This window comes from Pseudomonas fluorescens, from assembly GCF_005938625.1.
Taxonomy (GTDB): domain Bacteria; phylum Pseudomonadota; class Gammaproteobacteria; order Pseudomonadales; family Pseudomonadaceae; genus Aquipseudomonas; species Aquipseudomonas fluorescens_BD.
Map to the genome: position 1 here is coordinate 1 of NZ_VCNJ01000006.1, position 115343 is coordinate 115343.

86 protein-coding genes, 1 tRNA gene and 1 pseudogene (1 of these 88 running past the window's edge) are annotated in these 115343 nt (G+C 58.8%); 42 read left to right on the top strand and 46 right to left on the bottom strand.

What is annotated here, in order from left to right:
* Positions 1-43 precede the first annotated feature (43 nt).
* Together FGA82_RS05455 and arcD (FGA82_RS05460) are read right to left on the bottom strand one after the other, a co-directional pair.
* Positions 44-907: a DNA-3-methyladenine glycosylase family protein gene (locus FGA82_RS05455; protein WP_141126302.1), complete on the bottom strand. Its 864-nt coding sequence runs from the start codon at positions 905-907 to the stop codon at positions 44-46.
* Positions 904-2331: an arginine-ornithine antiporter gene (gene arcD, locus FGA82_RS05460; RefSeq protein WP_141126303.1), complete on the bottom strand. Its 1428-nt coding sequence runs from the start codon at positions 2329-2331 to the stop codon at positions 904-906. Before arcD (FGA82_RS05460) ends, FGA82_RS05455 begins: the two co-directional genes overlap by 4 nt.
* 426 nt (positions 2332-2757) lie before the next feature.
* Here arcD (FGA82_RS05460) and arcD (FGA82_RS05465) point away from each other — a divergent pair, with 426 nt between their 5' ends.
* The 12 genes from arcD (FGA82_RS05465) to FGA82_RS05520 all read left to right on the top strand — a co-directional run bounded on the left by arcD (FGA82_RS05465) (position 2758) and on the right by FGA82_RS05520 (position 17532).
* Complete coding sequence (gene arcD / locus FGA82_RS05465) at positions 2758-4185, top strand: arginine-ornithine antiporter (protein ID WP_007908042.1); 1428 nt, start codon at positions 2758-2760, stop codon at positions 4183-4185.
* Positions 4186-4218: 33 nt separating this feature from the next.
* Positions 4219-5475, top strand: coding sequence for an arginine deiminase (arcA, locus tag FGA82_RS05470; protein ID WP_008086806.1), 1257 nt, complete (start codon positions 4219-4221; stop codon positions 5473-5475).
* An 83-nt stretch (positions 5476-5558) separates the two neighbouring features.
* Complete coding sequence (locus FGA82_RS05475; RefSeq protein WP_008086805.1) at positions 5559-6569, top strand: ornithine carbamoyltransferase; 1011 nt, start codon at positions 5559-5561, stop codon at positions 6567-6569.
* Positions 6570-6724: 155 nt separating this feature from the next.
* Complete coding sequence (gene arcC, locus FGA82_RS05480; protein WP_141126304.1) at positions 6725-7654, top strand: carbamate kinase; 930 nt, start codon at positions 6725-6727, stop codon at positions 7652-7654.
* 62 nt (positions 7655-7716) lie between these two features.
* Positions 7717-8079, top strand: coding sequence for a DUF5064 family protein (locus tag FGA82_RS05485; protein WP_141126305.1), 363 nt, complete (start codon positions 7717-7719; stop codon positions 8077-8079).
* A gap of 262 nt (positions 8080-8341) precedes the next feature.
* The gene (locus FGA82_RS05490) at positions 8342-9850 is read left to right on the top strand and encodes a sigma-54-dependent transcriptional regulator (protein WP_141126306.1); all 1509 of its coding nucleotides are present in this window, start codon (positions 8342-8344) and stop codon (positions 9848-9850) included.
* A gap of 439 nt (positions 9851-10289) precedes the next feature.
* Positions 10290-10673 carry a glycine cleavage system protein GcvH gene (gene gcvH, locus FGA82_RS05495; protein WP_141126307.1) on the top strand — a complete coding sequence of 128 codons (384 nt, stop codon included), beginning with the start codon at positions 10290-10292 and terminating at the stop codon, positions 10671-10673.
* Between the two features lie 11 nt (positions 10674-10684).
* A complete protein-coding gene (gcvP, locus tag FGA82_RS05500; protein WP_141126308.1) occupies positions 10685-13537 on the top strand; it encodes an aminomethyl-transferring glycine dehydrogenase in 2853 nt (950 codons plus the stop codon).
* Between the two features lie 177 nt (positions 13538-13714).
* Positions 13715-15091: an L-serine ammonia-lyase gene (locus FGA82_RS05505; RefSeq protein WP_141126309.1), complete on the top strand. Its 1377-nt coding sequence runs from the start codon at positions 13715-13717 to the stop codon at positions 15089-15091.
* Between the two features lie 115 nt (positions 15092-15206).
* Positions 15207-16331 (top strand): glycine cleavage system aminomethyltransferase GcvT, encoded by a 1125-nt coding sequence (gene gcvT / locus FGA82_RS05510; protein WP_141126310.1) that lies wholly within the window; start codon positions 15207-15209, stop codon positions 16329-16331.
* A gap of 403 nt (positions 16332-16734) precedes the next feature.
* Positions 16735-16947 (top strand): cold-shock protein, encoded by a 213-nt coding sequence (locus tag FGA82_RS05515; RefSeq protein WP_003227496.1) that lies wholly within the window; start codon positions 16735-16737, stop codon positions 16945-16947.
* Between the two features lie 96 nt (positions 16948-17043).
* Positions 17044-17532, top strand: a complete 489-nt coding sequence (locus FGA82_RS05520; RefSeq protein WP_141126311.1) for an RDD family protein — start codon at positions 17044-17046, stop codon at positions 17530-17532.
* Between the two features lie 83 nt (positions 17533-17615).
* Here FGA82_RS05520 and nadA read toward each other — a convergent pair whose 3' ends face one another.
* The 19 genes from nadA to FGA82_RS05615 all read right to left on the bottom strand — a co-directional run bounded on the left by nadA (position 17616) and on the right by FGA82_RS05615 (position 32671).
* Complete coding sequence (gene nadA, locus FGA82_RS05525) at positions 17616-18674, bottom strand: quinolinate synthase NadA (RefSeq protein ID WP_016773509.1); 1059 nt, start codon at positions 18672-18674, stop codon at positions 17616-17618.
* A gap of 271 nt (positions 18675-18945) precedes the next feature.
* Positions 18946-19021, bottom strand: a tRNA-Lys gene (locus FGA82_RS05530).
* Positions 19022-19083: 62 nt separating this feature from the next.
* Positions 19084-19776 carry a 7-cyano-7-deazaguanine synthase QueC gene (gene queC / locus FGA82_RS05535; protein ID WP_141126312.1) on the bottom strand — a complete coding sequence of 231 codons (693 nt, stop codon included), beginning with the start codon at positions 19774-19776 and terminating at the stop codon, positions 19084-19086.
* Between the two features lies 1 nt (position 19777).
* Entirely contained in the window at positions 19778-20425 is a 648-nt protein-coding gene (gene queE, locus FGA82_RS05540) for a 7-carboxy-7-deazaguanine synthase QueE (protein WP_141126313.1), read from the bottom strand.
* A gap of 166 nt (positions 20426-20591) precedes the next feature.
* A complete protein-coding gene (ybgF, locus tag FGA82_RS05545; protein ID WP_016983829.1) occupies positions 20592-21425 on the bottom strand; it encodes a tol-pal system protein YbgF in 834 nt (277 codons plus the stop codon).
* Between the two features lie 6 nt (positions 21426-21431).
* Complete coding sequence (gene pal / locus FGA82_RS05550; protein WP_003178634.1) at positions 21432-21929, bottom strand: peptidoglycan-associated lipoprotein Pal; 498 nt, start codon at positions 21927-21929, stop codon at positions 21432-21434.
* A 52-nt stretch (positions 21930-21981) separates the two neighbouring features.
* Positions 21982-23262, bottom strand: a complete 1281-nt coding sequence (gene tolB / locus FGA82_RS05555; protein WP_171057245.1) for a Tol-Pal system beta propeller repeat protein TolB — start codon at positions 23260-23262, stop codon at positions 21982-21984.
* 17 nt (positions 23263-23279) lie between these two features.
* Positions 23280-24344 (bottom strand): cell envelope integrity protein TolA, encoded by a 1065-nt coding sequence (gene tolA / locus FGA82_RS05560; protein WP_141126314.1) that lies wholly within the window; start codon positions 24342-24344, stop codon positions 23280-23282.
* Positions 24344-24796, bottom strand: coding sequence for a protein TolR (tolR, locus tag FGA82_RS05565; protein ID WP_161806672.1), 453 nt, complete (start codon positions 24794-24796; stop codon positions 24344-24346). The genes tolA and tolR overlap by 1 nt, the downstream gene beginning before the upstream one ends.
* A gap of 23 nt (positions 24797-24819) precedes the next feature.
* On the bottom strand, positions 24820-25515 hold the full coding sequence (tolQ, locus tag FGA82_RS05570) for a protein TolQ (RefSeq protein ID WP_008080223.1): 696 nt from the start codon (positions 25513-25515) through the stop codon (positions 24820-24822).
* On the bottom strand, positions 25505-25972 hold the full coding sequence (ybgC, locus tag FGA82_RS05575) for a tol-pal system-associated acyl-CoA thioesterase (protein ID WP_007912735.1): 468 nt from the start codon (positions 25970-25972) through the stop codon (positions 25505-25507). The genes tolQ and ybgC overlap by 11 nt, the downstream gene beginning before the upstream one ends.
* 127 nt (positions 25973-26099) lie before the next feature.
* Positions 26100-27161 carry a Holliday junction branch migration DNA helicase RuvB gene (ruvB, locus tag FGA82_RS05580; RefSeq protein WP_007912736.1) on the bottom strand — a complete coding sequence of 354 codons (1062 nt, stop codon included), beginning with the start codon at positions 27159-27161 and terminating at the stop codon, positions 26100-26102.
* A complete protein-coding gene (ruvA, locus tag FGA82_RS05585; RefSeq protein WP_034153418.1) occupies positions 27162-27770 on the bottom strand; it encodes a Holliday junction branch migration protein RuvA in 609 nt (202 codons plus the stop codon).
* Between the two features lie 115 nt (positions 27771-27885).
* The gene (ruvC, locus tag FGA82_RS05590) at positions 27886-28413 is read right to left on the bottom strand and encodes a crossover junction endodeoxyribonuclease RuvC (protein WP_007962095.1); all 528 of its coding nucleotides are present in this window, start codon (positions 28411-28413) and stop codon (positions 27886-27888) included.
* A 156-nt stretch (positions 28414-28569) separates the two neighbouring features.
* Positions 28570-29316, bottom strand: a complete 747-nt coding sequence (locus FGA82_RS05595) for a YebC/PmpR family DNA-binding transcriptional regulator (RefSeq protein WP_034153419.1) — start codon at positions 29314-29316, stop codon at positions 28570-28572.
* A 128-nt stretch (positions 29317-29444) separates the two neighbouring features.
* Positions 29445-31220 carry an aspartate--tRNA ligase gene (gene aspS / locus FGA82_RS05600; protein ID WP_016983822.1) on the bottom strand — a complete coding sequence of 592 codons (1776 nt, stop codon included), beginning with the start codon at positions 31218-31220 and terminating at the stop codon, positions 29445-29447.
* Between the two features lie 102 nt (positions 31221-31322).
* Positions 31323-31544: an FmdB family zinc ribbon protein gene (locus FGA82_RS05605; protein ID WP_007912741.1), complete on the bottom strand. Its 222-nt coding sequence runs from the start codon at positions 31542-31544 to the stop codon at positions 31323-31325.
* 132 nt (positions 31545-31676) lie between these two features.
* Positions 31677-32015 (bottom strand): ribbon-helix-helix domain-containing protein, encoded by a 339-nt coding sequence (locus FGA82_RS05610; RefSeq protein ID WP_141126315.1) that lies wholly within the window; start codon positions 32013-32015, stop codon positions 31677-31679.
* Between the two features lie 185 nt (positions 32016-32200).
* Positions 32201-32671, bottom strand: a complete 471-nt coding sequence (locus FGA82_RS05615; RefSeq protein ID WP_007912745.1) for a Dps family protein — start codon at positions 32669-32671, stop codon at positions 32201-32203.
* Between the two features lie 312 nt (positions 32672-32983).
* Between FGA82_RS05615 and FGA82_RS32675 the strand changes: the two genes are divergently transcribed.
* A complete protein-coding gene (locus FGA82_RS32675; RefSeq protein ID WP_007912746.1) occupies positions 32984-33586 on the top strand; it encodes a cold-shock protein in 603 nt (200 codons plus the stop codon).
* A 70-nt stretch (positions 33587-33656) separates the two neighbouring features.
* Here FGA82_RS32675 and FGA82_RS05625 read toward each other — a convergent pair whose 3' ends face one another.
* Both FGA82_RS05625 and FGA82_RS05630 read right to left on the bottom strand, forming a co-directional pair.
* A complete protein-coding gene (locus FGA82_RS05625; RefSeq protein WP_038366649.1) occupies positions 33657-33863 on the bottom strand; it encodes a SlyX family protein in 207 nt (68 codons plus the stop codon).
* Between the two features lie 3 nt (positions 33864-33866).
* Positions 33867-34292, bottom strand: a complete 426-nt coding sequence (locus FGA82_RS05630) for an HIT domain-containing protein (RefSeq protein WP_141126316.1) — start codon at positions 34290-34292, stop codon at positions 33867-33869.
* 894 nt (positions 34293-35186) lie between these two features.
* Between FGA82_RS05630 and FGA82_RS05635 the strand changes: the two genes are divergently transcribed.
* Positions 35187-36551 (top strand): OprD family porin, encoded by a 1365-nt coding sequence (locus FGA82_RS05635; RefSeq protein ID WP_141126317.1) that lies wholly within the window; start codon positions 35187-35189, stop codon positions 36549-36551.
* A gap of 118 nt (positions 36552-36669) precedes the next feature.
* On the opposite strand, the gene FGA82_RS05640 is transcribed toward FGA82_RS05635, so the two are convergent.
* Both FGA82_RS05640 and FGA82_RS05645 read right to left on the bottom strand, forming a co-directional pair.
* Positions 36670-37512, bottom strand: coding sequence for a mechanosensitive ion channel family protein (locus FGA82_RS05640; RefSeq protein WP_034153426.1), 843 nt, complete (start codon positions 37510-37512; stop codon positions 36670-36672).
* A 182-nt stretch (positions 37513-37694) separates the two neighbouring features.
* Positions 37695-38180: a YajQ family cyclic di-GMP-binding protein gene (locus FGA82_RS05645; protein WP_008080210.1), complete on the bottom strand. Its 486-nt coding sequence runs from the start codon at positions 38178-38180 to the stop codon at positions 37695-37697.
* A gap of 140 nt (positions 38181-38320) precedes the next feature.
* Between FGA82_RS05645 and FGA82_RS05650 the strand changes: the two genes are divergently transcribed.
* Genes FGA82_RS05650 through FGA82_RS05660 form a run of 3 tightly spaced genes read left to right on the top strand, consistent with a single transcriptional unit; the run spans position 38321 to position 41908 of the window.
* On the top strand, positions 38321-39238 hold the full coding sequence (locus FGA82_RS05650; RefSeq protein WP_141126318.1) for a putative 2-dehydropantoate 2-reductase: 918 nt from the start codon (positions 38321-38323) through the stop codon (positions 39236-39238).
* Between the two features lie 45 nt (positions 39239-39283).
* On the top strand, positions 39284-41320 hold the full coding sequence (locus FGA82_RS05655) for a sensor histidine kinase (RefSeq protein ID WP_141126319.1): 2037 nt from the start codon (positions 39284-39286) through the stop codon (positions 41318-41320).
* A 3-nt stretch (positions 41321-41323) separates the two neighbouring features.
* Entirely contained in the window at positions 41324-41908 is a 585-nt protein-coding gene (locus tag FGA82_RS05660; RefSeq protein ID WP_141126320.1) for a cob(I)yrinic acid a,c-diamide adenosyltransferase, read from the top strand.
* Between the two features lie 113 nt (positions 41909-42021).
* Here FGA82_RS05660 and FGA82_RS05665 read toward each other — a convergent pair whose 3' ends face one another.
* From FGA82_RS05665 to secA, 4 genes are all read right to left on the bottom strand, one after another.
* Positions 42022-42969 (bottom strand): Nudix family hydrolase, encoded by a 948-nt coding sequence (locus FGA82_RS05665; RefSeq protein ID WP_141126321.1) that lies wholly within the window; start codon positions 42967-42969, stop codon positions 42022-42024.
* Positions 42966-43598 (bottom strand): glutathione S-transferase family protein, encoded by a 633-nt coding sequence (locus FGA82_RS05670; protein ID WP_141126322.1) that lies wholly within the window; start codon positions 43596-43598, stop codon positions 42966-42968. The genes FGA82_RS05665 and FGA82_RS05670 overlap by 4 nt, the downstream gene beginning before the upstream one ends.
* Positions 43599-43759: 161 nt before the next feature.
* Complete coding sequence (argJ, locus tag FGA82_RS05675; protein ID WP_141126323.1) at positions 43760-44977, bottom strand: bifunctional glutamate N-acetyltransferase/amino-acid acetyltransferase ArgJ; 1218 nt, start codon at positions 44975-44977, stop codon at positions 43760-43762.
* A gap of 122 nt (positions 44978-45099) precedes the next feature.
* Positions 45100-47835, bottom strand: coding sequence for a preprotein translocase subunit SecA (gene secA, locus FGA82_RS05680; RefSeq protein ID WP_141126324.1), 2736 nt, complete (start codon positions 47833-47835; stop codon positions 45100-45102).
* 308 nt (positions 47836-48143) lie between these two features.
* Here secA and FGA82_RS05685 point away from each other — a divergent pair, with 308 nt between their 5' ends.
* Positions 48144-48599, top strand: coding sequence for a DUF721 domain-containing protein (locus FGA82_RS05685; RefSeq protein ID WP_141126325.1), 456 nt, complete (start codon positions 48144-48146; stop codon positions 48597-48599).
* 90 nt (positions 48600-48689) lie between these two features.
* On the opposite strand, the gene FGA82_RS05690 is transcribed toward FGA82_RS05685, so the two are convergent.
* Positions 48690-50177, bottom strand: a complete 1488-nt coding sequence (locus FGA82_RS05690; protein WP_141126326.1) for a helicase HerA-like domain-containing protein — start codon at positions 50175-50177, stop codon at positions 48690-48692.
* 190 nt (positions 50178-50367) lie between these two features.
* Between FGA82_RS05690 and FGA82_RS32825 the strand changes: the two are divergent.
* The 5 genes and pseudogenes from FGA82_RS32825 to FGA82_RS05710 all read left to right on the top strand — a co-directional run.
* Positions 50368-51399, top strand: a pseudogene (locus tag FGA82_RS32825) (HAMP domain-containing protein); the annotation flags it as partial.
* Between the two features lie 93 nt (positions 51400-51492).
* A complete protein-coding gene (locus FGA82_RS32830) occupies positions 51493-52257 on the top strand; it encodes a methyl-accepting chemotaxis protein (RefSeq protein WP_371043227.1) in 765 nt (254 codons plus the stop codon).
* Positions 52258-52559: 302 nt separating this feature from the next.
* Positions 52560-53651 carry a glycosyltransferase family 4 protein gene (locus tag FGA82_RS05700; RefSeq protein ID WP_171057246.1) on the top strand — a complete coding sequence of 364 codons (1092 nt, stop codon included), beginning with the start codon at positions 52560-52562 and terminating at the stop codon, positions 53649-53651.
* Positions 53644-54420 (top strand): DUF2334 domain-containing protein, encoded by a 777-nt coding sequence (locus FGA82_RS05705; RefSeq protein ID WP_141126329.1) that lies wholly within the window; start codon positions 53644-53646, stop codon positions 54418-54420. Before FGA82_RS05700 ends, FGA82_RS05705 begins: the two co-directional genes overlap by 8 nt.
* Positions 54417-55415, top strand: coding sequence for a lysylphosphatidylglycerol synthase transmembrane domain-containing protein (locus tag FGA82_RS05710; protein WP_141126330.1), 999 nt, complete (start codon positions 54417-54419; stop codon positions 55413-55415). Before FGA82_RS05705 ends, FGA82_RS05710 begins: the two co-directional genes overlap by 4 nt.
* Here FGA82_RS05710 and FGA82_RS05715 read toward each other — a convergent pair.
* Both FGA82_RS05715 and purU read right to left on the bottom strand, forming a co-directional pair.
* Positions 55399-55578, bottom strand: coding sequence for a hypothetical protein (locus FGA82_RS05715; RefSeq protein ID WP_141126331.1), 180 nt, complete (start codon positions 55576-55578; stop codon positions 55399-55401). The genes FGA82_RS05710 and FGA82_RS05715 overlap by 17 nt on opposite strands.
* A gap of 84 nt (positions 55579-55662) precedes the next feature.
* Positions 55663-56511, bottom strand: a complete 849-nt coding sequence (gene purU / locus FGA82_RS05720) for a formyltetrahydrofolate deformylase (protein ID WP_007912774.1) — start codon at positions 56509-56511, stop codon at positions 55663-55665.
* A 336-nt stretch (positions 56512-56847) separates the two neighbouring features.
* Between purU and mvaT the strand changes: the two genes are divergently transcribed.
* A complete protein-coding gene (gene mvaT / locus FGA82_RS05725) occupies positions 56848-57225 on the top strand; it encodes a histone-like nucleoid-structuring protein MvaT (RefSeq protein ID WP_007933316.1) in 378 nt (125 codons plus the stop codon).
* Positions 57226-57322: 97 nt separating this feature from the next.
* Here the strand turns inward: mvaT and sbcB are convergent, their stop codons facing one another.
* Entirely contained in the window at positions 57323-58753 is a 1431-nt protein-coding gene (sbcB, locus tag FGA82_RS05730) for an exodeoxyribonuclease I (RefSeq protein WP_141126332.1), read from the bottom strand.
* A 181-nt stretch (positions 58754-58934) separates the two neighbouring features.
* Between sbcB and FGA82_RS05735 the strand changes: the two genes are divergently transcribed.
* Genes FGA82_RS05735 through FGA82_RS05760 form a run of 6 tightly spaced genes read left to right on the top strand, consistent with a single transcriptional unit; the run spans position 58935 to position 65654 of the window.
* A complete protein-coding gene (locus tag FGA82_RS05735) occupies positions 58935-59660 on the top strand; it encodes an RDD family protein (RefSeq protein ID WP_141126333.1) in 726 nt (241 codons plus the stop codon).
* Complete coding sequence (locus FGA82_RS05740; protein ID WP_141126334.1) at positions 59657-60634, top strand: stage II sporulation protein M; 978 nt, start codon at positions 59657-59659, stop codon at positions 60632-60634. Before FGA82_RS05735 ends, FGA82_RS05740 begins: the two co-directional genes overlap by 4 nt.
* Positions 60621-62168 (top strand): DUF4129 domain-containing protein, encoded by a 1548-nt coding sequence (locus FGA82_RS05745; protein ID WP_141126335.1) that lies wholly within the window; start codon positions 60621-60623, stop codon positions 62166-62168. Before FGA82_RS05740 ends, FGA82_RS05745 begins: the two co-directional genes overlap by 14 nt.
* Positions 62165-63328: a DUF4350 domain-containing protein gene (locus tag FGA82_RS05750; protein ID WP_141126336.1), complete on the top strand. Its 1164-nt coding sequence runs from the start codon at positions 62165-62167 to the stop codon at positions 63326-63328. The genes FGA82_RS05745 and FGA82_RS05750 overlap by 4 nt, the downstream gene beginning before the upstream one ends.
* Complete coding sequence (locus FGA82_RS05755) at positions 63325-64326, top strand: AAA family ATPase (protein WP_141126337.1); 1002 nt, start codon at positions 63325-63327, stop codon at positions 64324-64326. Before FGA82_RS05750 ends, FGA82_RS05755 begins: the two co-directional genes overlap by 4 nt.
* Complete coding sequence (locus FGA82_RS05760) at positions 64323-65654, top strand: DUF58 domain-containing protein (RefSeq protein WP_141126338.1); 1332 nt, start codon at positions 64323-64325, stop codon at positions 65652-65654. The genes FGA82_RS05755 and FGA82_RS05760 overlap by 4 nt, the downstream gene beginning before the upstream one ends.
* A gap of 60 nt (positions 65655-65714) precedes the next feature.
* On the opposite strand, the gene FGA82_RS05765 is transcribed toward FGA82_RS05760, so the two are convergent.
* The 6 genes from FGA82_RS05765 to FGA82_RS05790 all read right to left on the bottom strand — a co-directional run bounded on the left by FGA82_RS05765 (position 65715) and on the right by FGA82_RS05790 (position 82956).
* On the bottom strand, positions 65715-70427 hold the full coding sequence (locus FGA82_RS05765) for an Ig-like domain-containing protein (RefSeq protein WP_141126339.1): 4713 nt from the start codon (positions 70425-70427) through the stop codon (positions 65715-65717).
* Positions 70420-74520, bottom strand: coding sequence for a neuraminidase-like domain-containing protein (locus FGA82_RS05770; RefSeq protein ID WP_141126340.1), 4101 nt, complete (start codon positions 74518-74520; stop codon positions 70420-70422). Before FGA82_RS05770 ends, FGA82_RS05765 begins: the two co-directional genes overlap by 8 nt.
* 55 nt (positions 74521-74575) lie before the next feature.
* On the bottom strand, positions 74576-78196 hold the full coding sequence (locus tag FGA82_RS05775) for a Tc toxin subunit A (protein WP_141126341.1): 3621 nt from the start codon (positions 78194-78196) through the stop codon (positions 74576-74578).
* 148 nt (positions 78197-78344) lie between these two features.
* Positions 78345-81728 carry a hypothetical protein gene (locus tag FGA82_RS05780; RefSeq protein WP_141126342.1) on the bottom strand — a complete coding sequence of 1128 codons (3384 nt, stop codon included), beginning with the start codon at positions 81726-81728 and terminating at the stop codon, positions 78345-78347.
* Between the two features lie 250 nt (positions 81729-81978).
* Positions 81979-82338 carry a PilZ domain-containing protein gene (locus tag FGA82_RS05785; RefSeq protein ID WP_141126343.1) on the bottom strand — a complete coding sequence of 120 codons (360 nt, stop codon included), beginning with the start codon at positions 82336-82338 and terminating at the stop codon, positions 81979-81981.
* A 231-nt stretch (positions 82339-82569) separates the two neighbouring features.
* Positions 82570-82956, bottom strand: a complete 387-nt coding sequence (locus tag FGA82_RS05790) for a tetratricopeptide repeat protein (protein WP_007951249.1) — start codon at positions 82954-82956, stop codon at positions 82570-82572.
* Positions 82957-83128: 172 nt separating this feature from the next.
* On the opposite strand from FGA82_RS05790, the gene pyk reads away from it, so the two are divergent.
* Together pyk and FGA82_RS05800 are read left to right on the top strand one after the other, a co-directional pair.
* The gene (gene pyk / locus FGA82_RS05795) at positions 83129-84580 is read left to right on the top strand and encodes a pyruvate kinase (RefSeq protein ID WP_007916243.1); all 1452 of its coding nucleotides are present in this window, start codon (positions 83129-83131) and stop codon (positions 84578-84580) included.
* A 164-nt stretch (positions 84581-84744) separates the two neighbouring features.
* Entirely contained in the window at positions 84745-88653 is a 3909-nt protein-coding gene (locus FGA82_RS05800; protein ID WP_141126344.1) for a hypothetical protein, read from the top strand.
* A gap of 211 nt (positions 88654-88864) precedes the next feature.
* On the opposite strand, the gene FGA82_RS05805 is transcribed toward FGA82_RS05800, so the two are convergent.
* The 3 genes from FGA82_RS05805 to FGA82_RS05815 are packed head-to-tail and all read right to left on the bottom strand — an operon-like array spanning position 88865 to position 91678.
* Entirely contained in the window at positions 88865-89614 is a 750-nt protein-coding gene (locus FGA82_RS05805) for an enoyl-CoA hydratase-related protein (RefSeq protein WP_141126345.1), read from the bottom strand.
* Between the two features lie 29 nt (positions 89615-89643).
* On the bottom strand, positions 89644-90579 hold the full coding sequence (locus tag FGA82_RS05810; protein WP_141126346.1) for an iron-sulfur-binding ferredoxin reductase: 936 nt from the start codon (positions 90577-90579) through the stop codon (positions 89644-89646).
* Positions 90572-91678: a GGDEF domain-containing protein gene (locus FGA82_RS05815; RefSeq protein ID WP_141126347.1), complete on the bottom strand. Its 1107-nt coding sequence runs from the start codon at positions 91676-91678 to the stop codon at positions 90572-90574. Before FGA82_RS05815 ends, FGA82_RS05810 begins: the two co-directional genes overlap by 8 nt.
* Positions 91679-92405: 727 nt before the next feature.
* Between FGA82_RS05815 and FGA82_RS05825 the strand changes: the two genes are divergently transcribed.
* From FGA82_RS05825 to FGA82_RS05870, 9 genes are all read left to right on the top strand, one after another.
* The gene (locus FGA82_RS05825) at positions 92406-93929 is read left to right on the top strand and encodes a fumarate hydratase (protein WP_034153454.1); all 1524 of its coding nucleotides are present in this window, start codon (positions 92406-92408) and stop codon (positions 93927-93929) included.
* Positions 93930-94131: 202 nt separating this feature from the next.
* Complete coding sequence (locus FGA82_RS05830; protein WP_141126349.1) at positions 94132-98640, top strand: SpvB/TcaC N-terminal domain-containing protein; 4509 nt, start codon at positions 94132-94134, stop codon at positions 98638-98640.
* A complete protein-coding gene (locus tag FGA82_RS05835; RefSeq protein ID WP_171057244.1) occupies positions 98637-101402 on the top strand; it encodes an RHS repeat-associated core domain-containing protein in 2766 nt (921 codons plus the stop codon). The genes FGA82_RS05830 and FGA82_RS05835 overlap by 4 nt, the downstream gene beginning before the upstream one ends.
* Positions 101403-101429: 27 nt before the next feature.
* A complete protein-coding gene (locus FGA82_RS05840) occupies positions 101430-104090 on the top strand; it encodes an RHS repeat-associated core domain-containing protein (RefSeq protein WP_141126350.1) in 2661 nt (886 codons plus the stop codon).
* Between the two features lie 102 nt (positions 104091-104192).
* A complete protein-coding gene (locus FGA82_RS05845) occupies positions 104193-105953 on the top strand; it encodes an ATP-binding protein (RefSeq protein WP_141126351.1) in 1761 nt (586 codons plus the stop codon).
* Positions 105953-107281, top strand: coding sequence for a sigma-54-dependent transcriptional regulator (locus FGA82_RS05850; protein ID WP_141126352.1), 1329 nt, complete (start codon positions 105953-105955; stop codon positions 107279-107281). Before FGA82_RS05845 ends, FGA82_RS05850 begins: the two co-directional genes overlap by 1 nt.
* Before the next feature lie 382 nt (positions 107282-107663).
* The gene (locus FGA82_RS05855; protein WP_007912608.1) at positions 107664-108983 is read left to right on the top strand and encodes an MFS transporter; all 1320 of its coding nucleotides are present in this window, start codon (positions 107664-107666) and stop codon (positions 108981-108983) included.
* Positions 108984-109390: 407 nt separating this feature from the next.
* Complete coding sequence (locus FGA82_RS05860) at positions 109391-109666, top strand: hypothetical protein (protein WP_141126353.1); 276 nt, start codon at positions 109391-109393, stop codon at positions 109664-109666.
* Between the two features lie 257 nt (positions 109667-109923).
* Positions 109924-110553, top strand: coding sequence for a flavin reductase family protein (locus FGA82_RS05870; protein ID WP_141126354.1), 630 nt, complete (start codon positions 109924-109926; stop codon positions 110551-110553).
* 4 nt (positions 110554-110557) lie between these two features.
* On the opposite strand, the gene FGA82_RS05875 is transcribed toward FGA82_RS05870, so the two are convergent.
* A complete protein-coding gene (locus FGA82_RS05875; RefSeq protein ID WP_016985292.1) occupies positions 110558-110800 on the bottom strand; it encodes a hypothetical protein in 243 nt (80 codons plus the stop codon).
* Between the two features lie 43 nt (positions 110801-110843).
* Complete coding sequence (locus tag FGA82_RS05880) at positions 110844-111197, bottom strand: antibiotic biosynthesis monooxygenase family protein (RefSeq protein ID WP_141126355.1); 354 nt, start codon at positions 111195-111197, stop codon at positions 110844-110846.
* Between the two features lie 397 nt (positions 111198-111594).
* Here FGA82_RS05880 and FGA82_RS05885 point away from each other — a divergent pair, with 397 nt between their 5' ends.
* The gene (locus FGA82_RS05885; protein WP_127929558.1) at positions 111595-112524 is read left to right on the top strand and encodes an AraC family transcriptional regulator; all 930 of its coding nucleotides are present in this window, start codon (positions 111595-111597) and stop codon (positions 112522-112524) included.
* 313 nt (positions 112525-112837) lie between these two features.
* Here the strand turns inward: FGA82_RS05885 and FGA82_RS05890 are convergent, their stop codons facing one another.
* Positions 112838-114289, bottom strand: coding sequence for an aldehyde dehydrogenase family protein (locus FGA82_RS05890; protein WP_141126356.1), 1452 nt, complete (start codon positions 114287-114289; stop codon positions 112838-112840).
* Positions 114286-115343, bottom strand: partial view of a 5-guanidino-2-oxopentanoate decarboxylase gene (locus FGA82_RS05895; protein WP_141126357.1) — the 3' portion only. 580 nt of this gene lie beyond the right edge of the window; 1058 of the gene's 1638 nt are visible here — the last part of the coding sequence; its start codon lies off the right edge, out of view; it ends in the stop codon at positions 114286-114288. The genes FGA82_RS05890 and FGA82_RS05895 overlap by 4 nt, the downstream gene beginning before the upstream one ends.

The window sequence follows — 115343 nt, forward strand, 5'->3', positions numbered from 1 at the left end:
GCCTGCTCGCGATGAGGCCTGAATTGACCAAGCGACATTCGGATCAGTCCGCACGGCTCAAAGATGTCCACAAAAGCTGCGCCGCATACCCTCGATAAGGCCGCCAGGTCTCAGCGCGCAAAGCCAATTCCCGCGCTGTCGGCCGCTCGCCTTCCAGCACCTCCAACGCGCGCAACAACCCGACATCGCCATGGGGAAACCCATCCAGATCGCGCAACTGCCGCAACGCAATGTACTGCGCCGTCCACTCACCTATCCCGTGCAACGCCAGTAGCCGTGCCACGCCGCCCTGGCGATTCGGCTCAAACAATGACGGTCCTTCCAGCAACGCCTGCGCCACCCCCGACAGCGTCCGCCCGCGACTTTTTGGCATGCCCAGCGCCGCCAGATCTGCCCCTGCCAGTACCCGCACCTCGGGAAACACATGCGTCAATCCGGGCACTGTGGAATCCAGCGGCGCGCCATATTGCGCCACCAGTTTCCCCGCCAGACGAATCGCCGCCACCACCGTAATCTGCTGCCCAAGCACCGCGCGAAACGCCAATTCCAACCCGTCCCACGCTCCGGGAATGCGCAACCCCGGACGCTCGGCAATCAACCGCGCCAGCAGCGGATCATTCACCAAATGCCCGTGCATCAGCGCCAGATCCGCGTTCAGATCAAACATCCGCCGCAACCTGACAACAATCTCGGGCACCGCTGCCGGATCAGCAAAGTCCAGCTCGACCTCCAGCGCATCCGCCGCCCCAAGCCAGACCGAAACCGTGCCGTGAACACCGTTCAATCCGATGGCCCGCGAGTACACCCCCTCAACCACGACCTCCATCCCGACCACCGCACGCGCCGCAAGAAACCCCAACATCGCGTCCCAGTCATAGGGCGGCTGATAAGCCAGCGACAACCTCACAACGACAGCACACCGCTGTACAACCCATACGCTGCCAGCCCCGCGCCGATGATCACGCAGGTGAAAATGCCCTTCTCGACATGGGTGAACAGTGGCTCGCCCGCCTCATGTTTGGCCTTGGCAAACAAAATCACCCCCGGTGCATAAAGCAACGCCGACAGCAGCAAATACTTCACCCCGCCGGCGTACAGCAGCCACACCGCATAACCGAGGGCGATGCCGCCGATCAGCAGATCCTTGGTGCGCTCGGCCGAGGCGTGTTCGTAGGTTTCGCCGCGCCCGCTGAGCAGCACTGCGTACGCCGCCGACCACAGATACGGCACCAGAATCATCGACGACGCCAGATAAATCAGACTGGTGTAAGTGCCCGCCGAAAACAGCGTGATCAGCAGGAAAATCTGGATCATCGCGTTGGTCAGCCACAACGCGTTGACCGGCACATGGTTCTTGTTTTCCTTTTTCAGGAACGCCGGCATGGTCTTGTCCTTGGCCGTGGCGAAGAGGATTTCCGCACACAGCAATGCCCAGGACAGCAACGCACCGAGCAGCGAAATCGCCAGACCGATGCTGATCAGCAACGCGCCCCACGGCCCGACAATGTGCTCGAGCACCGCCGCCAGTGACGGGTTCTGCAAATTCGCCAGCTCCGGCTGGCTCATGATCCCCAGCGACAACACGTTGACCAGCACCAGCAGCGCCAGCACGCCGACAAAACCGATCACCGTGGCGCGACCGACGTCGCTGCGTTTCTCCGCCCGCGCCGAATACACGCTGGCGCCTTCGATGCCGATGAACACGAACACCGTGACCAGCATCATGTTGCGCACCTGATCCATCACCCCGCCGAAATTCGGGTTGCTGGTGCCCCAGATATCGCGGGTAAAAATGTCAGCCTTGAATGCCACCGCCGCGATGACGATGAACATGATCAGCGGTACGACTTTGGCCACCGTGGTCAGCTGATTGATCAGCGCCGCTTCCTTGATCCCGCGCATCACCAGAAAATGCACGGCCCACAGCAGCACCGACGCGCAGCCGATGGCGATTGGCGTATTGCCTTGCCCGAACACCGGAAAGAAGTAACCGAGGGTGCTGAACAGCAGGACGAAGTAACCGACGTTGCCCAGCCACGCACTGATCCAGTAACCCCAGGCTGACGAGAAGCCCATGTAGTCGCCGAATCCGGCCTTGGCGTAGGCATACACGCCGGAATCCAGTTCGGGTTTGCGATTGGCCAGGGTCTGAAAGACGAACGCCAGAGTCAGCATGCCGATCGCGGTAATCCCCCAACCGATCAGAATCGCCCCGGCATCGGCGCGCGCCGCCATGTTCTGCGGCAGCGAGAAAATTCCCCCGCCAATCATCGAACCCACCACCAGGGCGATCAACGCGCCTAATCGCAGCTTTTGCGTCGGTTGCGACATTTCATTTTCCCTTTAGCAGTGATGAGCGGTTGTTTGTAACAACTATTAACTAAATCAATAAAGCAAGATGATGGCTATCAGATAAAGCCAGTAAATATATAGCCGATGACGCTAACGCCTAGCACGTTAAGACAGTTTTGTGCGCTGATCCCGATAATTCAATTCTGTACTGAAAACAGAGGCGGAAAATTTGCCAAAAGCTGAAAAAGAACTAGCGTGATAATTCGAAAGTAATAATAGCCATTCCCAAAAATGTAGCCAGAAAGCCTCTAGGACGGGCCTTGCAGGCAATAGCTTTATGCCTTCAGCCGAAGCCTAAGTCATTCATTAACAATGGAATGTGACCATGCACTGATCTAAGTCAGCTGTTTGAACAGACAACAGAACTACGCTGTGATCTCTTCTCTCCTGCAATGGAGTCATGCAATGTCTGAAGCTCCCGGAAAACTACGACTAGGTGCACTGGTTGCATTGGTAGTCGGCTCGATGATCGGTGGCGGGATATTCTCTTTGCCACAAAACATGGCGGCCAGCGCCGATGTCGGCGCGGTACTGATCGGTTGGGCCATCACCGCTGTCGGCATGCTCACCCTCGCTTTTGTCTTCCAAACCCTCGCCAATCGCAAGCCTGACCTGGACGGCGGTGTCTACGCCTACGCCAAGGCCGGATTCGGCGATTACATGGGTTTCTCGTCCGCCTGGGGCTACTGGATCAGTGCCTGGCTGGGCAACGTCGGTTACTTCGTTTTGCTGTTCAGTACCCTCGGTTACTTCTTCCCGATTTTCGGTGAGGGCAATACTGTCGCAGCGGTGATTGGCGCCTCGGTGCTGTTGTGGGCGGTGCACTTTCTGGTGCTGCGCGGGATCAAGGAAGCGGCGTTCATCAACCTGGTGACCACGGTTGCCAAGGTCGTACCGCTGCTGCTGTTCGTATTGATCGCGGTGTTCGCCTTCAAACTGGACATCTTCACCGCCGACATCTGGGGCATCAAAAACCCGGACCTGGGCAGCGTGATGAACCAGGTGCGCAACATGATGCTGGTCACCGTGTGGGTGTTCATCGGCATCGAGGGCGCGAGCATCTTCTCGGCCCGCGCCGAAAAACGCTCGGACGTCGGCAAAGCCACCGTGATCGGCTTCATCACCGTGCTGCTGTTTCTGGTGCTGGTGAACGTGCTGTCGCTGGGCATCATGACTCAGCCGGAACTGGCGAAACTGCAGAACCCGTCGATGGCCGCCGTGCTTGAGCACGTGGTCGGTCACTGGGGCGCGGTGCTGATCAGCGTCGGTCTGATCATCTCGTTGCTGGGCGCGCTGCTGTCGTGGGTGCTGCTGTGTGCGGAGATCATGTTCGCCGCCGCCAAAGACCACACCATGCCGGAGTTCCTGCGTAAGGAAAACGCCAACCACGTACCGGTCAACGCCCTGTGGCTGACCAACGCGATGGTGCAGATTTTCCTGATCATCACGCTGTTCTCGGCCAGCACTTACCTGTCGCTGATCTACCTCGCCACTTCGATGATTCTGGTGCCGTACCTGTGGTCGGCAGCCTATGCCCTGCTGCTGGCGGTGCGCGGCGAAAGCTACGAAGGCTTTGCGGCCGAACGACGCAAGGATCTGATTATCGGCGGCATCGCGCTGATCTACGCGGTGTGGCTGCTGTATGCCGGCGGGGTCAAGTACTTGCTGCTCTCGGCCCTGCTCTACGCACCTGGCGCGATCCTGTTCGCCAAAGCCAAGCTGGAACTCAAACAACCGATTTTCACTAACGTCGAGAAGCTGATTTTCGCCGCAGTGGTCGTGGGTGCCCTGGTGGCGGCCTACGGTCTCTACGACGGCTTCCTGACTCTGTAACCCCTGATTGTTTTGTTATCTGGAGGATCTGAAATGACCACGGAAAAAGTTAAGTACGGCGTCCATTCCGAAGCCGGCAAACTGCGCAAAGTCATGGTGTGCTCCCCAGGTCTGGCCCATCAGCGGCTGACCCCGAACAACTGCGATGAACTGCTGTTCGATGACGTGCTCTGGGTGGCCCAGGCCAAGCGCGACCACTTCGACTTCGTGACCAAAATGCGTGAGCGCGGCATCGATGTGCTGGAAATGCACAACCTGCTGACCGACATCGTCGCTATCCCGGAAGCGCTGGACTGGATTCTCGAACGCAAGGTCACCGCCGACTCGGTGGGCCTGGGCCTGATAAACGAAGTCAAATCCTGGCTGAAAAGCCTCGAGCCGCGGCACATCGCCGAATTCCTGATTGGCGGCGTATCTGCCGATGACCTGCCGGACAGCTTCGGTGGCAAGACCATCCAGATGTTCCGCGACTTCCTCGGTCATTCGAGCTTCATTCTGCCGCCGCTGCCGAACACCCAGTTCACCCGCGACACCACTTGCTGGATATACGGCGGCGTGACGCTGAACCCGATGTACTGGCCAGCGCGTCGTCAGGAAACCCTGCTGGCGACCGCGATCTACAAATTCCATCCACAGTTCACCAACGCCGAATTCGAAATCTGGTACGGCGACCCGGACAAGGAACACGGCAGCTCTACCCTTGAGGGCGGCGACGTCATGCCGATCGGCAACGGCGTGGTGTTGATCGGCATGGGCGAACGCTCATCGCGTCAGGCCATCGGCCAACTGGCGCTGAACCTGTTCAAGAACAAAGCCGTGGAAAAAGTCATCGTCGCCGGCCTGCCGAAGTCCCGCGCGGCGATGCACCTCGACACCGTGTTCAGCTTCTGCGACCGCGACCTGGTGACGATTTTCCCGGAAGTGGTGAATCAGATCGTTGCGTTCACCCTGCGCCCTGACGAAAGCAAACAGGGCGGCATCGACATCCGCCGCGAAGAAGGCACCTTCCTCGACACCGTGGCCAAAGCCCTCAACCTGCCGAAGCTGCGCGTGGTGGAAACCGGCGGCAACAGCTTCGCCGCCGAACGCGAGCAATGGGACGACGGCAACAACGTGGTGGCCGTGGAGCCGGGCGTGGTCATCGGCTACGACCGCAACACCTACACCAACACCTTGCTGCGCAAGGCAGGCGTGGAAGTCATCACCATCAGCGCAGGCGAACTGGGCCGAGGCCGTGGCGGCGGCCACTGCATGACCTGCCCGATCATCCGCGACCCGATCGATTACTAAACCTCTGAGCCCTGGCCGTCACTTACCTGCTCGCAACAGAAAGTCACGGCCAGGGGGATAACCGACACCGAAGGAGATCCATCATGGCTTTTAACATTCACAACCGTAACCTGCTCAGCCTGGAACACCACACCCCACGTGAGCTGCGTTACCTGCTCGACCTGTCCCGCGACCTCAAACGCGCAAAATACACCGGCACCGAGCAACAACACCTGAAGGGCAACAACATCGCCCTGATCTTCGAAAAAACCTCGACCCGCACCCGTTGCGCCTTCGAAGTGGCAGCCTATGACCAAGGCGCCAACGTCACCTACATCGACCCGAACTCGTCGCAGATCGGCCACAAAGAAAGCATGAAAGATACCGCCCGCGTGCTGGGGCGCATGTACGACGCCATCGAATACCGTGGCTTCAAACAGGAAATCGTCGAAGAGCTGGCCAAGTTCGCCGGCGTGCCGGTGTTCAACGGTCTGACCGATGAATATCACCCGACTCAGATGATCGCCGACGTGCTGACCATGCGTGAACACGCCGACAAGCCGATCCATGAAATCAGCTACGCCTACCTCGGCGACGCGCGCAACAACATGGGCAACTCGTTGCTGCTGGTCGGCGCCAAACTCGGCATGGACGTGCGCATCTGCGCGCCGAAAGCGCTGTGGCCACTGGATGATCTGGTCGAGCGCTGCCACAAATATGCGGAAGAAAGTGGTGCGCGCATCACCCTCACTGAAGACCCGAAAGCCGCCGTCAAAGGCGTCGACTTCATCCACACCGACGTTTGGGTATCGATGGGCGAACCGGTGGAAGCCTGGGCCGAGCGTATCCAGCAACTGCTGCCGTATCAGGTCAACGCCGAACTGATGAAAGCCAGCGGCAACCCGCGCACCAAGTTCATGCACTGCCTGCCGGCGTTCCACAACAGCGATACCAAGGTCGGCAAACAGATTGCCGAGCAGTACCCGCACCTGAAAAACGGCATCGAAGTGACTGACGACGTGTTCGAGTCCCCAGCCTGCATCGCCTTCGAGCAAGCGGAAAACCGCATGCACACAATCAAGGCGATTCTGGTCTCGACCCTGGCTGATCTGTAACTGGATGATCAGGTTCTCCTGATCAACCAACAACCTGTAGGAGCTGCCGAAGGCTGCGATCTTTTGACTTTGCTTGTTCAAATCGAGATCAAGATCAACAGATCGCAGCCTTCGGCAGCTCCTACAGGGTCATCGAACTCTGAAAGGATTGCATTATGCGTATCGTCGTAGCTCTGGGCGGTAACGCCCTGCTCCGCCGTGGTGAACCGATGACCGCTGACAATCAGCGCGCCAACATCCGCATCGCCACCGAGCAAATCGCCAAGATCCATCCCGGCAATCAACTGGTCATCGCCCACGGCAATGGCCCGCAAGTCGGCCTGCTGTCGCTGCAAGCGGCGGCCTACACCTCCGTCACCCCATACCCGTTGGACGTACTCGGCGCCGAAACTGAAGGCATGATCGGCTACATCATCGAACAGGAACTGGGCAACCTGCTCGACTTTGAAGTGCCATTCGCCACCCTGCTGACCCAGGTTGAAGTCGACGCCAACGACCCCGCGTTCAAGAACCCGACCAAGCCGATCGGCCCGGTCTACGACAAGGCTGAAGCGGAAAAACTCGCCGCCGAAAAAGGCTGGGCGATTGCCCCGGATGGCGATAAGTACCGTCGTGTCGTGGCCAGTCCACGGCCAAAACGCATCTTCGAAATCCGCCCGATCAAGTGGCTGCTCGACAAGGGCAGCATCGTGATTTGCGCCGGTGGTGGCGGGATTCCGACCATGTATGACGAGAACCGCAACCTCAAAGGCATCGAGGCGGTGATCGACAAGGATCTGTGCTCGTCGCTGCTCGCCGAGCAACTGGAAGCCGACCTGCTGGTGATTGCCACGGACGTCAACGCCGCGTTCATCGACTACGGCAAACCAACGCAGAAAGCTATTGCCGAAGCGCACCCGGACGAACTCGAACGCCTCGGTTTCGCCGCTGGATCCATGGGGCCGAAGGTGCAGGCAGCCTGCGAATTCGCGCGCCATACTGGCAAGGTCGCGGTGATCGGTTCGCTGGCGGATATCGAAGCGATTGTCCAGGGTACTGCCGGTACTCGCGTGACCACGGCGAAGCCCGGCATCACTTACCGATAATTAGAAACTCCGGGGGCAGGCCCGAGATCTGCCCTTCTCCCATGCCTTGAAAGGAGAAACCCATGGCCCAGTTTGAACCCGGTCATTTGCACATTGAGCGGCACGCGTTGACCGACGATGACGTCAATTACAACGTGCACCTCGACTATGAATTGTTCACCGATCCGCAGAAAGGCAAAGGGATACAGTTCACGCTGCATGGCAGCATGCAGGGCAAGGACATGAAGGAAACGTTTTTCCTGCCCAAGGAAGAGGCTTACAACTTCGCCCGCGATGTGACCCGCATCGCCGAGAAGTACGGGATTCCCAAGGCGCACAGCCAGATCGGTTCGGTGCACAAGCATTACGATTTGATGTTCGAAGACATTCGGCAGAAGTTGAATATGCAATCCGGGGATCCGGTCAATCCTGAGCATTTTGAGTAACCCTCAAGAGCCCCTCACCCTAGCCCTCTCCCGGAGGGAGAGGGGACTGAATGCGGGATGCTGCAGAGTTACGTCGACCTGCTCCTGCATCATCGAATCCATAATCGACTCGATTTAGCAGGTCGATGTCAAACCCAAGACACCTCGGTCGGCCCCCTCTCCCTCCGGGAGAGGGCTGGGGTGAGGGCGCTTTTGCTTTCACCTCTCTCCAAGCCCAAGGCATACTTGCCACCCTCCGCTCTGCAGATCATTGAACCGCCCCATGCGTATCCACGTCAGTTTCATCGACCGCGTCGGCATCACCCAGGAAGTCCTGGCTATCCTCGGTGGGCGCAATCTCAATCTGGATGCGGTGGAGATGATCCCGCCGAACGTCTACATCGACGCGCCGACCCTGAGCCCGCAAGTGCTCGAAGAACTGAAAGATGCGTTGTTTCGCGTGCTCGGCGTGGAAGCAGTGACCGTGGTCGACATCCTCCCTGGCCAGCGTCGACACCTGCAGCTTGACGCGTTGCTGGCGGCAATGACCGATCCGGTTCTGGCGCTCGACAGCGCCGGCAAAGTGCTGCTGGCCAACCCGGCGTTGATCGCGCTCTACGGTCGTGAACCGGCCGGTGAAAGCGTCTCCGAACTGTTCAACGATCCCGGACTGCTCGACACCTTGCTCGAACACGGCTTCCGTTTGCCGCTGCGCGAAATCACCGTCAACGGCCAGACCCTGCTGCTCGACGCCACGCCGATCACCGACGCTGGCGCTCTGCTGACCTTGTATCAACCGAACCGCATCGGCGAACAACTCTCGGCATTGCACCACGACCATGCCGAAGGCTTCGATGCACTGCTTGGCGAATCCCCGGCGATCCGCACGCTCAAGGCTCGCGCGCAACGGGTTGCCGCTCTCGATGCGCCGTTGTTGATCCAGGGCGAAACCGGCACCGGTAAAGAACTGGTTGCCCGGGCCTGCCACGCGATCAGCACGCGACACAGTGCGCCGTTTCTGGCGTTGAATTGCGCAGCACTGCCCGAGAACCTCGCTGAGAGCGAACTCTTCGGCTACGCCCCCGGCGCCTTCACCGGCGCGGCCCGTGGCGGCAAACCGGGACTGATGGAACTGGCCAACCAGGGCACGGTATTCCTCGATGAGATCGGCGAGATGTCGCCATATTTGCAGGCCAAGCTGCTGCGCTTCTTGAACGATGGCAGCTTCCGCCGGGTGGGCGGTGATCGTGAGGTCAAGGTCAACGTGCGCATCCTCAGCGCAACCCACCGTGATCTGGAAAAAATGGTCAGCGAAGGCCTGTTCCGCGAAGACCTGTTCTATCGCCTCAACGTGCTCAACGTTGAAGTGCCGCCATTGCGTGAGCGCGGTCAGGACATTCTGCTGTTGGCGCGCTATTTCATGCAGCAGGCCTGTGCGCAGATCCAGCGCCCGGTCTGCCGCCTCGCCCCGGGGACTTACCCGGCCCTGCTCGGCAATCGCTGGCCGGGCAACGTACGACAATTGCAGAACGTGATCTTCCGCGCGGCGGCGATTTGCGAGAGCAGCCTGGTGGATATTGGCGATCTCGATATTGCTGGTACCTCGGTTGCGCGTCAGTCTGACAGCGACGTCGACAGCCTCGAACAAGCGGTCGAGTCCTTCGAAAAAACGCTGCTGGAAAAACTCTACGTCAGCTACCCCTCGACCCGCCAACTGGCCAGCCGCCTGCAAACGTCGCACACGGCGATCGCGCATCGATTGCGCAAGTACGGCATACCCAACAAGCCCTGAAAGCACCACAAATCCCCTTGTAGGAGCTGCCGGAGGCTGCGATCTTTTGACTTTGGATGTGTATTGCCCGGGTCAAGATCGCAGCCTTCGGCAGCTCCTACAGTCCGGGTTTCCAATTCAAAAAATCAGGGTTCCCAGTTTAAAAACGACCTCCAACTGTACTGAAAGCGCTACAGCGGAACGATTTCGCTACACCCACCTTTGATTGCCGCTGTGCAAGGCTTTGATCCCGTTCAGCTTTTATCCTCGCTCTATGCTGTAGCGATTTCGCTACAGACATGCCGGCCTTGTCGACCCCATTAATATCTAAACCATTGATTTATAACGATAAATAAACTTTGGCCGCATTCTTGCTAATCAACCCCTCATAAATAAGGGCCTTCGCGCCCGACTATTCCACCGCGTCCACCAGACGAGTATGGCCCCCTGAGGAGTTTCCATGAGCGAGTTGCGTTTTACTGAAGATCACGAATGGCTGCGCACCGAAGCTGACGGCAGCGTTACTGTCGGCATTACCGCTTTCGCGCAGAACGCCCTGGGCGACGTGGTGTTCGTGCAACTGCCTGAGCTGCAGGCTTACGAAAAAGGCGCCGAAGCCGCCACCGTGGAATCGGTAAAAGCCGCCAGCGGCGTGTACATGCCGCTCGACGGCGAAGTACTCGCAACCAACCCGGCGCTGGAAGACAGCCCGGAACTGGTCAACGAAGATCCGCTGGGCGAAGGCTGGTTCTTCCGCTTCAAACCTAGCGACGCGTCGGCCGTGGCCAAATTGCTCGACCAGGACGCGTACGACCGTCTGATCAAAGCCCAAGCCGAAGCCTGAGGAATACCGACATGAGCCAAATCAACCTCGGCACCGCCAACGAATTCATTGCCCGTCACATCGGCCCACGCGCCGGTGACGAGCAAGCCATGCTCAACAGCCTCGGCTTCGATTCCCTCGAAGCGCTGAGCGCCAGCGTCATCCCGGAAAGCATCAAGGGCACCAGCGTGCTCGGCCTGGACGACGGCCTCAGCGAAGCCGATGCCCTGGCGATGATCAAATCCATCGCTGGCAAAAACCAACTGTTCAAGACCTACATCGGCCAGGGCTACTACAACTGCCACACGCCGTCGCCGATCTTGCGCAACCTGTTGGAAAATCCGGCCTGGTACACCGCTTACACGCCGTACCAGCCAGAAATTTCCCAAGGTCGTCTCGAAGCGCTGCTGAACTTCCAGACCATGATCAGCGACCTCACCGGTCTGCCGATCGCCAACGCTTCCTTGCTCGATGAAGCCACCGCCGCTGCCGAAGCCATGACCTTCTGCAAACGCCTGAGCAAGAACAAAGGCAGCCACCAATTCTTCGCCTCGATCCACAGCCACCCGCAAACCCTCGACGTGCTGCGCACCCGTGCCGAGCCGCTGGGTATCGACGTGGTGGTCGGTGATGAGCGTGAACTGGACGACGTGACGCCGTTCTTCGGCGCGCTGCTGCAATACCCGGCGAGCAACGGTGATGTGTTCGACTACCGCGAACTGACCGAGCGCTTCCACGCCGCCAACGCGTTGGTGGCCGTGGCCGCTGATCTGCTGGCCCTGACCTTGCTGACCGCCCCGGGCGAGTTCGGCGCTGACGTCGCCATCGGTTCGGCACAACGTTTCGGCGTGCCGCTGGGCTTCGGTGGCCCGCACGCCGCTTACTTCTCTACCAAAGATGCGTTCAAGCGCGACATGCCGGGCCGTCTGGTCGGTGTCTCGGTCGACCGTTTCGGCAAGCCGGCCCTGCGTCTGGCGATGCAAACCCGCGAGCAACACATCCGCCGCGAGAAGGCCACGTCGAACATCTGCACCGCACAGGTGCTGCTGGCCAACATCGCCAGCATGTACGCCGTCTACCACGGCCCGAAAGGCCTGACCCAGATCGCCAACCGCATCCATCACTTGACCGCGATTCTCGCCAAGGGCCTGACCGCGCTGGGCGCGAAAGTCGAACAAGCCAGTTTCTTCGACACCCTGACCGTCGCTACCGGCGCACAAACCGCCCCACTGCACGACCAGGCGCACGCTGCGCAGATCAACCTGCGCGTGATCGACGCTCAGCGTCTGGGCCTGTCGGTCGACGAAACCACCACCCAGGCGGACATCGAAACCCTGTGGGGCCTGTTCGCCGACGGCAAAACCCTGCCGGACTTCGCTGCTCTCGCCGCCTCCGTGCAGAGCACTATTCCAACATCGCTAGTACGTCAGTCGCCAATCCTCAGCCACCCGGTGTTCAACCGTTATCACTCGGAAACCGAGCTGATGCGCTACCTGCGCAAGCTGGCGGACAAGGACCTGGCACTGGATCGCACCATGATTCCGCTCGGCTCGTGCACCATGAAACTCAACGCCGCCAGCGAAATGATCCCGGTGACCTGGGCTGAATTCGGTGCGCTGCACCCGTTCGCCCCGGCCGTACAAAGTGCCGGTTACCAGCAACTGACCGACGAGCTGGAAGCGATGCTCTGCGCCGCCACCGGTTACGACGCGATCTCGCTGCAACCGAACGCCGGTTCGCAAGGTGAATACGCAGGCCTGTTGGCGATCCGCGCCTATCACCAGAGCCGTGGCGATGAGCGTCGCGACATCTGCCTGATCCCGTCGTCCGCCCACGGCACCAACCCGGCCACCGCCAATATGGCTGGCATGCGCGTGGTCGTGACCGCCTGCGATGCGCGCGGCAACGTCGACATCGAAGACCTGCGTGCCAAAGCCATCGAGCACCGCGAACACCTCGCCGCACTGATGATCACTTACCCGTCGACCCACGGCGTGTTCGAAGAAGGCATCCGCGAAATCTGCGGGATCATTCATGACAACGGCGGCCAGGTGTACATCGATGGCGCCAACATGAACGCGATGGTCGGCCTCTGCGCTCCGGGCAAGTTCGGCGGCGACGTTTCGCACCTTAACTTGCACAAAACCTTCTGCATCCCCCACGGCGGTGGCGGCCCGGGCGTTGGTCCGATCGGCGTGAAGTCGCACCTGACGCCGTTCCTGCCAGGCCACGGCCAGATGGAACGCAAGGAAGGCGCGGTCTGCGCGGCACCGTTTGGCAGCGCAAGTATTTTGCCGATCACCTGGATGTACATTCGCATGATGGGTGGCGCCGGTCTGAAGCGCGCTTCGCAGTTGGCGATCCTCAATGCCAACTACATTTCCCGTCGCCTGGAAGAGCACTACCCCGTGCTGTACACCGGCAGCAATGGCCTGGTGGCGCACGAGTGCATTCTCGATCTGCGTCCGTTGAAAGACAGCAGCGGCATCAGCGTTGATGACGTCGCCAAGCGCCTGATCGACTTCGGCTTCCACGCGCCGACCATGTCGTTCCCGGTTGCGGGCACGCTGATGATCGAGCCGACCGAAAGTGAATCCAAAGAAGAGCTGGATCGCTTCTGCGACGCCATGATCCGCATCCGCGAAGAAATCCGCGCGGTGGAAAACGGCACGCTGGACAAGGACGACAACCCGCTGAAGAACGCTCCGCACACGGCGGCAGAGCTGGTTGGCGAGTGGACTCACCCGTACAGCCGCGAGCAGGCCGTGTACCCGGTCGCATCGTTGATTGAAGGCAAATACTGGCCGCCGGTCGGTCGTGTCGACAACGTCTTTGGCGATCGCAACCTGGTCTGCGCCTGCCCGTCGATCGAAAGCTACGCTTAAGGAAAGCAGCTGCGAGCTTTGAGCTACAAGCTGCAAGTAAGGGCTGATCTGCTTTTTACTTGCGGCTTGTGTCTCGCTGCATGCACTGCGGCCTTATAGAAGCCGCAAGGAAACCCGATCCGCTTTTTTGTAGCTTGCAACTTGAAGCTCACAACTGCTCCGCAGGAGCCCCCCCTCATGTCGTTAAGCGTGTTCGACCTGTTCAAGATTGGCATCGGCCCCTCCAGTTCCCACACCGTCGGCCCGATGCGTGCTGCCGCGCGTTTCGCCGAAGGTTTACGCCGTGAAAATCTGCTGACCACCACCGCCAGCGTTCGCGTCGAGCTCTACGGTTCCCTCGGCGCCACCGGTAAAGGTCACGGCAGCGACAAAGCCGTGCTGCTCGGCCTCGAAGGCGAACACCCGGACACCGTTGATACCGAAACCGTCGCCACGCGCCTGCAAGAGATTCGCGGCAACGCTCGACTGAATCTGCTCGGCGAACACAGCATCGCGTTCAACGAGAAAGAACACCTGGCGATGATCCGCAAGCCGCTGGCCTATCACCCCAACGGCATGATCTTCCGCGCCTTTGATGCGGCGGGCCTGCAGATACGCAGCCGCGAGTACTACTCGGTTGGCGGCGGTTTTGTTGTCGACGAGGACGCGGCCGGCGCCGATCGCATTGTCGAAGACGCCACGCCGCTGACCTTCCCGTTCAAAAGCGCCAAGGACTTGCTCGGTCATTGCGCCACCTACGGCCTATCGATCAGTCAGGTCATGCTGACCAACGAAAGCGCCTGGCGCCCGGAAGCGGAAACTCGCGCCGGCTTGCTGAACATCTGGCAGGTGATGCAGGACTGCGTAGCTGCAGGTTGTCGTAACGAAGGCATTCTGCCGGGCGGTTTGAAGGTCAAACGCCGTGCCGCGGCGCTGCATCGGCAGCTGTGCAAAAACCCGGAATCGGCGTTGCGCGATCCGTTGTCGGTGCTCGACTGGGTCAACCTCTACGCCTTGGCGGTCAACGAAGAAAACGCCAACGGCGGGCGTGTGGTTACCGCACCTACCAACGGTGCGGCGGGGATCATTCCGGCGGTGCTGCATTACTACATGCGCTTTATCCCCGGCGCGAATGACGACGGCGTCGTGCGCTTTTTGCTGACCGCTGCAGCCATCGGCATTCTCTACAAGGAGAACGCTTCGATCTCCGGCGCCGAAGTCGGTTGTCAGGGTGAAGTCGGCGTGGCCTGTTCGATGGCGGCTGGTGCGTTGTGCGAAGTGCTCGGCGGCAGCGTTCAGCAAGTCGAGAACGCTGCGGAAATCGGCATGGAGCACAACCTCGGCCTGACCTGCGACCCGATTGGCGGACTGGTGCAAGTGCCATGCATCGAACGCAATGCGATGGGCTCGGTGAAAGCCATTAACGCGGTGCGCATGGCCATGCGCGGCGATGGCCAGCATTTCGTCTCCCTCGACAAAGTCATCCGCACCATGCGCCAGACCGGCGCCGACATGAAAAGCAAATACAAAGAGACCGCACGCGGCGGTCTGGCGGTCAACATTATCGAATGCTGATCACGAAACGTAACTAGCCCCCTCTCCCTCTGGGAGAGGGCTGGGGTGAGGGGCTTTTGATCTTGATCTTAATCTAGCCCCATCCCCCCCAACTCAAATTTTCAAGGAGCCACGCATGTCCACCGAACAACTGTCGAAAACCCCGCTGCACGCTCTGCACCTCGAACTCGGCGCTCGCATGGTGCCGTTCGCCGGCTACGACATGCCGGTGCAATACCCGCTCGGCGTGATGAAAGAACACCAGCACACCCGTGAGCATGCCGGGCTGTTCGACGTCTCGCACATGGGCCAGATCCGCCTGACCGGTGCCAATGCCGCCAAAGCCCTGGAAAGCCTGGTACCAGTAGACATCATCGACCTGCCGGTGGGCATGCAGCGTTACGCGATGTTCACCAATGATAACGGCGGCATCCTCGATGACCTGATGGTCGCCAACCTCGGCAATGACGAACTGTTCCTGGTGGTAAACGCCGCCTGCAAGGATCAGGACCTGGCCCACCTGCAAAAGCACATCGGCGCTCAGTGCACCATTACGGCGCTGTTCGAAGAGCGCGCACTGCTGGCATTGCAGGGTCCGGCGGCCGTTACGGTGCTGGCGCGACTGGCGCCTTCCGTTGAAAAAATGACTTTTATGCAGTTCGCCCGTGTGAATCTGCTGGGCGTCGAATGCTTTGTCAGCCGCTCGGGCTATACCGGTGAAGACGGTTTCGAAATCTCCGTTCCGGCCGCCGACGCGGAAAAACTCGCCCGCGCCCTGCTCGCTGAACCGGAAGTCCAGGCCATCGGCCTCGGTGCCCGCGATTCGCTGCGCCTGGAAGCTGGCCTGTGCCTGTATGGCCACGACATGAACACCGAGACCACGCCGATCGAAGCCAGCCTGTTGTGGGCGATCTCCAAGCCACGTCGCGCTGATGGCGCGCGGGCCGGCGGTTTCCCGGGCGCAGAACATATTTTCGCCCAACAACAAAATGGCGTGGCACGCAAACGCGTCGGCCTGCTGCCACAGGAACGCACCCCGGTGCGTGAAGGCGCAGAAATCGTCAACGAAGCCGGCGAAATCATCGGTAGCGTGTGCAGTGGCGGCTTCGGTCCGACCTTGGGCGGTCCGCTGGCAATGGGTTACCTGGACAGCGCTTATGTCGCCATCGACACACCGGTCTGGGCCATCGTACGTGGGAAAAAGGTGCAAATGCTTGTAAGCAAAATGCCATTTGTTCCACAACGCTACTATCGTGGTTGATTGACTGTTTCTATAAGTAACGCGATTACGTTATGCGTGCACTAATGTGTAACGCAATCGCCACAAAAAAGTGCATTTTCTAACATCCTATTCGAATATGAACTTTGCTTATAACGTTCGAAAACAATTGAACAAGCGAATCGTCTAAGCCCGCACTAGTGAAAGGATTAACTTGCTCAAGCTCAGTAAAACCGGGGGCTTCGCAGGGCTTGTTTTTTCTCCCGTAGTTGGCGTAGAGTTTGTCCACTGTGTTTGCATGGGTCAGCTTGGAATCGTGACCTGGGCAGTAGCCTACAAGTTAGCTACATCCCGTTCGACGTCTTCTTACTCTCCTGCAACCAGCCCCAGTACTCTTTCATGAGAAAGAGGCTGTCATCAATTTTTGCGTCAAAGGAAATAAGAAATGTCCACACGTCAGAGCGGTACCGTCAAGTGGTTTAACGACGAGAAAGGTTTTGGTTTTATCACTCCAGAAAGCGGTCCGGATCTGTTCGTGCATTTCCGCGCCATTCAGGGCAACGGCTTCAAAAGCCTGAAAGAAGGCCAGAAAGTGACCTTCGTTGCTGTGCAGGGCCAGAAAGGCATGCAGGCTGACGAAGTACAAGCTGAAGCCTGATTTCTGTTACGAAAAAGCCCCTGATATTGATATCAGGGGCTTTTTTGTGCGCGCGAATCCGTAAAATGGCGCTTCAATTTGCGTCCAGAGGCTGCCATGTCGAAAAACCTGCTCACCCCACAGGGCGACTTTCCTCCCGTTGGATTCAGCCGGCGCCTGGCCGCGATGTTCTATGACTTCCTGCTGTGCACCGCTCTGCTGATCGTCACCGGTTTCATTTACAAACTGATCCAGGCCGCGATCATCGGCGAAGAACGCCTGCGCGTGCTGACCGACGCCGGAAAAATGGACGGCGACCCACTGTATTCGACGGTACTGTTGTTGGTGCTGTTTGGATTCTTTGCCAAGTTCTGGACCCACGGCGGGCAGACGCTGGGCATGCAGGTGTGGGGCATTCGTGTGCAGAACGCCAATGGCACGGCGATCAGCCTGTGGCAGGCGCTGTTGCGGTTTATGGTGTCGATTGCGTCGTGGCTGTGCGTAGGGCTGGGTTTCTTCTGGTCCCTGTATGACAAGCAGAAGCGCACGTGGCATGACATCTATTCGGATACTCGCGTGGTGCGAGTCCCGAAGAAAAAAAAGTAAGCGCCCACAAAAAAAGATCGCAGCCTTCGGCAGCTCCTACCGAGAACAATGTAGGAGCTGCCGAAGGCTGCGATCTTTTGCTTTCAGGCGTTACCGGCCAGCTTCATCCGCGCTGCCTGGGTGAAATCGAGCATGCGCTTGAGCGGCCGAATCGCCTGCGGAATCAACGCCGGATCGACAAAGATCTCGTTCGTCCCTTCCTTCAAGCTCTTGAGCGTGCGCTCAAGGGTGTTCATGGCCATCCACGGGCAATGTGCGCAACTGCGGCACGCTGCGCCGTTACCAGCGGTTGGCGCCTCGATGAAGACCTTGTCAGGGCACAACTGCTGCATCTTGTAGAAGATGCCACGGTCAGTGGCGACGATCAGGGTCTTGTTCGGCAGGCTCTGCGCGGCGGCGATCAACTGGCTGGTGGAACCGACGGCGTCTGCCAGTTCGATCACCGAAGTTGGCGACTCCGGGTGTACCAGAATCGCAGCGTCCGGATACAGCGCTTTCATGTCTTCGAGCTGCTTGGACTTGAACTCTTCGTGAACGATGCAGGCACCGTCCCAGAGCAGCATGTCGGCGCCGGTCTTGCGCTGAATGTACGTGCCGAGGTGCTTGTCCGGCCCCCAAATGATGGTCTCGCCGTTGTCCATCAGGCTTTCGACGATTTCCAGCGCACAACTTGAAGTCACCACCCAATCAGCTCGTGCCTTAACAGCTGCGGAGGTGTTGGCGTACACCACCACCGTGCGCTCCGGGTGCTGATCACAGAACGCCGAGAACTCATCGACCGGGCAACCCAGGTCGAGCGAGCAGGTCGCCTCCAGCGTCGGCATCAGCACGCGCTTTTCCGGGTTGAGAATCTTCGCGGTCTCGCCCATGAACTTCACGCCGGCCACCACCACGGTCTTGGCCGGGTGAGCGTTACCGAAGCGGGCCATTTCCAGGGAGTCGGAGACACAGCCACCGGTTTCTTCGGCCAGAGCCTGAATCACCGGATCGCAATAAAAGTGGGCCACCAGCACCGCGTCCTGAGCCTTGAGCTCGGCGGCGATGGCGGAACGGTAATAAGCCTCTTCCTCAGCGGTCAGCGGTTTGGGCTGTTTGGCATCGAGGTGGGCTTGAACCAGAAGGCGTTCGGAAATCTGCGTCATGTTCGCAAGACCTGCAGGCGCGTTCGCGCGAAAGTCGAGTATACACCCGGCTCCGGACCGCTTGAGGGTACCGCCGGGAGAGTGAGTATTATCAGGCACGGACAGCGTTGAAGCTGCGCAAGGCTACAGAATATCCCGTTGATACAAAAGATCATTCTGACCTGCGTCAGCGCTGCGGGTATTGAAATAACGCGTAGCGAAATTGCAGGCAAAAAAAAACCCGGAAATCCTCACTTTCGTGGGCCTTCCGGATTTTCTAAACCGCCAAATATGGTGGGTCGTGTGGGATTCGAACCTACGACCAATTGGTTAAAAGCCAACTGCTCTACCAACTGAGCTAACGACCCGCTGTGTGGTGGCGCGTATAATACTGATTTTTAAGGACTATTCAACACCTTTTTGAAAATAATCAAAAATAAGGTGTTGGGTCGTCCACACCAGCGGCCGCAAAGCCTTCTGCGCGCAGGCGGCAGCTGTCGCATTTGCCGCACGCGCGGCCGTCATCGTCGGCCTGATAGCAGGAAACGGTGAGGCCATAATCAACGCCGAGCTTCACGCCCGCCTGAACGATCTGCGCCTTGCTCAGGTTCTGCAGGGGCGCCTGAATGCGGAAGCCGTTGCCTTCGACGCCGGCCTTGGTCGCCAGATTGGCCATACGCTCGAAGGATTCGATGAACTCCGGGCGGCAATCCGGGTAACCGGAAAAGTCCACGGCGTTGACACCAATAAAGATGTCACGTGCACCGAGCACTTCCGCCCAGCCCAACGCCAGCGACAGGAACACCGTGTTACGCGCAGGTACATACGTCACTGGAATGCCTTCGCCCAGCTCTTCGGGGATGTCGATGCTGGTGTCGGTCAGGGCTGAGCCGCCCATGCCATTCAGATTGAGACCGATCACCTTGTGCTCAACCACACCCAAGTCGCGGGCGACGCGGGCAGCGGCGTGCAGTTCGGCGTGCGAACGCTGACCGTAGTCGAAGCTCATGGTGTAGCAGCTGTAGCCTTCGGCGCGTGCCATGGCCACGACGGTCGCCGAGTCCAGGCCACCGGACAGCAGGATGACTGCGCGTTTTTCGAGAGTGTTCAGTTGTTCGGTCATCTCAGCGCCCCGGCTCGTCATTCCACAGATATTTATGCAACTGCAACTGCAGCCGCACCGGCAGATTGTCCGCCACCACCCAGTCCGCCAGATCCCGAGCATTGAGGTCATGGTGACTTGGGGAAAACAGCACTTCGCCGGCACGCCGTTCGAGACCGTACTGAATCAGTTTCGAGACGGCCCAGTCATAGTCGTCCCGCGAGCAGATGACAAACTTTACCTGATCGTTGGGCGTCAGCAGTTCGATGTTCTCGTAACGGTTGCGATGGGCTTCTTTCGAATCCGGCGTCTTCAGGTCGACAACGCGACTGACGCGCGGATCGACAGCCGAGACGTCGAGGGCGCCGCTGGTTTCCAGCGAGACCTCATAACCGGCGTCACACAACTGCTTGAGCAAAGGAATGGCATTCGGCTGCGCCAGCGGCTCACCACCGGTGACACAGACGTAGCGCGGACGAAATCCGGCCACTTGCTCGAGGATGTCGTCGAGGGTGCGCACGGTACCGCCACTGAAGGCATAGGCGCTGTCGCAGTATTGGCAACGCAAAGGGCAACCGGTCAGGCGCACAAAAACCGTGGGCAGCCCGGCAGTCCGCGTTTCCCCCTGCAACGAGTAGAAAACTTCGGTGATTCTCAATGTGTCTTGCATAGTCGCCACGGGCGTAACAGCTAAACAGGCTGTCCGCCTCCGTCAGGCACTTCAGGCAATCCCGCCAACGCGTAGACCGCAAGAAGCGTGTTTCAGAAAAAGGGCGTGAATTCTAACGAAAAAACCCGCGACAAGCGCGGGTTTCTTCTAAACGGGTAACACGACCTTACATGCGTTGCAGATCGCGTTGAGCCAACTGAGCGGCAGAGGTACCCGGATATTGGGCCACCACCTGCTGCAGAATGCCTTTGACCTTGTCGGTATGACCGAGGCGGCGCTCTACATCAGCCAGCTTGTACAGCGAATCCGGCACCTTGGCATGCTTGGGATACAGCTGCGAAACCTTGGCGAAAGCCTGACCTGCACCTTGCAGATCGCCTTTGGCCAGATTCACTTCACCCAACCAGTACTGGGCGTTGCCCGCGTATTGGCTGTTCGGGTATTTGCGCAGGAAAGCGGCAAAAGCCTGGCTGGCCTTGTCGAAATCCTTGGCTTTGATCAGGTCGAAAGCGGCATCGTAATACAGCTTTTCCTTGGCCGGATCACCCGGTTCGCTGCTTGCAGCAGGTGCCTGGGCAGCAGCCCCGGCGCCAGCGGCAGCACCGGCAGCAGCACTTGCATCGCCACCGGCAGAAGAATTCTCAGGAGTCGCGGCAGGTGCAGCACCGGATCCTATGCGCCGATCAAGATCCTGGTATCGCTCCAGGGATTCCTGCTTCATGCGCGCAACCTGATTCTGCAGTTCTTCGATCACACCTTGCTGGCGCGATATCTGATCCTGCATCTGTTGCAATTGGTTGAACAGCATGCCTTGTGCCGAGGCAGGGGCCGAAGCCGCTCCCCCGGCATAGGCGCCGTTCGTACCGTAACCCGCAGGCGGATAACTGCTCCCGCTATTGTTATAACCGGAGTTGTCATCGACCACAGGAACCGCAGCCCACGCCGCAAGCGGCGCGAGGCTGAGAGCCAGAACAGTTACAGCACGACGGCACGTTCGCATATCGAATTACTTACGCAGTTCGACGCGACGGTTTTGAGCCCAGGACTGCTCGTCGTTGCCGGTAGCAACTGGACGCTCTTCGCCGTAGGAAACCAGTTCCAGCTGAGCTGGGGAAACACCTTGCAGTACCAGGTAGCGTTGAACGGCTTTCGCACGACGCTCGCCCAGTGCCATGTTGTACTCACGAGTACCACGTTCGTCGGTGTTGCCTTCCAGAACAACGCGAGCGCCGTTTGCTTTCAGGTCTTTGGCGTGAACGTCCAGAGCGCGCATGGCTTCTGGCTTCAGGTCCGAGCTGTCGTATTCGAAGTAGAAGGTGGTGATTGCGCGCAGAGCAGCTTCTTCGCTCAGGGAACCGTCAACGGCACCAGTGTTTGCGCCGTAACCAGCGTTTGGATCAACAGCGCCTTCACCGGCGTTGTCGCCGCCTTTGGACGAGCAACCTACAGCTACAGCCATGGCCAGAGCCAGCGCAGCAAATTTACCAAACTTCAGCATTTCCATCGTGAAACTCCTAATGAACCCCAGTGTGTTAAGTAAAACGTGTAGCGCCGCGTCAGTTCAGGTAAGGGGACCAGGACGGTTCTCTGACTTCGCCTTGAGCGGTAGGAAGCGGGAGCCTCACGCGTCCATTAATGGACACGAGCATCAAGACTCCCCGGCCCTGCTGGCGGGTGGCGTAGATTACCATGGTGCCGTTGGGCGCAACAGTAGGTGACTCGTCCAGAGTGCTATCAGTGAGGATCTTTACACTACCTCGCTGCAAATCCTGGGCCGCCACCTTGAAATTGGTGAAGCCGTCCTGACGATGGATCATCACCAGGGTCTTTTCATCTGCCGACAGTTTCGGGTTGGCGTTGTAGTTGCCAATGAACGTCACACGCTCGGCACCACCGCCACTGGCGCTGGTTTTGTAGATCTGAGGCTTGCCGCCACGGTCCGAGGTGAAGTAGATGGTCGAACCATCCTTGCCCCAGTACGGTTCGGTGTTGATGCCAGGACCTGCGGTAACGCGAGTGATCTGACGCGAACCCAGGTTCATCACATAGATGTCCGGGTTACCGTCTTTCGACAGCACGAACGCCAGGCGATTGCCATCCGGCGACCACGCTGGTGCACCATTCAGGCCTTCGAAGTTGGTGATCTGCTCACGGCGACCGGTATCGATGTTCTGCATGAAGATCCGCGGACGCTTCTGCTCGAACGATACGTAGGCGATACGCTTGCCATCCGGGGCGAAACGCGGCGACAGGATCGGCTCGCGCGATTGCAGCAGAGTCACTGCACGAGCACCGTCATAGTCCGAACGCTGCAGGGTGTAGCGCGTGTTCTTCTCGGAGAAACGTTCGGCCGTCACGTACAGCAGACGGGTCGAAAACGCACCTTTGATACCGGTGAGTTTTTCGAACGACTGGTCGGAGATGTAGTGCGCCATGTCGCGCAGTTGCTCGGTGGTACCGGAAACACTGCCGTCAGCCACTTTCTGCTCGGTGGCAACGTTGAACAATGCCCACTGCACCTGCAGACGACCGCCCGCTGGAACAATGCTGCCGACCATCATGTATTGAGCACCCACCGCCTTCCAGTCACGGAAGATGATTTCGCTCGGCTGGCTTGGCTGGCTGATCATGTTTTGCTTTGGAATCGGCGAGTAGTAGCCCGAGTTGCGCAAATCGTTACCAATGATTTCGGCCATGTCGTCCGGCAGGACTGCACCGCCCTGGAAACCGAACGGTACAACGGCGATCGGAGTAGCCCGATCGCTGCCGCTGGTGACCAGAATGTTCTTTTCATCCGCCATCGCGATCCCTGCCATGCAGCAGATCACGACCAGCATTCCTCGAAGAAGGTTTCTCACAAGGCTAGATCCTCAGGTGTGAATGTCATCTTGAATGAACGATACGGAGCGAAATCGCTCGGCTTCATTCCCTGCATTTCTGTCAAACGTCCAATATTCTTGACCGCTGCCACTGCCGAAGCATCGAACGGACCATCGCCACTGGACTTGGCCACGCTGACCGAGGTCACCGTACCGTCCGGCAACATGCCGATCTGCAACACAACCGTCATGCCTTTGCGTGCCGAAGGTGGACGGGCCCAACCTTCTGCAGCTCGCGCACGAATCAGGTCATCGAAACTGCCCGCGACTTCGTCACCCTGCTCATCGGCCAAGGCCTGCTGGCGCTGCGGCGTGTCGGAAAGCAGATCGGCCAAGGCCTGAGCCTTTTTGTCTTCGGTCGATTTACGTGCCGCATCCTGCGCTTTCTTCTTCGCAGCATCGGCAGCAGCTTTCTTCTTCGCTTCGTCGGCGATTTTCTTCTTCGCCTCTTCAGCTTCAGCTTTCTTCTTGGCGTCTTCGGCGGCTTTCTTCTTCGCGTCTTCGACGATCTTCTTCTTGGCTTCTTCAGCGGCCTCTTTCTTGGCCTCTTCCTTAGCCTCTTCTTCAGCCTTCTTCTTGGCTATATCAGCCAATTGTTTCTCTTCGGCCTTCTTGGCTTCGGCTTTCTTCGCGTCATCAGCTTTCTTGGCGTCATCCGCCTTCTTCGCTTCGTCCGCTTTTTTAGCCTCATCGGCCTTCTTGGCTTCCTCGGCCTTTTGAGCCGCTTCTTCTTTCTTTTGTTCCGCAGCCTTCACCGCTTCCTGTTCGACCTTCTTCTGCTCCATCTGCTCGACTTCGGTCTGGCGCGCGGCGGATTTCTTCGCCTCACCCGCAATCTTCTGATTGGTCTGGGTGGTTGCCTGACTTTTCGATTTCAGTTGGTACAGGGTCGCCTGGACAATCGGTTTGGCCGGCGGCAGCTCTGGTGTGAAGGCAAAACTGACGAACAGCATGCCGAACACCAGCACGTGCAGGACAATTGCCAGAACACTAGGCCAGAAGTAGCTTTCCGAGGCGGACGGCTCTCGCTGTTGCTGCATCAGGGGGCCTCGGTAATCAAACCAACATTACCGACCCCGGCTTTCTGCAACCCGCCCATGGCGCCCATGACGGAACCATAGTCGACGGTCTTGTCACCGCGGATGAAGACCTGGGTACGCTTGCCGCCTTCAGTGCCGGCACGAATGATCTTGGTCACCGCGTCGGTCATTTGCGGCAGGGTCATGGCCCTGTCCTGTTGCTTCTCGGTATCGACTTCGCTGCCAAGGTTCCAGTAATAGGTCTTGTCAGCCTTGATCGAAATGGTCAGGACCTGAGTGTTGTTGTCCTGCGGCAAGGCTTCGCTGGAAACCTTGGGCAGATCAACCTTCACGCCCTGATTGAGCATCGGTGCGGTCACCATGAAGATGACCAGCAGCACCAACATCACGTCGATGTATGGCACCACGTTCATCTCGGCGACCGGCTTGCGCTTTTTGCGAGCTCGAGCGATTAAAGCCATTGGAAATTACCTGCTTATTCTTCGCTGGTGTGCACTTTGCGGTGCAGGATCGCCTGGAATTCATCGGCGAAGGTGTAGTAGCGGCCCAGCAAGGTTTCGCTGCGAGCGGCGAAACGGTTGTAAGCGATTACGGCCGGGATCGCCGCGAACAGACCGATCGCGGTGGCGATCAGGGCTTCGGCGATACCCGGGGCCACAGTGGCAAGGGTGGCTTGCTGTGCGCTGGCCAGACCGCGGAAGGAGTTCATGATGCCCCACACGGTACCGAACAGACCGATATACGGGCTGACCGAACCGACGGTAGCGAGGAACGGCAGGCTCTGCTCGAGCTTTTCTTCTTCGCGGGAGATGGCTACGCGCATGGCACGCGCCACGCCTTCCATGACCGCTTCAGGGTCGACACCTGGCTGCTGACGCAGACGGGAGAATTCTTTGAAGCCTGCACGGAAGATCTGCTCCACGCCCGAATCCGGATCCGGATTGCTGCCCGCCTGACGGTACAGCTTGGACAGGTCGATACCCGACCAGAAGCGCTCTTCGAAGCTCTCCAGGGCGCGTCGACCGGCGCGCAGCAGATTGCTGCGCTGAAAGATCATGATCCATGAGGTCACCGATGCGGCCACCAGGGTCAACATTACCAACTGCACCACGATGCTGGCATTGCTGACCAGGCTCCACATGGAGGAATGGTCGACGACGTTAGCTTCCACGCTTTATCTCCTGCTTTGAGTGTGTACCCGGGCCGACCGCGTCGGCGAAGGCCGCACGCAAGTCTTCGGGAAGGGCCCGGGGTTTCAAACTGTTAGTGCGCACACAGGCCACCAAAAACTGCCCTTCACAGAGCAGCACATTATCCGTTGCCCGCCTGACCTGCTGTTTGAAGCGCAGGCTGACCCGGTTCAATTCGATTACATCAGCGCTTACCAGCAGTTCGTCGTCCAGTCGCGCCGGCGCGTGATAGCGCGCTTCGCTGGAGTGCACGACAAACAACAGGTCCTCTCCTGCCAGCTGCGATTGGGCAAAGCCCAGCTCGCGAAGCCGCTCGGTTCGAGCCCGTTCCATAAACTTGAGGTAATTAACGTAATACACGATGCCGCCCGCATCGGTGTCCTCGTAATAAACGCGACAACGATGTGCGAACGGCTCAAGCCCGTTTTGCGCGCGCATACTCTAGTGCTTACTCCTCAGGTTGCCAATCCGCCCAGGCAACTGTTTTTCATGGTTTCAGGGCATTACCGCAAAAGTACCGTCCTCTGACAGTACAAACCCTGAATAAATCGACAACAAATGTGTATTAGTCGTCCACGGCATCGAGAAACTCGTCTGCCACGGGCATTTCGCCCATTCGTGACGGAATGTTTAAGCCGAAGTGCAGATACGCATGCCGCGTCACCACCCTGCCCCGTGGCGTGCGCATGATGTAACCCTGTTGAATCAGATACGGCTCCAGCACATCTTCAATCGTGTGGCGCTCCTCGCTGATCGCAGCGGCGAGGCTGTCGATACCGACCGGGCCGCCATCGAACTTCTCGATCATTGTCAGCAGCAGACGCCGGTCCTGATGATCAAAACCGTGTTCGTCGACATCCAGCAGGTTCAGCGCCAGATCCGCCACCGCTTTGGTGATATGGCCTTTGGCACGGACTTCGGCGAAATCGCGCACCCGGCGCAGCAAACGGTTGGCAATCCGCGGCGTACCACGGGCGCGACGCGCGATCTCGAAAGAACCTTCCGGATCCAGCGGCAGACCGAGAATGGCTGCCGAACGACTGACTATCGTCGCCAGGTCAGCCGTGCTGTAGAACTCAAGACGCTGGACTATACCGAAGCGGTCACGCAACGGGTTGGTCAGCATACCGGCGCGAGTGGTTGCGCCCACCAGAGTAAACGGCGGCAGATCGAGTTTGATCGAACGCGCAGCCGGCCCTTCGCCAATCATGATGTCGAGCTGAAAGTCTTCCATCGCTGGATACAGCACTTCCTCAACGATCGGCGACAGGCGATGGATTTCGTCGATAAACAGTACGTCGTGCGGCTCAAGATTGGTCAACAGCGCAGCCAGATCGCCCGGACGCTCCAGCACCGGACCGGAAGTGCTCTTGATCGACACGCCCATTTCCTGAGCGATGATGTTCGCCAGTGTGGTTTTACCCAAGCCCGGCGGGCCGAAGATCAACGTGTGGTCGAGGGATTCACTGCGGCCACGGGCAGCCTGGATGAACAGTTCCATCTGCTCGCGCACGGTCGGCTGGCCAATATAGTCAGCCAGACTGACCGGGCGAATGGCCCGGTCCTGGACTTCTTCGCGCTCGCGCGGGCTGTGCGCGGCGGTGATCAGACGATCAGCTTCAATCACTTAAATCATTCCCTTCAGGGCGCGGCGGATCAGGTCTTCACTGCTCAAATTCTTGTCCTTGATGGCGGTAATCGCCTTGCTCGCTTCCTGCGGCTTGTAGCCCAGGGAAATCAGCGCGCTGACCGCATCGTTCTCGGCGGTATTGACCGGCGCCGGGCCGTCCGGTTGATTCGGTACCAGCGCGAACATGGCCGGCGTAGTTTCCCAGGCCTTGAAGCGATCCTTCAGCTCGACCAGCAGACGCTCGGCGGTTTTCTTGCCGACACCCGGCACTTTGGTCAACGCCGAGGTGTCCTGCGACTGCACGCAACGGATCAGTTCGTCGACCTCCAGACTCGACATCAAGGCCAGGGCCAATTTCGGCCCGACACCATTGAGACGGATCAACTCGCGAAAAAAGTCTCGCTCACGCTTGCCGGCAAAGCCATAGAGTAACTGCGCGTCTTCGCGTACGACCAAATGGGTGTGCAGGGTCAGCGGTTCACCGACCGACGGCAGACGATAAAGGGTGGTCATGGGCACTTCCAGCTCATACCCGAGGCCGTTTACATCCAGAATCAGGTGCGGCGGCTGTTTCTCAGCCAGAGTGCCGCGCAAGCGTCCAATCACGTTTCAGATCCTTGAGCGTTGGCCAGCCGTGGGCTGGCGACTGTCGAAAGGCGAATTTCGGGCCGACGACTCAGGCGCAGGAAATCCGCTTTCAGGAAAATTGATGCTGATGCTATCAGAGACGCAGGCGCCCGCCACGACTGCGTGCGGTTCCCAAACCGTGCGGCAGCAGACTGGAGCGTGTGTGCGCATGGCAAATGGCAATGGCCAGGGCGTCCGAGGCATCGATTTGCGGTTTGCTGGTGAGCTTGAGCATGTGCATGACCATCATCTGCACTTGTTCTTTATTGGCGGCGCCCGTGCCGACCACGGCCTGCTTGACCTGAGTGGCCGTGTACTCGGCGATCTCCAGGCACTCTTCAGCGCCGGCAACAATCGCTGCACCGCGAGCCTGCCCAAGCTTCAACGCCGAATCGGCGTTTTTCGCCATGAAGACTTTTTCGATGCCCATGGTCACCGGACCGTAGGTCTGGATAATCTCGCGTACGCCGCGATAAACGATTTGCAGACGCTCGTGCAGCTCGCCGGCGCCAGTGCGGATGCAACCCGAGGCCACATAGATGCAGCCGCCACGCCCGGTATCTCGAACAATGCCGTAACCGGTAATGCGCGAACCGGGGTCGATACCAAGAATTAAAGTCATAACGCCTGCAGAAATTGATGCGAAAGCTGAGGGTACATGTAGGAGCTGCCGAAGGCTGCGATCTTTTGATCTTTTAAAAACAGAAAGATCGCAGCCTTCGGCAGCTCCTACAGGTGAAGTGTAGAGCCAGCAAAAACTGCGACCTTTCTATTTACATCAACCGAGCTGAGCGGCCACGTCTTCCGGAATGTCCGCGTTGGAGTAGACGTTCTGCACGTCATCCAGATCCTCAAGCATGTCGATCAGCTTGAGCACCTTCTCCGCGCCTTCCAGGTCCAGTTCGGCGCTGGTGGTTGGCTGCATGACGATTTCCGCGTCATCGCCCTTGAATCCAGCAGCTTCCAGCGCGTTACGCACGGCGTAGAAACTGGTGAACGAGGTGAACACGTCGATCGAACCGTCTTCGTGCGTAACCACGTCATCGGCATCCGCTTCCAGCGCCGCTTCGGTCAGCGCGTCTTCATCGACGCCCGGCGCGAAACTGATCTGGCCTTTGCGTTCGAACAGATACGCGACCGAACCGTCGGTGCCGAGGTTGCCACCGCACTTGCTGAACGCATGTCGCACAGCAGCTGCGGTACGGTTACGGTTATCAGTCATGCATTCGACCATCACCGCCACGCCGCCCGGGCCGTAACCTTCGTAGGTCAGTTCTTCAACGTTGTCCGCTTCGGTGGCACCGGCGCCGCGCGCAACGGCACGGTCGATGATGTCGCGGCTCATGTTCGCGCTGAGCGCTTTGTCCAGCGCCAGGCGCAGACGCGGGTTGGAGCCCGGATCACCGCCGCCCTGACGGGCCGCAACGGTCAGTTCACGGATCCACTTGGTGAAGATCTTGCCTCTCTTGGCATCCTGACGTTCTTTGCGGTGCTTGATGTTCGCCCACTTGGAATGACCTGCCATAACTCGCTCCGAATTTTCTTTGAAACGTTGCCCGCCCTGCTCATGCAGCGGCCAGCAAACAAAAAATCTCGACCTGCTCTCTATAGAAAGAAAAAAGGCGCATCCGAAGATGCGCCTTCAGGCCCGTCTTACTCAGCCTTTGGCGTTTCGCGCAAACGAATGTGCAGTTCGCGCAATGCCTTGGCATCCACCACACCCGGCGCTTGCGTCATCACGTCGGCAGCACTCTGGGTTTTCGGGAAGGCGATCACTTCACGGATCGACTGGGCGCCGGTCATCAGCATCACCAGACGGTCCAGACCAAAAGCCAGGCCACCGTGCGGCGGCGCACCGTACTTCAGGGCGTCGAGCAGGAAGCCGAATTTCTCTTCCTGTTCCGCTTCGTTGATGCCCAGCAGACGGAATACCGACTGTTGCATCTCTTTGCGGTGGATACGGATCGAACCGCCACCCAACTCGGTGCCGTTCAGCACCATGTCGTACGCGCGCGACAGAGCGCCAGCCGGGTTGGCTTCGAGCTCTTGCGGCGTGCACTTCGGCGCGGTGAACGGGTGATGCAGTGCGGAGAAGCTGCCGTCGTCGTTCTCTTCGAACATCGGGAAGTCGACGACCCACATTGGCGCCCACTCGCAGGTCAGCAGCTTGAGGTCGTGACCGAGCTTGATGCGCAGTGCGCCCAAGGCTTCGCTGACGATCTTGGCCTTGTCGGCGCCGAAGAACACGATGTCGCCATCGACTGCGCCAACGCGATCGAGGATGGCGTTGAGGTTTTCCAGCGGGATGTTCTTCACGATCGGCGATTGCAGACCGTCAACGCCGGCAGCACGCTCGTTGACCTTGATGTACGCCAGGCCCTTGGCACCGTAGATGCCGACGAACTTGGTGTAATCGTCGATCTGCTTGCGCGGCATGCTCGCCCCGCCTGGAACGCGCAGCGCAGCGATACGGCATTTCGGATCGTTGGCCGGGCCGCTGAACACTTTGAAATCGACTTCTTTGAGTTGATCGGCAACGTCGACCAGTTCCAGCGGGTTACGCAGGTCTGGCTTGTCGGAACCGTAACGACGCATGGCTTCTTCGAAGGTCATGTGCGGGAAATCGCCGAATTCCAGACCCAGCACTTCCTTGAACAGGTTGCGGATCATTTCTTCGGTCAGGCCCATGATCTCTTTTTCATCGAGGAAGCTGGTCTCGATGTCGATCTGGGTGAATTCTGGCTGACGGTCAGCGCGCAGGTCTTCGTCGCGGAAGCACTTGGCGATCTGGTAGTAACGGTCGAAACCGGCGACCATCAGCAGTTGCTTGAACAGCTGCGGCGATTGCGGCAGGGCGAAGAACGAACCGGCGTGGGTACGGCTTGGCACCAGATAGTCACGCGCACCTTCAGGGGTGGCACGGGTCAGGATCGGCGTTTCAACGTCGAGGAAGCCGTTCTCGTCGAGGAAGCGACGGATGCTGGTGGTCATGCGCGAACGCAGGCGCAGCTTCTCGGCCATTTCCGGACGACGCAGGTCGAGGAAGCGATAACGCAGACGGGTTTCTTCGCCAACGTCGGAAAACTCGTTCAGCGGGAACGGCGGGGTTTCCGACTCGTTCAGCACTTCCAGTTCGTAGCCCAGCACTTCGATCATGCCCGACGCCATGTTGGCGTTGGTCGCACCGGCCGGACGCAGACGTACCTTACCGGTGATCTTCACGACGTATTCGCTGCGCACACGATCGGCAGCGGCGAAGCTCTCGGCGCGATCCGGATCGAATACCACTTGGGCCAGACCGTCACGATCACGGATATCGAGGAAAATTACCCCGCCGTGGTCGCGACGACGGTGAACCCATCCGCAAAGGGTAATTTCCTGGCCTTCCAGGCTTTCGTTCAGTTGGCCGCAATAGTGGCTGCGCATCATGGTCGTGGTTCGCTTCTCGTAATTCGAAAAATTCGGTGGAGCTCCCGTTGCTTTTTCAAGCAATGCGGAACTCACGCGTGTCGTTCAACCTGAGGTTGAACCCTAGTCAGATTTGTCGCCGCCGGCCAGATTCTTCTTGGCGCCGGTCTTGAAATCGGTTTCGTACCAACCGCCGCCACTCAGGCGAAAGCCTGGCATCGACAGTTGTTTCTTGAGCTCTGGTGCCTGACAGGCAGGGCAGTCGACCAGCGGGGCCTCGCTGATCTTTTGAATGGCTTCGAGCTGATGACCACAGGAAGCACATTGATAATCGTACATCGGCATGGGGGGTGTCTCGGCGATCAGATTGCCACCGCGCGCAGGGCTTTGCGGCGAAAGAGCGGGATTATATCGATTAAATGCGGCCTGTGCAGCCGTAAGACTGCACAGGCCGCGACCTCATTTGCAACCGCCGCTTCAGAGCGATTCGGCAGGTACAGCTTGCTTGACGCCGTTCATGACACACACCACACGCACCAGCGCGCTGAAATTTCTCACCCCGCCGTGACGCAAATGCACCTCACGGTCGACGTGGGACAACAGCGAGCTGATCGAACAGCAGTTGTCTGCGGCCATATTGCCGAGGATATTCCAGTAGACCCGCTCCAGCCGCAGGCAGGTCGCATAACCGTTCAGACGCACGGATCGTGACGATGGCTGAACCAGTGCCATGTCGAATTCGTTGACGAACGGATCGACTTTCAATTCATGTGGCAAGCCGACAATCCTGTCGCCTCGCCTGTCTCCCTCTACCATATCGGTGACACTCCTTTGCCATCTCTGCTTGTTTGAAAAGTCACATCCTGTGGCTTTCATAAAAGCGCAGACACAAAGTTATAGCCAGACGACTTATTGACCGACAACGTAGGATAAGCCAACGACACAGGTAGGATTGCGGACAGCGCCCGAGCCCTCTTCTGCTGGCCCGCGCACCCGGATGTTTACGCTTCCAGCAAGGCGCGCAACATCCACGCAGTTTTCTCGTGAACCTGCATGCGCTGGGTCAACAGGTCTGCGGTCGGCTCATCACTGACCTTGTCGAGCAGCGGGAAGATGCCGCGCGCCGTTCGGGTCACGGCTTCCTGGCCATCGACCAGTTGCTTGATCATGTCTTCGGCACTCGGCACCCCCACTTCTTCCTTGATAGAAGAAAGGCGTGCGTAGGTGGCGTAGGCGCCTGGCGCCGGAAAGCCCAAGGCGCGAATACGTTCGGCAATCAAATCAACGGCCAGCGCGAGTTCGTTGTATTGCTCTTCGAACATCAAGTGCAGCGTCCGAAACATCGGGCCGGTGACGTTCCAGTGGAAGTTGTGGGTTTTCAGATACAGCACGTAGGTGTCCGACAGCAGACGCGATAAGCCTTCGACGATGGACTTGCGGTCTTCTTCACTGATACCGATATCGATTGCCATGTTTACCCCCTAACGGCGATTGAATTCATCCAACAGGTGCAGACCCACTCTAGCAAGCCTGCCGACACCCCGCAGCCCGGATCGGGTGCAGGTGCTGCGACAAATCGACCGAGGTGATGCCGCTGGCCGGGCTGATTTGAGTAGCCGCAGGCTTTGCTGTTAAATAGGCAGTGTGTCGCCATGCCCCATTTTTCGGGGTGTTGCGCATAGGCTGATGCCGTGAACGTGTCCACCGCCTCTTATTTTGTTCCGAAGCGAACCGTGCGCCTTCAGCTCTTCCTTGTGAGCCGTCATAAACGTGAGCCAATCAAAATGTTGAAAATCGTCCACCTGCTAATGGGCGCAGCAGCCTTGCTGCTGTCGTTCATACCCAGCTTGAAATCCGAAGCCGTTCCTTACCTGCAACAACCCGATGCACTTTACCTGGCCTTTTTCGGCCTGCTTAACCTGGTAATTGCTCCAGTGATTCCTTTCTGGAACAAAGGCCCTCGTCAGCATCTGCAAAATCTGGTCAGCGCTCTTCTGGTGCTGACCGTCGTCCTGCAAACCTTGACCCTGATTGCCCCGATGCCCGTCATCGCCGGCCAGCCAGCCGTGCTGTTCACCTTGGTGATTGCACTGGTTGCGGTGGTCTTGCACCTGGCCGTCAGCTTCTATCGTTCTTCACCGGCTGCCGCTCCAACCAGCTATGACATGACCAATCGTGATACCGGTACCGTCAAGTGGTTCAACACCTCCAAAGGCTTCGGCTTTATCTCCCGGGATTCCGGCGATGATATTTTCGTGCACTTTCGCGCGATCCGTGGCGAAGGTCACCGCGTACTGGTCGAAGGCCAGCGCGTGGAGTTCTCGGTAATGAACCGGGACAAGGGCCTGCAAGCCGAGGACGTGATCGCCGCTCTGCCGCGACGCTGATCCAGGCATAAAAAAACCGCGAGCAGACTGCTGCTCGCGGTTTTTTTACGCCTGATGAAAAGTTCCTGCCTCAGTAGTGCGGCGGTGGCGCCTCATCCTCAAAGGATTCGAACTGGCCGACCATCTCTTCCTGACGCTTGAGCAGGGCTGCCATCTGCAATTGCAGACGCTCGACCACACGCTGCTGGGCCACCAGAACATCGTTCAGCGCCTGAATGGTGTCATCCTGGAACGCCAAGCGGCTTTCCAGATCGGTAACGCGTTCTTCCAGGCTCATGACTCAGCCCTCCAGAAACGTAAAGTCTTCGGTCAACACCAGACGCAACTGTTCGCGAATGGCCTCTACTTGCTCGGCACTGTATGGCCTGGCCGGGTGTTTGCCCCAGACCGGCGCCGGCCAGGCGGCGTCATCGCGCTTGCGCACAATGACGTGCATATGCAATTGGCTGACGACGTTACCCAGCGTCGCCACGTTCATTTTGTCCGCATCGAGCAAATCCTTGAGCAACTCGGCCAGCGCGGTGGTTTCAAGCCACAACTGTTGCTGATCGGCGACATCCAACTGAAACAACTCACTGATATCGTCGCGACGAGGCACCAGGATGAACCAAGGGTAGTTGGCATCATTGGACAGCAGCAGTCGGCAGAGAGGGAAATCACCGATGGTCAGCGTGTCCTGTTGAAGTCGTGAATCTAAAGCAAACACTGCGCGCACTCCCGGCTGATGTTCATTATTCAGCTTAGCGGCCCTCCTCGCGAACGGCGCAACCAAGCGACAGGACGGCAGCATACCTGCGAATGCGCCAGCCTTCACGAAGGCTTGATTTCGAACCGCTGCCAACGCCCCGAGATGTGACATTTACTTGTGCCACGCACCAACACAGCACCAACAGCAGCCAAAAACATAAAGAAATGACTGTAGACCCCTGATTCGTTCAGCACTCAACCCGATTCCAACTGTATGAATCCGGAACAGCTGTAAATTTTTTTGCACCAAAACCGCACAGTGCGTCTACGCTCACTGCGTCGGGCATCCGCCAAATACTCACTGGCGGGGTGAACCGGTAACGTTTTTGGTTGTCACGCTCGATCCCTGGTGTGGCAACACCATAGGAGCAATGCCGTCAAGCCCTGAGCCAATGGGGCTTGGCGTCCAGTATTTATAAGGTTTTTACAGGCACAGGCGAGTGTTCAGAAAAATAACCGCAACGAAATTGCGGTTTGTGCACGCTTGTTGCATTCGTACCCATATGGACTATAAGCGCACCACTGGAAGTGGATGCCTTAAGCCCCATAAGAACAGTGGCAGGGTTGCCCGATGGAGATTCAAGTGTTTTGCCAGGGACTCTTTTTTACCGATGCAAAAAGGCCCGTAAACAGCGAAAAAGTTGTCAGTCCGGCTGCGTCGGTACTGTGAATTTGCGACATCCACCACGCCATTTGCGACACCGTCGTAAAGAAGCTGAAAGGTTGGAATAGCAAGTATCGCCAACATTGTCGGCGTGATATAAGTTTGCGCCGACACAAAAAGAAAGAGCCGCCCAGATAATAAAACAGGTGGGACGGCAGTACTCTTCTAAAACCAAAGGAGCAAATCACGATGCGCGTGATGAAGTGGAGCATGATCGCACTGGCAGTTGCAGCAGCCGCCAGTACTCAAGTGGCTACGGCCGCACCGTTTGTAAGTGACCAGTCTGAAGCCAAAGGTTTTGTTGAAGACGCGAAACTCACCGAGACGTTGAAGAACTACTACTTCAACCGCGACAACAAGAACGGCGGCGCTGACCAGAAAGACTGGACCCAGGGTTTCCTGGCCAATTTCGCTTCTGGTTACACTCAAGGTACTGTGGGTGTCGGTATTGATGCCTTTGGTTACCTGGCCTTGAAACTCGATGGCGGTGACGGTACTTCCGGTTCGGGCAACATGAGCCGTAGCGACCACACTGATCCACTGAATGATTCCCGCGATGTTAATGACAGCCAAGGCAAAGCCGGTGCTGCCATTAAATTCCGCATCTCCAAAACCGAGCTGAAAATCGGCGACCAGCAGCCAAGCACTGCTCCAGTGTTCGCTGTCGGTGGTTCCCGCATCATTCCGCAAACTGCCAGCGGCTTCCAGTTGCAGAGCAGCGAGATCAAAGACCTTGACCTCGAAGCCGGTCACTTCTACTCGGCGACCAGCCAGGACAAGAACGCCCGTAACGGCGGTCTGTACTCCAACTACTCTGGCGTAGAAGCCGACTCGATCGACTACTTCGGCGGCAAGTACGGCATCACCGAAAACCTGAGCGCATCGCTCTACGGCGCCAAACTGGAAGACATCTGGAACCAGTACTACGCCAACGTGAACCTCACCACTCCATTCGGTGGCGACACTTCGCTGAACACTGACTTCAACATCTACCGCACCACCGACACCGGTGACAAGCTGGCGGGTGACATCAGCAACACTGCCTTCTCCCTGGCAACCGCGTTGTCGTTCCTGAAAGCACACACCTTCACCCTGGCCTTCCAGAAGGTCAACGGCGATACCCCGTTCGACTACGTCGGTGTGGGTAAAAACAACCGTGGTGGTGACTCGATCTTCCTCGCCAACTCCATCCAGTACTCTGACTTCAACGGTCCTGGCGAGAAATCCGTGCAAGCCCGTTACGACCTGAAAATGGCCGAGTACGGCGTTCCAGGCCTGAGCTTCATGGTTCGTTACGTTAAAGGTTGGGACATCGACGGTACCGGTCTGGCTACTAACAGCCAATACCGCACCAACACTGGCGCTCCGCTGTACGGTGAAGATGGCAAACACCACGAAACCAACTTCGAAGCCAAATATGTTGTTCAGTCTGGCCCGGCTAAAGACCTGTCCTTCCGCATTCGTCAGGCTTGGCACACTGCCAACGCCGACCAGGGTGAAGGCGATGTCAAAGAGTTCCGCCTGATCACCGAATACCCACTGAACATCTTGTAATCGTCAGTGGTTAGTTTGGAAGCATAAAAAAAGGCCCATCTTGCGATGGGCCTTTTTTATTGCCTGTCACTTGCAATAGTTGCCTGACCGATAAGTCAGGCAATTAATTAGCAACCTATCATTGTGTTGCCGATTCCTGAACCACACGAATCACCCGTTGTGGAAAAGGAATATCAATGCCGGCAGTTTTTAAACGGTCACGCGACTGTTCGTTAAACATGAACATCACGTCCCAGTAATCTGCAGTTTTAACCCACACACGCAGCGAAACAGTGATCGAACTGTCGCCCAAGGTCGAAATCACGGCCTGTGGCGCCGGATCCTGCAACACGCGCTCATCCTTGGCCAGATCCAGCAGCACCTGACGAGCCTTCTGCAGATCGGCTTCGTAATCCACACCGACATCGAATACAACCTTGCGAGTCGGCTGACGGTTGGTGTTGGTAATTATGCCGTTCGACAGGTTGCCGTTTGGCACGATGATGGTTTTGTTGTCGCCAGTACGCAGCACGGTGTGGAAAATCTGGATGCTGTCGACTGTACCCGACACGCCTTGCGCTTCGATCCAGTCACCGATACGGAACGGACGGAACAGCAGAATCAGCACGCCGCCGGCGAAGTTCGCCAGGCTGCCCTGCAACGCCAGACCGATCGCCAGACCGGCCGCACCGATCGCTGCAACGAAGGAGGTGGTTTCAACACCGATCATCGAAGCGACGCTGACAATCAGCAGCACTTTGAGAATGATGTTCGCCAGGCTGCTGATAAAACCTTGCAGCGCCAGATCGGCGTTACGCAGGGCCAACAGACCACCGAGTTTTTGCGTGACCTTGTTGATCAGCCACCAGCCGATGGCCAGCGTAATCACTGCCAGCAGCACGCGGCTGCCGTATTCCATGATCATCGGGATCCACGCCTGGGATGCCTTGACCAGGTTGTCCACCTCAGCATTCAAATCCATGTTCTATCTCCTGATTTCCGGCCATTCGGCACGCGAAAAATAAGCGGCAGAAAACCGCCGGGGGTACACAAAATCAATGTGGGAGCGAGCCTGCTCGCGAAGGCGCCGTGTCATTCAGCAATGAGTTGACTGACACACCGCCTTCGCGAGCAAGCTCGCTCCCACAGATCATCTGACCGAGCTTAGTCGCGGAAGTTGTTGAACTGCAGAGGCATGCCGAACTCTTTGGCCCGCAGTGCCGCGATGGCTTCTTGCAGGTCATCACGCTTCTTGCCGGTCACGCGTACTTGCTCACCCTGAATGGCGGCCTGCACTTTGAGCTTGGCATCCTTGATGTGGCCGACGATTTTCTTCGCCAGCTCTTTGTCGATGCCTTCCTTGAGGATGGCGTCCTGCTTCATCAGCTTGCCCGATGCATAAGCGTCCTTGACCTCAAGGCACTGCACGTCGATCTTGCGCTTGACCAGCGCCAGCTTGAGGATTTCGATCATCGCTTCCAGCTGGAACCCGGCTTCAGCGGTCAGGCTGACGGTGAGGTCCTTTTCCTTGAACTCGAAGCTGCCTTTGCCTTTCAGGTCATAACGACGATCGAGTTCCTTCACGGCGTTCTCGACCGCGTTGGTGAGTTCGTGTTTGTCCAGTTCGGATACCACGTCGAACGACGGCATGTAATCTCTCCAATAAAAAGGCGCGCTCGATGTCGATGGAGCGCGCTTGGCTTGCGGTTAAAATCGGGCTCATTATAACGGGTCTTTTCCTACCGACACGGCGAGCCGCACATGCCTGTACGCAATCGAGCAAAAAACTGATGGCCACCACCTGGCATGTACTGGGTGCCGGCAGTCTCGGCACGCTGTGGGCCACGCGCCTGGCTCGAGCCGGTTTGCCGGTCAGATTGATCGTGCGTGACACCGAGCGCTTGTGCAGCTATGAGGCAGCAGGTGGCTTGACGCTGGTCGAGCAAGGCGTGGAGAGCACCTACGCGGTTCCCGGCGAGACACCGGACAGCGCCGATCCGATTCGCCGCTTGCTGGTTGCGTGCAAGGCCTACGACGCTGAAAGCGCTGTCGCCCGCCTCGCCCCGCGCCTGAGCGCCGACGCCGAGCTGATCCTGTTGCAAAACGGCCTCGGCAGCCAGGACGCTGTGGCCACGCAGGTTCCCCAGGCGCGCTGCATCAGCGCCTCCAGCACTGAAGGTGCGTTTCGCGATGGCGACTGGCGCGTTGTGTTTGCCGGCCACGGTTTCACTTGGCTAGGCGACGCCGGTCATCCGGTCGCGCCGATCTGGCTGGACGATCTCGACGCGGCAAAGATCCCCCACGAATGGAGCACCGATATCCTCACGCGCTTGTGGCGCAAACTGGCGCTCAACTGTGCGATCAATCCACTGACCGTGCTGCACCATTGCCGCAACGGTGGCTTGCTGGAACACCATTGCGAAGTCGCCACCCTGTGCGCCGAACTCGCTGAGTTGCTGGAGCGTTGCGGCCAACCCGCCGCCGCCAACAATCTGCAACAGGAAGTCGAGCGAGTCATCCACGCCACCGCGGCCAATTACTCGTCGATGTATCAGGATGTCGCCAATCAGCGCCGTACCGAGATCAGCTATCTGTTGGGCCACGCCTGCAAAGTCGCCGCGCGCCACCAGTTGAACCTGCCGCACCTCAATCAATTGCAGCAGCGCCTGGTCACTCACCTGCACAGCCTTGGATTGCCCAGCGACTGAGCAGCGGCTACGCTGGCCACTTGTTCCTTTGCTGTGAAAAAACTGATGCCATTGCGCCAGCGCCTCGAAAACCTGCCAGTCGGCCAGAAACTGCTGGCCGCCTTGCTGGTGCTGTTGACCACGGTCCTGCTGGTCGCCAACCTGACCTTTATCAGCGCCGCCTATTACATCTCCCAGGAAAGCATGGCGCCGCAGGCCTTGCAGACCATCGGCCGACTGATTTCCAACCCCAGTCTGGTCAGTGAAGCCCTGCAATCACCGCAAAGCGCCGAGCGCCTGCTCAAAGAACTCGACAGTTATTCACCACTGCGCGCCGCTGCGCTGTATGACGGCAAGGGCGAACGCCTGGCGCAAGTCCAGCGCGGCGACAAACTCAGCCTGCCGGAACGCTATCGGCACATCGAAGCGTGGCAACTGACCGAATTTCGCAGCAATCAGTTGATCACCCTGCCCCGCCCCGGCACTGCGCCGGGCCATCTGTTGCTGGTGGCCAGCAGCGAGCTGCCGATGGCGTTCTACACCGGCACCCTGACCGCAAGCCTTGGCATCCTGATTTTCAGCGTGTTGCTGTGGCTGGTAATTGCCCGGCAGATCAAACGCCTGATCACCCGGCCGATTCATCAACTCGAGGAATTGTCGCGCCAGGTGACCCGCGAGGAGAACTACGCCCTGCGCGCTTCACGCGGCAATCATGACGAAATCGGCAGCCTCGCCGAAGCGTTCAACACCATGCTGTCGCGCATCGAAGCCCGCGAGCAGCAGCTCAAGCGTGCCCGCGATGACTCGCAAGCCGCCTACGATCAGGCCCAGGGGCTGGCCGAGGAAACCCGCCACACCAACCGCAAGCTGGAACTGGAAGTCCAGGTGCGCAGCAAGATCGAGAAGAAGCTCACCGGTTTCCAGAACTACCTCAACAGCATCATCGACTCGATGCCCTCGGCGCTGATCGCCCTCGACGAGCAGCTCTACGTCACACAATGGAACCAGGAGGCCAGCGCCCTCTCCGGCACGCGACTGGACGAAGCGCTGAACCAGCCGATCTTCCTTGCCTTCGAACCGCTCAAGCCGTTTTTGCCGCAACTCAAGCAGACCGTCGAGCAGCACACCGTGGCGAAAATCGAGCGAGTGACGTGGTTCAAGGATGAAGAACCGAAGCATTACGCGCTGACGTTCTATCCATTGATGGGCGGCGCCGGGCGTGGCGTGGTGATCCGTATCGACGACATCACCCAGCGTCTGTCGCTGGAAGAAATGATGGTGCAGTCGGAAAAAATGCTCTCGGTCGGTGGCCTCGCCGCTGGCATGGCCCACGAAATCAATAACCCGCTGGGGGCGATCCTGCACAACGTGCAGAACATCCGTCGACGCTTGTCCGCCGATCTGCCGAAAAACCTCGAAACCGCCGAGCAATTGGGCATCGAACTGGACACCGTGAACCGCTACCTGCAAGGCCGGGAAGTGCCGCAACTGCTCGATGGCATTCAACAGGCCGGCGCCCGCGCGGCGAAAATTGTCACGCACATGCTCAGCTTCAGCCGTCGCAGTACCCGGCAAATGGCGCCGTGCGATCTGCCGGCACTGATCGATCAAGCGGTGGAAATCGCCGGCAACGACTTCGATCTGGCCATCGGTTTCGACTTCAAGGGGCAAGCGATCATCCGCCAGTTCGACCCGGCGCTCGGTCCGGTGCCGGGCACCGCCAACGAGCTTGAGCAAGTGCTGCTCAACCTGCTGAAAAACGCCGCGCAAGCGATCCACCAGCGTGAAGATGACAGCGAACCGGGGCGGATCATCCTGCGCACCAGGCTCAATCCGCCATGGGCTGAAATTCAGGTCGAGGATAACGGCATCGGCATGAGCGAGAACGTGCGCAAGCGCACCTTCGAGCCGTTCTTCACCACCAAGGAAATCGGTCAGGGCACCGGGCTTGGCTTGTCGGTGTCGTATTTCATCATTACCAACAATCACAAAGGACAGATGGAAGTGCAGTCAGCACCGGGCCAGGGCACCTGTTTCACCTTGCGCCTGCCGTTGACGCAACCGCTGCCCATCGCTGCCGAAACCAATCAATTATCGAGGTAACCCATGGGCTTTCGCCTGTCGAAAATCTACACCCGCACCGGCGACAAAGGTGAAACCGGCCTGGGCGATGGACGCCGCGTGCCCAAGGATCACCCGCGCATCGAGGCGATTGGTGAGGTCGATACGCTGAACAGTCAGGTCGGTGTATTGCTGGCCGGGTTGCTGGTCGAGCGCGACATATATCCGAGGTTGAATGAACTGATCGAGGTGTTGGCGCCTTGTCAGCATCGGCTGTTCGATCTCGGTGGTGAGCTGGCGATGCCGGAATATCAGGCGTTGAATGCAGCGGAAATCGAGCGACTGGAAACTGCGATCGATGTGTGGAATGAAGAGCTGGGGCCGCTGGAGAATTTCATTTTACCGGGCGGGTCGATGCTGATTGCCCAGGCCCATGTCTGCCGGAGTCTGGCAAGGAGTGCCGAGCGCCGCTGTCAGCATTTGAATGCGCTGGAACCGTTGGCCGGGGTTGGGCTGGCGTATATCAATCGGTTGTCGGATTTGTTGTTTGTGGCGGCGCGGTTGATTGCGCGGCGGCAGGGGATTGCGGAGATTCTTTGGCAGCCGGCGGCAAAACCTGCAGAAAAGTAGCGCCTGACAGGCCGCCTTCGCGAGCAAGCTCGCTCCCACAGTTGATTGGGTTCATCCAGTTGGAATGCAGTCAAATGTGGGAGCGAGCTTGCTCGCGAAGAGGCCAGCAGCCGTTACAGAGAATCAGGCCAGAACGCGCGAATCCCCGCGACACCCTGCGCGCCAACATTCCAGGCCTTGTCCCGTTCCGCCGGGCCAACCCCGCCCAACAGAAACACCGGTTTACTGAAACCTTCAATCAACGCCTCAGCCTGCTCCCAGCCCAATGGCTGCGCATCCGGGTGCGTCAGGGTCGGCTGCACCGGCGACAGCGTGACGAAATCCACGCCCATCTGCTCGGCCAACGCCAGTTCTTCAGCGTTGTGGCACGACGCCGCCAACCAGCGCTCCGTCGGCAATGGACGCCCCGCCGCTGCGTATTTACGCAATTGTGCGGAGGTGATGTGCCATCCGGCAGACGGGAAATCGCCGAGCCATTCGAAGGGCCCTTTGATCATCAACTGCGCCTTGCCCGCGCACAGGCCGGCCGCATCGACCGCCAGATCGCGATACTTGGGGTCATAGCCATTCGGCGCACGCAGCTGAATCAACTTGATCCCGCCGGCAATCGCCTTCTGGATACCGCGCAGCAACGCCGGGGTTTCCAGATCTTCCGGGGTGATCAGGTATTCGGCCGGCAAACGCGCTGCCGCCACTATCGGCTGATTGGCTGCCGGGAACTCGTAGTTCGCCAGTTCTTTCGCCGTGACCCAGGCCAATGGCTGGCCTTCGGCACCATGCGGCTCGCCGGTGAATGCCGACACTTCCCAGACATCCAGCAACACTTGCTTGTCCGGGTAATCGTGACGCACCTTGATCAGCGGTCGGGCGGCGCCAACGACGATACCCAGCTCTTCGTGCAGCTCCCGGGCCAGCGCAGTTTCGACCGACTCGTCAGCCTCGACCTTGCCCCCGGGAAACTCCCACAGACCGCCCTGATGCTGGGTGTCAGCGCGGCGGGCGATGAGGATTTTGCCGCTGTCGTCACGAATGACCGCAGCGGCGACGTGTACACGTTTCACGGATTCAACTCCTCCAGTCCAGCCTGTTGCCATGCCTTGAAGGCTGGCCATTGGTAGACGGTTTCAACATAGGCTTCGTCGGCGGCCGGCAGCTTCACCTGATAAGTGCGCAGACGCACGGCGATCGGCGCGAAGAAGGCATCGGCCAGACTCACACGACCAAAGAGATAGGGGCCGCTTTCGGTGGCCGCGGCACGGCACTCGGCCCACAGCGCGAGCATGCGCTCGATATCAACCTTCACTTCCGGCGGTACCGGGTTCAGCGGTGCGTCATGGTTGAGGTTGAACGGCATGTGATTGCGCATGGCGAAGAAGCCGCTGTGCATTTGGGCGCAGGCGGATCGCGCCTGGGCACGGGCAAAGATATCGCTCGGCCACAGCTGCTCGGACGGGAACTGTTCGGCGAGGTATTCGGCGATGGCCAGCGAATCGGCGACGGTGCCGCGCGCGGTTTGCAGCAGCGGGACCTTGGCGGTCGGCGAATGCTTGAGCAGCAGCGCGCGGGTGTCGGGCTTGCCGAGTTTGATCAGTTCTTCGCTGTAGGGTGCGCCGGTCAGTTCGAGCGCCAGGGCGGCGCGCAGAGACCAGGAGGAAAGCAGTTTGTCGCCGATGATCAGGTGCAGGGACATGGGTGTGGCGCCTTTTCGTCAGGAGAATCAGGCCAGAATTTTTGGTGCCTGATGGGTCGCCATCGCGAGCAGGCTCACTCCTACAGGTGATCTGTGGCGTTTACAAAACCACTGTAGGAGTGAGCCTGCTCGCGATGGCATCGACTCGGTCTCAGGTTAGATCAAGTGCGGTATTCGGCGTTGATCTTCACGTATTCATGCGACAGGTCGGTGGTCCAGATGGTTTCGCTGCAATTGCCGCGACCCAACTCGATACGGATGGTGATCTCTTCCTGCTGCATCACCGCCGAACCCTGGGCTTCAGTGTAGGTCGCCGCACGGGCGCCACGGCTGGCGATGCACACGTCACCGAGGAACACGTCGATCTTGCTCACGTCCAGATCCGGCACGCCGGCACGGCCGACAGCGGCGAGGATACGGCCCCAGTTCGGGTCAGAAGCGAACAGCGCGGTCTTGATCAGCGGCGAGTGCGCCACGGTGTAGCCAACGTCCAGGCATTCCTGATGGTTGCCGCCGCCATTCACTTCAACGGTGACGAACTTGGTCGCGCCTTCGCCGTCACGCACGATGGCCTGGGCCACGTCCATGCACACTTCGAACACTGCTTGCTTCAACTTGGCGAACAACTCGCCTTCAGCGCGGGTGATTTCCGGCAGCGCAGCCTTGCCCGTGGCGATCAGCATGCAGCAGTCGTTGGTCGAGGTGTCGCCGTCGATGGTGATGCGGTTGAACGACTTGTTGGCGCCGTCGAGCATCAGGTTGTGCAGGACTTCGCGGGAGACCTTGGCGTCGGTAGCGATGTAGCCAAGCATGGTCGCCATGTTCGGGCGGATCATGCCGGCGCCTTTGCTGATACCGGTGACGGTGATGGTGACGCCGTCATGCTCGAACTGGCGGCTGGCGCCCTTCGGCAGGGTATCGGTGGTCATGATGCCGGTGGCGGCGGCTTCCCAGTTGTTTTCCGACAGATCATCCAGCGCGGCTTGCAGGGCGCCTTCGATCTTCTCGACCGGCAGTGGCTCGCCGATCACGCCGGTGGAGTACGGCAGAATCTGGCTCGCATCGACACCGGTCAGCTCGGCCAGTCTGGCGGTGGTGCGCTCGGCAGCGGCCAGACCCGGCTCGCCGGTCCCGGCGTTGGCGTTGCCGGTGTTGGTCAGCAGGTAGCGCACAGCGTTCTGCACGCGTTTTTTCGCCAGGATCACCGGCGCGGCGCAAAAGGCGTTCAAGGTGAACACGCCCGCCACGGTCGAACCTTCGGCGCAGCGCATCACAACGACATCTTTGCGCCCGGGGCGCTTGATGCCGGCCGAGGCGATACCGAGTTCAAAACCGGCAACCGGGTGCAACGTTGGCAAAGGACCAAGACCAACAGCCATGAATGCGCTCCTTACTCAATGATGTCAGCACCGCCACGCGCAGTGACGGTGGTTTAAATGGCAAAACGCCGCGACGGCAGGAGCCGGTCGCGGCGCGGGTATTTCAGCAGTTGAAACGGGTTTTACTGGATCTGCCCGTGGCAATGCTTGAATTTCTTGCCCGAACCGCAGTAGCACAGTTCGTTGCGGCCCAGCTTCTGATCGTTGCGAACCGGTGCGGTGGCGAGGGCTACATCAACCTCTTCACCCAGTACTTCCGGTTGCTCCAGACCCGGCGCTTCGGCGTGTTCGAACTGCATGCGCGCGGCCAGTGCTTCGGCTTCCTGACGCAGACGTTGCTCTTCGGCCTCCGGATCTTCGCGGCGCACCTGAACGTGCGACAGCACACGGATCGAGTCGCGCTTGATTGAATCGAGCAGCTCGGAGAACAGCGTGAACGACTCGCGCTTGTATTCCTGCTTCGGGTTCTTCTGAGCGTAGCCACGCAAGTGGATACCGTGACGCAGGTGATCCATGGTCGACAGGTGGTCTTTCCACAGGTCGTCCAGTACGCGCAGTACGATTTGTTTCTCGAACGAGCGCAGTGCGTCGGCACCGGCCTGATCTTCTTTCTCGTTGTACGCCGCCATCAGCTCGGTCATGAGCTTCTCGCGCAGAGTTTCTTCGTACAGGTGATCGTCTTCGTCGAGCCATTGCTGAATCGGCAGTGTCACGCCGAAGTCGCTGGCAATCGAGGCTTCCAGACCTGCCACGTCCCACTGCTCTGGCAGCGATTGCGGCGGAATGTGCGCGCTGACGGTGGCGTTGAGCACGTCCTGACGGAAGTCGGCGATGGTTTCACCGATGTTGTCAGCGGCCAGCAACGTGTTACGCATGTGATAGATCACTTTACGCTGTTCGTTGTTGACGTCGTCGAACTCGAGCAGTTGCTTACGGATGTCGAAGTTGCGGCCTTCAACCTTGCGCTGCGCCTTCTCGATCGCGTTGGTCACCATGCGGTGCTCGATCGCTTCGCCCGGCTGCATGCCCAGGGCTTTCATGAAGTTCTTCACCCGGTCAGAGGCGAAGATGCGCATCAGGCTGTCTTCCAGCGACAGGTAGAAGCGGCTGGAACCAGCGTCACCCTGGCGACCGGCACGGCCACGCAGCTGGTTGTCGATACGGCGCGATTCGTGACGCTCGGACGCGATCACCTGCAAACCACCGGATTCCAGCACTTGCTGGTGACGCTTCTGCCAGTCGGCCTTGATCTGGGCGATCTGCTCAGGGGTCGGATCTTCCAGCGAGGCGACTTCAACTTCCCAGTTACCGCCCAACAGGATGTCGGTACCACGACCGGCCATGTTGGTGGCGATGGTCAGTGCGCCCGGACGACCGGCCTGCGCGATGATCTCGGCTTCTTTTTCGTGGAACTTGGCGTTGAGAACCTTGTGTTCAATGCCTTCCTTCACGAGCAACGCGGACATGTGCTCGGAAGTTTCGATGGTGGCAGTACCCACCAGCACCGGACGACCGGCAGCCATGCTTTCCTTGATGTCCGTAACGATCGCCGCGTATTTCTCTTCGGCGGTGAGGAACACCAGGTCGTTGAAGTCTTTACGCGCCAACGGTTTGTTCGGCGGAATGACCATCACTTCCAGACCGTAGATCTGGTGGAATTCGAACGCTTCGGTGTCGGCGGTACCGGTCATGCCGGACAGCTTGGTGTACAGACGGAAGTAGTTCTGGAACGTGGTCGACGCCAGGGTCTGGCTCTCGGCCTGGATGTTCAGGCCTTCCTTGGCTTCGATGGCCTGGTGCAGGCCTTCGGACAGACGACGACCCGGCATGGTACGACCGGTGTGTTCGTCGACCAGCACGACCTGGCCGTCCTGCACGATGTATTCGATGTTGCGGTTGAACAGCTTGTGCGCACGCAGACCGGCATACACGTGGGTCAGCAGGCCCAGGTTATGCGCCGAGTACAGGCTCTCGCCTTCAGCCAGCAGGCCGACGCGGGTGAGCATGTCTTCGATGAACTGGTGACCGGCTTCATTGAGTTCGACCTGACGGGTCTTCTCGTCAACGGTGTAATGGCCGGCCTTGGTGACTTCGCCTTCGACTTCTTCAACGTGCAGTTCCAGCTGCGGGATCAGTTTATTGATCTCCATGTACAGCTTGGAGCTGTCCTCGGCCTGACCGGAGATGATCAGCGGGGTACGCGCTTCGTCGATAAGGATGGAGTCGACTTCGTCGATCACGGCAAAGTTGAGTTCGCGCTGGAATTTTTCTTCCATGCTGAACGCCATGTTGTCGCGCAGGTAGTCGAAACCGAATTCGTTGTTGGTGCCGTAGGTGATGTCGGCGGCGTAGGCCAGACGCTTCTCTTCCGGCGGCTGGAACGGCGTCACGACGCCGACGGTCAGGCCGAGGAATTCATACAGTGGGCGCATCCAGTTGGCGTCACGACGCGCCAGGTAGTCGTTCACCGTCACAACGTGCACGCCCTTGCCGGACAATGCGTTGAGGTAAACACCCAGGGTCGCTACGAGGGTTTTACCCTCACCGGTGCGCATTTCGGCGATCTTGCCTTCGTGCAAGGTCATGCCACCGACGAGCTGTACGTCAAAGTGGCGCATACCCATGATGCGCTTGCCGGCTTCGCGGGCAACCGCGAAGGCTTCTGGCAGCAGCTTGTCGAGGGTTTCCCCCTTGGCGATGCGGGCCTTGAACTCAGCGGTCTTGGCGCGCAATTGATCGTCCGAAAGGGCCACCATTTGCTCTTCGAAGGCATTGACGAGCTGCACCGTCTTGAGCATGCGTTTGACTTCACGCTCGTTCTTGCTTCCAAAAAGTTTCTTTAACAAAGGCGCAAACATATCGGCAGGATCTTCCACACTAAAGGGATGGAGGGCGGCCCCGTGAGCGTCGCCCGTGCAGCCCTCATGGCCGCATGCGAACGAGCATTCTACCCGGAAACGGAAGTGAGGAAAGTGGCGATGTTCCACGATGCTGGCACTGCGCTTTGACGGGGCTCACTTAAAATAGGGGCGTTTTGCTCAACTTCAAGTCATACAAGGCAGAAGTTAGTCGTTGATTTAATGGGTAAAGCGGGGGCAAAAGCAATGGGCGAGTGATTTCGGCCTTTCTGCTACCATGGCGTTTCTGTTACTTCAGGTGTTCAATCATGGCATTCCGCCCTCTTACGGCCAGAGCACCCGCCGTTCTCCTGCGCGAAGCCAAGCCGCTCAAAGCCATCCTCGGCCATGCCCAACGATTGGGGCATTTGCAACGCCTGCTCGAAAGCCAACTGCAACCTGCCGCCCGCGAACACTGCCATGTCGCCTCGTGGCGCGAAGGCAGTCTGTTGCTGATCGTCACTGATGGCCACTGGGCCACACGCCTGCGCTACCAGCAAAAACGCCTGCAGCGGCAATTGCAGATGTTTGACGAGTTCGCCAGTCTGACGCGGATTCTGTTCAAGGTGCAGCCCCCGACGGTGCAGCGTGGAGCGGTCGGGCACACGATGGATTTGTCGACGGATGCGGCGGCGACGATTCAGGCGACGGCGGACGGGATCAGTGATCCGGGGTTGCGTGCGGCGCTGGAGCGCTTGGCGGCGCACGCCAAAGACAAAACCTGAAGAAAAATCAAAAGATCGCAGCCTGCGGCAGTTCCTACAGATGAAACGCAATTCTTCTGTAGGAGCTGCCGCAGGCTGCGATCTTTGCTTTTAGCGGCGTTTGCTGCCACCGAGTAAAGAGCCCATCAAGCCGCGCACCAGTTGTTTGCCAAGGTTATTGGCAGCCTGACGCATGGCCGACTTCAGCGCCTGCCCGGCGGCAGTACCCAGGAACTCCCCTGCCCTGTCGGCAAGACTCGGCTCTTCGACGGCCGGCTTGCCGGCGGGTGCCTCAGCCTCAGGCGCCAGGCCTTTGCGCCCCATCAGAATTTCATACGCAGACTCCCGATCGATCGGCTTGTCGTAGCGGCCCTTGAACGGTGAGCCGGCGATCAACACCGTACGCTCGGTCTCGGTCAACGGCCCGATTCGCGATTGCGGCGGTGCGACCAGCACGCGCTGGACCATCTCCGGCGTGCCTTTTTCGGTCAACGTACCGACCAAGGCCTCGCCAATCCCCAGTTCAGTCAACACCGACAAACTGTCGAACGCTGGATTCGGCCGGAAGCCGTCCGCCACCGCGCGCAGGGATTTCTGTTCTTTGGCGGTAAAGGCGCGCAAGCCATGCTGGATGCGCAGGCCGAGCTGCGCCAGCACGTCATCCGGCAAGTCCGCCGGCGATTGCGTGACGAAATACACACCAACGCCTTTGGAACGGATCAGGCGCACCACTTGTTCAAGTCGCTCCTGCAAGGCCTTCGGTGTATCGCCGAACAACAAATGCGCCTCATCAAAAAACAACGCCAGCAGGGGTTTGTCGGCATCGCCGCGCTCCGGCAACTGCTCGAACAGCTCGGCCAGCAGCCACAACAGGAACGTCGCGTAGACCTTCGGCGCCTCGTGCACCAGGCGACTGGCGTCGAGCAAGTGGATGCGCCCACGGCCATCGGCGGTCGGCTGCAGAATGTCTTCGAGTTGCAGCGCTGGTTCGCCGAACAAGGCTTCGGCGCCCTGCTGCTCAAGGATCGCCAGACGGCGCAACAGCGCCTGACTGGAACCAGTGGTCATCAGCGCCGCGTCTTCGCCCAGCAGTTGCGGGTTGTCCTTGAGGTGATTGAGCAGCGCCTTCAGGTCTTTCAGGTCCAGCAGCAAAAGGCCTTCGCGGTCGGCGACCTTAAAGGCTGCGTAGAGCGCCGACTGCTGACTGTCGGTCAGCTCCAGCAGACTGCCGATCAGCAGCGGGCCCATTTCGCTCAGTGTGGTGCGCAGCGGATGACCGGACTCGCCGTGGATATCCCACAAGGTCACCGGATAAGCCTGCGCCTTGTAATTGAGCCACGGCATCCCGGCGATACGCTCGGCAACCTTGCCTTGCGGATTACCGGCAGCCCCGAGACCACACAGATCGCCCTTGATGTCAGCGGCAAACACCGCCACCCCGGCGTCACTGAACGCCTCGGCCAAACGCTGCAAGGTGACGGTTTTACCGGTACCGGTGGCGCCGGCGACCAGTCCGTGGCGGTTCGCCAGGCGCATGGCCTGAGCAATCTGCTGGCCTGCGAGGTCGGCGCCGATTACGAGTTGCGAGGAGTCAGGCATTTTGTCACCCAATGGTTAATCTTTGATTGCGCATGGCCGATAAAGAGGAGTGAGAGACCCCGACCACAAGTCAGGCCGGACATTTCCCTAAGGAGAGACGGAAATATCAGCTTGTTTTCACCCTTGCCCATTTTGCGCGCTTCTATAAAAGCACGCCCTGGACATTAAGACCTTAGCGGAACCCCAAGCCATGAACAAAAATCTGCGCTTCAGCCATAAAATTTTGCTTGCCGCCGCCCTCATCGTCATCGCCGCTTTCGCCTCCTTTACGCTGTACAACGACTGGTTGCAGCGCAATGCGATCCGCGATGACCTGAACAACTATCTCAACGAGATGGGCGAAGTCACTGCCGGCAATATCCAGACCTGGCTCAGTGGCCGCATTCTGCTGGTCGAGAACGCCGCCCAGAACATCGCCATCAACCCCGAGCCCGCCAACGTCGCCAGTCTGCTGGAACAGAAAACCCTGACCTCGACGTTTATGGCGACCTACCTGGGCGATGCCACCGGGCACTTCACCATCCGCCCGGACACGAAGATGCCGGACGGTTTCGATCCGCGCGTGCGCCCTTGGTATAAAGGTGCCGAGAGCAGCAGCACTTCGACCCTGACCGAGCCGTACATCGACGCCGCTACTGGCCAACTGATCATTTCCATCGCCACAGCCTCGAAAAAGGCTGGTCAGAGCGTGGGCGTGGTCGGTGGCGACTTGAGTCTGCAATCGCTGGTCGATACCCTCGCCGCCCGGGATTTCGACGGCATGGGTTATGTGTTCCTGGTCAGCGCCGACGGCAAGATCCTCGTGCACCCGGACAAGGCCTTGGTGATGAAATCACTGAAAGAAGCCTATCCGCAGGACACCCCGCGCATCAGCAGCGACTTCAGCGAAGTCACCGTCGATGGCAAGACGCGCATTGTCACGTTCGCGCCGATCAAGGGTTTGCCGTCGGTGAACTGGTACATCGGTCTGTCGGTGGACAAGGATCAGGCTTTCGCCATGCTCAGTCAGTTCCGCACCTCGGCAGTGATCGCCACCGTGATCGCGGTGGCGATCATCATCGCCCTGCTCGGCATGCTGATCCGCCTCCTGATCCAGCCGCTGCACGTGATGACCCGCGCCATGGAAGACATCGCTGACGGTGAAGGCGACCTGACCAAACGCCTGACCATCGTCAATAACGATGAGTTCGGCATCCTCGGAACCGCATTCAACCGTTTCGTCGAACGCATTCACGGCTCGATCCGCGAAGTGTCTTCGGCGACCGGGCAAGTCAACGAAGTCGCCCTGCGCGTGGTCGCGGCGTCGAACTCGTCGATGTACAACTCCGACCAGCAAGCCTCACGCACCAGCAGTGTCGCCGCGGCGATCAACCAGCTCGGCGCCGCCGCGCAGGAAATCGCCCGCAACGCCGCACAAGCGTCGAATCAGGCCAGCGATGCTCGCGGTCTGGCTGAAGACGGTCAGCAAGTGGTCGATCGCAGCATCAAAGCGATGAATCAACTGTCGAGCATGCTCAGCGCGTCGAGCAGCAACATCGAGTCGCTGAACAGCAAAACCGTGAACATTGGTCAGATTCTTGAAGTGATCACCAGCATTTCCCAGCAAACCAACTTGCTCGCGCTTAACGCGGCAATTGAAGCGGCGCGAGCCGGTGAGGCCGGCCGTGGGTTTGCCGTGGTGGCGGATGAAGTGCGTAATCTGGCCCATCGCACCCAGGAATCGGCGCAACAGGTACAGACCATGATTGAGGAGCTGCAAGTCGGCGCCCGTGAATCGGTGAGCACCATGAGCGACAGCCAGCGTCACAGCCAGGACAGCGTGGAAATTGCCAACCTTGCCGGGGAGCGCTTGAACAGCGTGACGCAGCGCATTGGCGAGATCGACGGGATGAACCAGTCGGTGGCCACGGCGACCGAGGAGCAGACCGCTGTTGTCGAGTCGATCAACGTCGATATCACCGAGATCAACACGCTGAACCAGGAAGGCGTGGAGAACTTGCAGGCGACGTTGCGGGCTTGTTCGGATCTGGAGCAGCAGGCTTCGCGGTTGAAGCAGTTGGTTGGCAGTTTCCGCATTTAAGATCAAAGGCCTACCCCCTCACCCCAGCCCTCCCGAAACGTCGGACCGCCCCCAGGGGGGCGAGGGGGAAAGGGAGCCGATCGGGGGGGTTTCCAGACCTGAGTTCGACTCAGGTCTCTCAAGTCGGTGTAACTCCAACATCCACCTCGGTCAGTCCCCTCTCCCTCCGGGAGAGGGTTAGGGTGAGGGTGCTCTTCAGCTCTACCGCGCAATCCCGACCGAACATCTATTCTTGATAAAGGTCAACCAAGGGAGAACCACGCAGCGGAGGGTTGATCACCGTGCATATCGCCGACATCACCATGTTCTACGCCCCGGCCAGCGGTGGCGTGCGCACTTATCTGGATGCCAAACACCGCCGGTTGGGCGTCAAACCCGGCATTCGCCACAGCCTGTTGATTCCAGGTGCGCATTTGGGCGAAGACGACGGCGTTTACACGGTTCCCGCCCCCGCCCTGCCCTTCGGCAAAGGGTATCGCTTCCCGCTGCGCCTCGCGCCTTGGCGAAATGTCCTGCAGGATTTACAGCCTGATCTGATCGAAGTCGGTGACCCTTATCTGACCGCCTGGGCCGCGCTTGATGCGCGGCGGCAGCTCGATGTGCCGGTGATCGGCTTCTATCACTCGGATCTGCCGCTGCTGATCAGCAATCGCATGGGACATTGGGTCACGCCGAATATCGAGGCGTATGTCACCCGGCTTTATGGCAATTTCGACCGGGTCCTGGCACCCAGTCAGGTCATGGCTGACAAGCTTAGTGGCCTCGGCGTACGCAATGTCTTCGTGCAACCGTTGGGCGTCGATCTGCAGACCTTTCACCCCAGTGCCCGCGACTCGCAACTGCGCGCAGAACTGGGTATCGCCGAAGGCACCCGGTTGTTGATTTTTGCCGGGCGCGGTTCGAAAGAGAAAAACCTCCCGGTACTGCTCCAATGCATGCAACGCCTCGGCCCGCGCTATCACTTGCTGCTGGTCGGTTCGTCGATGCCCACGGCCGTGCCGGACAACGTCAGTGTGATCGACGAATTCTGCCCCGCACCACGCGTCGCGCAGTTGATGGCCGGTGCCGATGCGTTGATCCATGCCGGCGATCAGGAAACCTTTGGGCTGGTGATCCTTGAAGCCATGGCTTGCGGCATTCCCGTGGTGGCGGTGGCTGCCGGCGCGTTCGAAGAGATTGTCACGGAGTCCTGCGGTCTGCTGTGCGCGCCAAACAACCCGCAGGCGATGGCCAATGCCGTGCGCGAACTGTTCAGTCGCGGCTGCAGCAAGCTCGGCGCACAGGCCCGCCAGCATGTCGAAACCCACTACGCCTGGGACACAGTGGTCGACAGTTTGCTGGGCCACTATCACGCGGTACTTGGGCATACGCTGCCGCGGGTGGCCAATGGTTGAATCGATGAACAACCCCGCCGTGTTGCTGGTACTGCACGACGTGGCTCCGTCGACGTGGGCGGATTACCAACCGTTTGTCGAGGCTGTCGATGCATTGGGCAACGTGCCGATGACGTGGCTGGTCGTACCAAACTTCCACCGGCACAACACCCTCGACGCTCACCCGGCATTTTGTCGAATGCTCGACAGGCGCGTCGCCCGTGGCGATGAGTTGGCGTTGCACGGTTATTTTCACGATGACCAGGAGCCCCGCCCGACAACACCGCGCGACTGGTTCATGCGCCGTATTTATACCCATGAAGGCGAGTTCTATCGTTTGTCCCGGGAAACCGCCCTCGCCCGCCTGCATGACGGCATCGAAGTTTTCCAGCGCCATGACTGGCCGCTGCACGGTTTCGTCGCCCCGGCGTGGTTGATGAGCGACGGTACCCGCCAGGCCCTGCGCGAGTTACCGCTGAGCTACACCAGTGATCCGCAACATCTTTATCGTTTGCCGGATTTCAGCGCTATCGACGCCCCCGGTCTGGTCTGGAGTGCCCGCAGTGCCTGGCGCCGTGGCTTGTCGAAAATAGTCAGCGAGCAGCGTCAACAGCGCTGGCGCGAGACGGCGGTGATTCGGCTAGGCTTGCACCCTGTGGACATGCGCCACCGTTTCTCCCGTGATTACTGGTTGAAAACCCTTGAACGACTGTTGGCGGATGGACGAGTACCTATGAGCAAAATCAACTGGCTTGCGCAACAGTGCAGTCACCTGGAACGCGCCGCATGAGTCGCGGCGTTCTGTTGCTCATCGGCCTGCTCGCGGCGGTGCTGATTCCCGTTGTGCTGGGCGGCGGCGAAACCTGGGCGCGCCTGCAAAGCTTCCCTTTGCACTGGTTGCTGATCATGTTCGGCATGATTCTGCTGTGCTGGGGCATCAACACCCTGCGCCTGCGGCTGCTCCTCGGGGATCAGCGCGAACGCGTCACGCCACTGAAAAGCCTTGGCGTGGTCATGGCCGCCGAATTTGCCTATTGTGCGACACCCGGCGGCAGCGGCGGGCCGCTGACAATCATGGCTCTGCTCGCTCGCTCGGGCGTTCGTCCGGCGCGGGGCAGCGCGGTGTTTGCCATGGATCAACTGAGTGATTTGCTGTTCTTTCTCTGCGCCCTCAGCGGGATTCTGATTTATGCGCTGTTCCAGCACCTCAGCGATCGCCTGGAGTGGCTGCTGACGGTCAGCGCCGTGTCGCTGTTTGGCGGCCTGTTCAGTTGCGTAGTCGTCGCGCGCTATCACCGTGCATTGATTCGTCTGAGTGGGCGTCTGTTGGCGAGGATGAACGTCAAGGCCAGCACCCGACGCGGTTGGGCGCGCAAGTTGCTGCACTTTCTTGCCGCGTTTACCGACACCCTGAAGTTGCCCTGGCAGACGCTGATCAAGGTCTTCGCCCTGACGTGCGTGCATTGGCTGCTGCGTTATAGCGTGTTGTATCTGGCGTTGCGCGGCCTGGGCGCAGACTTGCAATGGGCCTGGAGTTTTCTGGTGCAGATGCTGTCGCTGGGTGCCGGGCAATTCAGCCTGCTGCCGGGCGGTGCAGGGGCGGCGGAGTTGACGTCTGCGGCGCTGCTGGCGCCGATGGTGGGAAAATCCACCGCAGCGGCGGCGATTCTGATCTGGCGGGTGGTGACGTATTACTTTTATCTGCTGGTCGGAGGACCGGTGTTTTTATTGATGCTGGGCCGGCCGTTGTTGAAGAAGCTAATGAACGTCAGACAGGCTTCTTAGCGTCATCCTGATCCTCTTCTTTGAGTTGTTCCCACAACTCGGCGGCACCGGGAAACTCGGTTCCATCCTCCGGGCTCATGTCATCCGGGTCATATCGACTCAAACAACCCTCGCCCAAAGTCGCCGGCGCTTTGGAAGTGGCTTTGTCCAGTGGATCGGTCATGGCTTTTCCTCAAAGCTGAAATGAACAAGGGTCTGGACGACTGAACGCCCAGACCCTTGGTTTTTCAAGCCTGTGTGAGTTCGATCAGAACACCACAGTCTTGTTGCCGTGCACCAGCACGCGGTCTTCGAGGTGATAACGCAGGCCGCGCGCCAACACCATCTTCTCGACATCACGGCCGAAACGCACCATGTCTTCGATGCTGTCACTGTGGCTGACGCGGACCACGTCCTGCTCGATGATCGGGCCAGCGTCCAGCTCTTCGGTGACGTAATGGCAGGTCGCACCGATCAGCTTCACGCCACGCAGCGACGCCTGGTGGTACGGCTTGGCGCCAACGAACGACGGCAGGAAGCTGTGGTGAATGTTGATGACCTTGTGCGCGTATTCACGGCACATGTCCGGCGGCAGGATCTGCATGTAACGCGCCAGCACCACCACTTCGGCGTCGTGCTGTTTGACCAGGCGCGACACTTCGTCGAAGGCCGGTTGCTTGTCCTGCGGATTGACCGGGACATGGTAATAAGGAATGCCGTGCCATTCGACCATGCTGCGCAGGTCATCGTGGTTGGAAATCACACAGGAGATTTCGCAATCCAGTTCATCGCTGTGCCAGCGGTGCAGCAAGTCAGCGAGGCAGTGAGATTCGCGGCTGGCCATCAGCACAACGCGTTTTTTCTGCTCGGTGTCGGTGATGCGCCAGTCCATCGAAAACTCTTCGGCGATCGGCGCAAACTTCTCGCGCAGAACTTCAATACCGAAAGGCAGCGAGTCGGCACGAATTTCGTGACGCATGAAGAACCAGCCCACTTGATTGTCCGAGTGGTGGCTCGCTTCGGTGATCCAACCGTTGTGGGCTGCCAGAAAATTACTGACTTTGGCAACAATGCCAACGCGGTCCGGGCAAGAAATCACCAGCCGAAAAGTGCGCATGAGGGGGAAACTCCAGAACTTCGCAAAGGCCGCCATTCTAGCGGCTGCGGGGGAAAACTGCAGTATTCATCAGCGCTGGCACACGCCAGGCTCGGCGCTTCGGCTTTTCATTGGAGTCACCGTTAACCTGATCGCCCTCCTCGGCATCGCTTGATCAGCCAACTGTGAATATCTGTGATGACTGGATCACACTATTTAACTGAATATTCAATAGCGGGCAGTTTCTCGTAACTAATTTAAATAAAAACTCCGGTTAAATGTTTACTTGATGAAACAGCCTGACTATTATTGCGGCACTGTCCCCCTGCCATTCAGCACTCTACTAAGGTAGTAATCATGTCCTTGATCAACGAATACCGCGCCACCGAAGAAGCTATCAAAGAGCTGCAAGCTCGTTTGAAGAACCTGTCCCAAGACGACAAACTGCAAACCGAGCTGGAATTCGAAGGCAAACTGCGCACCCTGATGGGCGAATACTCCAAGTCCCTGCGTGACATCATCGCGCTGCTGGACCCAGAGTCGAAAACCAAAGCACCACGCGGCGGCGCAGTAAAAACTACCGGCACCAAGCGTGCTCGCAAAGTTAAACAATACAAAAACCCGCACAACGGCGAAGTCATCGAAACCAAAGGTGGCAACCACAAAACTCTGAAAGAGTGGAAAGCCAAGTGGGGCGGCGACGTGGTTGAAGGCTGGGCTACCCTGCTGGGCTAAGCCGCAACACCTTCGCAGAGCGATCCGCGAAAAAACAAACGCCAGCGAATGCTGGCGTTTTTTTATGCCCGGCATTTAAGCCCGGTCATGTTCGATTTCAAAGATTCAAACGTTTGCGCAATGCCTGGACATAATTCTGCCATTCATTGAGCACCTCACTCTGCATCGGCGTGGCATTAAGCGACCATTGCTCGGCCGCCTCGGTAAAAGATTTCAAGGTATTGGGTGCGCCACATTCAGGCGCGGACAAGCGCTGCTGACAAAATATTCTCCAGCGCTCTTGCTCTTCGAAATTCAACGTCTCGGGAAAGTTACGTGCGCGATATCGAAAGAGTAATTCTGGCAAACGTTCGTCATCGAAAGGCCATTGCTCTTGCGCTAGTTGTGCCGGATCGGCGCTCCTCACTTGCTCACATAGACGCCGATCACGGTCACCGATAAATCCGTCGTACAACTGTTGTTCCGGATCCTCGCTCGGAATGAAATCTTCGCTGACATAAATCTCTGCAACTTTATCTTTCCAAACTTGCTGTGCGTCAGTTAGCCGCAGCGCACGCTGTTGATACAGCGCCATGTCCAGCCCCAGACGTTGCTGATCCTGCGCGCGCAAAACCGCAAGCGGCGCCACCACCGGGCAACGGTTGATGTGAATCAGCTTGAGCGGCACCGGCAACTCGCCTTCGAGCAAATCATCGCGACGCGTATACAAACGCTGGCGCAAGGTTTGCGCGTCAAGATCGAGCAACCCCTGTGGGTCAAGATGCAGGTCGCAGACGATCAGGGCATTGCGGTTTTTCGGGTGCCAGGCCAGTGGCAGCACCACACCGACATAACTGCGCGCTGCCGAGAAACGCCCCGAGACATGCACCAGTGGCTGCAACAGACGAATCTGATCCATGACTTTTTGCTTGCTGCGCAACTGGAACAGCCAGTCATACAGTTTTGGCTGTTTCTCGCGGATCAGCCGGGCCAGGGCGATGGTCGCGCGAACATCCGACAGCGCCTCGTGGGCATGCCCGTGATCGATATTGTTCGCAGCTGTCAGGCGTTCGAGTTTGAGGGTGACCCGGCCTTCGTCATCGGTCGGCCAGACCAGTCCGTCAGGACGCAACGCATAGGCCGCGCGTACCACATCGATCAGATCCCAGCGGCTGTTGCCGCCCTGCCACTCTCGGGCGTAAGGGTCGAAGAAATTGCGATACAGGCTGTAACGAGTCATCTCGTCGTCGAAACGCAGCGTGTTGTAACCGGCGCCGCAGGTGCCGGGTGCCGCCAGTTGAGCGTGCACCCGCGTCATGAAGTCCGCTTCGCTCAAACCCTTTTCGGCGAGCTGGCTCGGGGTGATGCCGGTGATCGCGCACGCCGCCGGATGCGGCAGGATGTCTTCGCTGGGCTGGCAGTAGAGGTTGACCGGCTCGTCGATTTCGTTGAGCGCATGATCGGTGCGAATCCCGGCCACCTGCAACGGGCGATCGTTACGCGGATTGATGCCAGTGGTTTCGTAGTCGTACCAGAAGATTGAAGTCACGGGCGGTTCCTGAACTGAAGATCGGCGAAGTCTAGGCGTTCAACCGCGCTCGCGGCCAGCCTTGAAACATTCAAACACCGTGTGTCACTCGCCGTGCAATACATAGTTATGTCGTTTTCCCCCGAGAGGCTGCTAGCATCGGCCTCACTTGCACCCCGAACAGGCGAACATCAGGTAGCCCATGCCCGAGCCCACAGCACCGCCAAGGAAAGCACCGCTGGCCCCGCCGCTGGATACGCGGCATCAGGTCGAAACACCGGAGGGCATCGACCTGCCGTTGCGTCCCGCCGGGTTGATGGTGCGTGCCGTAGCCTTTGCGGTCGATCTGGGTATTCGCGGCGTGATCATGGGCGTGCTGTTCATCGCTTTGGCGTTTCTCGGCAAACTGGGCCTCGGTCTTGGTTCGCTGCTGCTGTTTGCGATCAGTTGGTGGTACATGGTGCTGTTCGAAGTGCTGCGTCAGGGTCGCTCGCCGGGTAAACAGTGGATGGGCCTACGCGTGGTGCACGACGACGGCACACCGATTGGCTGGTCGGCCTCGCTGCTGCGCAACCTGCTGCGTTTTGTCGATCTGCTGCCCTTCGGCTACTTCCTCGGCACCCTCAGTTGCCTGCAACACCCGGCCTTCAAACGCCTCGGCGACATCGCCGCCGGCACACTGGTGGTCTACAGCGAGCGCCCGCTGAGCCGTCCGCAATTGCCTGATGCCGAACCACGGCGCTCGCCCGTCCCCCTTACGCTCGCAGAACAACGCGCCGTGCTGGGCTTTGCCGAGCGCCAAGGTGATTTATCGCCAGCGCGGGTCAATGAACTGGCGGCGCTGCTCGCCCAGCCTCTGCATATTTCTGCTCCCAAAGCTGTCGCTGAACTCAACGGCATCGCTCGTGGTTTGTTGGGCCCGACATGAAGCAAAGCCTCTTCGAAAGTCGCCACAAGGCCGAATGGGAGCGTTTTGCGCTGGCCCTCGAACGCCTTGAGCGTGGCAAGGACACCTCGCAAGTCGGCGGCTTCCCCAGGGCCTATCGACGGCTTTGCCAACATCTGGCGCTGGCTCAGGAGCGTGGTTACAGCAGCTTCCTCATTGATTCGCTGCAACAACAAGTACTGCGCGGCCATCAACAACTGTATCGCCATCGCAGCCGACTCGGCGCCGATCTGCTGAGTTTCATCCTCGCCGACTTCCCCAGACTGGTTCGTGCCGAGTGGCCTTTTGTGCTGGTCGCCAGCCTGCTGTTCTTTGGCAGCCTGATCGGCGTCGGCATGCTGGTGTATGTGTTTCCCGAACTGGTCTACAACCTGATCCCCGCCGATCAGGTGCGTGAGATGCAAGGCATGTACGATCCGGTCGCCGGTCACCTCGGGCGCCCCGCCGAACGCGCGGCCAGCGAAGACTGGGTGATGTTCGGTTACTACGTGATGCACAACATCGGCATTGCCTTTCAGACCTTCGCCAGCGGCTTGTTGCTGGGCGTGGGCAGTGCGTTCTTTCTGCTCTACAACGGCATGGTCATCGGCGCGGTGGCCGGGCACCTGAGCGAGATCGGTTTCGGCCAGACCTTCTGGTCGTTCGTTATCGCCCACGGCGCCTTTGAACTCACCGCCATTGCCCTCGCCGGCGCGGCCGGCCTGGAACTCGGCTGGGCGTTGATCGCGCCCGCACGGCTGACCCGCAGCGAAGCGCTGAAACGGGCGGCGCGCAAAAGTGTGCTGCTGGTGTGCGGCGTGATGTTGTTCCTGCTGATTGCTGCGTTTATCGAAGCCTACTGGTCATCGAAAACCAGCGTCACGCCACTGACCAAATATCTGGTCGGCGCCGGGCTTTGGGCATTGGTCGCGGTCTATCTGTTGTTCGCCGGAAGGACCCGCCATGCGCCTGAGTGACGCCACCGTGGTGATCCGCCCGCGCACGACCTGGGAAGCCATGGACCTCGGCGTGCTGATGAGCCAGCAACATCGGCGGCTGCTGATGACCAGTTGGGCGATCGTCACCCTGCCGCTGTTCGCCTTGCTCAGCCTGTTGCTGTGGGACTCGCCGTCACTGGCGGTGTTTATCTTCTGGTGGCTGAAACCGGCGTACGAACGCCTGCCGCTGTACATCCTGTCGAAAGCGCTGTTTGGCGAAACGCCGACGCTCAAACAAGCCTTGCGCGAATGGCCGCGCCTGCTCAAACCGCAACTGCTGGCCAGCCTGACCTGGCGCCGCCTGAGTTTGAGCCGCAGCTTTCTGCTGCCGGTGGTGCAACTCGAAGGCCTCGACGGCAATGCCCGGCAACAACGCCTGCAGGTTCTGCTGCAACGCAACGCCGGCGCCGCGCAATGGCTGACCATCATCGGCGTGCACCTGGAGAGCGCATTGTGGATCGGCCTGATGGTGCTGTTCTACATGCTGTTGCCACAGCAAATCGAAACGGATTGGGACTGGCAGTCGCTGATATTCGCGGCGGATCACGATTGGCGCTGGCTCGAACACCTGACCAATGTTTTCTATGCGCTGGTGCTGGTGGTGTGGGAACCGATTTACGTCGCCTGTGGCTTCAGCCTTTATCTGAACCGCCGCACACAGCTGGAAGCATGGGATATCGAGCTGGTGTTCCGCCGCCTGCGTCAGCGCCTGAACAACAGTGTGTTGGGGTTGCTGCTGGCGGTCTGTCTGGTGCTGCCGAATGTGCCTTCAGCGTGGGCAGCCGAGCCTGATGACAGTCCACAGGCAGCGCGACTGTTGAATCAGCCGCTCACCAGTCAGGCATCCCGGGACAGCATCAAGGCGTTGCTCGAACAACCGCCGTTCAAGAACAAGGAATCCGTCACCCGCTATCGCTTCGGCGAAGACCCGGCGAAACCTGCCGAAGCGCAAACACCGGGTGAAGCACCACAGTGGCTGAAAACCCTGCTGGGCTGGCTCGACGGGCAACACCTCAATCTGCTGGCGAAGATCATTGAAGTGTTGTTGTGGGGCGCGGTCCTGGCAGCAATCGGCTGGCTGCTCTGGCGTTATCGCGAGTTTCTGCAAGCCTTCGTCAGCCGCCGTCCGAGGCTGCCTGCCAAGGCGAAACGAGCGTTGCCACAACAGGCCTTCGGTCTGGACTTGAACCGCGACACCTTGCCTGACGACATCGCTGCCAGCGCCGAACAACTGTGGCAAAGCCAACCCCGCGCAGCGTTGGGCCTGCTCTATCGAGGGCTGCTCAGCCATCTGCTTCACGATTTCGATCTGACCCTGAAGCCCGCCGACACCGAACTCCAGGTGCTCGCGCAAGTCGAGCAATTACAACGTCCCGAACTGCTCGCCTTCAGCCGCAGCCTGACCGTCCACTGGCAGAACATGGCTTACGGTCATCGCGTACCGGCGGCGCCTCTGCAGCGGGAATTGTGTGATGGCTGGCGCGCCTTGTTCGGCCCCGGAGCCGTCCGATGAATCGCCGCACGGGGTGGTCGGTCGCTGCGTTGGTCGCTCTGCTGCTGGGCGCGTTGAGCATTTTCCTCTACCTCAAGGCCACGCCTTATCAGGAAGAAATCGATCACGGCCCTGCGCCTGCCGTGCAAGCCAATCCTTATCTGGCAGCCGAGCTGTTTTTGCGCGAACGCGGCCTGAATGTCGGCCATGCCGAAAGCCTCGTGGTGCTCCCCGACATTGATCCTCGCCGTCATACATTGCTGCTGTTCAACGACCGCTCGCACATGACCCCGCGTCAGGTCGATCAGGTATTGAACTGGGCACGGGCCGGCGGGCGACTGGTGTTCGTCGCCGAATCGCTGTGGGATGAGCAGACGAAGCAGAGCAACGACCTGTTGCTCGACCGGGTGCAACTGCATCAATCCCTGAGCAAGGATCTGAAAGACTTGCCTGCAGACGTCGAACCAGAACGCTTTCCGAAACTGACCCGACTCTATCTGGAAGACGAAGACGCACCGGCCTACGCCGGCTTCGACACCGATTTCCATCTCGACGACCCGAAGAATCTGGCGCAAGCCTGGGCCAACAGCGCCAAGGCCACGCACATGATGCAACTGCCCTACAGCCTCGGCTCGATCACCGTGGTCACCGATGCCGAATTGTGGAAGAACAAGAGCATCAGCCAATACGACAACGCCTGGCTGCTCTGGTATTTGAGTGCCGACACCGACGTGACCTTGATCTACAACACCGCGCACGATGGCCTGTTGACCTTGCTCTGGCGCTACTTCCCGCAAGCCATCGTTGCCCTGCTGGCGTTGATTGGTCTGTGGCTGTGGCATGTCGGTGTGCGCCACGGTCCACTTCAGATGCCGGCCCCGCGCGGGCGGCGACAGTTGCAGGAACACCTGCGCGCCAGCGCCGATTTCCTGTTGCGCCACAACGGCCAGCAGGCGCTGCTGCAAGCCCTGCAACAGGATGTACTGCGCCGCGCCCGCCGCCGCCATCCCGGCTTTGATCAATTGAACGTTGCCGAACAATGGCTGGCATTGTCGCGCCTGACCCGGCAATCCACCCGCGCTATCAGCCAGGCCTTGAGCCCGGTGCCGAACCGGCGGATCTCCAGCGCCGATTTCTGCCGCCAGGTCGCCCACCTGCAAACCTTGAGGAACACGCTATGACCGAACAGATCGAGCCCGGCAGCGCCAGCCACGCCGCCCAGCAACGCCAGCGTGCCAGCCAGTTGGCGCAAGCGGTGCGCGGCGAATTGCAGAAGGCCTTGATCGGCCAGAATCAGGTGATCGACGACGTGCTGACAGCACTTATCGCCGGTGGCCACGTGCTGCTCGAAGGCGTGCCGGGGCTGGGCAAGACCTTGTTGGTACGTGCACTGGCCCGCTGCTTCGGTGGCGAGTTCGCGCGGATTCAATTCACTCCGGATCTGATGCCCAGCGACGTCACCGGCCACGCGGTGTACGACTTGCAAACCGAGCAGTTCAAACTGCGCAAAGGCCCGTTGTTCACCAATCTGTTGCTGGCCGACGAGATCAACCGCGCACCGGCGAAAACCCAGGCCGCCTTGCTCGAAGCGATGCAGGAGCGTCAGGTCACGCTCGAAGGTCGCGCCCTGCCGATCGCGCAACCGTTCATGGTCCTGGCCACGCAGAACCCGATCGAGCAGGAGGGCACCTATCCCCTGCCGGAAGCCGAGCTCGACCGGTTCATGCTCAAGGTACGCATGGACTACCCTGACGCCGATCAGGAGCTGAACATGGTGCGCCAGGTCTGTCGTTCGACCCGCGCTGACATGCTCGATGTGCAGCCGTTGCGCACCGTGTTGCAAGCCAAGGATGTGCAAGCCTTGCAACGGATTGCCAGTGACTTGCCACTGGACGACCAGGTCCTCGACTACGCCGTGCGTCTGGCGCGCAGCACCCGCACCTGGCCGGGGCTGACCCTTGGCGCCGGACCACGCGCCTCGATTGCGTTGGTGCGTTGCGCCCGTGCCCGTGCGTTGTTGCGCGGCGGTGAGTTCGTGATTCCCGACGACATCAAGGGTTGCGCGCTGGCCGTGCTGCGTCATCGGGTGCGTATCGCCCCGGAGCTGGACATCGAAGGTTTGCAGGTCGATCAGGTGCTCCAGCAACTGCTCGACCAGATTGCGGCGCCGCGACTGTGAAACCCTCGCGCCTGCTGTTGATCTGGCTGGCCTTGCTGCTGGTCATCGGCATCGTTCTGGGCACATTGCGGGCGCTGGAAGTCGACATTCCTGCCAGCCTGATATCGGTTAACTGGGGCCTGCTGCTGGCGCTGTTGGCCCTGGCGATACTGGATGCGTTGCGCCTGCAACGTCTGCCAACACCGCGCATCACACGGCAGATGCCCGGCAGTCTCGCGCTCGGCCGCTGGGGTGAAGTGCGTCTGGAAGTCGAACATGACTTCAGCGAACCGATGCCCATTGAGCTGTTCGACCACCCGCCAGAAGGCTTGAGTTTTGAAAACCTGCCGCTGGCGACTCAATTGCAACCCGGCCAGCGCAGTCTGCTCGGCTATCGCCTGCGCCCGCTCAAACGCGGGCATTTCAGCTTCGTCCACTGCGAAATCAACCTGCCCAGCCCCTTGGGATTATGGTCAGGCAAACGCCTGCTCAGCGTCAGCGACCAGACCCGCGTCTATCCCGACTTCGCCCGGCTCTACGGCGGTGAACTGCTGGCTGTGGACAACTGGCTCAGCCAGCTCGGCGTACGCCAGCGGCAACGTCGCGGTCAGGGCCTGGAATTTCACCAACTGCGCGAATTTCGTGAAGGCGACAGCCTGCGCCAGATCGACTGGAAAGCCACCGCGCGCCAGCGCACACCGATTGCCCGCGAGTATCAGGACGAGCGCGATCAGCAGATCATTTTCATGCTCGACTGCGGCCGGCGCATGCGCAGTCAGGACGATGAACTGTCGCACTTCGATCACGCACTCAATGCCTGTTTGCTGCTCAGTTATGTGGCCTTGCGTCAGGGCGACGCCGTAGGCCTGAGCACCATTGCCGGCGAGCAACCGCGCTATCTGGCGCCGGTCAAAGGTAGCGGCCAACTGAACGTGCTGCTCAATGCGGTTTATGACCTTGAGAGCACTCAGCGTCCCGCCGATTATCAGGCTGCCGTCAATCAACTGCTGGCCCGACAAAAGCGCCGGGCACTGGTGGTGCTGGTGACCAATTTGCGTGATGAAGATGACGATGAACTGCTGAGCGCGGTTAGACGCCTGAGTGCGCAACATCGGGTGCTGGTGGCAAGCCTGCGCGAGGAGGCGCTGGATTCGATACGCCAAGGAGCGGTGCAAAACTTGCCCGAAGCGCTAGCTTATTGCGGGACGGTGAATTACCTGAACGAACGGGCAGAACTCCATGAGCGGTTGAGTGCTCATGGGGTTCCAGTGGTGGATGTTCCGGCTGCGAAGTTGGGGGCTGAGCTGTTGTCCCGGTATCTCGAGCTGAAGGGGGCGGAAAGCTTTTGATTGAAAAAATGCCTCCCTCGACTCAGAGGCATTCGTCCTCACTAAAGCGTAGTAATTGAGCTAAACGATACTGCCGTTATATCGATTTCTAATACGCATGGAGATATGTTGCCCCGTAACGATTATAACTACCTCTCCCGTTCTATCGGTGTTGTAAAATTGGGGGGTGGTCGAGTAATCGCGATAGACGGCAACTTCAACGTTTTCTGCTGGAGTGTCCAAGAATCTTGAGATCGCCCTGATTCCGTACTCTTCATAAAAATAGATAGGTCCGTCATGTATTTTCGTCCAGCGCTCAGCGGACACGAAGTGATGACCCAACGACATGTGCCATGGTGAAGTCGTAGCCCACTTTCCTTCAAAACTCTCCAACCCCAATGAAAATCTGCCGCCCTGAGTGCTTCTTTTGCAGTCCAGAGCCCACTCTACCCACTTTGCACTCAGCATTTGCCCCTCCTTTGGATGTACCTCTATCCCCAGGCTTTCTGCACTGTCTCCCGCCCACGTCAGTTTCACCAAACGGCCCAATAAAGGACTGTCGGCTTTTACTTTTATGCGTATTGAATTGTATGCACCGAGGCAAGGATAGGCTGCTTCATCTAGTGCTTTCGGAACACCGTTGCATTGGACTTCAAATTCATTATCTAAATCGAAAGCTGACAATTGCCCAGGCAACAACCGATCAGGGAGATCCGGGCTGGTCAAATTCAGTGCAAAATCGCCGACGGGCCCTGATACCTCGGTTGAGACGCTCCAGCGAATAGGCTCTCCGTCCACCGGACGCAAGGTTTTCAGTTCAGGCTCGAACTTCAGCCCCAACGCTTCGGCCCCGGTCAGATCTTCCAGCGCCACACTCGCCCAGCCAATCAACCAGCTGTGTTTCCTTACTCTCAATTCCAGGTCGTAGGTATAGGCGCGTGACAGAATCAACTTTCCATCAACAAGATCCACCTCTTCGCCATTGAGCCAAAGGGTGAACTCCTGCAACCAGGTATCCGCGTTTGGAATCGCGGTAAACATTATCGATTTGACCTCCCATCCGGTATAACCACCTTTGACAGTCGCGCGCAACCACCCCTCCCTGACCGGAGGAAGCCTGAACTTGACCTCGGCTTTGCCGGTAGCATCCGTTTTCGTCGAGGCAATCTTGATGTCCGGATATTCCCACTCCACCTCGACATCAACCAACGGTTCAGCCGTCTGCGCGGAAACCACAATTATCTGTGCTGAAACTTCCTGGCCCGGATGCCCACTGGGATCCGCACTTTGCAGTGACTGAATTTCCCGCGGTTGATGCAGGAAATAAGGCAACGCAATCGACTCTGAATACAGGCTGTCGCCCACTGTGGCTGTCAATTGCACTGCACCAGGGGTCGTCGGTACAAACCGCACGCGTGCCACGCCGTAATAATTGGTGGTGGTTGTCACTTCGCCAAGATCCGGGCTGCGCCACGTCACACTCACCCCGGCCATCGGCCTGCCGCTGATCACCGAGACCACTTCGACTTGCTCCGACACCTCAGCCCCCCAAAGCAATGTCTGGTTGACGCGCTGGCGTTCAGCGATTTTCAGCACGTGTTCACCCGGCCCCAGCGACATCGCAATGATGGGAGACAGGCGAGCCAGCCGAGTGGACGCAAAGCGCAAGCCAAAACTTCCGTCCGTGGAGCCGTGCGCCTTGAACGCATAGGTCTGTCCAAGATCTGAAAATTGTCGGGGATCACCCAGCCTTGGTTCCTCAAATTGCAAGCCCAGTGCTGCCGGTCCGGTGCCCGTCATTCCCAACGTCAGATCCTTGCCCACCAAGGCACTGTCTTTCGGCGCGATGACGTTCAATTTATGTTGGAGATTGTGCCGGGGGAAGAACGTTTGCGTACCCACCGGCTGTTTGTCCTGAAGGTCGAGACGCACCTCCAGCTCATCCCAGGGATCGCTTGCCAGCGCGTTGACCGTCATCGGACGACGATCTTCAAAGCCGTCAAAGCGACTGAGTACGGTCGCGATCACCGACTGCTCGCCGGCTTTTTGCGGCTTGAATTCGAAACCGCTCCAGCCATCCACCGTGGTTGGGATTTCTCGCGGTTCGGTATCGATTGTCCAGCTTACGGGCGCCTGATCCACGGGCTTTTCAGTGTAATGCGAGTAGACCTGCACCCACATCCACGCCGCATCCTGGTTCAGGACCGGATCCACCGCCGATTCACGCCACGCCTCAATCCTGAGTTTGTTGTGGTCCAGCACCATCGGCTTGGCGACCGCTTCGAATTGCAACTGCGGCAAGACCAGCGCCAAGGCAAATTCGGCAGGTTTCTCGCTTCCTCCAAAGTCCAGCGTCCAGGTCGCACCGCCGTCGCTCAATGTCTGCGGATCATCCCAGCGCGGATCAACCTTCGCATTCAATGAGTCAGCGGATGCGCCCGTCCAGATCAACGATGCCTTGAGCCCGACCAAGGGACTCAGGGCATGGGGTAAAACCTTGAAGCGGTGAACAGCCTTGAGACAGGGGTACAGACTGCGTTCGTCCAACGAGGACTGCACCTGATCGAGCATCAGCGTTACTTCCTCCTTGAGATCCTCGGCGAGCAGGCGTCCTGACAATTCGCGTACGCTCGGCAGAGCTTCAAGGCGCAGTTCAAGCTCAAACAAACTGCTGTGACTGTCGGCTTTATCTGAACCAAGCTCCCACTGCACTCCTTGCGCTATCAACGGTTTGGGTATTGTCAGGTCTGCAGGTTTCAATCCGATTCCAGGATCCTCGTTATCGCGCCAGTGCAGACTGATGTTCCGACCAAACCACTCACTGCCGGCAATGGGCAGGACTTTCAGCGTGTGGGTCTTGCCACGCAGACAAAGCACACCAAGCGGATTACCTTGCACATCGATATCGTCGAGCCAGATGCTGACCTGGCTTTTCCAAGGGCTCGTGGCGATGGCCGTGACGCTGAAGTCGTGCTCGGTCGATACCGCATCATCATGCGCCCTGAGAACAGCTTTGACAGTCAGTTCGCCGGCGGTCTTTGGCGTATACAGCAGACTCGCCCAACCACCGGATCCAGTGACATCGCGCACCGGTTCACCCTCCGGAATGATCCACTCGACCAACGCGTTGGTGACCGGATCACCGTCACCGCTGACCGTCTCATGCACGGCCTGCAGCCGCAGCAGCACACTTTCGGCTTCGTCCACAATCGGGTATCTGTTGGCTTCGCGCACCTCACCGATCCTGACCCGATTACGCGCCAGCGACATCGGTTTGGCAGGCGACGGCAACAACAGTTTCGAACAGGCCAGCGACAGCTTGAAGGAACCGTCGCGCTTATCCTCACTGCTCAGTGTCCAGACCATATCGGCCCCGGTGCCTTCTACCGGAACCTCAAGCGCAGGGTTGACATCGACACCCAACTGCTCAGGGCTGTCGCCACTCCAGCGCAAAGAAAACCCGGTTTCCAACAATGGACTGCCAGACGGTAGCGGCAGGCGCACTCGCAGGTCATGGGAGGTGCCACGATTCGGATAACCTTGCGCGTCCCAGGCCGTCTCGACACCTTCGACCACGGCCCGCAGGTCTTTCCAGGGGTCGTTGGCCAGTACCGGCACGTTGAAATTTCCAGTCCATACTCCACTGGCGTAATAAAGGCTTTCGACCGACGCTTCGATAACCGCCAGCCCCGCCTCCTTCGGCTCGAAGTCGTAGTAGGCCCAGCCCTGTTCATCGGTATTGGACTCAGCTTTCACTCTGCCCCCCGCCACCGACCAGTTCACCTTGCAGCCCTCGATGGACTGCGTGGTGTAGAAAGAAGCAACTTGCACACCCAATCGCACACGTTGTTCAAGTTCCAGCACCGGGTAATACGCCGCTTCGCGTGTATCCTTGAAGACCAGACGGTGATGCCCCAGTGATATGCAGATCGGAAAGGCTTCAGCGCGGTACTGGTTATGCAAGCTCAGCGAAAGCTCGTAGGGCAGGGGAACATCGGGCTTATCAGGAACCTGGACCGACCACGCTGACGTCAAAAGTTGATCGACGCCCCAATCGGGCTCCACTCGGACCGCATCCAGCGGATTGCCGGTGCTGAGCAAAGCGGCTTTGGTACCTAGCCATGCATTGCCTGGCTCGGGCTCAAACGACAACTGGTGTGGCATGAACATCGGCAATGGGTTTTCTTCCTCGCCCAACGATGCCCCCACACACAGATACACCTTCTGCTCTGACGTCAGGCGCTCTTGATCCAGATGCACCGCTTGCAGCTTCAAGTCATCCAGTTGCAGCTGGATGTCCAGGTGGGTAATGCAGATTTTCGACCAAAGATCATTCTGGTTATTCAGCGGGCTGTGAATCTCGATACGCAGCGTGTCATCGCGAGCGAACGCCCCCCCCAAAGGCAATATGTATTCTTTCAGCTCCAGCTCCAAGGGTCGCCCGGCTTCGCGATGGGCCTGGCCTTGGGCGTGGCCAAGCGGGTTGTGCGGTTTGAGCTCGATCTCGTGCAATTTCTCCTCACCCTTGAAGATGAACACCCAGCCCGATTTTTCGTGTCTCGTTTCGCACAAGAAACTCAACGTATAACGCGCGTCTTCACCGGGAGTCTGCGGTATCCACAAGTCCTGACTTGCCAGGCCACCATTCTTGACGGCCATAAAGGGCGTCTGGTCCCCATTCCACCACTCTCCCTCTCTGAAGACCGACCCCCACGTATTCCATTGAGTCAGTCCTAGACTAAACTTACCGTTACGAATCAGACTTTCGTTGGCGTAAACCCCTGGGTTACTCATGGCGGCTCGCTCCTTGACGTTGACGCTTTGCGCCAGCTGTTTTAGCCGTGCTGACCAAGTCTTCTACGTGTCGCCCGAAGGCAGGATCACCCGCTTTGGCCATGTAGTAGACGCGCACCACGACATCCGAAAGGGAGCGCAGCATTGCCGCCTGCGAATCTTGTGCGACCCAAGGGAAATTCAATCTCCAGCTGGAGACCGCACCGGTATTCTCGAACGGATTGAGCAAGCCCTCATCAGGTTTCATTGCCGTCAGACCATTGTCGGCAATGCCCTTGGAAAGGACGATCTGTTGACCGCTGCGCAGGTTGAATTGCACCTCGACAGGAGCCCCACCGGCCTTAACGTCATGCAAATACTTGACCGACTGCGACGTTGCCTTGGTGGCCGTCATGCTACCGAGCTGAACCAGAGAGGCACGCACATCCTCGTAAGGCCCGGTGAGAACCGGCAGATCAATCTCTATCGCGCTGATCTGTCGGCAGTAATGTCCAGGATGATCGCGGTCGAACAGCAACTGTGTGAGCTGGAACTCCAGCGAGCCATTGGTTTGCAGATCCGCCAACGCATCCGTCCAGCTATCAATACCCGGCTGAGGGTCAATTTCATCATCGAACAATTGGCGCAACGAAATGGTCTTGACAAGCTCCAGCCGTCGCTCGTTGCGTTGCAGGTACTCTCTTTCCATACGCAGGAGGTACGCGCGCAAATGCTCGCCGGCCGTCAAACCATGACGCTGATCCAGCCAGAACTGCTGCAACGGCCACTGTGTTTCGTAATCACCGGTTTCGGCACTCAACGACGCCTGGGCACTGAAGCACAAACTGAGTACCGCATCGTAGGCCTGGTAATGCAACGCCTTGAGCTGACCGATCATCCAGCCGTACAGCTCAGCATTGGTCGCACGCTTTTGCAGAAAGTTGTACACCGCCAATGCCTGGCCGTTGGCCCGCAACGTTTGCGCCAGGCTGGAACGGGCAGCCTCCACCGCATGCCGTTGCGCCTCGATTTGTGCATTGATCGCACCGACCTCCGCCTGCGCCTGATCGCGTTGCAGCCCCCATTCATTCCGGCGACGACGATAGCCTTCAGTGGTTGACTGTTTATCGGCATCGATTTGCAACAGCGACGAGGCGACTTCCAGTCCAAAACACACGGCATCGGCCACTTTTTCAACACGATGGCCGCCGTTGGCCAGGCCAAAAACGTTTGGTAAAGCCGCCAGAACTGCCCCTACAGACTTGGTGACCTTTGCGGTCAACGCAAACACCTTCGACTGATCCAGGCTGGCCATGACCTGATATTCAACGGCCGACACGTTTTCGTCATAGCGCTGGGCATACGCATCAGCGCGCTGCTGTGCCACCGTACGACTCTGCTCAAGAGCCGTTACGCTCGCCTCCAGTTGCGCGATGGATTGCTCTTGTACTGTCTGTGCGTAGCTGCCCAGTTCCACCAGATGGTTTTGCTGCAGTTCTTCCTGCTCGGCGCGGTCGCGACGCTCAAGCAGACTGAGCACCTGACTGCCGTATTCCTGCAGTGCTTGCACGGCCCGCAATGCGACCTCGAATGTCACGCGCCAACGGAATGCGTTGACCACCAACCGCCCCCCCAAAGGCCTCGGGCCGGCGGCACCGGCCACTGCGAGATCGCGCAGCAATTGATTCGGATCAGTCGCAGGGCTGAACAAGGGAATGTCCAGAGGCTTGCCATCCAGCGAGAGGTTGTTACGCAGGTTGTAAATGCGCTGCTGCGGCGCGGCAAACAGGTCGAGCAACGATTGATTGACGGGAATCTTGAATGGCCCGCAGGCCAATAGCCCAAGCATGGGCGCCGTATCGGAGCCGGACGGAATATCGGCCAGACTGAAGTTGAATGTCTGTTCGAATGCTTCCAGAGCCGGACGCGTGCCACACTGCAACAGCAGGTTGCCGACCGTATCGGTTTGCCAATGACTCACCACCCGAGCATCAGGCGCCTTGCCCATCAGAAAGCCAGCCTGCACGTAACACAGTTTGGCCGCCACCAGGCTGTCTCGCGTCAGTTGGCGGTAATGCCAATCCCCCCACGCCATCAGATTTTTAACGTACTCGGTAAACATCAGTATTCTGAAGTGCACTGGCTTCGAATAGCCAATGGCATCCGGGTCGGCCGGAGCCAGCGCTTCACAGCCGGCATTGCCTTGATTCATCCCCAAGGGTCGGCTGCGCCAATAGCGCGGTTTAGTCGGCAGCGAGGCGTCCTCTTCGATCGCCTGCGGATCAAAAATGTAATGCAGCCACTGTTGCGCCTCCAGATAACGTTCCTCATCGCGCAGGCGTATCGCTACAAAGTGCGCCAAATGAACAAACAATTCCCAGAAAAACAGCCCGTTGGCACCATCAAAAGCACCGTTTGGCTCGATGAAATCACTGCCTGTCGGCGGTGGTTCATGTATGAACTGGGTGTCCCAGTGCAACACCGCCTCCACCGAGATATTGGCGCGCCAGACCAGTTCCGGACCAAACAGCGAATTCAGGCGGGTGTATTGCAGCTTTAGCGACGATTGGTTGAATGAGAGAAACTGGGCGGCATCGACGGTGTTCTTCACCAGAGTGGGCGGGATGAAATCCAGCAGACTGGCAACATTCAGTGTGAATTGCTTGACGCCGTACGCCCCGGCGTCGAGAGAGAAAGTGGTTTCCTTCGACCAGGTTCCTTTCGCCCGACTGAACTCCCTTTCAGCGTCCATGTACCAGTTACCTGCGATCGGTTGATCCGCAGTAACGTCTCGTGGGTCATCATTTGTTCGGTTCAACAACCTCAATGCAATGCTCTGCGTCTCGATAGTCGACTGGCCCGTTGGCATACAAAATCCCTGCACCACCAGTACATCTCGACCAGCCGCACCGCTACCTTCACGTCGTGCCGTGACGCGCAACCCCAGAAACGGCGCCATCGTACCGCCTGTTACTACCCGGCTGACAATCTCAACCTGACTGGGCAGCCGATGCTGAACGGTCTCGGTGGGTTTGAAGCGTTCATCCCAGTCCTTGTCCAGCCACGCGACATCGTCATACGTCACGGGCCGCATCAGTACATCGTGAACCGTACGCGCCGACACTTTCAGAGTGCCATAGAGCCCTTCGAACAGGATGCCCAGCACCCCTTTGGGTTCCACGGAATCGGTGCGCACCGTCGCCACCATGGCAGTCAAAGAAAACCGGGCACCGTCAACATTCGGGTACGCGGAACTGTGCACAATCAACGGTGCAGACCATTGCCCGTTCTGCGTCATGAAAGCCAGATTGATATCCAGCTTGCCGTCTATGGACTCGCCGGACTCGCCGTTGGCCTTACCGGCGACCGGGTCTCGCCACTCCGCCCAAACCAGACACAATCGGCCATTCCAGAACACCGGGCGTATGTCCAGAACCTGATTGGCGGGCTGAACGTCCACGGCTTGCCATTCGCTCCACGCCGCCGGGTTGACCGCCGTACAGGTCGGCGTCAGCTCGATCTGTGCCCTGCGCCAGAAGTACTGGCACGGTTGCACACGCTGGCGCCCGATGAAGTAGTAATCGGCACGTTCAGGCGTATCTCCGTCCATGTAGCAACTGAGAACATCCAGATCGCAGGTTTGCTCGAACGTTTGCAAATATCCGCGTATCGCTGCCTGAACCGAATCCACACTCAAACGCGCTTGATTGAGGTCGTTTTCAAGGTTTTTGAACAGGCTGGTCTTGCGCTGGCGGACAAACGGGTTGATGTAGTTTTCCGGGTAGAGGCTGATCAGTTGTACTGCCGCCCAGTCCGGATAGTTGCTGTAGAGGTCCCACTGCGCCAGATGTTCTACAGGCACCTGGTAATGGGTGAAGCCCGGTTCCAGTTTGCGATGCACCGCGTTTATATACTGCTGCACGCAACTGATCGCTTCAGCGACCCATGAGCTTTGCCTGGCATAAGTGTCCAGTGGATCCATACGCAGCAATTCAAACAGATCTTCGGGCGTTTTCAGGAACGGGTACTTTTGCCTGTTGATCTTTCCAATGCAGTAATCGAGCAAAGCCGAACGACGTTTTTCCAGCAAATCACCCGTGGTGTTCAAATCCATGATCCGTGCTCCCTGGAGCTAAATCCTGAGTCGAATGGCCGTGAGGCCACGCCATTCATTGCTCGGCCTCATCGCCGGCAAAGGTGATGGGTTCGAAATAGGCTTCACTTCCGCCACCATCGGTACGCACGCTGAAGATGAATGTCCCGCCGGTGGGGCTGGAAACGACCACGCGCGTCTGCCCTTCCTGATTGGTGGATCCATCCGGTGGGCGGATGATCGCTTGATTGGCTTTCGCTGGCGCCACGCTTACCGCGAACCATTTCAGATATACGTCTTTCCCGAGGTTGCCGTATCTGTCTTGCGCCGTTGCGTAAAGCTCGACTTCCTGCCCTCGGGGAACAATCCCCAGCGGTATCGGGGATTTGAGCTCACCCGGAAATCCCATGCTGTGGGCATCAGAGCCGATAACGACGGGGGGGGCAGGCTCGGGCTCGAACAAGTCCAGCCAGTACAAGACCTGGTCTGTTCCCATGACCTCGCCAGGCCTGTATTCAACCTCGACCTGACCCTTTATATCGGTTGCTTTGTTTCTCATGGCCCCTAATGTGGTCTGCCAGTAGACGTTGACACCCGAAAGGGGAATGTCTGCAGCATCTGTGACAGTCACTCTGTAGGTAGCTTTTTCACCCGGTTTTTTAGCAATCAAACTGTTGCTATCGATGATTTCAGACCTGGTTTTGACCAATGCCTTGAGGTCGCCCGGTGCATGCACCAGTGGTACCTGCGCTCGGGACTCGTTCAGCAAGGCAAGCTCAGCGGCTTTGGCATAGGCCTCCTTGTCAACCGTCTCAGGCAGATTGCCGATCTGGAAAATCGTCGAGGCGTCCATGCCGGTTTTGCCTGACAGCACGCGTACGCGCATCAACAGATCGAGTTCGATGAGATCTCCGAGCACCAGATTTCCAGACTTGTCGATAAGCCTCAGACTGTCGCGCACGTCCTGCGTGCTCCAGCCGAAAAACTCGGCCAGTCTGATGGACGAAGCCTGTTGCGCCAGCCTCAGTGCATTCCCTGTGATCTTAGGCAGGGCATTGACCTGGCGCAGGTAATCCAGCAGCTTTTGTGGCGGTTGCCGGCCAAGATCGAAAGCGCGTGTCAGCGTGCTCAAGTAGTACAGAGTGCGCACCGAGAGTTCAGGCTCGGCGTTCGGGTCCTTGCCAAACCAGACCTTGTGGCCGTAATCCAGGTAGTCCTGCAATAACTCGGCACTGAGGTTCAGTGTCATGGCCACTTCACTGCGCCGCCGCACTTCGGCCAGTAAATCGAACAATGGACCGCCAGCGTCACGACGTCCCTGTGCAATATGGGAAACCACCTGATCCAGCAAAAAGTGAGTCGTTGCCTTCGCCCAACTCAATATCGGTATGGTGTGCCCGGCCGGGATGCCGGCATAGACGGCCAACGTCTCCCTCAACAGTGATACCTGAGCATCCCGGGCCTGCAAAATTACTGCGAGCATGGTGTTCAAGAGGGAGTCATGCACAGACTTATCGAGTTCACCAAAAGCATTTTCCACAACCCACATGAGTTTCGAGCGCGCGAAAGCCTCGTACTCCTCTGGCGTTCCGGCGTAGGGCAACACCAGCCCGTAATGATCAACGAGCCCGCGCTCCTCCTTAGCGGTCGACAGCAAGTCCATCAGGGAGGCCGAGCCAATAGAAGGAACGCCTGCTGTCAAAAAGGCATCATTGGACAGCCGCGCAGCTGGCAGGAGGTTAGTGATCTGATCGAAAAATTGCAGGTCCGACTCGCTCGCTATGCTGACACGCTGCGGTACGGCAATGTGTTGCAACACCCAGAGCACCGACAGATTGCTTTGCTCGCACCATTGCACACAGGTGTCCATGGCTTCGACCAGACTGAGCACATCCGGTTTGCTGCTCGCCGAGGCGTTGATAAACGGCACGCCCGCCAAGCCGTCAAGCCATTGCTGCCCGCCCAACAACGTCAGCATCAATACACCTTCGACCGGTGTCATGTTAAACAGCCGTGGCAGTATGACCAGGCGACAGAAACTGGAAACGATCGCCGGGGTGAGTATCAAGGTGTCTTCACGCTTGTATGCGCCGGCGACCGCCAGCGCCAGATAATGATAGGTCTGCAGATCGATACCCAAGCCATTGCACAGCTGACTGATCGTCAGATCGGCCTCACCGGGTACCGGCGTCACCGGGAACAATCCATCACCGAGCTTCAAGGGTTCGCGATATGCCCCTTGACCATTGAAGATCTGATCGAATTGCGAAAGGGTTTCGCCACGACCATAGATCGACAATTGGTCAACAATGACAGCGAAATCCGCCGCCGTGCAGCGATAGCGTTCGCGCAAATGCTGGAACAACCCCAGGGCATGCACGACGTTGGCCGATATCTCCCATGTCGGCGCACGGTCAGTGCTACGAGCTTCAGCTCTGATTGCCGCCGACAACAGGCTATCCACCTGTTCGCTTGGCAACTCGAGCCAGTTGTCCAGGCGCAATTTGCGGTTCATCCGGTCGATTGCAGTCAGACCTGCCTGGGTCTCGGGATAAATTGTCAGCCTGTTGAGATGTTCCGCTTCTGTGTAGTTGATCCGGATACCGGGGTGCACATTGGCGTTGATATAAACGGAACCAGAACGCGCACTTTCCGCAGATACGTCCGGATCGTCGACATAGTCGATGTTCGCCGAGCGCACCGGTGCAAAATCCCCCACCGATAACAACCGTTCGATCTCCACTGCTCCGAGTTTGGTTGCTTCACCAAAATAACTGACCTGATTGAGGTTCCCCCAGGAGGGCCCGACAGTACCGAAGTTGTCTCGATAAAAGTCCTCAGCATGCTTAATAACGTACATAGGCTCAGTCAGCAGATTTCGCTGATACGGGCCCAGCCGCGAGGCATGCGCCAGCGCCCGAGTGTTACGGACAGCACTGACAACCGACGGCAGGAAATAGGGGTAGGACAGATCGATGGTACGGCCGAAATCCCCCACCGAAAGTCCTTTGGAGCGCGCCACACCGTCAATCGTGACCCAATGCTGATAGTAAGGCAGGCCATTGGGATAGCGCGCGGTGATCAAGGCATCTTCGATCGACCCTGGTTGCTCTGCCGTGATGAATTTCTCCAGCACCGCGATGATGATGTCGACCGACGACACCGCCTGATACACCGCTGGCCCGTCGACAGACAGCAACCTCAAGTCGGTACGGCGGTCATGCAGCGGAAGCTTTTGTGTCGCGTCACCAACAGACTCGATACGCAGTAGAACCCAGCGCAGCAGATCGATCAGGTATGCCACGGGCGAGATGCATGATTCCAACGCCTCGGGAGGGCACATGCTATCGAATGGGGTTTCGAAGATAATCTCGTATTTCGGGCCATCAACCATCGACAGCAACCCGCTCGACGGATCGGTCGGTGTGGTTTTATCGCCCTTCAAAGTGTGCTCGATAAACTCACGCCGGATATACGTGACGTAACTGTTGGCCCGCCGGATGAGCTGTCGGGCGTCGTCCACACTGAGCTGGTGCTCACTGACCAAGGCCTGAGCGCCTTTTTCCACCAGCGGGAAAATCGAACCGCCCTGCTCAAGATAAGACCTCAGCTTCCCCAGCCCGGCGTTTTCTTGGATTTGTGCTTCGCCAAATATTTGCTCGAACATCTGCACAACGGGGCGGGACGCAGCAGTCATGATCAATATCCTTGAGACGATAGCGGGTTCCGGCAATCTGACGTCAACATCAGATTGCCGGTCGGTGTGTAAGGATTTAGCGCTTTTGAGTGACATTCGCCTACTGTCAGATCTGACAGTATTTATGACCACTCATCGGGAAATAGTGTTATGAGCGTTTCGAAGAACCAGGCTCGACCTCAAAACGCTTGCTATCAACCCAGTCAGAGCCTTTCTCAGCATCGTTGAGGCTCTGCCTGAATCGAGACCATTGCCCTCCCGTCATCAGCGACGGTCCGGCCTGCGCTTGCCAGCCATTCAAGGGATCGACGGGAATGCTCGCGCTCAGTACCAGATCCGGGTTGAACCAGCTCACGACTGCTCCGACGCCTTGGCGACCGTTGCCCGCCAGGGACACCGGGTTAGCCACCCAACTCCCCGGCGCCGGCACCTCAATGGTGGGCACGTAAGTGCTCAGCACAATCGGGCGCGTTGCTGGCGCCGATTCGAATTCGCCGAGCGCCGAGACCACCTCCAGCAAAGAATCGCCACCAGGCTGGTCGAGTTCCAGCCTCACCCACCAAGTGCGATCGGCCCTCACAGGCGCACTTTGATGTGTACTGCCCACCTTGACCGTGACTGTGTCGCCCGACACACCGAAACCGGACACCACCAATACCCGCCCGGCATGATCATCTGTCGTCGGGGTTTCGATATCAGGGGCTTTCGGGACGACCTGATAGGTCACCCGATCACTGTCCCTCGAAGTTTGAGGGTCACCGTCATTGGCGTAAATTTGCAGGGCCCAGATGGTTTTATGACCCACCGGCAAGGTCACCTCGGCATTCCAGTTGCCTGCGCTATCTACAGCCGCTTCGGTGAGTGGCGCAGAAGTATCGCCGAGCATCCATACCTCGACCCGTGCGTACGGCATACCCTTCCCGGAGAGCTGCGAAGTGCGTGGCAACTTTTGTCCGCCGTTCGGCCAGGTAATCTCCGGAGGGGGTACAACCGCCTTGAATATGCGTCGCTCACTTCGCTTGAAAGGCCGCCCGTAGATGGTTTGCTCAGCCTGGATGACATGCTCATCAAACGCCAGCCCCGTGAGGGCAATTGACCATTCGCCATCAGTGAGCACGGGTTGTTCTGGAGTCAGATAATCGCGGAATCGATCATCCCACAATCGCATCGTGGCGCCCTTCATGCCGCCCGTGCCGGTGACGGATATGTCACGGGGTACTTCACTGCCTTCCAGCGGATAAGTGATGACCGGTTGCTCTATCACTGGATAAACCGTGAAAGTCCTGTCCACTTTCGGTGAATCCTGCCCTGCTGCAACCTGCTGCACTTCGATCTTGTGAGGGGTATTCCCGCTAAAGGGGGTGGGTCGCTGGAACGTCCAGACCTCTGCAACAACAGGCACTTCATACGTCTTTGGATCACCGCTGAAGTTGATGAGCACCTTGGCTCCCGACCAACCGGTGCCGCTGAATTCCGGGGAAAGCCCCTCTTCGGAAGGTACGTTGAGTCCGGGCGCCAATGGGGGAATAGTGACGTTGAGGACGCACCAGGTGGGTGACCATTGACCATTCAAAACTTGTTTGATGTGGACTTCCCGATTGTTTGAGGGTCCCCACTCTGCCGATGCTGTGGTTGACCATTCATTACCGACAACATCTTTCGTTGGCGCGGCCAGGTTGGCACTGTTGGGATGACGAACGTGCACCGTGGCGCCATTGAAACCTTTGCCGCTGAAGGTCGGCCGGTATTCCACGGTGTGCTTCAAATCGCTGACATCAGGCAGCGCTTTGTTCAGGGTGAATTGCAGGGGCGGTGAGTCGATCCAGCCGCCGGCGCCATCGGACAACCTCTGAACAATGGTCAGTGTGTATGTACCCACCGGCCAGTTCGTCGCGATGGTTTCCCATGTGCCATTCGCCACGACAGCAGAGGGCGGGGGTGTTGTAATCGGGCCACTGTTGATAGTGATCTGCACGGTGGCGCGGTCATGCCCCGCTCCAGCGAATTTCACCGTGGTGTCAGTGGGATAGGTGACGACAGGGGCGGTCAACTTGGGGGGGCGGATTTTGAAGGGACGGGCAACGCTGGGCGTGGATGGAATGCCATCCACTTCCTGCACTGCTACGAGTGACAGCACTCCTGGGTCCAGGCCTGTCAGTGCTGCGTTCCAATTTCCGGCCGCCACGCCGGGAATACTGATCAACGGCGGATCGCCGGCCAGATCCTTGAAAATCTTGATGGTCGCGTTTGCCACCGCGCCATTCCCGGTAAGGATGAACGCTGTGTTTTGTAGGCTTGCCGCAGGAGGCCCGGAGATCAGCAACACGGGAGGCCGGATATGCAGTGTCAGCGGTTGGCTACGGCCGGAGCGGACGTTATTGAAAATCTGTTCGACGACGAGACTGAGCTTACCCGACGGTACTCCAGTGAGCGAAATACTCCAGGCACCATTGTCCGCGGGCACGGTGCCCGAGCCATAAAGCGGAGTGTTGCCCACGGGAGGCAGAACCTCCAGCCGGGCGCCGGGCGTACCGTTGTTACCTTCCAACCGGAAAGACTGGTCGTTCAATGAAGACGGTAGTGGTTTCAGGATGTTCGGCGGGGACAAGAAGACAAAGTCATGATCGGGGCCTCGCTTGGATTGGTACCCCTCCAAGATCTGCTCAGCAAAAAATGTATAGCTGCCACCCTCGAACGCATAGTTACTGGTAGCACTCCATGAGCCATTGGCCTGAACCGGAATGTCACTTAGTACTTTTGTAAAGGTTTTTGTAATGTAAACGTTAACAGTTGCGCCCGGGCACGCATTGTTACCACTAATGGTCAAAGGGTTGCCCGCTGTGGGCGCTTTGACTATTGAGGCGATGACGGGTGGGAACAGCACCAAAAAATTGAATTTATCCGAATCAAGGTAATCACCGATCCCACCACCATCTTGTCGTATAAAAGCATTATAAAAACCTTGTGACAATGGATCTGAGTCTATGCGAAACACCCCGATGGCGGAAACATGAACTTTTTTACTCAACGCTTGATTCGTATCGAAATCATACAACTGCATATCAACATTAAAGTAAGAACTTTCACCGGAGATACCTACAACTCGCCCTGGATAAACCTTATCACTCAAGTAAGGGATTACCGGGGGAATAAGCATCCAAAACCAACCCGAGTCGTACCATTTACCCCACTGACCGCCCTTTCCGTACCGATAATGAATAGCTGTGCTGCCGGGTATGCGAGATTCACTGAACGGAATGTACACTGGATTGGAAATACCCCTGGAAAATGTACTCAAATACATATTACTGCCGCTGTAATAGTGAACTTCGAACTCATCATCACCAGGCGTAACTAATGGCGCAATAAAAGGTTTTTTAATGTTGCCGATCATTCCGCTTTTCGGGTAGATCAGATCCCGACGTTCAAGTAACACACCAGGTTCCTCCGGTTTATCAGTTCTTATAAACTCAATCCCCTCTTTACTGGATTCCTCATCAAGCGGTTTATCGTCATTCGTTTCGTTATTCATGATCCAGCGCCTCGACGAACTGAAAGTTGCTATTTTCGTCTCTCAGTGAATCGACAACGTTGATGCTCCGCACCTGTCAACTCTGACAGTCCTGACGAACGGTAGTTTTCTCGCACGGCGATGCCTGATGGATGTCGATCCATCAGGCCATTGAGATGAAACCCTTACTGGCGGAAATACCGCTGGGTAACGAGTGGCTGACTGCCACGGCCCGACATTTTGTTGTTCGCAGGGCTTTGGGGGAATTTGCTCAAGCCGAAGCCGGCAACGATTGAAAACTGAAATACTGCTGCAACGCCTGCACCAACTGGCCAAATTCCGGCGGTGGTTGTATCAGGATGAACCCGGCGTCGTAATGCAGCGGCGTGGCGTCTTCATGGCACCATACGCAGCATGCGGTGAAGTCGATGACTTGCTGGCGGCCATCGCTGGCGGGGATTTTCAGGCGTAACTGGAAGTCCACCCCGATCATCATCGGCAACTGGCTGATCAGCATCAGCCCGTCTGCGGACACGTTGCCGAGAAAACCGATGGGCTTGTCGGTGACGCTGTTGAACACTCTGAGGAAATACGGCAACTGGTGCCGTTCGATCCGGCGGTCGGTAAACATGCGCAGTTCGCCATGCAAGGCTCTATCACAGAGCCGCACCTTTGCTTCGGAACGTGCCTGTGTTGCAGGCCCGCTCTCCCCGCTTCCGGTGTGACGGTCGCTACGTCGCCGTCACCTGACCACTTGCCAGTCGCAGGTGTTGCTCCGGGTTTACAGATTCAGCTCTAAACCCGGGTTATTCGACTATAGCTCAGCTTGTACACACGGCCAGATTTTGTATGACAACTGTCATCAGAAGCGGGTCGGGCGCACCACGGCAGCGGCGCTGCGTGTCGGGTAATGGCCCAGGCTCTGCAAGGTTTCCAGACGCGCGCGGGCGCGGTAGGCGTATTCGCTGTTGGGGTATGAGGCAATGATGAACTGGTAGGTCTGCGCCGCGTCGACAAACATTTTCTGCCGTTCCAGGCACTGGCCGCGCATCATCGACACTTCCGGCCATACGTACGGGCGGGCACGGCTGGCGCGTTCGACCTTGGACAGTTCGAGCATGACCTGCTCGCAGTTACCGCGATCATAGGCGCTATAGGCATTGTTCAAATGATGGTTCATCGACCAACGGGTGCAGCCCGTAACGGCGAGGACGCTGAGGGCAAGGGCGGCAATGGGTACGAATCGCATGAAGGTTCTCCTGTCTTGAGCAATGTATCGACCCAGGGTCGGAAATCTTCAGGCGCGTTTGTCCCAAAGTTACCGTGTTCAATAAAGAAACCATTAAGTAGTGCATTCGAACAATGACTACACCCTCCGAGCATAGTAGCCTTCGCTAGCGCTTGAACTCAGGAGTCTTTGCATGTCCGTCCGTCGTACCAAAATCGTCGCTACCCTTGGCCCGGCCAGTAACTCGCCGGAAGTTCTCGAACAGCTGATTCTGGCTGGTCTGGACGTTGCCCGTCTGAACTTCTCCCACGGCACCCCCGACGAGCACAAGGCTCGCGCGAAGCTGGTGCGTGACCTCGCTGCCAAGCACGGCCGCTTTGTCGCCCTGCTGGGTGACCTGCAAGGCCCGAAAATCCGTATCGCCAAATTCGCCAACAAGAAGATCGAGCTGAAGATCGGTGACCAGTTCACCTTCTCCACCAGCCATCCGTTGACCGAAGGCAACCAGCAAGTGGTCGGCATCGACTACCCGGATCTGGTCAAGGACTGCGGCGTGGGCGACGAGCTGCTGCTCGACGACGGCCGTGTGGTGATGCGCGTTGATACCGCCACCGCAACAGAATTGCATTGCACCGTGACCATCGGCGGCCCGCTGTCCGACCACAAAGGCATCAACCGTCGCGGTGGCGGCCTGACCGCACCGGCCCTGACTGAAAAAGACAAGGCTGACATCAAGCTCGCCGCAGAAATGGAAGTCGACTACCTCGCGGTGTCCTTCCCGCGTGACGCCGCCGACATGGAATACGCCCGTCAACTGCGCGACGAAGCCGGCGGTACTGCCTGGCTGGTAGCGAAGATCGAACGCGCTGAAGCCGTGGCTGACGACGAAACCCTCGACGGTCTGATCAAGGCCTCCGACGCGGTGATGGTTGCCCGTGGTGACCTCGGTGTGGAAATAGGCGATGCCGAGCTGGTGGGCATTCAGAAGAAAATCATTCTGCACGCACGCCGCCACAACAAGGCTGTGATCGTCGCGACCCAGATGATGGAGTCGATGATCCAGAACCCGATGCCGACCCGTGCCGAAGTGTCCGACGTGGCCAACGCCGTGCTCGACTACACCGACGCGGTGATGCTCTCGGCCGAATCCGCAGCTGGCCAGTACCCTCTGGAAGCTGTGCAGGCGATGGCGCGCATCTGCGTCGGCGCTGAAAAGCACCCAACGGGCAAGACTTCCAGCCACCGTATCGGCAAGGAATTCACCCGCTGCGACGAAAGCATCGCGCTGGCGACCATGTACACCGCCAACCACTTCCCGGGCGTTAAAGCGATCATCGCGCTGACCGAAAGTGGCTACACCCCGCTGATCATGTCGCGTATCCGTTCTTCGGTGCCGATCTATGCGTTCTCGCCGCACCGTGAAACTCAGGCGCGCGCAGCCATGTTCCGTGGCGTGTACACCGTACCGTTCGACCCGGCTTCGCTGGAACCGCACGAAGTCAGCCAGAAAGCCATCGACGAGCTGGTCAAGCGCGGCGTTGTGGAAAAAGGCGACTGGGTCATCCTGACCAAGGGCGACAGCTACCACACCACCGGCGGCACCAACGGCATGAAGATCCTGCACGTGGGCGACCCGCAAGTCTGAGTGATCGGCAGCTGAAAAACCAAAGCCCCGGCGTGTGAGTGCCGGGGCTTTTTTGTTGGCAATGCACTAATCCGACACAGGCGTCTACTGTCAGACCTTACAGTAGACCGGGGTTATTGTTCGGTAGCTAATCGAGTCGTAACCATCCACTCAAGGAGAGCGGCATGAACGACTTGGAACAGTTGACGCAGAACGACGTCGGGCTTGATAAAGGTTTCGCGGACAACGGTATCTATCACCTGAATCACCCGGTTCTCGGACGTCAAACAATATTGCATGACGTTAAGGCGCAATATTGCGCTAGCGTCAATCGGCTTTATTTCACCGGGCGGGGATTCTCGGGGGTCACCTACCCACCTTACCTTTTGGGCTGCCTGAAACCCGATGGCACACCTGATCCTGACTTTGGCGATAACGGCATCACCAGTGGCAATTTTAATGAACGAACGGAGTCAGTGGGGACCTCGCTCACCGTGCTCGATGACGGCAAAATCCTGCTGACCGGATGGGTGTACGGAATCTCCGCGCCAGCATTGGCCAGGTTCTTCGCAAACGGCAAGCGAGACACTGGCTTCGGTATCGACGGCTACGTGATCCTGAGGCGGCCGGCTTCCAGCACTGATCAACACTTGACAGGTACGACAGACAAGAATGCCAGCCAAGACTTTTCGACGAGCGTCACACCGCTGGCCGACGGCAAAATCCTGGTGGTCAGCACCTATGTCGTCACCCACCAGACAGACACCCTTGCGTACCTGTTTCTGCTCAACAGCGATGGCTCATTCGACACGTCTTTCAATGGCACAGGTTATGTCAAGGTCATTTATCCCGGAGCAGATCCTGCTCAGGTGAAACTACATAGTGCATTTGTTGATCAGGACGGAACCTTCGTGGTCGCGGGCAGCCTGGGTTCTGATCCTGATCGGAGAGTGCCATTGATGGCGCGTTATGCACGCGACGGCAAACTTGTCCCGGGTTTCGGCACAGGTGGCTTCTTCACCCCGGAACAACCCCTGCTCACATCCGCCAAATTCGACACGGTGATTGCCCAGCCGAACAATCGGCTGTTGGGGATCGGCTCGACAAGCGATGGGCAAGGCCTTTTGATCAGTCTTGAAGCGGATGGCAAGTACAACATCCAGTTCAATGGCGCGAAACCGTTGCTCACCCGACTGGGCGACAACATCACCTCCTGGAGATCGGGCGTGATGCAACCCGATGGCAAAATTGTTCTATGCGGAGCCATCAGGCCTGCGGACGAGTCGTCGCCCGGCGTGGTGGCGCGCTTGCTGGACAACGGCTCGCCGGACACCACATTCCACGAGCGCGGCTGGATAAGCACCGGGGTGGACGGTGTAACCAACTTCAATGCGCTGACGTTGCAGAAAGACGGGAAAATCGTCGTGGCCGGTTTTCGGTACGCCGACGAAAATATTCAAGGCCTGATCCTGCGTTATCACGCCAATCTCACCACTACACAGCCATCGACTTCTGACAATGAAGGACAGCTCGATCCCGCTTTCGGCACAGACGGTCTAGCGCTTCTGAACACCTCGGACACTGAAGGACCTTCGATTTCTCCCAAAGGCATGGGCGTCGATTCCACTGGCCGGATTTACATCGTCGGTAGCGAGCACACTTCCAGGGAGAGAGTTTCTTACTGGTGCATGAGGATGAGTGCCAGTGGAGTCGTCGACAGCACATTCGGTAAGGCAGGCTATGTCACTGGCGAATTCGATCCAAACGTAGGCGGACGCTCCTACTCGGGCCTCAAGGAAGTCGTAGAACTGCCTGGGGCTAAAATATTGCTGATTGGCAGCTATCACGACGGTAGTTTTGCTACGTGGGTCGGGCTATTGCGCTTGTTACCCGATGGACGTCCGGATCCGGCTTTCGGCGACAAGGGGCAAGTGCTGATCGCGCTTGGCAGCTTGAGCGCCAAGCAGAAATTACGCGACGAGAGTTCGCTCGCAACGTCGCTTACTCGATCGATTACCCAGGGCCCCGTGCTGCCTGATGGCAAGATTCTTGTACTGACGCAGATTTATGACGGTCTGGAAAAAACGCAGTCGGTAGTGCTGCGCTTCATGCCCAATGGTGCCCTCGACACCAGTTTCAATCAGAGCGGTATGGTCCGCGTCGCACATCCTGACTATCCTCATACCGCGTTGACCGATATTGTCGTCGACCATGAAGGAAAGTACGCCCTCAGCGGTTATTGCTTCGAAAAAAGCCATCTGCAGTTCCATGCACTCTTCAGCAAACTCGAGACCACCGGCGCACTGGATACTTCCTTCGCCACAGCGGGCTTTTTGTTGGTCGAGCCGAATAACGACGAACAAAATCTCCTCTTTCACAACCTCGTTACCCAAGCCAACAGACGTCTACTGGGCGTTGGCCAGGAACACTCCGAAGGTGAGCATGGACTGTTGGTCAGTCGGGAATCCGATGGCAGCGCGAACATCCAGTTCAATCGGGGCGAGCCGCTGCTGACCAGACTGGAGGATCGCTCGACCCGATGGGTATCGGCGGCCATCCAGAATGACGCCAGCATTCTTGTATTTGGCTACCTTTCGGATCCGCCTCGCACCGTGGTCGCGAAGTTCACAGACAGGGGCGAACTGGATAAAACGCTAGGGGCCGGGACGGGATGGTTGCACTTCAATGTCATGTCCGGTTTTAGTTCGGCAGCCTTGCTCACTGATCACAGCGTGCTGTTTATTGCGACAGTCATGGTCAATGATCGGCGAGTGTCCTGTGTGGCGCGCGGTCTGCTAACAACTAAGAGTCAAACGTTGAATAGCGCAGGCAAGCCTGATCTGGAGTTTGGCACCGACGGGGCGCAGACAATCAATATCCCCAACATGCCATTGGCGCGGGTCTCCGGCGTTCGTATCGGCCCGGACAACAAGATCTACTGCGCGGGCAACAGCGAAGATGTGACCGATCCGAACCCTGGGTATTTCCTTGGCCGGTTCAACATTGACGGCAGCGTCGATCGCAGTTTTGGAACGTCCGGTTTTGCACAGGACGTTTATCCTGACACCAGACTGTCGCAGATCAGATCTTTCACTTTCCAGCCCGATGGAAAGATCGTCATCTTCAGCGATGTCTATAACGCTGAAAGCCAATTGGTGCCTGCCTTTTCCCGATACGACACTCAGGGTCGACTGGATCCGTCGTTTGGTACTGACGGACAAACCGTACTGGATATCGAGCTGTCGCCACCCGGCAGAACGACATCAAGCGACACCTTTCGGAAAATAGACGCCGGCGCCGCCCATCCATACGGAGTGGAAATACTGCCGGATGGAAAAATCCTCGCATCCCATAGCTACTTTTTTGACTTCCAGCAGTCACATGGCCTCATCATCCGACTGGAAAAAAATGGCGCACTGGATCTGAGCTTCAACCAGATCGGTTATATCCCGGTGATTCATCCCGAATACAAACTCAATGCCACGGTGCTGAGAAATGTGATCGTGCAACCGGATGGCAAGTATCTGGGTTGCGGCAATGTGTACAACGACTCCGGGAAGCCCAGCCCGGCGATGTTCGTACGCTATGACTCCTCCGGGGTGCTGGATAAGCAATTTGGCGACAGTGGATTTGTCACTGTTGCCAGTGCAATGCACGCCCATCTGATTCAGGCCACCGTGCTGCAACCCAATCAACGCATCCTCGGATTCGGCGATACGCTGGGCAACGAAGGCGTGATGATCAGCCTTGAACCCGATGGCAGCCCCAACATTCAGTTCAATCGGGGTAACCCGCTCTACACCGAACTGGAGCCCGGTTCGATTACGTCATGGACAGGTGCAGCCATTCAGAAAAACGGCAGGATTGTGGTCGCCGGAGGGATCGGAGTACAGGGACAGGCTGACATTGTCGTTGCGCGGTTTGTCGACGCTGACCTCGATCAAGAGTTCAACGATGGAAAAGGTTGGCTACGCACGCATCTGGAGAACGGCGTGCAACTGGCGACCGGTTTGGCACTGCAGAAGGATGGCAAGGTTTTGATTTGCTCCACCCTGCCCGGCAGAAAAATCGCGTTGTTGCGCTATCACGGCTGAATCTCGACAAGCGTATCAAGTGCCAAGCCCTGCCATGTAAATGGCCGGGCTTTTTGCTGCCCGACCCGAAAAATGTAGTGGCTGACCTGGCCCCTTAGCGAGCAGGCTCGCTCCCACATTCGGACTGAGTTGACCGCCGTTTTTGTGTTCACTACTCATCCCTGTGGGAACGAGCTTGCTCGCGAAGAGGCAGGAATAATCAGCGAAGATCTCAATGCCGTTTGATAAACCCGGTCAGCGCCGCCAATGCTTCCGGCGAACGTAGCCTCTGGGTAAACAACGCGCCCTCCTCCTCGATCACCTTGCGGATCAACTCGCGATCTGGCGCTCGCATCAACTGCTTACTGATGCGCACCGCTTCGGCCGGCAGTTCATCGAAACGCAGGGCCATTTCCCGCGCCTTGCTTAGCGCCGCATCGCCGCTGCCCAATGCCTCGGTGGCAATCCCCCACTGCGCAGCCTGTTCACCGGTAAAGCCTGCGCCCAGTAACAGAAGCTCCGCCGCTTTGGCCTGCCCGAGCAAACGCGGCAGGATCAGGCTGGAACCAAACTCCGGGCATAACCCAAGATTGACAAACGGCATGCGCAACCGCGCATCACGGCTGACGTAAACCAGATCGCAATGCAGCAACATCGTGGTGCCGATGCCCACCGCTGCGCCCGCCACAGCAGCAATCACCGGTTTGCGGCACTCCAGCAAATTGCGCATGAAATGAAACACCGGACTGTCGAGGTCGCTCGGCGGTTGCTGGATGAAGTCGGCGATGTCGTTGCCAGCGGTAAAGCACTCGGCACTGCCGGTGATCAGCACGGCGTTGATCTCGGGGTCATCGTCGGCCTGTTTCAGCGCGTCCGCGAGGCGGCTGTACATGGCGCGGGTCAGGGCGTTCTTCTTGTCCGGGCGGTTGAGTTGCAGGGTCAGCAAACCGCGCTCGCGTTCCAGCAGGATGGCTTCGGTCATGGCGTGTCTCGCGTCTGAAAGATCAGCGCTCAACCACGGCTCAAAAATACGTCGGCCAGCAGTTGGTTGCGCGGCAAGCCGGCCAGGTACAGACGCCGGGCGAAGGCGTCGACACTGGCCGTCGAGCCGCAGACTAAGGCCAGGGTTTGCCGGGAGACAAGGCGCAGTTGCGCCAAAGCGGCGGCTGACTCGGCCGCTGTCCACAGCTCGACGTTGAGGTTTGCACGCTGCGCGGCCAGCGCTGCAAGGGGTTTGGCCAGATAGTGCTGCTCTGCATCATGGGCCACGTGAATGACACGAATGGCCCCTTGGTGATCCTGGCGCAAGGCTTCGCGCAGTACGCCGAACAACGGGCCTAGACCGGTACCGGCGGCCAGCAGCCACAGCGGCCGGCTGTGCCAGTCCGGGTCGTAGTGCAAGGCGCCGCCACGCAGTTCGCCGAGACGAATCGGGTCGCCGATCTGCAATTTTCGCGCGGCATCACTGAATTCGCCGGGCTGGCGGCAATCGAGGTGGAATTCGAGAAAACGGTCTTCTTCCGGCAGGCTCGCCAGCGAATACGGCCGCGCAATGTGCTCGATCCACAACACCAGATGTTGCCCGGCGCTGTAGCGCAAGGGACGCTGCGGGGTCAGACGCAAGCGCAGCACGCTGTCGCTGAGCCAGTCCAGCGCTTCGACCACTGCCGGGCGACCGTCGGTGAGCGGGTCGAACGTATGCACCTGCAAATCTTCGATCACCTGACACTGACAGGCCAGTCGCCAGCCTTGTTGACGCTGCCCGGCGCTCAAGGCGTCCGGCCGATTGTCGGCGGGCAGACCTTGCACGCATTGCACCAGACAGGCGTGGCAACTGCCGGCGCGGCAACTGTAAGGCACCGCGACGCCATGCTGATTGAGGGCATCGAGCAGGTTGCTGCCCGGGGCCACTGACCATTGTCGTTCACCGACGCGAAGTTCAGGCATCGACGTTCTCCCACGCGGCCGCACAACGATTGCGCCCGTCACGCTTGGCCCGATACAAGGCCTGATCGGCGCGCTGCAAGGCGTCGTCGAGATCATCGCCCAACGCCAACAACGTCATGCCGGCCGACAGGCTGAGGTCGCGCACATTCAGGCCGACCAGTTCAACGCCGGTGAAGGTAATACGCAGACGCTCGCAGCACGCGGTCAGCCGTTCGGCGTCGCAATCGGGCAGCAACACGACGAATTCCTCACCACCATAACGCGCCAGTACATCGCCGTCGCGCAGGCACGCTTGAGCAACGCCGGCAAAGGCCTGCAACACCTGATCGCCCGCGGCATGCCCGTGCAGATCGTTGATGCGTTTGAAGTGGTCGAGGTCGATCAGCGCCAGGCCATGCACGACATCGTCGTCCATCGCATTCAGCTCACGCGAGGCCAGACGCAGAAAATGCCGACGATTGAACAGCCCGGTCAATTCATCGGTGGCGACCAGATCTTCCAGCTGACGCATCATTCCGCGCAGGGTGTCCTGATGCGCCTGCAAGGCAAATCGTCTTTGCCGCTGGCGTTGCCGCGACACCTGTACGAAACGCGCATACAGCACCAGCCACGCCAGCACCATCGCCAGAATGCACACCTGCAAGGCCGCGAGCGCCGGCTCGCGCAAGCGGAAGTGGTAGCCGTCCCACAGCGTAATGGCACAGAAACTGAAGAACACCAGCAGTGCGCAACGAACGAATGCCCGTCGACTGAGATGGAACAGGCCGAACAACAGGATCAGCACGTAGAACACCAGAAAGGCGCCGCGCGCTTCATCCAGATGGGCGATCAGCCAGGTTTGCCAGCCGAGACCGATCAACACCTGCGCTTCGGTCAGGCTGGGATCGGCAAAACGCACATTGCGCCCGCTCCAGAACAGCGCGAACAGCACCGACTGGCTGATCACCACCAGCGCACTGCCGATGGCCACGGAGCTCAGCGACTGGTCGTAATGACCGGTGAAAAACGCCAGCCACAGCAGCAGCAAAGCCAATCCATAGGTGGCCGCAGCAAGGGCAAAGCGTTTGAGCAAAAGACGTTGAATGGCGTTATGGGTCAATCGTTGACTCACCGTGCGATAGGAGGCTGACCGAGTGTCCTACTCTACAGACCGGCTGCCACTTTAGAGGCGTAGTCGATAAATGACCACCGATTTTCGGGCTCGAAATTTGACGTCAAAAGTGTGGCCTGCGTATACCGCCAAAAGCCCCTCACCCTAGCCCTCTCCCAGAGGGAGAGGGGACTGACCGTGTTGTTTATCCGATGTACGCCGACCTGAAATACCGAGCCGAACTCTGGTTTGAACAGCATCAACATCGCCCCCCCTTTGCTGAGTCGAGTTCAGGTTTGAACAGCATGAAGATCAGCCCCCTTCCTGAGCCGAACTCAGGTTTGAACAGCATGAACATCAGATCCCTTCCTGAGCCGGACTTGGTTTTTGAACAACATGAAGATCAGCTCCCTTTCCCCCTCGCCCCCTTGGGGGAGAGGGCTGGGGTGAGGGGGTAGCTCTTGAAGTGCAAACCCGCTGTCCGATATTCGCCCACCCATGCGACCAACGAATGACTGCCGACGCGTGTATGCCCCACCGAGGCGCGGTATACTGCCGCGCCTTTTTAGCGTCGCGCCAGCAGCCCCGGCGTGCCCGGCCCAAAGGGCCAGCTTCAAGTTGCAAGCTCCAGGCCGCAAGCTCGAACAGTCCGCGTACTGCTCCAACTTGCCGCTGAAAGCTCGAAGCTCAAAGCTGCCCTATTAAAATGTTCCCGTCTTTTAGAGGAGCGCGACTCATGACCGTGATCAAGCAAGACGACCTGATTCAGAGCGTTGCCGACGCCCTGCAGTTCATTTCCTATTACCACCCCGTGGATTTCATCCAGGCGATGCACGAAGCCTACCTGCGCGAAGAATCGCCAGCGGCCCGTGACTCGATGGCGCAGATCCTGATCAACTCGCGCATGTGCGCCACCGGCCACCGCCCGATTTGCCAGGACACCGGTATCGTCACCGTGTTCGTGCGCGTCGGCATGGACGTCCGTTGGGATGGCGCCACCATGGGCCTGGACGACATGATCAACGAAGGCGTGCGTCGCGCCTACAACCTGCCGGAAAACGTCCTGCGTGCCTCGATCCTCGCCGACCCGGCGGGCGCTCGGAAAAACACCAAGGACAACACCCCGGCCGTGATTCACTACTCCATCGTCCCGGGCAACACCGTGGAAGTGGACGTGGCGGCCAAGGGCGGCGGTTCCGAGAACAAGTCGAAAATGGCCATGCTCAACCCGTCCGACTCGATCGTTGACTGGGTACTCAAGACCGTTCCGACCATGGGCGCCGGCTGGTGCCCACCGGGCATGCTGGGTATCGGCATCGGCGGCACCGCCGAGAAAGCCGCAGTCATGGCCAAAGAAGTGTTGATGGAATCCATCGACATCCACGAACTGAAAGCCCGTGGCCCACAGAACCGCATCGAAGAGATGCGTCTGGAGCTGTTCGAGAAGGTCAACCAGTTGGGCATTGGCGCCCAGGGCCTCGGTGGCCTGACCACCGTGCTCGACGTGAAGATCATGGATTACCCGACCCACGCAGCCTCGCTGCCGGTGTGCATGATCCCGAACTGCGCCGCCACCCGTCACGCGCACTTCGTGCTCGACGGTTCCGGCCCGGCCTCGCTGGAAGCGCCACCGCTGGACGCCTACCCGGAAATCGTCTGGGAAGCCGGCCCGTCGGCCCGTCGCGTCAATCTCGACACCCTGACCCCGGAAGACGTGCAGAGCTGGAAGCCGGGCGAAACCGTCCTGCTCAACGGCAAAATGCTCACCGGTCGCGACGCCGCGCACAAGCGCATGGTCGAGATGCTCAACAAGGGTGAAACCCTGCCGGTCGACCTCAAGGGTCGCTTCATCTACTACGTTGGCCCGGTTGATCCGGTCGGTGACGAAGTGGTTGGCCCGGCTGGCCCGACCACCGCGACGCGGATGGACAAGTTCACCCGGCAGATCCTCGAGCAAACCGGCCTGTTGGGCATGATCGGCAAATCCGAGCGCGGCCCGACCGCAATCGAAGCGATCAAGGACAACAAAGCCGTGTACCTGATGGCCGTCGGCGGCGCTGCTTACCTGGTGGCGCAAGCGATCAAGAAGTCGCAAGTGCTGGCGTTTGCCGAACTGGGCATGGAAGCGATCTACGAGTTCGAAGTCAAGGACATGCCGGTCACCGTTGCGGTGGACAGCAAAGGTGAGTCGGTGCACATCACCGGGCCTGCGATCTGGCAACAGAAGATCAGCGAAAGCCTGGCGGTAGAAGTGCAATAAGCCCTTCGCCTCCATGAAAACGGCCGGTTCATCCGCAGGGATGACCCGGCCGTTTTTACATCTGCAAACCGATCGCGATAAAAAACCCGTCAATGCATAGAAAATGATCTTGCGCACCTGTCAGATCTGACAGGTTCATTTCAACGCGAATCTTGTTAGCGTCAGTCCATTCACGCCCACCCCGCGCGCAATGGATTCGACCATGCCTGATCAACCAGAGCTGAGCATCACCACCCCCTCCATCGCCAAAAGCGCATCGATCGCCACCATCGGCAAAAGCTGGGGCGCCGTGGGGCCAACTGGTGCGGCATCGTTCGGATTGCCGATTCCGACTTCCGCCGGGCGGGGCTGGGATCCGCAGTTTTCGCTGAGTTGCAGCAGTCAGAGTGGCAACGGTCCATTCGGCCTTTGCTGGGATCTGAGCGGTTTCAGTCAGATCAGCCGCCGTACCCACAAAGGCGTGCCGCGTTACACCGATCACGATGAGATCGTCGGTGTCGATGGCGAAGTGTGGATGCCGGAGCTGGATGAAAACGGCGAACTCAAATTCCGCGAAGAAAACACCTACAACGGTGTCGACATCGGCCCGCACAGGGTGGTGCGTTACTGGCCGCAAATCGAAAGTGACTTTGCCCTGCGCGAGCGTTGGCAGCCGCAGACCCGAGAAGCCGATCCAGCGGTATTCTGGCTGATACACGGCGCCGACGGCTCGCTGCACCTTTACGGCAAAACCGAGGCGACACGAATTGCCGACCCGGACGCCCCTGGACACATCGCCACCTGGCTGCCCTGCGAAAGCATGAACGCGCACGGCGAACACATCTGTTTCGAATACAAGGCCGATGATCAGGATCCCGACCCGCTGCATGACTACCGTGCCCAGCGCTACTTGCGGCGCGTTTGCTATGGCAACTTCACCGCCAGCAGCGATCTGTACAGCTGGACTACGGACAACCCCGCCGACCTGGACTGGCACTTTCACCTGCTGTTCGATTATGGCGAGCGCAGCACCTCACTGACTGACATACCGGCCTATGACGGTGAAACCCCCTGGACGATCCGACCCGACAGTTTTTTAACCCATGGCCAGGGGTTTGAGCTGGGCACTCGCAGACTCTGCCAACAAGCGTTGTTGTTTCATCACTTTCCCACGCAATCGACTGACCAACCGAAACTGGTGCGGCGCCTGCTACTGGAATATCGCCAGGCGCAGGAAGACGAACAGTGGACCTACAGCCAGATCAGCGCGGCACACTATCAGGCATTGGATGCCAGCGGCGTTGTCGAAACCATACCGCCAGTCGAGTTCCACTGCGTCCCCTTCGACATCAATAAAGCCCCGGCTCGCCTCTTTGAATTCGATGTACAGCCGGGTATCGAGGACGGTGGTTTTTATCAGTGTGTCGATCTTCACGGCGAAGGGCTGCCGGGGTTTCTCTGCCGTTATGACCAGAGCTGGTACTACCGCGAACCGTTACGCGTGACAAAGGGCAGCGATGAAATCGGCTACGGGCCATGGACGGCGCTGGACAATATCCCGGTGGCCGACCGCAACCGCCCGGCGCAGCAACTGCTAACCGATCTGACGGGTGTCGGGCGACTCGCCTGGGTCAGCGCCCGGCCGGGCGGCAGCGGTTTTCGTGAATTAACAGCGCAGCGCACATTCAAAGAGTTCGCGTACTTCTGCGCTTTCCCCCTGGAGTTTTTCAACGCGTTATCGATCCTCGGCGATCTGTGCGGTGACGGATTGAGTTCTGTGGCATTGATCGGGCCGAGTTCGGTGCGCCTTTATGCAAGCCAGCGTGAACACGGTTTTGCCGCCGGCGAAGAAGTCATTCACGAACCCGGCGACGACCATTTGCCGCTGCTCAGCGACTCCCCCACCGAACTGGTGCTGCTGGGCAATCTGCTCGGCAGCGACATGCCCGAGCTGTGCCGCATCCGTCACGACGAAATCCGCTGCTGGCCGAACCTCGGCCATGGCCGTTTTGGCAAGGGTCGCAAGATCAGTGACTTGCCATTCACCTACGAGCAATTCGATTCGTCGCGCGTGCGCCTCGCCGACCTCGACGGCTCCGGTGCAGCCGCATTGATTTATCTGAAATCCGAAGCCTTCGATATCTACCTGAACCGCGGTGGCAACGGTTTGGCGCAGACGCCAATCAGCGTGCCATGGCCCGAAGGCGTGCGCTACGACCGCTTCTGCCAGGTGAATCTTGCCGACCTGCAAGGCTTGGGCTGCGCCAGTCTGATCCTGACAGTGACGCACATGCAGCCACAGCATTGGCGCTACGATTTCGTCGCGGCCAAGCCATATCTGCTGACCAGCACGAACAACAACATGGGTTGCAGTGCCAGTGTGGTCTACCGCAGCTCGGCGCAGGAATGGCTGGATGAAAAACAGCGCTTGCTGACACTCAAGCGTCTACCGGTTTGCCACCTGCCGTTCCCGATGGCGGTGGTCAAGAAACAACAGCAACTGGATGAAATCACCGGCAACTGTCTGACTCAGACCTTCACTTGGCGCGAAGGGGTCTATGACGGTCGCGAACGGGAGTTCCGCGGCTTCGGCCTGCTGCAGCAAACCGACAGCGAGAGTGCCAGCGGTGACGACGATGTCGGGTTCAGCGAACCGGTGCGGGTGTGCACCTGGTTTCATACCGGTCAATCGATGGATCGGGCGCGCGATGACTATTTCAATCAGGACCCGCAAGCCGTGGCGCTGGGTAATACGGTGTTCAGCCGTTATCACTGCGAGGACAAATGCGATGAACCGATAGATCCTCCCGACGAGGACACCCGCTACTACATCGCGCGGGCGTTGGTCGGTGCGGTGGCACGCATCGAGACCTATGCCGATGCAGAAGTGGACGGCCCCGGCATCGCCATACCCTTTGCGGTCGAAGAGTCGCGCTATCGGGTGCGCGAGGTGTGCACCGAAGGTCGATATGCCCACGCGGTGCTGTTGCCGTTGCTGCTGGAAACGTTCAGCGGCCAGTACGACCGGTTCGTCGCCGACCCGCAATGCCAGCAGGACGTGCATTTGCAGTTTGACAACCACGGCCGGCCAACGCATTCGGTGACCGTCAGCTTCGCCCGCCAACTCACCGAAACGGATACGCCGCCGTTTGACGGTCCCGATGAACAACAATGGTGGCGCGACGCCCATGACCAGGCGCAACAATCGTTCTACCTGAGTGAAAGCCGTTCAACGCTCATCGATCTGAACAAGAGCTTGCAGCATTGGCGCCTGGGTTTGCCTTTTCTACAGAGAGGCAATGCGCTGGTCCTGGGCAAAGGCACGCTGCCCACCGGGCTGACGCGCGCGCAGGTTTGCTATGAGAGCCTCAAGGCGCATGAGGATTCGCCGCACTGGCATGCCGAGCGGGTGCTGACCACCCAGTCTGTGCAGCGTTACCTGAGTACCGATGGCAAGCTGCTGGACGCTGGCGTTGCCGGCTTCGAAGCGCTGATTGGCCCACTGGAAATGGCGCAATTGGACAAGACCGCGCTGGACGCCTACAGCGTGATATCGGATTTCGACGTGCGCAAAGAACTGGCGAACATCGGTTATACACCGATGCCTTTTCTATTCTGGCCACCGCCACCGGGAAGCACCGAGCAAGACCTGTGGTCGGCTTGTTACGGTTATGCGAACTACGCCAACCTTGACGGTTTCTACAAAGTCCTCAGTTACCACGAGACCCTCAGTCACGGCCCGACCAAGGCCGAATACGACGACTATTGGATGCTGACCACTGGCGTAGTGTTACCCGATGGCTGCACCACTTGCATTGAGTACGACTACCACGCGTTGCAACCGCTGAAAATCATCGATGCCAACATGAACATTCATCAGGCGTTATATGAGCCGTCCGGTCAGCCTCTGGCGACCAGTTTTTATGGCACCGAGAACGACAGGGAGGCGGGTTTCAAACCACTTGGCGAATACCGACCTCCCGAGGACCGGAGTCCGGCCACGGCGATTGCCAACCCGGCCGATGCCGTCCAAAAAGCCGCGAGTACCCTGCGCAAGGATCTGTTCAGCTGGATGGGGCAAGTTGCCGACGACACACACCTGCACGCATGGATTGCCCAGCGGTATGTCCTGCCCTGCCGTCATATCCGGGCCAGCGCCCGGCGGCGACTGGCACAACGCAACGGCGTCCTGACAACCGCCGAACAGGCTCTGTTCGCGGCGATCGCTACGGTGCGTCGGGAACCGGTTCACAGCGTCATTCTCAGTGCCGATCGTTACCCCGACGATGAGGTGCCGGCGCAGATTCAGATCGTCAAAGCCTGTGTCGATGGTTTCGGGCGGGCACTGCAAAGCCAGCAACTGGTCGACCCGGGCAAGGCATATGCGGTAGACGCCGACGGTTCGCTGATCGTCGAGAATGGCCAGTTCAAAGTGGTCGATGCCAACCCGCGCTGGCGCATCAGCGAGCGTGTCGAATACAACAACAAGGGTTCGCCGGTTCGTCAGTACCGGGCGTTTTTCGCCAACACCCATGGCTACATCAACGACCAGTCCCTGCGCACACTGGGCTTTTTCGATCAGGTGTTCTATGACGTCCTGGGCCGGCAGATCAAGGTGATCAATGCCAAGGGCGATTTCTCTCGCGAGATGTACCACCCTTGGTATCACGCCAGCGAAGACTTCAATGACACCGCCGAGCCGGCACCACTGGCCAAGGCACCACGGTCATGATGGCCCTGGTGCATCGGCGTACACCCGCGTTGGCGGTGAGCGATGCGCGTGGCCTGCCAGTGCGGCAGGTGGCTTACCTGCGCAGCGTGGCCGCGGACACGCCCGAATCGTTGGTGACCCGCCAAGTCCATGACCACGCCGGACGGTTGGTTGAGCAATGGGATCCGCGGCTGTCCACTCCTTGCCTGATCACGGGTTATGGTTTGAACGGTGCAGTATTGAAGTCCGACAGCGTCGACGCCGGCTGGCGCCTGAATCTGCCGGGGCTGGCCGGCGAGCCTTTGCAACGTTGGGACCAGCGCAAACACCATTGGCGCACGACGTTCGATCAGCAACTGCGGGTGGTGGCGGTCGATGAAAATGGTGAACCCGATGTTGATGTATTTATCTACGCCGACGCCTCGGCCGAGGCCGGGTACAACCAGCGCGGCCAGTTGCTGGAGCAGAAAGATCGTTCCGGTTCGCTGCTCAGCGACAGTTTTTCCCTGGCCGGCCAGGCTCTGAAAGAGACTCGAACCTTCCACGACGGTGAGCCGTTTACCAGCCACCATGTGTTCAGCCCGCTCGGCACGCTGCTGCAACAGACCGACGCCGGCGGTCATCAACGACGCTCGCGCTATGGTCTGGCCGGGCAGCCCAAACGAACTGAACTGCTGATCAGCGGCACGTCTGACTGGCAATCGGTATTGCTCGACGCGCAGTACAACGCCAACGATCAGATCATCCAGCAACTGGCCGGTAATCGTGTCCTCAGTACGTGGACGTATGACCCGGCGGACGGTCGTTTGCACACCCAGTCCAGCCACAAGGATGGCGGTGCAGTGCTGCAGGACTTCGAGTATTTCTACGATCGCGTCGGCAATATCATCCGCATCGAAGACCACGCTTTTCAGCCTCGATATTTTGCCAACCAAAGGGTCGACGGCCATCGCGATTTCACTTACGACTCGCTTTATCGACTGACCAGTGCCACAGGCTACGATGACGCGCCGCCGTCAGATATTCCCGGCCTGCCGCAACCCGGCGACCCGAACAATCAGCTCAACTACACCCAGACTTACCAGTACGACAGCGGCGGCAACTTGACCGAACTGCGCCATGTTCGCGCCAGTAACAGCTTCACCCGGAAAATGTTCATCGACCCGAAGAGCAATCGCGGGGTGCGCTGGCCATCAGACCAACCGGAACCGGGAGTCGATGCTCTGTTCGACTGCCACGGCAATCAACTGGCCGTACAACCGGGCCAACCGATGCTCTGGAACGCTCGCGATGAGCTAGAGAGCGTGACCCTGGTCCAACGCGAAACTGGCCCCAATGATGCCGAAGATTACCGTTACAGCCAGGGCATTCGTGTGTTCAAGCGCCACGAAACCTTCGCGGCCAACGCTGAGCACTTTCACCAGGTGCGCTATCTGCCGGGGCTGGAAATCCGCACCCGCGACAATGGCGAAGAACTGCACGTCATCATTCTCGGCAACGCGCGCTGCCTGCATTGGGCAGAGAACAAACCCGATGGAATCGACACCGGTCAACTGCGTTACAGCCTCGAAGATCACCTCGGTTCCTGTGTGATGGAACTCGATCAACAGGCACAACTGATCAGCGAGGAAGGTTACTACCCGTTCGGCGCCACGGCGTGGACGAGCGCACGCTCGGAGATTGAGGTCAGCTACAAGTTCATACGTTATTCGGGCAAGGAAATGGATGTCAGTGGTTTGTATTACTACGGCGCACGCTATTACGCGCCGTGGTTGCAACGCTGGGTCAGTACGGATGCCGAGCAGGCAGATGGTCTGAACCTTTACGCGTTTGTGGGCAACAACCCGATGCGCTTCGTTGATCCTGACGGGAACACGCGAGCGGAAGGTGTGATCATGTTGTATTCACAATTCATTTCAGAACTCCATGACAATACCGGACAACTCGGAGGGCAACTGACCAATATTTTTCACCCTGAAGACGTCGCACTTGATCTGCTGACAAATTTCGTCGGCGAAGTGGTGCTGGGGGTTGCCGGTTACGAGGGCGGAGGTGTGGGAGGTCAAGTATTTAATGCCCTAGCGCCCGGATTGTCTCAGGCACAGTCTTTCGTAAGCGTTTCTGGATTAGTCGGTGGCAACATCGGTGGCGATGCCGGCGGTGCACTCGCCAATCCATATGCGAACAGTACCGGGCTGAAATTCGGCGCCCTCATCCCGCAAACCTCACAGATGTCCGTCAGCGCCATTGACAAGAAACTGGGCATCGAGGATGCCGTCAAGGAAATCAAGTCCTGGAGTGACTTGAAGAGTGAACTTATCCACCCAGGGTTGAACGCGGTTCTCAATCCCTCCTTCATGATGAACAGAGTCATCGGCTCGGTGATCGGAATCATTCCCGGTGCCCTTAACATGTTTGCCCGGGCGATTGAGGTCGAGGACATCAGGAACCGGCTCGATCCAGTGAAAATAGAAAAAATCGAGAAAATGCTCAGCGACTGGAAGGCCGCGGTGGAGCAACGTTCCGCTTGGGCCGAAAACGCATTCGACGCACTCGGTACAGACGTGATTTATCCGGCCAATTTCCTGCCGAACGTCAACAATATGACCACCAAGGAAACTCTGGCTCCCATCCACCGTTCAGAATTGCGCTCAATGAACAAGGCAGTGCTAGACAACATTGCCAGGGCTCAACTCGGAATGGCCTGGTACAAGGAAATGGGCACCACCGACAACCAGTTTCAGCTGAAGCAGGCGCGTACCAACAAGAAAAAGGCCGCCTGAGATGACCGACTGCGCGGGTGAGCGGGTATGAATCAGTCAGTGCATTGGCATACGCCGACGCTGCACGTTCATGACCCCAGGGGGCTGCCCGTCAGAAACGTCGGCTATTTGTGCAAAGTGGCCAGCGCTGATGCTGAATCCCGGATCACCCGCCAAGGGCACGATGCTGTTGGTCGTTTGACCGAGCAGTGGGATCCGCGCCTGTTCAGCACCAGCCCCCAGCCCAACCTCGCTCATGTCTACAGCCTGTCGGGCCTACCGGTGAGTGTCGACAGTGTCGACGCCGGCTGGCGGCTGAGCCTGCCGGGAGAGACCGGACAGGTCGTGGAGCGCTGGGATGCGCGCGGCAACCATTGGCGAATCCTGCACGATGAACAACTGCGAATACTCAGCGAGGCCAGCGCCGATCAGAGCAGCTTCGAAACCTTCACCTACGCCGATGCCTCGGCCGACGTCGACTTTAATCTGTGCGGACAGATGACAACGCTCAAGGACCCTGCGGGGACGCTGAACCTGCAGGGTTTTTCCTTGCTCGGCCAGGTGCTTGTACAGACCCGCACCTTTGACGACAGCGAGGCCCATACCAGTCGCCAGACGTTCGGCCCGCTGAACCAGCGCCTGACGCACACCGACGCCGGCGGTCATCGCCAGGACTTCCGGTACTGCGTTGTCGGCCAGCTCACGCAGGTTGCTCTGCTGCGCCAGGGTGAAAACGTCGCAAAACCCGTTGTCGCGAGCCTGCAATACAACGCGGCCGGACAGCGGGTCGAACAGCGTGCCGGCAATCAAGTCATCAACCGTTGGCGCTATGACCCTGCCAACGACTGGCCGATCAACGCCCAGGCCGGCGTTACCGGACAAGCGCTGCTGCAGAATCTCGAATATGCCTACGACCCTGTCGGTAATGTCCTGCGCATCGACGACCACACCTTTGAACCGGTGTTTTTCGCCAACCGGCGCATCGATGGTCATCGGGCGTTCAGCTATGACTCGCTCTATCGACTGATCGCTGCCAGCGGTCATGAAGCCGCGACCGCCACTGACACGCCGGGGCGCCCTGCGCCGAGCGACCCGAATAATCTGCACAACTACACCCAGCATTACCAATACGACCGGGCCGGCAACCTCATCGAACTGGTGCATGGCCGCGAGACGACGGGGTACACCCGCCAGATGAAGGTCGCGCCTGCCAGCAATCATGCGCTGCGCTGGGAGGCCGGCGACCCGCCACCGGATTTCGCCGCCACCTTCGATGCTCATGGCAATCAGATCAAACTTCGCCACGGCCCGGAACTGCTGTGGAACGCCCGCGACCAACTGCGTCGGGTGACCTTGCTAACGCACAACAACGATCTGCCCGATGATTACGAGAGCTACCTTTATAGCCAGGGCATGCGCGTGTCCAAACGTCATGAAACCCATAACCCCGCCGCTTCGCACTTTCATCAGGTGCGCTACCTGCCAGACCTGGAAATCCGCACCCGGGACAACGGCGAAGAACTGCACGTGATCACCCTGCCCGGCAACGTCCGCTGCCTGCATTGGCGCAGCGCACCACCGGCGCAGGTCGAGAACAACCAGATGCGCTACAGCCTCGACGATCACTTGGGTTCGAGCACCGCTGAACTCGATCAGGACGCGCACGTGATCAGTCAGGAAAGCTACTATCCCTTCGGTGGCACGGCGGTCTGGCTGCCCGCTTCCAGCAGCGCAGTGGATTACAAGACTGTGCGTTATTCAGGCAAGGAAATGGATGTCAGCGGACTGTATTACTACGGCGCGCGGTATTACGCACCGTGGTTGCAGCGCTGGGTCAGCGCGGATCCGGCGGGGGATGTGGATGGGCTGAATTTATATGTGATGGTGGGGAATAATCCGCTGTTGTACATCGACCCGGATGGGCGAGCGAATAACAAGTTCACGAGTCTCATTGCCAAAATTTCAGGCTTCGCCTCTGAAACGGGTAGATTTGCCGACGAGTTTGATGATCAACAAGACCCAATGACACCAGAGCAAAGACAGAGCACTACCTACCGCGAGTATCTGAAAAAAGGAAACGGCGCTTGGGCATTTGGCCAAGGCGCAACGTTCGGTGGAGCAGCAGGAACTGGGATCGCCTACACGATTAACCAATACGTGCCTGAAGTGAGTGTCGAAATGTTAGGGGCAACCCTAGGTCCAGCTATCGGCCTGATTGCAGGAGGTGCGTTGTCCTATATTCGATACAGATTCTTCAGGAGCGATGTTCGCCTTGCGACCGCCCTGCATTTGGGAAAAGTCCGAGCCGTCACCCAGGCGCTCGCTGACATGTCTCAAGGCAAGGTGCCGGAGAGTGTCGTGAACCAACTGCCAGACATGCACGAAGCCCTTCTGAATAAAGTGAAAGAGACAGTCAGCACCTGGTCAGTGAAGAATCAATGGGACTTCATGAAAGGCCTGACAGCCGATTCGACCGCAGACGAATGGATACGAAGGTTCCTGGAAATAGAAAATCGAATTTCGGACGTAGCGATCGCCATCGACGAGGTGTCCCATCAAGCCGAGGGCATAGCGCCTGCCGCGAACGAAGCGACTCACCAGGTTACTTTGGGGCTAAATGAAGCGGGACCCGCTGCTGCGACCCCATTCGTTTCAAATCTAATGCGGCGAGATTCGCAGTCCAGAGAAATAACAGAGACATTTGTCTGACACACGGACTCGGCAACTACGAATCGGGTACCGGGACAACCGTGGGACGGCGTGCCTGCCCATGCTATCGTGCCCGCCCGAACTGCCATCCGTTAGCCCAGCATGCTGCCGACTTCCCGTACCTTGCGTCTGTCGTTGTATACCCTGCTGATCATCGCCGGTGCGGCTGTTGCCGCCACGCTTGCGATTCGCCACGCCGAGCGTCAGGCGCTGGTAGAAGACGCGGCCCGCGCCAACCAGCAACTGGCGCTCTATGCCAATTCGTTGCACACCCTGATCGACCGCTATCGCGCCCTCCCCGCCGTGCTGGCGCTGGATCCGCAATTGCGCTCGGCGCTGGCAGGTTCAGTTGATGCCGAAGAGCAGGCGGCGCTGAATCTGAAGCTGGAAAAGATCAACGGTGCGGCGCAGTCCTCGACCCTTGAATTGCTTGATCACACGGGGCTCGCCGTGGCCGCCAGCAATTGGCGTCTGCCGAGCAGTTACGTCGGCCACAACTATGGCTTCCGTCCCTATTTCAGCCAGACCCGCACCCAGGGCACCGGGCGTTTTTATGCCGTGGGCGTGACCAGCGGCATTCCCGGCTACTTCCTCTCAAGCGCCGTACTTGGTGATAACGACGAGTTTCTTGGCGCGATGGTGGTCAAGCTGGAATTCCCCGAACTGGAGCGGGAGTGGAGTCAGGGCAATGACACGCTGCTGGTCAGCGACGCGCGCGGCATCATCTTCATCGCCAACCAACCCGGCTGGCGCTATCGCGCGCTGCGGCCGTTGAGTGCCAGTGACATGGCCGATATAAAAGCCACCCGGCAGTACGACAAACAGTCGCTGGTGCCGTTGACCCACTTGTCGCTGCGCCGCTTCGATGACAACAGCGATCTGCGCCGCGTCGAAGGCCCGCAAGGCACGGCGGATTATCTGTGGGAATCGCTGCCACTGAGTGCCGAAGGCTGGACCCTGCACCTGCTGCGCCATCCGCAAGTGGCCTTCGAAGATCTGCGCAACGCCGGCCTCGCCGCCGCCGGGGTGTGGCTGGCACTGGTGTTTCTGTTGCTGTTCCTCAACCAGCGCTGGCGCCTGTCGAAAATCCGCCAGCGCAACCGCGAGGAACTGGAGCAGTTGGTGGAAGAACGCACCCGCGACTTGCGCACCGCGCAGGACGGTCTGGTGCAATCGGCCAAACTCGCCGCGCTCGGTCAGATGTCCGCCGCGCTGGCCCACGAAATCAATCAACCGCTGACCGCCCAGCGCATGCAACTGGCGACTCTGCGCCTGCTGCTCGACCATGGCCGCGTCGACGATGCCTATAAAGCCTTAAAACCGGTGGATGACATGCTCACGCGCATGGCTGCCCTCACCGGCCACCTCAAGACTTTCGCGCGCAAAAGTCCCAGCGGCTTGCGCGAGCGGCTGGATCTGGCGACGGTGGTCGATCAATCTCTGCAACTGCTCGATGCGCGGCTGCGCGACGAACAGGTCAGTCTGGTGCTGCACCTGACCCGTCCGGCGTGGGTGCGCGGTGATGCGATTCGTCTCGAACAGGTACTGATCAACCTGCTGCGCAACGCCCTCGATGCGATGCAGGGCAAAGCGTGCAAACGTCTGGAGATCCGTCTGGAAGCCGATGAGCAACTGTGGCGTCTGAGCGTCAGCGACAATGGCGGCGGCATCGCCGAAGATCATCTGGGTCAGGTGTTCGATCCGTTCTTCACCACCAAACCGGTGGGCGACGGCCTGGGCCTCGGGTTGGCGGTATCCTTCGCCATCGTGCATGAATCCGGCGGCCGTCTGAGCGCCGAGAATGGCGACACCGGCGCGGTGTTCAGCCTGACTTTGCCGATCGATCTGGAGGCACACATCTGATGCTCAACTCGGTAATGGTGGTCGATGACGAAAGTAGCATTCGCAGCGCCGTCGAGCAGTGGCTGAGCCTGTCCGGGTTCGAAGTTCAACTGTTCAGCCGCGCCGAAGACTGCCTCGCCGCCCTGCCCGCGCACTTTGCGGGGGTAATCCTCAGCGATGTGCGCATGCCCGGCATGGGCGGCCTGGCATTGTTGGCTGAAGTGCAGAAACGCGATGCCGATCTGCCGGTGATTCTGCTCACCGGCCATGGCGACGTACCGATGGCCGTCGAGGCGATGCGCGACGGTGCCTACGACTTTCTGGAAAAACCGTTCAGCCCGGAAACCCTGCTCGGTAGCTTGCGCCGGGCGCTGGACAAACGTCGTCTGATTCTGGAGAACCGCGCCCTGCACGAACAGGCCGACAACCGCGCGAAACTCGATGCGACGTTGCTCGGGGTGTCCCGTGGTTTGCAGACGTTGCGGCGGCAAGTACTGGATCTGGCGGCGCTGCCGGTCAATGTGCTGATCCGTGGCGAAACCGGTAGCGGCAAGGAACTGGTCGCGCGTTGCCTGCATGATTTTGGACCGCGCGCGGCCAAGCCGTTCGTGGCGTTGAACTGCGCGGCGATCCCTGAACAGCTGTTTGAGGCGGAGTTGTTCGGTCACGAGAGCGGCGCGTTTACCGGTGCCTCGGGCAAGCGCATCGGCAAGCTGGAATACGCCGACGGTGGCACGCTGTTTCTCGATGAAATCGAAAGCATGCCGCTGGCCCAACAGGTCAAACTGCTACGCGTGTTGCAGGAGCAAAAGCTTGAGCGGCTGGGTTCGAACCAGAGCATTCGCGTCGATCTGCGCATTGTCGCGGCGACCAAACCTGACCTGCTCGATGAAGCCCGGGCCGGACGTTTTCGCGAGGATCTGGCCTATCGCCTGAACGTCGCCGAGCTGCGCTTACCGCCGCTGCGCGATCGTCGTGAAGACATTCCATTGTTGTTCGAAACCTTCGCCCACAACGCCGCTGAACGCTTGGGCCGAACCTTTCCGCCCTTGAGTGGCGCGCAATTGAGCCATCTGCTCAGCCACGACTGGCCGGGCAACGTGCGCGAACTGGCGAACGTCGCCGAGCGCCAGGTGCTGGGGCTGGATGAGCCGGCGCCGGGGATTGATCCGGGGCAATCGCTGGCGGCGCAGCAGGAGGCGTTTGAGGCGCAGTGTTTGCGTGCAGCGCTGACCCGGCACAAGGGCGATGTGAAAGCGGTGCTTGAAGAACTGCAACTGCCGCGCCGCACGTTCAATGAAAAAATGCAGCGGCATGGGTTGAGTCGGGAGATGTTTTTGGCTGAGTGAGGCTGGGTCGGGATTTTTGCTGCGGCTGAAACCCATCCCCCTCACCCCAGCCCTCTCCCCCAAGGGGGCGAGGGGGAAGGGAGCCGATCTCCATGCTTTTCAAACCTGAGTTCGACTCGGTATCTCAGGTCGGTGCACTCGAACAATCCACTCGGTCAGTCCCCTCTCCCTCCGGGAGAGGGTTAGGGTGAGGGGCTTTTGATCTTCGCCCCAATAAGCGGAAATCCGCTCACACAATCCATTCCATCGGCACAAAACCGCTCACCCAACCCCGCCACCCCCTCTAAACCGGCCCTCCCACCGTTGGCACACCTCCTGCTATAGCCCTCGCAGGCTGCGTTCCAACGCGCTCCACAAAAACAATTAAACGAAGGATCCTTCAATGGATAACTCCAACGCCCTGCCACTTGGGTCGGCTGCCGTGCCGGCCAAAGAAAGAACCACCGCCAGCCGGATCAAATCGATCTTCAGCGGTTCCGTCGGCAACATGGTCGAATGGTACGACTGGTATGTGTATGCCGCCTTCTCCCTGTACTTCGCCAAAACCTTCTTCCCTGCCGGTTCCACCACTGCGCAACTGATGAACACCGCTGCGATTTTCGCCGTCGGCTTTCTGATGCGTCCGATCGGTGGCTGGCTGATGGGCATGTACGCCGACAAGGTCGGACGCAAAAAAGCCCTGATGGCCTCGGTCTACCTGATGTGCTTCGGCTCGCTGCTGATCGCCCTCAGCCCGAACTACGAAACCATCGGCATCGGCGCGCCGATCCTGCTGGTGTTCGCACGACTGCTGCAAGGCCTGTCGGTCGGCGGCGAATACGGCACCTCGGCGACCTATCTCTCGGAGATGGCGACCAAGGAACGTCGCGGCTTCTTCTCCAGCTTCCAATACGTGACCCTGATCTCCGGCCAGCTCATCGCCCTCGGCGTACTGATCGTGCTGCAAAACGTGCTGACCACCGAACAGCTGTACGCGTGGGGCTGGCGTATTCCGTTCGCCATCGGCGCGCTGTGCGCAGTGGTCGCGCTGTACCTGCGTCGCGGCATGGAAGAAACCGAGTCGTTCACCAAAAAAGAGAAATCCAAGGAAAGCGCCATGCGCACCTTGATGCGCCATCCCAAAGAGCTGTTGACCGTGGTCGGCCTGACCATGGGCGGCACCCTGGCGTTCTACACCTACACCACCTACATGCAGAAATACCTGGTGAACACGGTCGGCATGAGCATCTCCGACTCGACCACCATTTCTGCCGCCACGCTGTTCCTGTTCATGTGCCTGCAACCGATCATCGGTGGCCTCTCGGACAAGATCGGCCGTCGTCCGATCCTGATTGCCTTCGGCGTGTTGGGCACGATCTTCACCGTGCCGATCCTGATGACCCTGCACACCATTCAAACCTGGTGGGGTGCGTTCTTCCTGATCATGGCGGCGCTGATCATCGTCAGCGGCTACACCTCGATCAACGCCGTGGTGAAAGCCGAACTGTTCCCGACCGAAATCCGCGCCCTCGGCGTTGGCCTGCCGTACGCACTGACCGTGTCAATCTTCGGCGGCACCGCCGAATACATCGCGCTGTGGTTCAAGAGCATTGGCATGGAAACCGGTTACTACTGGTATGTGACGGCGTGCATCGCGGTGTCGTTGCTGGTGTACATCACCATGAAAGACACCCAGAAACACTCGCGCATCGTTACTGACTGATCGGGTTTTCACAGCCACTGCAACGGTGGCTGTGGTGGCCCTGTCGCTGGCAAGCCAGCGCCCACATTGACGGCGTCGCTCACAGATCTTTTGTACGACGCGAATCCTGTGGGAGCTGGCTTGCCAGCGATGCGGGTCACCGCGTTATCCAGACCTGCATGAAAAATCCCTCACACACGCCGCACAGCGATTAATCGCTAATTAATGCTGCCCCTGCATTCTGCAATCACCTGATCGATGACCTGCGCGACGCTCGCTCCGACGACGAGAGCGAATTATTCTGCGCCGCCCTTAACATCAAGTTAATCGATTGTTTTTAGCATTAATTTGCGCTTTTTAATCAATTTAGTTGGCGTAACATTAAACCCATGCAAGACACACCCGCCAACGAATCTGGAGTAACCGACATGAAAACCAAACTGATCCTCGCCCTGACCCTTTCCGTACTGGCCGCTAACACCTTCGCCGCCGACGGCTCGGATCGCACCAAATCCGCCGACTTCATCAACGGCGCCAGCGCTGTGATCGAAACCAGCCACACCGGTACTTATGCCGCTGACGGGTTTGATAAAACCAATATTGGTAAAGCAGTGGCTGCCGATGGTTTCGACAAAACGAACCTTGGTAAAACCGTCGCTGCTGACGGCTTTGATAAAACCGGTACTGCCGCTGCCATCAGCTAAGTATCAGCAGTCCCCCCACAGCCCGGCCTCGGCCGGGCTTAGTCATTTCTGGGGGATGACAATTTTCTCAAATACACACAAGTCCACTGTAGGAGCTGCCGAAGGCTGCGATCTTTTGATCTTGATCTTTAAAAGCAAAATCAAAAGATCGCAGCCTTCGGCAGCTCCTACACGGGGATTTGCGTCTGGCTGGAAATATGCGGGGCGTCCTTGCACTATGGCTGCATCTAAAAAGCAGCCTCAGGAATTCACCCACCATGTCCGATGACATCCACTTCTACGAACCCGCCAACGGCCACGGTCTGCCCCACGACCCGTTCAACGCCATCGTTGGCCCGCGCCCGATCGGCTGGATTTCCTCGCAGGATGCCAACGGCCAGCTCAACCTGGCGCCGTACAGCTTTTTCAACGCCTTCAACTACATTCCGCCGATCATTGGTTTCTCCAGCGTCGGGCGCAAAGACAGCCTGAACAACATCGAGCAGACCGGCGAATTCGTCTGGAACCTCGCCACACGTCCACTGGCCGAGCAGATGAATCAGAGCTGCGCGATGGTCGCGCCTCAGGTCAACGAATTCGAATTGGCGGGATTGACGACAGTGGCGTCAAAAGTGATTTCGGTGCCACGGGTCGCCGAAAGCCCGGTGTCCTTCGAATGCAAGGTCACACAGATCATTCAATTGCAGCGTGCCGATGGCGAGACGGTGCCGAGCTGGCTGGTCCTTGGCGAAGTGGTCGCCGTGCACATCGCCAAGTGGCTGTTGAAGGATGGCATCTACGACACCGCCGCGGCAGAACCGATTCTGCGCGGCGGCGGGCCGGCGGATTATTTCCAGTTGGGGCCTGAAGCCCTGTTCAAGATGTGGCGTCCGGGCGCCAGCAAGTAACGCGTTACCAGATCAACTCGGCGTCGTCAGTGACACCTTTGAGGTTATCCAGCTCATTGATGGCAGCCTCGTCGGCGGCGATAGCACCGGGGAAGACCTGATCATTCAGCAGTTTGTGAAAGCGTGGTGCACCGCCATCGACCAGGGCCTTGACCGCGATTGCTGCGTGATAGCCCTTGTTGCCGCCCAGCTCGACGGGGACGACTGCGGAAACTGCTTCGAAGTGTTCGAACTCTTTACGTGCCATGTCACACATCCCGGCTCAGACAAATAAGCCGGACATTAAACCCTCAACCGACGAGTTTGTGTACCGGTGCCGGGCATTGACCGAGGGCTTGTGCCGCCGATACGTCCTTGAAGGTGTGGAAGTCGAGGCTGTTGACCACCAGTTCCTGCACCAGCTCGGCGAAGATTTCCAACGACGGGCTGTTGAAATAGTTGGTCATCATTTGCTGACTGCTCCAGAACCCGGAGATCAGCCACAACTCGGGATCACACTGCGAATGCTGCAAGGCAAAGCTCAGGCAACCGGGGGCGGCGCGGGACGGATCGATCAACGCACTCAGGCGTACACCGAGCTCCACCGAACGCCCGGCGCGCGCTCGAACGAAGGCCATATGACTGACGGGAATCTGCTTGGACATGTTCAACCCTCCCAGGGAGTCGCGTGGCAGCCGGGGGACGGGCTGCGACAGGATCAAAGGTTAAGGGCCGAGCGCCAGGCGCCGTTAGTCGATTCCTGCCGCCGCGTTGCACAATCCTGCGAGACTGCATCCAGAACCTGTAACAACCTGTAAACCTGTGCAACACGTCTGTCATACGCGTTTTGTGTAGGAGCTGCCGAAGGCTGCGATCTTTTGATTTTGCTTTAAAGATCAACAGATCGCAGCCTTCGGCAGCTCCTGCAGGGTTGAATGGCGGCAGGCGCGCAAACAGCCCCAAGCAGAATCAGGCAAGCATTTCGCAGGATGTGTCTACCGCTGGCGCTTGCACAAACATATGCTCTGCTCCATTCCACCTCCCCTGCCGAGGATGCCGTGCATGACGTCATTCGATCGTTTTCAAGCCGAACCCAGCGCTGACATGGAAAAACAGCGCGCGGAGCTGGCGGCGATCATCCGCCGCAACACCACCGACGATGGCAGCTACGAGACCGCCATCGGCTCGCTGTTCATGTCGCGCCACACAAAATCCCACGACTTTGCCCCGGTGCTCGCGCAACCGGCGCTGTGCATCATGGCGCAGGGACGTAAAGAGGTGCGGCTGGCCGATGAGTACTTCAATTACGACCCACTGAATTATCTGGTGGTCTCGGTTTCGATGCCGTTGAGCGGGCGCGTGGTGAATGTCTCGCCGGAAGAACCGATCCTCGCCGTGCGCCTGGATATTGATCCGACCGAAATCACCGCGCTGATCGCCGACGCCGGCCCCATGGGTGTGCCGACCCGGCCGACCGGGCGCGGTTTGTATGTCGAGCAGATCGACAGCTCCATGCTCGATGCGGTGCTGCGTCTGGCGCGTCTGCTCGATGCACCGAAAGACATCGCCATGCTCGCGCCGCTGATTCGCCGGGAGATTCTCTATCGACTGCTGCGCAGCCCGCAGGGGCATCGGTTGTATGAGATCGCGATTGCCAACAGTCAGAGCCATCGCATCAGCCAGGCGATCAAATGGCTCAACGGCAACTTCGAGCAACCGCTGCGTATTGATGATCTGGCCAAAGAAGTGAATCTGAGTGTGTCGACGTTGCATCATCGGTTTAAGGCGATGACGGCGATGAGTCCGCTGCAGTATCAGAAGCAATTGCGCCTGCAAGAGGCCCGGCGGTTGATGTTGGCGGAGGGGCTGGAGGCTTCGGCGGCGGGGTATCGGGTGGGGTATGAAAGTCCGTCGCAATTCAGCCGTGAGTACAGCCGGTTGTTTGGTGCGCCGCCGCTGAGGGATTTGGCGCGGTTGCGGCTTTCGGTGTGACCGTTGGAAGCCCCTCACCCTAACCCTCTCCCGGAGGGAGAGGGTTAGGGTGAGTGGGGGATATTGAAGAGGTTCACCGACTTGAACGATTCGCTTTGAATCCATAATCAACTCGATTTTTTCAGGTCGGCGAACATCGCCAGACACCGCGGTCGGCCCCCTCTCCCTTCGGGAGAGGGCTGGGGTGAGGGTCGGCTTTTAAAGTGCTTTGACGAATCCAAAATCGACCGGGTTTTTCAGGTCGATGGATAACGCCAGACACCTCGGTCGGCCCCCTCTCCCTCCGGGAGAGGGCTGGGGTGAGGGTCGGCTTCTAAACCGCGCGAATCACATGTTTGATCTCTTGAAACGCCGCCAATCCCCAAGGTCCTAACTCGCGGCCAATGCTGCTCTGCTTGTACCCACCCCACGCCGCCTGCGGGAAAATCACTTGCGGTGCATTGATCCACACCATCCCCGCCTGCAAGGCATTGGCCACGCGGTCCGCCGCCGCAGCATCGCTCGTCACCACACTGGCTACCAAACCAAACGGCGTGTCATTGGCCAGCGCAATCGCCTCGGCTTCGCTACTGAAACTGCGCACGCACAGCACCGGCCCGAAAATTTCTTCACACCACAGCGCGCTGTCCAGTGGCACATCGGTAAACACGGTCGGCTGCAAGAAATAGCCGCGCGGCAGTTCCGCCGGGCGATTGCCGCCGCAGATCAATCGCGCACCCGCGCTCAAGCCACGATCAATGTGCCCAAGCACTCGCTGATACTGCGCCTGATTGACCAGCGCGCCCATTTCCACCTCCGCATCGAACGGATCGGCCACACGAATGGCCTGCGCACGTTTCTGCAAGCGACTGAGGAACTCCTCTTCCAGCTCATCCGCGACCAGCACACGACTGGTCGCCGAACACATCTGCCCGGCGTTGAAAAATGCGCCGCCACAGGCCAGCTCAACCGCCAGATCGAGATCTGCATCCGCCAACACCAGCAGCGAAGATTTACCGCCCAACTCCAGGCTGACGCCCTTGACTGTTTCCGCCGCACGCTGCATGACCTGCACGCCGACCGCGTTGCTGCCGGTGAAGGAGATTTTGGCGATACGCGGGTCCGCCGACAATGGCGCACCGACTGCCAACCCCGTGCCGCAAACCAGGTTGAACACGCCGTTCGGCAGCCCCGATTCGGCGATGATCGCCGCCAGTTCCAGCTCCGGCAGCGGTGTCACTTCCGAAGGCTTGAGCACCACGCAGCAACCCGCCGCCAACGCTGGCGCGAGTTTCCACGCCGTGGTGACCATGGGGAAATTCCACGGCACGATCAGCCCGACCACACCGCACGGTTCGCAGCGCAGGCGTGCGCTGAAATCATCGCTCGGTAGCGGCACGTTGCTGTCCTGTTTCGCGTCGAGGCCTTCAGCGAGTTCGGCGTAATACTCAAACGTGGCGATCACATCGTCGACATCGATAGCTGCTTCGAACTGCGGTTTGCCGTTGTTGCTCGATTGCAGTTTCATCAAGTGCTCGCGACCGTTGCGCACACCATTGGCGATGTTGCGCAGGATCGCCCCGCGCTCGGCACCACTGGTTTGCGACCAGTCCTTGAACGCTGCATTGGCAGCGGTGACCGCTTGATCAACCGCCTGCTCGTCACCGCCATTGACCGTGGTCAGCAGCGCCTCGGTGGCCGGGTTGATCACCCGCAGATGTTCGCGACCGGCCGACCATTGGCCGTTGATGTAGAGACCGTCGAGTGTGGTCGGGAAACTGATCATTGCGCCACCGCCTGCATCCATTGGGTCTGGTCGATTTCAATCAGGGTCGGGCCCTGACGATCGCTTGCACTACGCAATGCGCTGCGCAGTTGCTCGATGCTGCTGATCGCTTCAGCCGCGCAGCCGAGACCCTTGGCCACCGCGACAAAATCCGGGGTGTAGATGTCCACCCCGACCGGCTCGATGGCGCGGTTGACCATGTATTTCTTGATCTCTTCGTAGCCCTGGTTATTCCACAACAGGACGATCACCGGCACCCGCGCTTCGACGGCGCTGGCCAGTTCCGGCAGGGTGAATTGCAGGCCGCCGTCGCCGATCAGGCACACCACCGGAGGGCGCGCGCCTTGCTCGAGTTGGCCACCGAGCCACGCACCAATCGCTGCCGGCAAGGCGTAGCCGAGGGTGCCGTAACCGGTCGAGGCGTTGAACCAGCGACGCGGGTGATTCGGGTTGAACGTCAGGTTGCCGGTGTACACCGGTTGCGTGGAATCGCCGACGAATACGGCGTTCGGCAATTCATTGAGTACGGTGTCGAGGAAACGGGTTTGTGCGAGGGTCGGTGCATCCCAGCTCGAGGCCAGTTCGGCGCGCAGTTTGCCAGCACGGGCCTGACCCCAATCGCTGCTGCGCGCGGCGAGTTTTTCCTGCGACAGCGAGTTCAGCAACGCTTGCGCAGCGTTGCGCGCATCAGCCACCAGCGCCAGGTGCGGCGGGTAGTTGCGCACGGTCTGATCGGCATCGATATCGATGCGCAGCAGTTTGCCGGGAATCTCGAAACCGCCAGCAAAGGTCACGTCGTAATCGGTCTCGGCCAACTCAGTGCCGATGGCCAGAACCACATCGGCATCGGCGACCAGCGCGCGGGTGGCGACCAGCGTTTGGGTCGAGCCGATCAACAGCGGATGGGTACCCGGCAGCATGCCTTTGGCATTAATCGTCAGCGCCACTGGAGCGTCGAGCAACTCGGCAAGTTTAGTCAGCTCCGGCGCTGCGTCGATGGCACCGCCACCGGCCAGAATCAGCGGACGTCTGGCTTCAGCCAGCAGCTCGCTCA

Coding starts and splice junctions, on each gene's coding strand:
- FGA82_RS05810 (WP_141126346.1), bottom strand. CDS start 90,579: ATGCCTGAACTTCGCGTCGGTGAACGACAATGGTCAGTGGCCCCGGGC.
- gcvT (WP_141126310.1), top strand. CDS start 15,207: ATGTCCACCGAACAACTGTCGAAAACCCCGCTGCACGCTCTGCACCTC.
- FGA82_RS32675 (WP_007912746.1), top strand. CDS start 32,984: ATGTTGAAAATCGTCCACCTGCTAATGGGCGCAGCAGCCTTGCTGCTG.
- FGA82_RS05615 (WP_007912745.1), bottom strand. CDS start 32,671: ATGGCAATCGATATCGGTATCAGTGAAGAAGACCGCAAGTCCATCGTC.
- FGA82_RS05735 (WP_141126333.1), top strand. CDS start 58,935: ATGCCCGAGCCCACAGCACCGCCAAGGAAAGCACCGCTGGCCCCGCCG.
- FGA82_RS05660 (WP_141126320.1), top strand. CDS start 41,324: ATGGGCTTTCGCCTGTCGAAAATCTACACCCGCACCGGCGACAAAGGT.
- ybgF (WP_016983829.1), bottom strand. CDS start 21,425: ATGCGAACGTGCCGTCGTGCTGTAACTGTTCTGGCTCTCAGCCTCGCG.
- FGA82_RS05635 (WP_141126317.1), top strand. CDS start 35,187: ATGCGCGTGATGAAGTGGAGCATGATCGCACTGGCAGTTGCAGCAGCC.
- FGA82_RS05835 (WP_171057244.1), top strand. CDS start 98,637: ATGATGGCCCTGGTGCATCGGCGTACACCCGCGTTGGCGGTGAGCGAT.
- FGA82_RS05830 (WP_141126349.1), top strand. CDS start 94,132: ATGCCTGATCAACCAGAGCTGAGCATCACCACCCCCTCCATCGCCAAA.
- gcvH (WP_141126307.1), top strand. CDS start 10,290: ATGAGCGAGTTGCGTTTTACTGAAGATCACGAATGGCTGCGCACCGAA.
- FGA82_RS05640 (WP_034153426.1), bottom strand. CDS start 37,512: ATGGATTTGAATGCTGAGGTGGACAACCTGGTCAAGGCATCCCAGGCG.
- FGA82_RS05870 (WP_141126354.1), top strand. CDS start 109,924: ATGTCCGATGACATCCACTTCTACGAACCCGCCAACGGCCACGGTCTG.
- mvaT (WP_007933316.1), top strand. CDS start 56,848: ATGTCCTTGATCAACGAATACCGCGCCACCGAAGAAGCTATCAAAGAG.
- arcD (WP_007908042.1), top strand. CDS start 2,758: ATGTCTGAAGCTCCCGGAAAACTACGACTAGGTGCACTGGTTGCATTG.
- FGA82_RS05490 (WP_141126306.1), top strand. CDS start 8,342: ATGCGTATCCACGTCAGTTTCATCGACCGCGTCGGCATCACCCAGGAA.
- FGA82_RS05690 (WP_141126326.1), bottom strand. CDS start 50,177: ATGCCTGACTCCTCGCAACTCGTAATCGGCGCCGACCTCGCAGGCCAG.
- FGA82_RS05850 (WP_141126352.1), top strand. CDS start 105,953: ATGCTCAACTCGGTAATGGTGGTCGATGACGAAAGTAGCATTCGCAGC.
- FGA82_RS05610 (WP_141126315.1), bottom strand. CDS start 32,015: ATGGTAGAGGGAGACAGGCGAGGCGACAGGATTGTCGGCTTGCCACAT.
- pal (WP_003178634.1), bottom strand. CDS start 21,929: ATGGAAATGCTGAAGTTTGGTAAATTTGCTGCGCTGGCTCTGGCCATG.
- FGA82_RS05805 (WP_141126345.1), bottom strand. CDS start 89,614: ATGACCGAAGCCATCCTGCTGGAACGCGAGCGCGGTTTGCTGACCCTG.
- FGA82_RS05780 (WP_141126342.1), bottom strand. CDS start 81,728: ATGAATAACGAAACGAATGACGATAAACCGCTTGATGAGGAATCCAGT.
- FGA82_RS05745 (WP_141126335.1), top strand. CDS start 60,621: ATGCGCCTGAGTGACGCCACCGTGGTGATCCGCCCGCGCACGACCTGG.
- FGA82_RS05715 (WP_141126331.1), bottom strand. CDS start 55,578: ATGACCGATCCACTGGACAAAGCCACTTCCAAAGCGCCGGCGACTTTG.
- FGA82_RS32830 (WP_371043227.1), top strand. CDS start 51,493: ATGTACAACTCCGACCAGCAAGCCTCACGCACCAGCAGTGTCGCCGCG.
- FGA82_RS05485 (WP_141126305.1), top strand. CDS start 7,717: ATGGCCCAGTTTGAACCCGGTCATTTGCACATTGAGCGGCACGCGTTG.
- FGA82_RS05625 (WP_038366649.1), bottom strand. CDS start 33,863: ATGAGCCTGGAAGAACGCGTTACCGATCTGGAAAGCCGCTTGGCGTTC.
- ybgC (WP_007912735.1), bottom strand. CDS start 25,972: ATGCGCGCGCAAAACGGGCTTGAGCCGTTCGCACATCGTTGTCGCGTT.
- FGA82_RS05605 (WP_007912741.1), bottom strand. CDS start 31,544: ATGCCGATGTACGATTATCAATGTGCTTCCTGTGGTCATCAGCTCGAA.
- FGA82_RS05890 (WP_141126356.1), bottom strand. CDS start 114,289: ATGATCAGTTTCCCGACCACACTCGACGGTCTCTACATCAACGGCCAA.
- arcA (WP_008086806.1), top strand. CDS start 4,219: ATGACCACGGAAAAAGTTAAGTACGGCGTCCATTCCGAAGCCGGCAAA.
- FGA82_RS05595 (WP_034153419.1), bottom strand. CDS start 29,316: ATGGCAGGTCATTCCAAGTGGGCGAACATCAAGCACCGCAAAGAACGT.
- ruvC (WP_007962095.1), bottom strand. CDS start 28,413: ATGACTTTAATTCTTGGTATCGACCCCGGTTCGCGCATTACCGGTTAC.
- FGA82_RS05705 (WP_141126329.1), top strand. CDS start 53,644: ATGGTTGAATCGATGAACAACCCCGCCGTGTTGCTGGTACTGCACGAC.
- pyk (WP_007916243.1), top strand. CDS start 83,129: ATGTCCGTCCGTCGTACCAAAATCGTCGCTACCCTTGGCCCGGCCAGT.
- FGA82_RS05875 (WP_016985292.1), bottom strand. CDS start 110,800: ATGGCACGTAAAGAGTTCGAACACTTCGAAGCAGTTTCCGCAGTCGTC.
- secA (WP_141126324.1), bottom strand. CDS start 47,835: ATGTTTGCGCCTTTGTTAAAGAAACTTTTTGGAAGCAAGAACGAGCGT.
- argJ (WP_141126323.1), bottom strand. CDS start 44,977: ATGGCTGTTGGTCTTGGTCCTTTGCCAACGTTGCACCCGGTTGCCGGT.
- FGA82_RS05880 (WP_141126355.1), bottom strand. CDS start 111,197: ATGTCCAAGCAGATTCCCGTCAGTCATATGGCCTTCGTTCGAGCGCGC.
- FGA82_RS05770 (WP_141126340.1), bottom strand. CDS start 74,520: ATGGATTTGAACACCACGGGTGATTTGCTGGAAAAACGTCGTTCGGCT.
- aspS (WP_016983822.1), bottom strand. CDS start 31,220: ATGATGCGCAGCCACTATTGCGGCCAACTGAACGAAAGCCTGGAAGGC.
- purU (WP_007912774.1), bottom strand. CDS start 56,511: ATGCGCACTTTTCGGCTGGTGATTTCTTGCCCGGACCGCGTTGGCATT.
- FGA82_RS05860 (WP_141126353.1), top strand. CDS start 109,391: ATGAAAACCAAACTGATCCTCGCCCTGACCCTTTCCGTACTGGCCGCT.
- tolB (WP_171057245.1), bottom strand. CDS start 23,262: ATGCTGGTCGTGATCTGCTGCATGGCAGGGATCGCGATGGCGGATGAA.
- arcC (WP_141126304.1), top strand. CDS start 6,725: ATGCGTATCGTCGTAGCTCTGGGCGGTAACGCCCTGCTCCGCCGTGGT.
- FGA82_RS05710 (WP_141126330.1), top strand. CDS start 54,417: ATGAGTCGCGGCGTTCTGTTGCTCATCGGCCTGCTCGCGGCGGTGCTG.
- FGA82_RS05700 (WP_171057246.1), top strand. CDS start 52,560: ATGTTCTACGCCCCGGCCAGCGGTGGCGTGCGCACTTATCTGGATGCC.
- FGA82_RS05685 (WP_141126325.1), top strand. CDS start 48,144: ATGGCATTCCGCCCTCTTACGGCCAGAGCACCCGCCGTTCTCCTGCGC.
- FGA82_RS05775 (WP_141126341.1), bottom strand. CDS start 78,196: ATGACTGCTGCGTCCCGCCCCGTTGTGCAGATGTTCGAGCAAATATTT.
- FGA82_RS05655 (WP_141126319.1), top strand. CDS start 39,284: ATGCCATTGCGCCAGCGCCTCGAAAACCTGCCAGTCGGCCAGAAACTG.
- FGA82_RS05825 (WP_034153454.1), top strand. CDS start 92,406: ATGACCGTGATCAAGCAAGACGACCTGATTCAGAGCGTTGCCGACGCC.
- FGA82_RS05765 (WP_141126339.1), bottom strand. CDS start 70,427: ATGAGTAACCCAGGGGTTTACGCCAACGAAAGTCTGATTCGTAACGGT.
- nadA (WP_016773509.1), bottom strand. CDS start 18,674: ATGACGCAGATTTCCGAACGCCTTCTGGTTCAAGCCCACCTCGATGCC.
- FGA82_RS05740 (WP_141126334.1), top strand. CDS start 59,657: ATGAAGCAAAGCCTCTTCGAAAGTCGCCACAAGGCCGAATGGGAGCGT.
- FGA82_RS05845 (WP_141126351.1), top strand. CDS start 104,193: ATGCTGCCGACTTCCCGTACCTTGCGTCTGTCGTTGTATACCCTGCTG.
- queC (WP_141126312.1), bottom strand. CDS start 19,776: ATGACCGAACAACTGAACACTCTCGAAAAACGCGCAGTCATCCTGCTG.
- FGA82_RS05520 (WP_141126311.1), top strand. CDS start 17,044: ATGTCGAAAAACCTGCTCACCCCACAGGGCGACTTTCCTCCCGTTGGA.
- FGA82_RS05800 (WP_141126344.1), top strand. CDS start 84,745: ATGAACGACTTGGAACAGTTGACGCAGAACGACGTCGGGCTTGATAAA.
- arcD (WP_141126303.1), bottom strand. CDS start 2,331: ATGTCGCAACCGACGCAAAAGCTGCGATTAGGCGCGTTGATCGCCCTG.
- FGA82_RS05670 (WP_141126322.1), bottom strand. CDS start 43,598: ATGTCCCTGCACCTGATCATCGGCGACAAACTGCTTTCCTCCTGGTCT.
- FGA82_RS05785 (WP_141126343.1), bottom strand. CDS start 82,338: ATGTTTACCGACCGCCGGATCGAACGGCACCAGTTGCCGTATTTCCTC.
- FGA82_RS05650 (WP_141126318.1), top strand. CDS start 38,321: ATGGCCACCACCTGGCATGTACTGGGTGCCGGCAGTCTCGGCACGCTG.
- FGA82_RS05855 (WP_007912608.1), top strand. CDS start 107,664: ATGGATAACTCCAACGCCCTGCCACTTGGGTCGGCTGCCGTGCCGGCC.
- FGA82_RS05505 (WP_141126309.1), top strand. CDS start 13,715: ATGTCGTTAAGCGTGTTCGACCTGTTCAAGATTGGCATCGGCCCCTCC.
- tolA (WP_141126314.1), bottom strand. CDS start 24,344: ATGCAGCAACAGCGAGAGCCGTCCGCCTCGGAAAGCTACTTCTGGCCT.
- queE (WP_141126313.1), bottom strand. CDS start 20,425: ATGCAAGACACATTGAGAATCACCGAAGTTTTCTACTCGTTGCAGGGG.
- FGA82_RS05750 (WP_141126336.1), top strand. CDS start 62,165: ATGAATCGCCGCACGGGGTGGTCGGTCGCTGCGTTGGTCGCTCTGCTG.
- FGA82_RS05645 (WP_008080210.1), bottom strand. CDS start 38,180: ATGCCGTCGTTCGACGTGGTATCCGAACTGGACAAACACGAACTCACC.
- FGA82_RS05840 (WP_141126350.1), top strand. CDS start 101,430: ATGAATCAGTCAGTGCATTGGCATACGCCGACGCTGCACGTTCATGAC.
- FGA82_RS05475 (WP_008086805.1), top strand. CDS start 5,559: ATGGCTTTTAACATTCACAACCGTAACCTGCTCAGCCTGGAACACCAC.
- FGA82_RS05515 (WP_003227496.1), top strand. CDS start 16,735: ATGTCCACACGTCAGAGCGGTACCGTCAAGTGGTTTAACGACGAGAAA.
- FGA82_RS05790 (WP_007951249.1), bottom strand. CDS start 82,956: ATGCGATTCGTACCCATTGCCGCCCTTGCCCTCAGCGTCCTCGCCGTT.
- FGA82_RS05885 (WP_127929558.1), top strand. CDS start 111,595: ATGACGTCATTCGATCGTTTTCAAGCCGAACCCAGCGCTGACATGGAA.
- FGA82_RS05755 (WP_141126337.1), top strand. CDS start 63,325: ATGACCGAACAGATCGAGCCCGGCAGCGCCAGCCACGCCGCCCAGCAA.
- gcvP (WP_141126308.1), top strand. CDS start 10,685: ATGAGCCAAATCAACCTCGGCACCGCCAACGAATTCATTGCCCGTCAC.